The 112,526-nt window shown below is 62.9% G+C and carries 116 protein-coding genes, 4 tRNA genes, 1 rRNA gene, 3 pseudogenes and 1 riboswitch (1 of these 125 running past the window's edge); of the genes and pseudogenes, 19 read left to right on the forward strand and 105 right to left on the reverse strand.

The window, feature by feature from the left end:
- The 4 genes from OKW29_RS33635 to OKW29_RS33650 all read right to left on the reverse strand — a co-directional run.
- Window positions 1–211 carry the beginning of a cytochrome c1 gene (locus OKW29_RS33635; protein WP_429294019.1) on the reverse strand. Its footprint begins 545 nt before the window's first position, so the window shows 211 of its 756 coding nt (coding positions 1–211); the start codon lies at window positions 209–211; the stop codon falls past the left edge of the window.
- A 23-nt stretch (window positions 212–234) separates the two neighbouring features.
- A complete protein-coding gene (locus OKW29_RS33640; RefSeq protein ID WP_187616850.1) occupies window positions 235–1,614 on the reverse strand; it encodes a cytochrome b in 1,380 nt (459 codons plus the stop codon).
- Window positions 1,614–2,234 carry a ubiquinol-cytochrome c reductase iron-sulfur subunit gene (gene petA, locus OKW29_RS33645; RefSeq protein WP_090802072.1) on the reverse strand — a complete coding sequence of 207 codons (621 nt, stop codon included), beginning with the start codon at window positions 2,232–2,234 and terminating at the stop codon, window positions 1,614–1,616. The genes OKW29_RS33640 and petA overlap by 1 nt, the downstream gene beginning before the upstream one ends.
- Before the next feature lie 220 nt (window positions 2,235–2,454).
- The gene (locus tag OKW29_RS33650) at window positions 2,455–3,201 is read right to left on the reverse strand and encodes a Nif3-like dinuclear metal center hexameric protein (RefSeq protein WP_090802074.1); all 747 of its coding nucleotides are present in this window, start codon (window positions 3,199–3,201) and stop codon (window positions 2,455–2,457) included.
- Window positions 3,202–3,220: 19 nt separating this feature from the next.
- On the opposite strand from OKW29_RS33650, the gene OKW29_RS33655 reads away from it, so the two are divergent.
- Complete coding sequence (locus OKW29_RS33655; RefSeq protein WP_429294020.1) at window positions 3,221–4,441, forward strand: Do family serine endopeptidase; 1,221 nt, start codon at window positions 3,221–3,223, stop codon at window positions 4,439–4,441.
- An 89-nt stretch (window positions 4,442–4,530) separates the two neighbouring features.
- Here OKW29_RS33655 and tatC read toward each other — a convergent pair whose 3' ends face one another.
- The 28 genes from tatC to OKW29_RS33795 all read right to left on the reverse strand — a co-directional run bounded on the left by tatC (window position 4,531) and on the right by OKW29_RS33795 (window position 26,367).
- Complete coding sequence (tatC, locus tag OKW29_RS33660) at window positions 4,531–5,316, reverse strand: twin-arginine translocase subunit TatC (RefSeq protein WP_429294021.1); 786 nt, start codon at window positions 5,314–5,316, stop codon at window positions 4,531–4,533.
- 34 nt (window positions 5,317–5,350) lie between these two features.
- Window positions 5,351–5,893 (reverse strand): Sec-independent protein translocase protein TatB, encoded by a 543-nt coding sequence (gene tatB / locus OKW29_RS33665; protein ID WP_429294022.1) that lies wholly within the window; start codon window positions 5,891–5,893, stop codon window positions 5,351–5,353.
- A gap of 48 nt (window positions 5,894–5,941) precedes the next feature.
- On the reverse strand, window positions 5,942–6,187 hold the full coding sequence (gene tatA / locus OKW29_RS33670; RefSeq protein ID WP_018420076.1) for a Sec-independent protein translocase subunit TatA: 246 nt from the start codon (window positions 6,185–6,187) through the stop codon (window positions 5,942–5,944).
- 268 nt (window positions 6,188–6,455) lie between these two features.
- Window positions 6,456–6,821 carry a histidine triad nucleotide-binding protein gene (locus tag OKW29_RS33675; protein WP_184035806.1) on the reverse strand — a complete coding sequence of 122 codons (366 nt, stop codon included), beginning with the start codon at window positions 6,819–6,821 and terminating at the stop codon, window positions 6,456–6,458.
- 93 nt (window positions 6,822–6,914) lie between these two features.
- A complete protein-coding gene (locus OKW29_RS33680; RefSeq protein WP_184035804.1) occupies window positions 6,915–7,310 on the reverse strand; it encodes a DUF4870 family protein in 396 nt (131 codons plus the stop codon).
- 90 nt (window positions 7,311–7,400) lie between these two features.
- Window positions 7,401–7,796, reverse strand: coding sequence for a phosphoribosyl-ATP diphosphatase (locus OKW29_RS33685; RefSeq protein ID WP_184009180.1), 396 nt, complete (start codon window positions 7,794–7,796; stop codon window positions 7,401–7,403).
- Entirely contained in the window at window positions 7,793–8,203 is a 411-nt protein-coding gene (gene hisI / locus OKW29_RS33690) for a phosphoribosyl-AMP cyclohydrolase (RefSeq protein ID WP_090802086.1), read from the reverse strand. Before hisI ends, OKW29_RS33685 begins: the two co-directional genes overlap by 4 nt.
- Before the next feature lies 1 nt (window position 8,204).
- On the reverse strand, window positions 8,205–8,978 hold the full coding sequence (gene hisF, locus OKW29_RS33695) for an imidazole glycerol phosphate synthase subunit HisF (RefSeq protein WP_090802088.1): 774 nt from the start codon (window positions 8,976–8,978) through the stop codon (window positions 8,205–8,207).
- A 247-nt stretch (window positions 8,979–9,225) separates the two neighbouring features.
- The gene (gene hisA, locus OKW29_RS33700; RefSeq protein ID WP_090802089.1) at window positions 9,226–9,978 is read right to left on the reverse strand and encodes a 1-(5-phosphoribosyl)-5-[(5-phosphoribosylamino)methylideneamino]imidazole-4-carboxamide isomerase; all 753 of its coding nucleotides are present in this window, start codon (window positions 9,976–9,978) and stop codon (window positions 9,226–9,228) included.
- Between the two features lie 181 nt (window positions 9,979–10,159).
- Window positions 10,160–10,801, reverse strand: coding sequence for an imidazole glycerol phosphate synthase subunit HisH (gene hisH, locus OKW29_RS33705; RefSeq protein ID WP_429294023.1), 642 nt, complete (start codon window positions 10,799–10,801; stop codon window positions 10,160–10,162).
- Window positions 10,802–10,962: 161 nt separating this feature from the next.
- Complete coding sequence (gene hisB, locus OKW29_RS33710) at window positions 10,963–11,550, reverse strand: imidazoleglycerol-phosphate dehydratase HisB (RefSeq protein WP_429294024.1); 588 nt, start codon at window positions 11,548–11,550, stop codon at window positions 10,963–10,965.
- A 115-nt stretch (window positions 11,551–11,665) separates the two neighbouring features.
- Window positions 11,666–12,736: a histidinol-phosphate transaminase gene (gene hisC / locus OKW29_RS33715; RefSeq protein WP_429294025.1), complete on the reverse strand. Its 1,071-nt coding sequence runs from the start codon at window positions 12,734–12,736 to the stop codon at window positions 11,666–11,668.
- A 243-nt stretch (window positions 12,737–12,979) separates the two neighbouring features.
- Window positions 12,980–14,314: a histidinol dehydrogenase gene (gene hisD, locus OKW29_RS33720; protein WP_429294026.1), complete on the reverse strand. Its 1,335-nt coding sequence runs from the start codon at window positions 14,312–14,314 to the stop codon at window positions 12,980–12,982.
- Between the two features lie 58 nt (window positions 14,315–14,372).
- The gene (gene hisG / locus OKW29_RS33725) at window positions 14,373–15,074 is read right to left on the reverse strand and encodes an ATP phosphoribosyltransferase (RefSeq protein ID WP_429294027.1); all 702 of its coding nucleotides are present in this window, start codon (window positions 15,072–15,074) and stop codon (window positions 14,373–14,375) included.
- Window positions 15,071–16,333 (reverse strand): UDP-N-acetylglucosamine 1-carboxyvinyltransferase, encoded by a 1,263-nt coding sequence (gene murA, locus OKW29_RS33730; protein ID WP_429294028.1) that lies wholly within the window; start codon window positions 16,331–16,333, stop codon window positions 15,071–15,073. The genes hisG and murA overlap by 4 nt, the downstream gene beginning before the upstream one ends.
- Before the next feature lie 111 nt (window positions 16,334–16,444).
- Window positions 16,445–16,684, reverse strand: a complete 240-nt coding sequence (locus OKW29_RS33735; protein WP_008918725.1) for a BolA family protein — start codon at window positions 16,682–16,684, stop codon at window positions 16,445–16,447.
- A 15-nt stretch (window positions 16,685–16,699) separates the two neighbouring features.
- Window positions 16,700–17,464, reverse strand: a complete 765-nt coding sequence (locus OKW29_RS33740) for an ABC transporter permease (protein WP_429294029.1) — start codon at window positions 17,462–17,464, stop codon at window positions 16,700–16,702.
- Window positions 17,461–18,393, reverse strand: a complete 933-nt coding sequence (locus tag OKW29_RS33745; protein WP_429294030.1) for an ABC transporter ATP-binding protein — start codon at window positions 18,391–18,393, stop codon at window positions 17,461–17,463. Before OKW29_RS33745 ends, OKW29_RS33740 begins: the two co-directional genes overlap by 4 nt.
- Window positions 18,394–18,584: 191 nt before the next feature.
- Complete coding sequence (locus OKW29_RS33750) at window positions 18,585–18,905, reverse strand: STAS domain-containing protein (protein WP_429294031.1); 321 nt, start codon at window positions 18,903–18,905, stop codon at window positions 18,585–18,587.
- Entirely contained in the window at window positions 18,902–19,534 is a 633-nt protein-coding gene (locus OKW29_RS33755) for an MlaC/ttg2D family ABC transporter substrate-binding protein (RefSeq protein WP_429294032.1), read from the reverse strand. The genes OKW29_RS33750 and OKW29_RS33755 overlap by 4 nt, the downstream gene beginning before the upstream one ends.
- Window positions 19,535–19,648: 114 nt before the next feature.
- Window positions 19,649–20,629, reverse strand: coding sequence for an MlaA family lipoprotein (locus tag OKW29_RS33760; protein ID WP_429294033.1), 981 nt, complete (start codon window positions 20,627–20,629; stop codon window positions 19,649–19,651).
- 19 nt (window positions 20,630–20,648) lie between these two features.
- Window positions 20,649–21,179 (reverse strand): outer membrane lipid asymmetry maintenance protein MlaD, encoded by a 531-nt coding sequence (gene mlaD / locus OKW29_RS33765; protein WP_187612918.1) that lies wholly within the window; start codon window positions 21,177–21,179, stop codon window positions 20,649–20,651.
- Between the two features lie 91 nt (window positions 21,180–21,270).
- On the reverse strand, window positions 21,271–22,038 hold the full coding sequence (gene mlaE / locus OKW29_RS33770; protein WP_018420057.1) for a lipid asymmetry maintenance ABC transporter permease subunit MlaE: 768 nt from the start codon (window positions 22,036–22,038) through the stop codon (window positions 21,271–21,273).
- The gene (locus tag OKW29_RS33775; protein WP_221307828.1) at window positions 22,035–22,859 is read right to left on the reverse strand and encodes an ABC transporter ATP-binding protein; all 825 of its coding nucleotides are present in this window, start codon (window positions 22,857–22,859) and stop codon (window positions 22,035–22,037) included. The genes mlaE and OKW29_RS33775 overlap by 4 nt, the downstream gene beginning before the upstream one ends.
- A 91-nt stretch (window positions 22,860–22,950) precedes the next feature.
- Window positions 22,951–24,054, reverse strand: a complete 1,104-nt coding sequence (thiE, locus tag OKW29_RS33780) for a thiamine phosphate synthase (protein WP_429294034.1) — start codon at window positions 24,052–24,054, stop codon at window positions 22,951–22,953.
- Window positions 24,051–24,866, reverse strand: coding sequence for a thiazole synthase (locus OKW29_RS33785; RefSeq protein ID WP_090805494.1), 816 nt, complete (start codon window positions 24,864–24,866; stop codon window positions 24,051–24,053). The genes thiE and OKW29_RS33785 overlap by 4 nt, the downstream gene beginning before the upstream one ends.
- A 107-nt stretch (window positions 24,867–24,973) precedes the next feature.
- Window positions 24,974–25,171 (reverse strand): sulfur carrier protein ThiS, encoded by a 198-nt coding sequence (gene thiS / locus OKW29_RS33790; RefSeq protein ID WP_026225709.1) that lies wholly within the window; start codon window positions 25,169–25,171, stop codon window positions 24,974–24,976.
- Between the two features lie 59 nt (window positions 25,172–25,230).
- Window positions 25,231–26,367 carry an FAD-dependent oxidoreductase gene (locus OKW29_RS33795; RefSeq protein ID WP_429294035.1) on the reverse strand — a complete coding sequence of 379 codons (1,137 nt, stop codon included), beginning with the start codon at window positions 26,365–26,367 and terminating at the stop codon, window positions 25,231–25,233.
- A 221-nt stretch (window positions 26,368–26,588) separates the two neighbouring features.
- Window positions 26,589–26,712: riboswitch (TPP riboswitch) on the reverse strand.
- A 431-nt stretch (window positions 26,713–27,143) separates the two neighbouring features.
- On the opposite strand from OKW29_RS33795, the gene OKW29_RS33800 reads away from it, so the two are divergent.
- From OKW29_RS33800 to OKW29_RS33820, 5 genes are all read left to right on the forward strand, one after another.
- Window positions 27,144–28,895 (forward strand): ABC transporter ATP-binding protein/permease, encoded by a 1,752-nt coding sequence (locus OKW29_RS33800; protein WP_429294036.1) that lies wholly within the window; start codon window positions 27,144–27,146, stop codon window positions 28,893–28,895.
- Window positions 28,892–29,695, forward strand: coding sequence for an SDR family NAD(P)-dependent oxidoreductase (locus OKW29_RS33805; RefSeq protein ID WP_429294037.1), 804 nt, complete (start codon window positions 28,892–28,894; stop codon window positions 29,693–29,695). Before OKW29_RS33800 ends, OKW29_RS33805 begins: the two co-directional genes overlap by 4 nt.
- Window positions 29,696–29,900: 205 nt before the next feature.
- On the forward strand, window positions 29,901–30,374 hold the full coding sequence (locus tag OKW29_RS33810) for a hypothetical protein (RefSeq protein ID WP_429294038.1): 474 nt from the start codon (window positions 29,901–29,903) through the stop codon (window positions 30,372–30,374).
- A 64-nt stretch (window positions 30,375–30,438) separates the two neighbouring features.
- Window positions 30,439–31,107, forward strand: a complete 669-nt coding sequence (locus OKW29_RS33815) for a hypothetical protein (protein ID WP_429294039.1) — start codon at window positions 30,439–30,441, stop codon at window positions 31,105–31,107.
- A gap of 101 nt (window positions 31,108–31,208) precedes the next feature.
- Window positions 31,209–31,952, forward strand: a complete 744-nt coding sequence (locus OKW29_RS33820) for a response regulator (RefSeq protein ID WP_184035709.1) — start codon at window positions 31,209–31,211, stop codon at window positions 31,950–31,952.
- Between the two features lie 94 nt (window positions 31,953–32,046).
- Here OKW29_RS33820 and OKW29_RS33825 read toward each other — a convergent pair whose 3' ends face one another.
- The 3 genes from OKW29_RS33825 to OKW29_RS33835 all read right to left on the reverse strand — a co-directional run bounded on the left by OKW29_RS33825 (window position 32,047) and on the right by OKW29_RS33835 (window position 33,715).
- Window positions 32,047–32,718: a flagellar basal body L-ring protein FlgH gene (locus OKW29_RS33825; RefSeq protein WP_429294040.1), complete on the reverse strand. Its 672-nt coding sequence runs from the start codon at window positions 32,716–32,718 to the stop codon at window positions 32,047–32,049.
- 121 nt (window positions 32,719–32,839) lie between these two features.
- On the reverse strand, window positions 32,840–33,553 hold the full coding sequence (locus OKW29_RS33830) for a hypothetical protein (protein ID WP_429294041.1): 714 nt from the start codon (window positions 33,551–33,553) through the stop codon (window positions 32,840–32,842).
- A 3-nt stretch (window positions 33,554–33,556) separates the two neighbouring features.
- Entirely contained in the window at window positions 33,557–33,715 is a 159-nt protein-coding gene (locus OKW29_RS33835; protein WP_041734448.1) for a DUF6726 family protein, read from the reverse strand.
- An 82-nt stretch (window positions 33,716–33,797) separates the two neighbouring features.
- On the opposite strand from OKW29_RS33835, the gene OKW29_RS33840 reads away from it, so the two are divergent.
- From OKW29_RS33840 to OKW29_RS33850, 3 genes are all read left to right on the forward strand, one after another.
- The gene (locus OKW29_RS33840; RefSeq protein WP_429294042.1) at window positions 33,798–34,235 is read left to right on the forward strand and encodes a hypothetical protein; all 438 of its coding nucleotides are present in this window, start codon (window positions 33,798–33,800) and stop codon (window positions 34,233–34,235) included.
- 118 nt (window positions 34,236–34,353) lie between these two features.
- Window positions 34,354–35,094 (forward strand): response regulator, encoded by a 741-nt coding sequence (locus OKW29_RS33845; protein WP_176110122.1) that lies wholly within the window; start codon window positions 34,354–34,356, stop codon window positions 35,092–35,094.
- The gene (locus OKW29_RS33850; RefSeq protein ID WP_429294043.1) at window positions 35,091–36,398 is read left to right on the forward strand and encodes an ATP-binding protein; all 1,308 of its coding nucleotides are present in this window, start codon (window positions 35,091–35,093) and stop codon (window positions 36,396–36,398) included. The genes OKW29_RS33845 and OKW29_RS33850 overlap by 4 nt, the downstream gene beginning before the upstream one ends.
- A gap of 192 nt (window positions 36,399–36,590) precedes the next feature.
- On the opposite strand, the gene OKW29_RS33855 is transcribed toward OKW29_RS33850, so the two are convergent.
- Window positions 36,591–37,466 (reverse strand): tyrosine-protein phosphatase, encoded by an 876-nt coding sequence (locus OKW29_RS33855; protein ID WP_429294044.1) that lies wholly within the window; start codon window positions 37,464–37,466, stop codon window positions 36,591–36,593.
- A gap of 354 nt (window positions 37,467–37,820) precedes the next feature.
- Here OKW29_RS33855 and OKW29_RS33860 point away from each other — a divergent pair, with 354 nt between their 5' ends.
- Both OKW29_RS33860 and OKW29_RS33865 read left to right on the forward strand, forming a co-directional pair.
- Window positions 37,821–39,080 (forward strand): MFS transporter, encoded by a 1,260-nt coding sequence (locus OKW29_RS33860; protein WP_429294045.1) that lies wholly within the window; start codon window positions 37,821–37,823, stop codon window positions 39,078–39,080.
- 27 nt (window positions 39,081–39,107) lie between these two features.
- Window positions 39,108–40,373, forward strand: coding sequence for a D-amino acid dehydrogenase (locus tag OKW29_RS33865; RefSeq protein WP_429294046.1), 1,266 nt, complete (start codon window positions 39,108–39,110; stop codon window positions 40,371–40,373).
- Between the two features lie 197 nt (window positions 40,374–40,570).
- On the opposite strand, the gene OKW29_RS33870 is transcribed toward OKW29_RS33865, so the two are convergent.
- From OKW29_RS33870 to OKW29_RS33880, 3 genes are all read right to left on the reverse strand, one after another.
- Window positions 40,571–42,040, reverse strand: a complete 1,470-nt coding sequence (locus tag OKW29_RS33870; RefSeq protein ID WP_429294047.1) for a glutamate synthase subunit beta — start codon at window positions 42,038–42,040, stop codon at window positions 40,571–40,573.
- Window positions 42,041–42,144: 104 nt separating this feature from the next.
- Window positions 42,145–46,848, reverse strand: coding sequence for a glutamate synthase-related protein (locus tag OKW29_RS33875; RefSeq protein ID WP_429294048.1), 4,704 nt, complete (start codon window positions 46,846–46,848; stop codon window positions 42,145–42,147).
- 352 nt (window positions 46,849–47,200) lie between these two features.
- Window positions 47,201–47,908, reverse strand: coding sequence for a transposase (locus OKW29_RS33880; protein WP_013090727.1), 708 nt, complete (start codon window positions 47,906–47,908; stop codon window positions 47,201–47,203).
- A 187-nt stretch (window positions 47,909–48,095) separates the two neighbouring features.
- Between OKW29_RS33880 and OKW29_RS33885 the strand changes: the two genes are divergently transcribed.
- Window positions 48,096–48,821, forward strand: coding sequence for an OmpW/AlkL family protein (locus tag OKW29_RS33885; protein ID WP_184070648.1), 726 nt, complete (start codon window positions 48,096–48,098; stop codon window positions 48,819–48,821).
- Window positions 48,822–49,188: 367 nt separating this feature from the next.
- A complete protein-coding gene (locus OKW29_RS33890) occupies window positions 49,189–49,569 on the forward strand; it encodes a DUF883 family protein (protein ID WP_013090729.1) in 381 nt (126 codons plus the stop codon).
- A 102-nt stretch (window positions 49,570–49,671) separates the two neighbouring features.
- Here the strand turns inward: OKW29_RS33890 and OKW29_RS33895 are convergent, their stop codons facing one another.
- From OKW29_RS33895 to pilM, 7 genes are all read right to left on the reverse strand, one after another.
- On the reverse strand, window positions 49,672–50,874 hold the full coding sequence (locus OKW29_RS33895; protein WP_311541596.1) for a deoxyguanosinetriphosphate triphosphohydrolase: 1,203 nt from the start codon (window positions 50,872–50,874) through the stop codon (window positions 49,672–49,674).
- 144 nt (window positions 50,875–51,018) lie between these two features.
- Window positions 51,019–52,095: a 3-dehydroquinate synthase gene (gene aroB, locus OKW29_RS33900; RefSeq protein WP_429294049.1), complete on the reverse strand. Its 1,077-nt coding sequence runs from the start codon at window positions 52,093–52,095 to the stop codon at window positions 51,019–51,021.
- An 8-nt stretch (window positions 52,096–52,103) separates the two neighbouring features.
- Window positions 52,104–52,655, reverse strand: coding sequence for a shikimate kinase (locus OKW29_RS33905; protein WP_090802131.1), 552 nt, complete (start codon window positions 52,653–52,655; stop codon window positions 52,104–52,106).
- Window positions 52,656–52,769: 114 nt separating this feature from the next.
- Window positions 52,770–54,488 (reverse strand): type IV pilus secretin PilQ, encoded by a 1,719-nt coding sequence (locus tag OKW29_RS33910; RefSeq protein ID WP_429294050.1) that lies wholly within the window; start codon window positions 54,486–54,488, stop codon window positions 52,770–52,772.
- Window positions 54,485–55,417 carry a hypothetical protein gene (locus tag OKW29_RS33915; protein WP_429294051.1) on the reverse strand — a complete coding sequence of 311 codons (933 nt, stop codon included), beginning with the start codon at window positions 55,415–55,417 and terminating at the stop codon, window positions 54,485–54,487. The genes OKW29_RS33910 and OKW29_RS33915 overlap by 4 nt, the downstream gene beginning before the upstream one ends.
- Entirely contained in the window at window positions 55,414–56,100 is a 687-nt protein-coding gene (locus OKW29_RS33920; RefSeq protein WP_429294052.1) for a fimbrial assembly protein, read from the reverse strand. The genes OKW29_RS33915 and OKW29_RS33920 overlap by 4 nt, the downstream gene beginning before the upstream one ends.
- On the reverse strand, window positions 56,097–57,086 hold the full coding sequence (pilM, locus tag OKW29_RS33925; protein ID WP_187616818.1) for a pilus assembly protein PilM: 990 nt from the start codon (window positions 57,084–57,086) through the stop codon (window positions 56,097–56,099). The genes OKW29_RS33920 and pilM overlap by 4 nt, the downstream gene beginning before the upstream one ends.
- Window positions 57,087–57,356: 270 nt before the next feature.
- Here pilM and OKW29_RS33930 point away from each other — a divergent pair, with 270 nt between their 5' ends.
- On the forward strand, window positions 57,357–59,753 hold the full coding sequence (locus OKW29_RS33930) for a penicillin-binding protein 1A (protein WP_429294053.1): 2,397 nt from the start codon (window positions 57,357–57,359) through the stop codon (window positions 59,751–59,753).
- A 94-nt stretch (window positions 59,754–59,847) separates the two neighbouring features.
- On the opposite strand, the gene cyaY is transcribed toward OKW29_RS33930, so the two are convergent.
- Entirely contained in the window at window positions 59,848–60,168 is a 321-nt protein-coding gene (cyaY, locus tag OKW29_RS33935) for an iron donor protein CyaY (protein WP_090802140.1), read from the reverse strand.
- 35 nt (window positions 60,169–60,203) lie between these two features.
- Between cyaY and lptM the strand changes: the two genes are divergently transcribed.
- Both lptM and lysA read left to right on the forward strand, forming a co-directional pair.
- Complete coding sequence (lptM, locus tag OKW29_RS33940; protein WP_090802141.1) at window positions 60,204–60,548, forward strand: LPS translocon maturation chaperone LptM; 345 nt, start codon at window positions 60,204–60,206, stop codon at window positions 60,546–60,548.
- Window positions 60,549–60,557: 9 nt separating this feature from the next.
- A complete protein-coding gene (lysA, locus tag OKW29_RS33945) occupies window positions 60,558–61,820 on the forward strand; it encodes a diaminopimelate decarboxylase (RefSeq protein ID WP_429294054.1) in 1,263 nt (420 codons plus the stop codon).
- Window positions 61,821–61,931: 111 nt separating this feature from the next.
- On the opposite strand, the gene msrQ is transcribed toward lysA, so the two are convergent.
- From msrQ to OKW29_RS33970, 5 genes are all read right to left on the reverse strand, one after another.
- Window positions 61,932–62,633 carry a protein-methionine-sulfoxide reductase heme-binding subunit MsrQ gene (gene msrQ / locus OKW29_RS33950; protein ID WP_429294055.1) on the reverse strand — a complete coding sequence of 234 codons (702 nt, stop codon included), beginning with the start codon at window positions 62,631–62,633 and terminating at the stop codon, window positions 61,932–61,934.
- A gap of 10 nt (window positions 62,634–62,643) precedes the next feature.
- Window positions 62,644–63,639, reverse strand: a complete 996-nt coding sequence (gene msrP, locus OKW29_RS33955; protein ID WP_429294056.1) for a protein-methionine-sulfoxide reductase catalytic subunit MsrP — start codon at window positions 63,637–63,639, stop codon at window positions 62,644–62,646.
- A 206-nt stretch (window positions 63,640–63,845) separates the two neighbouring features.
- Window positions 63,846–65,057, reverse strand: a complete 1,212-nt coding sequence (ccsB, locus tag OKW29_RS33960) for a c-type cytochrome biogenesis protein CcsB (RefSeq protein ID WP_090802147.1) — start codon at window positions 65,055–65,057, stop codon at window positions 63,846–63,848.
- A gap of 4 nt (window positions 65,058–65,061) precedes the next feature.
- Window positions 65,062–67,272, reverse strand: a complete 2,211-nt coding sequence (locus OKW29_RS33965; protein WP_429294057.1) for a cytochrome c biogenesis protein ResB — start codon at window positions 67,270–67,272, stop codon at window positions 65,062–65,064.
- A 118-nt stretch (window positions 67,273–67,390) separates the two neighbouring features.
- Complete coding sequence (locus OKW29_RS33970; protein ID WP_184036008.1) at window positions 67,391–68,044, reverse strand: c-type cytochrome; 654 nt, start codon at window positions 68,042–68,044, stop codon at window positions 67,391–67,393.
- Window positions 68,045–68,264: 220 nt separating this feature from the next.
- On the opposite strand from OKW29_RS33970, the gene yihA reads away from it, so the two are divergent.
- Together yihA and hemB are read left to right on the forward strand one after the other, a co-directional pair.
- The gene (yihA, locus tag OKW29_RS33975; protein WP_184070682.1) at window positions 68,265–68,927 is read left to right on the forward strand and encodes a ribosome biogenesis GTP-binding protein YihA/YsxC; all 663 of its coding nucleotides are present in this window, start codon (window positions 68,265–68,267) and stop codon (window positions 68,925–68,927) included.
- A gap of 278 nt (window positions 68,928–69,205) precedes the next feature.
- On the forward strand, window positions 69,206–70,204 hold the full coding sequence (gene hemB, locus OKW29_RS33980) for a porphobilinogen synthase (protein WP_184065475.1): 999 nt from the start codon (window positions 69,206–69,208) through the stop codon (window positions 70,202–70,204).
- 122 nt (window positions 70,205–70,326) lie between these two features.
- Here hemB and dsbD read toward each other — a convergent pair whose 3' ends face one another.
- The 38 genes and pseudogenes from dsbD to OKW29_RS34170 form a co-directional block, all read right to left on the reverse strand.
- Window positions 70,327–72,207: a protein-disulfide reductase DsbD gene (gene dsbD / locus OKW29_RS33985; RefSeq protein ID WP_429294058.1), complete on the reverse strand. Its 1,881-nt coding sequence runs from the start codon at window positions 72,205–72,207 to the stop codon at window positions 70,327–70,329.
- A complete protein-coding gene (gene cutA / locus OKW29_RS33990) occupies window positions 72,200–72,532 on the reverse strand; it encodes a divalent-cation tolerance protein CutA (protein ID WP_090802155.1) in 333 nt (110 codons plus the stop codon). Before cutA ends, dsbD begins: the two co-directional genes overlap by 8 nt.
- 189 nt (window positions 72,533–72,721) lie before the next feature.
- Window positions 72,722–73,114: a 50S ribosomal protein L17 gene (gene rplQ, locus OKW29_RS33995; RefSeq protein ID WP_018420158.1), complete on the reverse strand. Its 393-nt coding sequence runs from the start codon at window positions 73,112–73,114 to the stop codon at window positions 72,722–72,724.
- A gap of 191 nt (window positions 73,115–73,305) precedes the next feature.
- Complete coding sequence (locus OKW29_RS34000) at window positions 73,306–74,283, reverse strand: DNA-directed RNA polymerase subunit alpha (RefSeq protein ID WP_007730697.1); 978 nt, start codon at window positions 74,281–74,283, stop codon at window positions 73,306–73,308.
- A 124-nt stretch (window positions 74,284–74,407) separates the two neighbouring features.
- Entirely contained in the window at window positions 74,408–75,031 is a 624-nt protein-coding gene (gene rpsD, locus OKW29_RS34005; RefSeq protein ID WP_429294059.1) for a 30S ribosomal protein S4, read from the reverse strand.
- Between the two features lie 147 nt (window positions 75,032–75,178).
- Complete coding sequence (gene rpsK, locus OKW29_RS34010; protein WP_006052224.1) at window positions 75,179–75,583, reverse strand: 30S ribosomal protein S11; 405 nt, start codon at window positions 75,581–75,583, stop codon at window positions 75,179–75,181.
- Between the two features lie 28 nt (window positions 75,584–75,611).
- Window positions 75,612–75,977: a 30S ribosomal protein S13 gene (gene rpsM / locus OKW29_RS34015; protein ID WP_008923332.1), complete on the reverse strand. Its 366-nt coding sequence runs from the start codon at window positions 75,975–75,977 to the stop codon at window positions 75,612–75,614.
- A 41-nt stretch (window positions 75,978–76,018) separates the two neighbouring features.
- Window positions 76,019–76,135 carry a 50S ribosomal protein L36 gene (gene rpmJ / locus OKW29_RS34020; protein WP_004199844.1) on the reverse strand — a complete coding sequence of 39 codons (117 nt, stop codon included), beginning with the start codon at window positions 76,133–76,135 and terminating at the stop codon, window positions 76,019–76,021.
- A 20-nt stretch (window positions 76,136–76,155) separates the two neighbouring features.
- On the reverse strand, window positions 76,156–76,374 hold the full coding sequence (infA, locus tag OKW29_RS34025; protein ID WP_004521905.1) for a translation initiation factor IF-1: 219 nt from the start codon (window positions 76,372–76,374) through the stop codon (window positions 76,156–76,158).
- A gap of 8 nt (window positions 76,375–76,382) precedes the next feature.
- Window positions 76,383–77,729: a preprotein translocase subunit SecY gene (gene secY, locus OKW29_RS34030; RefSeq protein WP_013090753.1), complete on the reverse strand. Its 1,347-nt coding sequence runs from the start codon at window positions 77,727–77,729 to the stop codon at window positions 76,383–76,385.
- 46 nt (window positions 77,730–77,775) lie between these two features.
- On the reverse strand, window positions 77,776–78,210 hold the full coding sequence (gene rplO / locus OKW29_RS34035) for a 50S ribosomal protein L15 (protein WP_018420156.1): 435 nt from the start codon (window positions 78,208–78,210) through the stop codon (window positions 77,776–77,778).
- 29 nt (window positions 78,211–78,239) lie between these two features.
- Entirely contained in the window at window positions 78,240–78,422 is a 183-nt protein-coding gene (gene rpmD, locus OKW29_RS34040; RefSeq protein WP_008923335.1) for a 50S ribosomal protein L30, read from the reverse strand.
- An 11-nt stretch (window positions 78,423–78,433) separates the two neighbouring features.
- A complete protein-coding gene (gene rpsE / locus OKW29_RS34045; protein ID WP_075303262.1) occupies window positions 78,434–78,952 on the reverse strand; it encodes a 30S ribosomal protein S5 in 519 nt (172 codons plus the stop codon).
- 14 nt (window positions 78,953–78,966) lie between these two features.
- Window positions 78,967–79,332, reverse strand: a complete 366-nt coding sequence (rplR, locus tag OKW29_RS34050) for a 50S ribosomal protein L18 (RefSeq protein WP_008923336.1) — start codon at window positions 79,330–79,332, stop codon at window positions 78,967–78,969.
- Between the two features lie 12 nt (window positions 79,333–79,344).
- Window positions 79,345–79,875 (reverse strand): 50S ribosomal protein L6, encoded by a 531-nt coding sequence (gene rplF / locus OKW29_RS34055; RefSeq protein WP_018420154.1) that lies wholly within the window; start codon window positions 79,873–79,875, stop codon window positions 79,345–79,347.
- A gap of 18 nt (window positions 79,876–79,893) precedes the next feature.
- On the reverse strand, window positions 79,894–80,289 hold the full coding sequence (gene rpsH / locus OKW29_RS34060; protein ID WP_006052216.1) for a 30S ribosomal protein S8: 396 nt from the start codon (window positions 80,287–80,289) through the stop codon (window positions 79,894–79,896).
- A gap of 14 nt (window positions 80,290–80,303) precedes the next feature.
- On the reverse strand, window positions 80,304–80,609 hold the full coding sequence (gene rpsN, locus OKW29_RS34065) for a 30S ribosomal protein S14 (RefSeq protein ID WP_090802162.1): 306 nt from the start codon (window positions 80,607–80,609) through the stop codon (window positions 80,304–80,306).
- A gap of 7 nt (window positions 80,610–80,616) precedes the next feature.
- Window positions 80,617–81,156: a 50S ribosomal protein L5 gene (rplE, locus tag OKW29_RS34070; protein WP_429294060.1), complete on the reverse strand. Its 540-nt coding sequence runs from the start codon at window positions 81,154–81,156 to the stop codon at window positions 80,617–80,619.
- A 16-nt stretch (window positions 81,157–81,172) separates the two neighbouring features.
- Window positions 81,173–81,481, reverse strand: a complete 309-nt coding sequence (gene rplX / locus OKW29_RS34075) for a 50S ribosomal protein L24 (RefSeq protein WP_184035555.1) — start codon at window positions 81,479–81,481, stop codon at window positions 81,173–81,175.
- A gap of 9 nt (window positions 81,482–81,490) precedes the next feature.
- Entirely contained in the window at window positions 81,491–81,859 is a 369-nt protein-coding gene (gene rplN / locus OKW29_RS34080; RefSeq protein WP_006998478.1) for a 50S ribosomal protein L14, read from the reverse strand.
- A 290-nt stretch (window positions 81,860–82,149) separates the two neighbouring features.
- Window positions 82,150–82,422, reverse strand: a complete 273-nt coding sequence (gene rpsQ, locus OKW29_RS34085; RefSeq protein WP_007180129.1) for a 30S ribosomal protein S17 — start codon at window positions 82,420–82,422, stop codon at window positions 82,150–82,152.
- Window positions 82,419–82,613 (reverse strand): 50S ribosomal protein L29, encoded by a 195-nt coding sequence (gene rpmC / locus OKW29_RS34090; protein WP_007180130.1) that lies wholly within the window; start codon window positions 82,611–82,613, stop codon window positions 82,419–82,421. Before rpmC ends, rpsQ begins: the two co-directional genes overlap by 4 nt.
- Window positions 82,614–82,623: 10 nt before the next feature.
- On the reverse strand, window positions 82,624–83,040 hold the full coding sequence (rplP, locus tag OKW29_RS34095; protein WP_008923342.1) for a 50S ribosomal protein L16: 417 nt from the start codon (window positions 83,038–83,040) through the stop codon (window positions 82,624–82,626).
- Between the two features lie 2 nt (window positions 83,041–83,042).
- Entirely contained in the window at window positions 83,043–83,849 is an 807-nt protein-coding gene (gene rpsC, locus OKW29_RS34100; protein ID WP_012434570.1) for a 30S ribosomal protein S3, read from the reverse strand.
- Between the two features lie 11 nt (window positions 83,850–83,860).
- Window positions 83,861–84,190 carry a 50S ribosomal protein L22 gene (gene rplV / locus OKW29_RS34105; RefSeq protein ID WP_004199272.1) on the reverse strand — a complete coding sequence of 110 codons (330 nt, stop codon included), beginning with the start codon at window positions 84,188–84,190 and terminating at the stop codon, window positions 83,861–83,863.
- Window positions 84,191–84,202: 12 nt separating this feature from the next.
- Window positions 84,203–84,478 (reverse strand): 30S ribosomal protein S19, encoded by a 276-nt coding sequence (gene rpsS / locus OKW29_RS34110; protein WP_006998484.1) that lies wholly within the window; start codon window positions 84,476–84,478, stop codon window positions 84,203–84,205.
- A gap of 10 nt (window positions 84,479–84,488) precedes the next feature.
- Window positions 84,489–85,316, reverse strand: coding sequence for a 50S ribosomal protein L2 (gene rplB / locus OKW29_RS34115; protein WP_429294061.1), 828 nt, complete (start codon window positions 85,314–85,316; stop codon window positions 84,489–84,491).
- Between the two features lie 2 nt (window positions 85,317–85,318).
- A complete protein-coding gene (rplW, locus tag OKW29_RS34120) occupies window positions 85,319–85,633 on the reverse strand; it encodes a 50S ribosomal protein L23 (protein WP_008923345.1) in 315 nt (104 codons plus the stop codon).
- Window positions 85,630–86,250, reverse strand: a complete 621-nt coding sequence (rplD, locus tag OKW29_RS34125; protein ID WP_007180136.1) for a 50S ribosomal protein L4 — start codon at window positions 86,248–86,250, stop codon at window positions 85,630–85,632. The genes rplW and rplD overlap by 4 nt, the downstream gene beginning before the upstream one ends.
- The gene (rplC, locus tag OKW29_RS34130) at window positions 86,250–86,909 is read right to left on the reverse strand and encodes a 50S ribosomal protein L3 (RefSeq protein ID WP_429294062.1); all 660 of its coding nucleotides are present in this window, start codon (window positions 86,907–86,909) and stop codon (window positions 86,250–86,252) included. Before rplC ends, rplD begins: the two co-directional genes overlap by 1 nt.
- A gap of 201 nt (window positions 86,910–87,110) precedes the next feature.
- Window positions 87,111–87,422 (reverse strand): 30S ribosomal protein S10, encoded by a 312-nt coding sequence (gene rpsJ / locus OKW29_RS34135; protein ID WP_006998489.1) that lies wholly within the window; start codon window positions 87,420–87,422, stop codon window positions 87,111–87,113.
- A gap of 127 nt (window positions 87,423–87,549) precedes the next feature.
- The gene (gene tuf, locus OKW29_RS34140) at window positions 87,550–88,740 is read right to left on the reverse strand and encodes an elongation factor Tu (protein ID WP_129958904.1); all 1,191 of its coding nucleotides are present in this window, start codon (window positions 88,738–88,740) and stop codon (window positions 87,550–87,552) included.
- Window positions 88,741–88,788: 48 nt separating this feature from the next.
- The gene (gene fusA / locus OKW29_RS34145) at window positions 88,789–90,891 is read right to left on the reverse strand and encodes an elongation factor G (protein WP_090802169.1); all 2,103 of its coding nucleotides are present in this window, start codon (window positions 90,889–90,891) and stop codon (window positions 88,789–88,791) included.
- A gap of 131 nt (window positions 90,892–91,022) precedes the next feature.
- The gene (gene rpsG / locus OKW29_RS34150) at window positions 91,023–91,493 is read right to left on the reverse strand and encodes a 30S ribosomal protein S7 (RefSeq protein ID WP_006053291.1); all 471 of its coding nucleotides are present in this window, start codon (window positions 91,491–91,493) and stop codon (window positions 91,023–91,025) included.
- 180 nt (window positions 91,494–91,673) lie between these two features.
- Window positions 91,674–92,054 carry a 30S ribosomal protein S12 gene (gene rpsL / locus OKW29_RS34155; RefSeq protein WP_006053290.1) on the reverse strand — a complete coding sequence of 127 codons (381 nt, stop codon included), beginning with the start codon at window positions 92,052–92,054 and terminating at the stop codon, window positions 91,674–91,676.
- A 217-nt stretch (window positions 92,055–92,271) separates the two neighbouring features.
- The gene (recQ, locus tag OKW29_RS34160) at window positions 92,272–94,119 is read right to left on the reverse strand and encodes a DNA helicase RecQ (RefSeq protein WP_429294063.1); all 1,848 of its coding nucleotides are present in this window, start codon (window positions 94,117–94,119) and stop codon (window positions 92,272–92,274) included.
- A 226-nt stretch (window positions 94,120–94,345) separates the two neighbouring features.
- Window positions 94,346–94,789, reverse strand: coding sequence for a group II intron maturase-specific domain-containing protein (locus tag OKW29_RS34165; RefSeq protein WP_429294987.1), 444 nt, complete (start codon window positions 94,787–94,789; stop codon window positions 94,346–94,348).
- 12 nt (window positions 94,790–94,801) lie between these two features.
- A pseudogene (locus tag OKW29_RS34170) lies at window positions 94,802–95,053 on the reverse strand (reverse transcriptase domain-containing protein); the annotation flags it as partial.
- A 319-nt stretch (window positions 95,054–95,372) separates the two neighbouring features.
- Here OKW29_RS34170 and OKW29_RS34175 point away from each other — a divergent pair.
- Window positions 95,373–96,509: pseudogene (locus tag OKW29_RS34175) on the forward strand (recombinase family protein); the annotation flags it as partial.
- Window positions 96,510–97,028: 519 nt separating this feature from the next.
- Here OKW29_RS34175 and OKW29_RS34180 read toward each other — a convergent pair.
- From OKW29_RS34180 to rrf, 15 genes and pseudogenes are all read right to left on the reverse strand, one after another.
- A pseudogene (locus OKW29_RS34180) lies at window positions 97,029–97,748 on the reverse strand (reverse transcriptase domain-containing protein); the annotation flags it as partial.
- Window positions 97,749–98,225: 477 nt separating this feature from the next.
- Window positions 98,226–102,464, reverse strand: coding sequence for a DNA-directed RNA polymerase subunit beta' (gene rpoC / locus OKW29_RS34185; RefSeq protein WP_018420145.1), 4,239 nt, complete (start codon window positions 102,462–102,464; stop codon window positions 98,226–98,228).
- 21 nt (window positions 102,465–102,485) lie between these two features.
- The gene (rpoB, locus tag OKW29_RS34190) at window positions 102,486–106,592 is read right to left on the reverse strand and encodes a DNA-directed RNA polymerase subunit beta (RefSeq protein WP_184040838.1); all 4,107 of its coding nucleotides are present in this window, start codon (window positions 106,590–106,592) and stop codon (window positions 102,486–102,488) included.
- Window positions 106,593–106,961: 369 nt separating this feature from the next.
- Entirely contained in the window at window positions 106,962–107,339 is a 378-nt protein-coding gene (rplL, locus tag OKW29_RS34195) for a 50S ribosomal protein L7/L12 (RefSeq protein ID WP_018420143.1), read from the reverse strand.
- 63 nt (window positions 107,340–107,402) lie between these two features.
- Window positions 107,403–107,906, reverse strand: coding sequence for a 50S ribosomal protein L10 (rplJ, locus tag OKW29_RS34200; RefSeq protein ID WP_062129470.1), 504 nt, complete (start codon window positions 107,904–107,906; stop codon window positions 107,403–107,405).
- Window positions 107,907–108,209: 303 nt separating this feature from the next.
- Window positions 108,210–108,908 carry a 50S ribosomal protein L1 gene (gene rplA / locus OKW29_RS34205; RefSeq protein WP_429294064.1) on the reverse strand — a complete coding sequence of 233 codons (699 nt, stop codon included), beginning with the start codon at window positions 108,906–108,908 and terminating at the stop codon, window positions 108,210–108,212.
- Window positions 108,909–109,340 carry a 50S ribosomal protein L11 gene (rplK, locus tag OKW29_RS34210; protein WP_008922976.1) on the reverse strand — a complete coding sequence of 144 codons (432 nt, stop codon included), beginning with the start codon at window positions 109,338–109,340 and terminating at the stop codon, window positions 108,909–108,911.
- 161 nt (window positions 109,341–109,501) lie between these two features.
- A complete protein-coding gene (gene nusG, locus OKW29_RS34215) occupies window positions 109,502–110,059 on the reverse strand; it encodes a transcription termination/antitermination protein NusG (RefSeq protein WP_075303275.1) in 558 nt (185 codons plus the stop codon).
- A gap of 1 nt (window position 110,060) precedes the next feature.
- Window positions 110,061–110,441 (reverse strand): preprotein translocase subunit SecE, encoded by a 381-nt coding sequence (gene secE / locus OKW29_RS34220; protein ID WP_184040841.1) that lies wholly within the window; start codon window positions 110,439–110,441, stop codon window positions 110,061–110,063.
- 34 nt (window positions 110,442–110,475) lie between these two features.
- A tRNA-Trp gene (locus OKW29_RS34225) sits at window positions 110,476–110,551 on the reverse strand.
- A gap of 64 nt (window positions 110,552–110,615) precedes the next feature.
- Entirely contained in the window at window positions 110,616–111,806 is a 1,191-nt protein-coding gene (gene tuf, locus OKW29_RS34230; RefSeq protein ID WP_129958904.1) for an elongation factor Tu, read from the reverse strand.
- Between the two features lie 62 nt (window positions 111,807–111,868).
- A tRNA-Thr gene (locus tag OKW29_RS34235) sits at window positions 111,869–111,943 on the reverse strand.
- A 16-nt stretch (window positions 111,944–111,959) separates the two neighbouring features.
- Window positions 111,960–112,033, reverse strand: a tRNA-Gly gene (locus OKW29_RS34240).
- A 40-nt stretch (window positions 112,034–112,073) separates the two neighbouring features.
- Window positions 112,074–112,159, reverse strand: a tRNA-Tyr gene (locus tag OKW29_RS34245).
- Window positions 112,160–112,315: 156 nt separating this feature from the next.
- Window positions 112,316–112,429 (reverse strand): 5S ribosomal RNA (rrf, locus tag OKW29_RS34250).
- Window positions 112,430–112,526 lie beyond the last annotated feature (97 nt).

The raw sequence follows: 112,526 nt of genomic DNA on the forward strand, positions 1-112,526 counted from the left end.
CGGTCAGGCGGTTGTAGCGCATCAGGTTCGCGCTGTGGCAATTCAGGCAGTAGTTTACAAACAATTGCGCGCCGCGCTGCAAAGAAGCGAAATTGTTCGTGTTGTCCGGCGCGCGTTCGAGCGGGAAATTCTCGTCCGCGTGAACCGGAGCGGCCAACAGCGCAAGCATGGTCGCGCCGACCAGCGCGCACATCGAAAGCAGTTTTTTCATCTTCATGTGCTCCTGGCTCGCGATTAGTGAGGCTTGAACCGCACCCGCTCGGGCGGCTGCTTGAACTTGCCAAGCCGGGTCCAGAAGGGCATGCCGAGGAAAAACGCGAAGTAGATCAGCGCGCAGATCTGGGCGATCAGCGTCGCGGCCGGCGATGGCGGTCGCGTGCCGAGGAAGCCAAGCGTCAGGAACGCGATCACGAAGATCCCGAAGAAAACCTTGTGGAAGAACGGCCGGTAGCGAATGGACCTGACCGGCGACCGGTCGAGCCACGGCAGGAAGAACAGCGAAATCACCGCACTGCCCATCACCACGACGCCCCAGAACTTCGATTCGGTGAACACCATCGCGACGATCACCAGCACCGCAAGCACCGGCAGGCCGAGCTTCCACTTGCCGCGCGCGCGCACGAGCGCCAGCAATCCGAGTAGCGCGATGACGATCATCAGCACGATCTTGAATGGATCGGTAGTGGCGCGCAGCATCGCATAAAAGGCGGTGAAGTACCACACAGGCGCAATTTCCGGCGGCGTCTGCAGCGGATTCGCGGGGATGAAGTTGTTGGCTTCCAGGAAGTACCCACCCATTTCCGGCGCGAAGAAGATGATCGCGGCGAAGATCAACAGGAAGATCGCCACGCCCATGAAGTCGTGCACCGAGTAGTACGGGTGGAACGGAATGCCGTCGAGCGGCACGCCATCCGGGCCCTTCTTGGCCTTGATCTCAATGCCGTCCGGGTTGTTCGAGCCGACTTCGTGCAGCGCGACGAGGTGCGCGATCACGAGGCCGATCAGCACCAGCGGAATCGCGATCACGTGAAACGCGAAGAAGCGGTTCAGCGTGACGTCGGAGACCACGTAGTCGCCGCGAATCCACAGCGACAGATCCGGTCCGATGAACGGAATCGCCGAGAACAGGTTCACGATCACCTGCGCGCCCCAGAACGACATCTGCCCCCACGGCAGCAGGTAGCCGAAGAACGCCTCGGCCATCAGGCTCAGGAAAATCAGGCAGCCGAAAATCCACACGAGCTCGCGCGGCTTGCGGTACGAGCCGTACAGGAGCCCGCGAAACATGTGCAGATACACGACGACGAAAAACATCGACGCACCCGTCGAGTGCATGTAGCGGATCAGCCAGCCCCACGGCACCTCGCGCATGATGTACTCGACCGACGAGAACGCGAGCGTCGCGTCGGGCTTGTAGTTCATCGTCAGGAAAATGCCGGTGACGATCTGGTTGACCAGCACCAGCAACGCAAGCGAACCGAAGAAGTACCAGAAGTTGAAGTTCTTCGGCGCGTAGTACTCGGAAACGTGCTTCTTCCACGTGGCAGTCATCGGGAAGCGCTGGTCGATCCATCCAGCCAGCCCGGTCGTCTCTACTTCGTGTTCGCTCGCCATTACGCTTCTCCTTTTTCGTCCTTCCCGATCACAAGGGCCGTCGCCGACGTGAACATGAAGCGCGGGATGTCGAGGTTCTGCGGAGCGGGTTTGTTCTTGAAGACGCGGCCGGCCATGTCGTAGGTCGAGCCGTGGCACGGGCACAGGAAACCGCCGGGCCAGTCGTCGGGGAGATTCGGCTGCGGGCCTTCCTGGAAGCGCGGCGTCGGCGTGCAGCCCAGATGCGTGCAAACGGCGACGGCAACCAGCAAATGCTTGTTCTCGGCGCGTGAACGGAATTCGTTGTTGCAGTAGTCCGGCAGCGGCATCGAAAACGGATTCAGCGAGTGGGGGTCCGCTACCTGGCTGTCGGCTTTTTGAACATCGGCGAGCATGCGGTCCGTGCGGTTGATGATCCACACCGGCTTGCCACGCCAGGCGACCGTCATCATGTCGCCGGGCTTCAGACCACTGATATCGACTTCGACCGGGGCACCTGCGGCCTTGGCCTTTTCGGATGGTGCAAAGGAACTAACAAAGGGTACGACAACGGCAACACCTCCTATGCCGCCTGCTACGGTCGTCGCTACCAGCCAGTTACGGCGGCTGCCATCGACGCGTTCCTCTTCTTTGTCTCGCATCACACGCCCCACTTCTGAGTTGGATTTTTCCTTCACGTCGCTTCTACCGCCGCTAGTTTGCTCGAATGGAGTCGCCATTTACAAGGGCCGATTGCCAAAAACCGTGCGAAGCCCTTGATAACTCAGGGTTTGTCCGTACCGATCGCAAACTTTTTCGCACCTCCTTTTAAGTGCCTTCTGCGGTATTCCTGCTTTGTTCTTCGTTAATGCAATTCGCAATTCAAACGGGATTGGGGATATCGATAAACAGATGTTCGATATCGAACGATTCGGACAGATGCTTGCCCACCGCCTGCACGCCGAAGCGCTCGGTCGCGTGGTGGCCAGCTGCCAGAAACGCGACGCCGCTTTCCGCCGCCGTATGCATCACCGACTCCGATACCTCGCCGGTCACGTAGACGTCGACACCCGCGTTGATCGCCGCGTCGAACATGCCTTGCGCGGCGCCCGTGCACCAGCCGACGCGGCGCAGCTCCATATCCGGATCGCCGAACACGAGCGGCGTGCGGCCCAGTGTCTGCGCGATCTCCGCGGTGAGGTGCGACAGCGTGATCGGCATCGGCAGCGTGGCGAGCCAGCCGAGATCGTTGTCGCCGAAACGCGCGTCGCTGATCCAGCCCATCTTCTCGCCGATCTGCGCGTTGTTGCCGAACTCGGGATGATCGTCGAGCGGCAGATGGTAGGCGAACAGGTTCAGGTCGTTGGCGAGCAGCAGCTTCAAACGAGCATGTTTGCGGCCGGTGATCTGCGGTGCCTCGTTGCGCCAGAAGTAGCCGTGATGGACCAGCACGGCGTCCGCGCCCCAGTCGAGCGCGGCCTCCAGGAAGGCCACCGATGCGGTAACGCCGGTCGCGAGCTTGTTGATCCGGCGGCGTCCTTCGACCTGCAATCCGTTCGGGCAATAGTCCTTGAAGCGCGCGGTTTCAAGGAGATTGTTCAAGTACAATTCAAGTTCAATCCGATCCATATAGACCTCTAGTCTTCAGATGCTTAGACGCTTCTGGCTGTTATTTGCCCAAGCGGTGACGGTGCTGTTGGCGCTGATGTTCATCATTGCGACCCTCAAACCGCAGTGGCTGCAGCGTCAAGGACAATTCGGCAGACAACTCGCCGAACCGATCGTCGCGCTACGGGAAGTGGCGCCGGGCATCGGCACTGGCCATGCCGAAACGTCCTATGCCGAAGCGGCGCAAAAGGCCATGCCCGCGGTCGTCAACGTGTTCTCCAGCAAGGATGGCTCGCTGCCTCCCGACCCGCGCGCCAAAGACCCGCTGTTCCGCTACTTCTTCGGCGACAGGAACAATCGCAAGCAGCAGGAGCAGCCTGCCTCGAATCTCGGCTCAGGTGTGATAGTGAGTTCGGAAGGTTACATTCTAACGAACCAGCACGTCGTCGACGGCGCCGATCAGATCGAAATCGCGCTCGCCGATGGCCGCACCGCCAGCGCGAAGGTCATCGGCATCGACCCCGAAACCGATCTGGCCGTGCTAAAGGTCAATATGACCAATCTGCCCACCATCACGCTCGGCCGGATGGACCAGACCCGCGTCGGCGACGTCGTGCTCGCGATCGGCAATCCGTTCGGCGTCGGGCAGACCGTAACGATGGGCATCGTCAGCGCGCTCGGCCGCAACCATCTCGGCATCAATACGTTCGAAAACTTCATCCAGACCGACGCCCCGATCAACCCCGGCAATTCGGGCGGTGCGCTCGTCGACGTGAACGGCAACCTGCTCGGCATCAACACCGCAATCTACTCGCGCTCGGGCGGCTCGCTCGGCATCGGCTTCGCGATTCCGGTGTCGACCGCGCGCAGCGTGCTCGAGAGCATCATTACGACCGGCACGGTCACGCGCGGCTGGATCGGCGTCGAACCGCAGGACGTCACGCCGGAAATCGCGGAGTCGTTCGGGCTCGATCAGAAGTCGGGCGCGATTGTCGCGGGCGTGCTGAAAAGCGGCCCGGCCGACCGCGCGGGCATCAAGCCCGGCGACATCCTGACGAGCGTAAATGGCCAGGTGATCACCGATACCACGCGTCTGTTGAACGTGATCGCGCAGATCAAGCCCGGTACGGCGGCGAAAGTGCATCTGGTGCGCAAAGGTCATCAGATCGATCTCGACGTGAAGATCGGCAAACGCCCGCCGCCGCCGAAACAGGCGCAAGACGATAACGGCGGCGATCAGCCGGATGACGAAGGCGGTTGAAGTAATGCCGCGATTCCACGCAATGAATAAGGGCAGTCCGCAATGAACTGCCCTTTTTCATTTGACACCCGGCACTGACTCGCGGCACCTCAACTGGACGGCGGCGGACTCGCATCCTCCACGACCACCGGCTGCTTGCCGACGATCAACCGCGCCGCGACGATGCCAGCTTCGTACAGCAGAATCAGCGGAACCGCGAGGATCAGCTGCGAAAACACGTCCGGCGGCGTTACGACGGCCGACACCACGAACGCGCCGACGATCACATACGGCCGGATCTCCTTCAGCTTCCTCAGCGTCACCACGTTCATCCGCACCAGCAGCACGACGACGATCGGTACCTCGAACGTGACGCCGAACGCGATGAACATCGTCAGCACGAAGCTCAGGTAATTGTTGATATCGGTTGTCATCTCCGCGCCAAGCGGCGCATTGTAGTGCGCCATCACGCGGAAGATGGTCGGAAACACGACGAAGTACGCGAACGCCATGCCGCACAGGAACAGCGTGTAGCTGCTCGCGACGAGCGGCGCGACGAGCTTCTTCTCGTGCTGATAGAGCCCAGGCGCGACGAACGCCCAGATCTGGTACAGCACGACCGGCAGCGCGATCACGAAGGCGACCAGCATCGTCACCTTCATCGGCACGAAGAACGAGCCGGTGACGTCGGTGACGATCATCTTGCCGTCCTTCGGCAGATTCATCATCAGCGGACGGGCGAGCAGTTTGAAGATGTCCGGCGCCCAGTACACGAGCCCGATGAACACGACGACGACGGCGAGCCCCGCACGGATGATGCGGTCACGCAGTTCGACGAGGTGGGAAATGAAGGTCTCTTCAGTGCCTTCGTTCTGGGATTGCTGGGGGTCGCTCACACCGGCCCTCGGTTGGGGATTGTCGATCTGAACATCAGAAAAACCGCGTCGGACGACGCAGGTTGGCAGGTGTGTGCCGCGCAACGCGCGCGGCGCCCGACTGCACGCGCGTGCGCCGCAGGCTCGCTCGCTTGTACCAGGTGGGCGTGGCGCTCTGCTGGACGCGCCAGGTCTTGCGTTTGGGCGCGGCGGCCGGCGTACTGACGGGCCACGAGGAGGCACCCGCGCTGCCGCTGGCCCCGCTGCCGGCGTCTTCGAGCGCGCCGCCGGCGATGCTCGGCGACACCGACGTACCGCTATTCCATGCTTCGTTCAGTTCATTCTCGTGCTTGCGCACATTGTCCTGAACCGCCGTTTGGACATTGCTCGCGGCCTTCTCGAACTCGGTCTTCATGCGCCGCAATTCGTCGAGCTCGATTTCGCGCGTGACTTCGGCCTTAACGTCGTTGATGTACCGCTGTGCGCGGCCGAACAGCGCGCCGGCCGTGCGAGCGACACGCGGCAGGCGCTCAGGCCCGAGGACGACCAGCGCGACGACGCCGATCAGCGCCATCTTGGTTAGACCGAGGTCCAGCATGAAATGGAATGTCCGTCAGAAACGCGGGAACGGCGCGAAGGCCGCGGCTTAGCGGTAATCGCTCGATTGCTGCGTCTTTTCCTTCGCTTCGACGTCCACCGCGCCGTTGCGCGGCAGCTCGCGCTGCTGCTGTTGCGCGTCGGCCGACGACGAATCGGCTTCCTTCACGCCTTCCTTGAAGCCCTTCACGGCGCCGCCCAGATCGCTGCCGATGTTGCGTAGCTTCTTCGTGCCGAACACGAGCGCGACGATCAACAGAACGATCAACCAATGCCAAATACTCAACGAACCCATGACTACTCTCCTTAACCCCGGCGCCGCATCTTGATGCGGCCAATTTGCATAACCTGAAGCGCGTGCGCTTCGTCTCGATATATCTCTACGTTACCTCAGGCTGCACCGCCTCGCTCGCAATGCGGCCGTCTTCGCCTGTCATTGTGGCCACACGATCGCGTCGACGTTATTACACAGCGGTAAAAACAACGGCGGCGCTATTGTCCTCGACCAAAACTCGCGGCGGTGCGCACTTGCCACGCAGCGCGCCTGACGCGTGAACCGGCGCTCAGCCCATGCGTTGCCAGGGACGCGGTCCCGCGAGAATGTGCGCGTGCAGGTGATACACCTCCTGACCACCGCCCGGACCGGTATTGATTACCGTGCGAAAGCCCGTTTCGCCGCCGTTATAGGCGACCCCCAATTGTTCGGCCAGTCGCGCGGCCAGGACAAGCATTCTACCAAGCAGAGGCGCGTCGCTTTCCGTGCAGTTCGACAGCGTTGCAATGTGCTTGCGAGGAATCACCAGCACATGCGTTTCGGCCGCCGGACGGATGTCGCGGAAGGCGACGAACTCGTCGTCTTCGTGGACCCTGGTCGACGGGATTTCGCCAGCGGCAATCTTGCAGAAAAGGCAGTTCGGATCGTGACTCATCGTATTCCTGACGCGGTAAGACTTGGGCGAGCGAAGCCGCCCGCGCCGAGGTTCGATCCGAAAGCCGGCCCGCCCATACGGACCGGCTAGCGTTCAGACCCAACTGGCCGGATTCGCGAACGGCTTGTTATCGTACAGATACAGCCAGCCTTTGATAATACGGTACAACATCCATATGCTGACTGCCCACAGCACCGGAATGCCGATCACGACGAGCAGCAGCAACGCGCCGATCGCGTAACCGACGAGGCCCAGCCAGAACGTGCGGATCTGCCATTCGAAGTGCGCTTCGTACGGCGTGCCGGCCACGTCCGACCGTTTGACGTAGTTGATGATGATCGCGACCAGAATGGTGAGCCCGCCGGTCAGCCAATGGACCGCATACAGCGCGTACAGCACGTGCGTGAGCGTGCGCAGGCTGCGCTCGCGCTCAGGCTCCATCGCGTGGCGGTAGACCGGCGGCGGATAGCTTCCTTGCGGCTGTTCCATGCTTGCGTCCTCCCGGAGGTGCGGTTACCGCTATATTGGCGCCGGCGCGCGCGACTTCAAGCGGAAACGCCAGATTTCCGCTCCGGCTGCTCAGTCGCCGTTTTCCTCGCGCTCGCGGCTCTTGCGCAGCGCCTTTTCCTCGATGCCCGACAGGCCTTCGCGACGCTCGAGTTCGGCGATCACGTCGGCGGGGCTCAGATCGAAATGCGACAGCATCACGAGGCAGTGGAACCACAGGTCCGCAACCTCGCCGACCAGCGCCTTCGGTGCGCCGCCCTGGCGCACGTCCTTTGCGGCCAGCACGACTTCGGTGGCTTCTTCGCCGATCTTTTTCAGCACCGCGTCGTCGCCCTTGTGGAACAGGCGCGATACATACGAGATGTCCGGATCGCCGCCCTTGCGGCTGTCGATCACCGCCGCGAGGCGCAGCAGCGTGTCGAGCGTGGAAGCCGTGGCGGGCGACGGGTTTTGCGTGGATTGCGTCATTTGTAGATGTGTTCGGGGTCTTTCAGCACGGGATCGACGGCCTGCCAGTCGCCATCGTCCACCGAGCCTTCGAATTTCTGGAAAAAGCACGAGTGGCGGCCGGTATGGCACGCGATGCCCGATACCTGCTCGACTTTCAGCAGCACGACGTCTTCGTCGCAATCGAGTCGCACTTCATGCACATGCTGCACGTGGCCCGACTCCTCACCCTTGAACCACAGGCGCTGGCGCGAGCGCGAGAAATACACCGCGCGGCCGGTCTCGACGGTCTTCGCGAGGGCCTCGCGGTTCATCCACGCGAACATCAGCACGTCGTTCGTCGACGCTTCCTGCGCAATCACCGGCACGAGGCCGTTCGCATCCCACTTGACCTTGTCGAGCCAGTTCACCGCCGAAGGATTCGTCACGTCACAACCTCACCGAAATGCCCTGATCGGCCATGAAGCGCTTGGCCTCGCCGACCGTGTGTTCGCCATAGTGGAAGATGCTCGCGGCGAGCACCGCGTCCGCGTGACCGCTCTTGATGCCATCGGCGAGATGCTGCAGATTGCCGACGCCGCCCGAGGCGATCACCGGCACCGGCACCGCGTCCGACACCGCGCGAGTCAGCGCGAGGTCGAAGCCGCTCCTGGTGCCGTCGCGATCCATGCTGGTCAGCAGGATTTCGCCCGCGCCCAACTCGGCCATCTTGCGCGCCCATTCGACCGCATCGAGACCGGTGGCCTTGCGGCCGCCGTGCGTGAACACTTCCCAGCGCGGCGTTTCGCCGTCGGCCGACACGCGCTTCGCATCGATCGCGACGACGATGCACTGCGAGCCGTATTTGTCGGTCGCGTCCTTCACGAGTTGCGGATTCGCTACCGCCGACGAGTTCATGCTGATCTTGTCGGCGCCCGCGTTCAGCAGGCGCCGCACGTCTTCGACCGCGCGCACGCCGCCGCCGACCGTCAGCGGAATGAACACCTGCGAAGCGACCGCCTCGATGATCGGCAGAATCAGGTCGCGCTGATCCGAGGTCGCGGTGATGTCGAGGAACGTCAGTTCGTCGGCGCCCTGATCGTCGTAACGGCGCGCGATTTCGACCGGGTCGCCCGCGTCGCGCAGTTCGACGAAGTTGACGCCCTTGACCACGCGGCCCGCGGTGACGTCGAGACAGGGGATGATGCGTTTAGCTAGAGCCATGATCGTGCAATTCTGCCAATATCGCTGATGAGGCCGCTCGCTTGCGGGCAAGCGGCACGGTGCCGGCGCGAGCGGTTGCGTCGCGCCGCGAGTGAGGTGCCGGCCGGAAGCTGGCGAGGTTCCGGGCGCTTAATCGTGCGACGCGCGTTACAGGCAAGCCATCGTTCGAACGAGCGCCGCAAGTCGACACGAGCGCAACGCCGGCGGCCCGCACAACCTTGCCCAGCACGCGCAGCCGACGCCGTGCTTAAGCGTCGTCCGCTTCGCGCAGCTTGTCCGCGAGCGTCTGCGCGGCCGCGAAGTCGAGGTCGCCCGAATAGATCGCGCGGCCGCAGATTACGCCCTCGATGCCCTCGCCTTCGACTTCGCACAGCGATTCGATGTCCGCGAGGTTTGACAGACCGCCGCTCGCGATCACCGGAATCTTGACCGCGCGCGCAAGGCGCACCGTCGCTTCGATGTTGATGCCTTGCAGCATGCCGTCACGGCCGATGTCGGTGTAGATGATCGACTCGCAGCCGTAGTCCTCGAACTTGCGCGCGAGGTCGGCCACTTCGTGACCGGTCAGCTTGCTCCAGCCGTCGGTGGCGACCTTGCCGTCTTTCGCGTCGAGGCCGACGATGATGTGACCGCCGAACGCGGTGCACGCGTCCTGCAGAAAGCCGGGGTTCTTCACCGCGGCCGTGCCGATGATCACGTACGACAAACCGTCGTCCAGATAGCGCTCGATCGTGTTCAGGTCGCGGATGCCACCGCCCAGCTGAACCGGAATCGCGCCGCCCACTTCATCGATGATCGCCCGGATTGCATCGCCGTTCTTCGGCTTGCCGGCGAACGCGCCATTCAGATCGACGAGATGCAGACGACGCGCGCCGCGGTCGACCCAATGTCGGGCCATTGCCGCCGGTTCCTCGGAGAAAATCGTCGCCTGGTCCATATCGCCCTGTTTGAGGCGTACACACTGACCGTCTTTCAGGTCGATGGCGGGAATCAGCAGCATAGCAATCGGGTGTTATCTGGGAGTGGATTGAAGGTCGGCGGCAGCGGCTGGCGAGTCAGCCCGCCGCAATACCGTCTCGCTAGTTTAGTACAACTCGTTCGGCGCTCCAGTGGGGCGCCGGTCGGATGCGGGACCGCGGCACCGCGCGACGCGCGCGCGGCAACGGGATGAAAAAAGGCGTTCACGGGTTCCAGTGCACGAAGTTGCGATACACGCGCAAACCCGCCTCGGCGCTCTTTTCAGGGTGGAATTGGGTGGCAAAGATGTTATCCCGCGCTACCGCCGAGGTAAAGGGCACGCCGTAGACCGTTTCGCCCGACGTATGCGCCGGGTTGTTCGGAACCACGTAGTAGCTGTGCACGAAGTAGAAGAACGCGTTGTCGGCGACACCGTCCCACAGCGGATGCGGCTGCGCCTGACGCACGCGGTTCCAGCCCATCTGCGGGACCTTGAAGCGCGAGCCGTCGTCCTGCACCTGGCCTTCGAGCTCGAAGCGCACCGCCTTGCCGGGCAACAGACCCAGACCCGGCGTGTCGCCCTCGGCGCTCCAGTCGAACAGCATCTGCTCGCCGACGCACACGCCCATCAGCGGCTTGCTGCGCGACGCCTCGACGACCGCTTCCTGCAAACCGGACGCGCCGAGACTGCGCATGCAGTCGGGCATCGCACCCTGGCCCGGCAGCACCACGCGGTCGGCCGAGCGGATCGCTTCCGGACGATCGACGATCGCCACGTCCGCTTCCGGCGCCGCTTTACGCAGTGCCTGGGCAACCGAGCGCAGGTTGCCCATTCCGTAATCCACAATCGCTATCGAAGTTTTCATTTCAAGTTTGGCCGCTCTTCCCTCGATCCATCGATGCCGCCGCGCGGCGTCAAACGACGTGCCGGCAAATGCGGTCCTGCCCGATGAATCGCTTGAAGGTGAGTGGCCTGAAGACGTTGGAGGCGGTGAAACCCGTGTTAAAGCCTGCTACGGCCGTTACGTTAGAGGCTGCCCTTGGTCGACGGAATCTGTCCGGCCGCGCGCTCGTCGAGTTCGACGGCCATGCGCAGCGCACGCCCGAATGCCTTGAACACCGTTTCGATCTGATGGTGCGCGTTGATGCCACGCAGGTTGTCGATGTGCAGCGTCACGCCGGCATGGTTCACGAAACCGCGGAAGAATTCGATCGACAGGTCGACGTCGAACGTGCCGATGCGCGCGCGCGTGAACGGCACGTGAAATTCGAGGCCCGGACGGCCGGAAAAATCGATCACGACGCGCGACAGCGCTTCGTCGAGCGGCACGTAGGAATGGCCGTAGCGGCGGATGCCCTTGCGATCGCCGATCGCCTTCGCGACGGCCTGGCCGAGCGTGATGCCGGTGTCTTCGACCGTATGATGATCGTCGATATGCAGGTCGCCATGCGCTTCGATCTCGAGGTCGAACAACCCGTGGCGGGCGATCTGGTCGAGCATGTGGTCCAGGAACGGCACACCGGTGGCCAGCTTCTGCTGGCCGGTGCCGTCCAGGTTGATCTTCGCACGGATCTGCGTTTCGCTGGTGTTGCGAACGACTTCCGCAAGGCGCATGGCAATTCCTCGAATCTGGCTTAAAAGCGCTAGTAATGTGGGATGGACAAACTGGCGGGCTGCTCAGTGCAGCCGTTCAACGCAGCGGCTCAGTGCCGCCGCTCGATGCGGCGGGTTACCGCAACACGAGTTTCAGGCCGGCGAGCAACTGGGCGTTCTCGTTCGGCGAACCGACGGTCAAACGCACGCAATTGGCCAGCAATGGATGCATTTTACTCACGTTTTTGATCAGAATCCGCGCCGTTAGCAGGGTTTCGAACAATACCGACGCATCGGGCACCCGCACGAGCAGGAAGTTGCCCGCGCTAGTGAACACTTCGGCGCCCGGCAGCGCGGCCACCGCCTGCGCGAGTTTCTCGCGTTCGTCGCGCAATTGCGCGGCCTGCGCATCGAGCACGCCGATGTGGTCGAGCAGGAAATCAGCGGCGGCCTGCGTCAGCACGTTGGTGTTGTACGGCGGGCGGACCTTGTCGAACTCGGTCAGCCACGCGGGCTTGCCGACCAGGTAACCGAGGCGAATGCCGGCGAGGCCCAGCTTCGACACCGTGCGCATCACGACGACGTTGTCGAACTGGTCGGCGCGCGGCAGCCAGCTCTTCTGCGCGAACGGCTGATACGCCTCGTCGATCACGACGAGGCTCCTGCCCGCCGCGGCGATGATGCGCTCGATTTCGGCGTCATCGAACAGCGTGCCGGTCGGGTTGTTCGGATACGCGAGATAGATGATCGCCGGTTCATGCTCGGCGATCGCCGCGAGCATCGCGTCGGTATCGAGCGTGAAGTCGGCTTTGAGCGGCACGCCGACGAATTCGAGATTCGCCAGCCTCGCCGACATCTGATACATGACGAAGCCCGGCACCGGCGCGAGCACCTTCGCGCCCGGCTTCGCGCACGCGACCGACATGATGCTGATGATTTCATCCGAGCCATTGCCGAGCAGCACGTCGCACCCCGCCGGCACGCCCATCACGTGACGAATGCGCTCGATCAACTGCTCGGGGCGCGGCGCCGGATAACGGTTCAACGCGACGCCGGCCAGACGCTCGCCGAGATGCGCGGCAAGTTCCGGCGGCAGCGGAAACGGGTTTTCCATCGCGTCGAGCTTGATGAAGCCGGTGGCGTCGGGAACCGGATAGCTCGTCATTGCGAGCACGTCGCTGCGGATGATGTCTTGAGGTGTCGTCATAGGTTCGGGGGCCGGGCCGTGCTAAAGACGCCGGGTCGGCGTCGTCGGCGTGGGGCGCTCGGGTTGGTCTCTGTCGTCGTTATTGAACGGGGCGGGTGGGCTCGTGCCGTCGCTCGAGCGGGTGGAAGCCGGAAAACATGGAAGCCGGTCGATGCGGCGGCGGTTGCCGCCCTCGCCGCTTCTCCTGCTCCCGCTTACACCTGCTTGAGCTCCGCCGCGCGCCAGCGCGATCAGCGCTCCGCCTCAGCCGCGTTCGTTGTTGTTCTGCCGCATCCGGTATTCGGCGCTGCGTGCGTGCGCTTGCAGACCTTCGCCGTATGCCAGTTCCGCGGCAATCTCGCCGAGCGTCTGCGCACCTTCCGCGCTGACCTCGATCAGGCTCGAACGCTTGAAGAAATCATAGACGCCGAGCGGCGACGAAAACCGTGCGGTACGCGACGTCGGCAGCACATGATTCGGGCCCGCGCAGTAGTCGCCGAGGCTCTCGCTCGTGTAACGGCCAAGGAAGATCGCGCCTGCGTGACGGATCTGCTGCGCCCACTGATGCGGCTCCAGCGCCGAAATTTCAAGGTGCTCCGGCGCGATGTCGTTGGCGATCGCGCAGGCCTCGGCCATGTCGCGCACCTTGATCAGCGCGCCGCGGTTTTCGAGCGACGTGCGGATCACTTCGCGGCGCGGCAGGGTGGGCAGCAGTTCGTCGATCGCTTCCTGCACGCGCGCGATGAACGCGTCGTCGGGGCACAGCAGGATCGATTGCGCGAGCTCGTCGTGCTCGGCTTGCGAAAACAGGTCCATCGCGACCCAGCGCGGGTCGGTCGTGCCGTCGCACAACACGAGGATTTCCGACGGCCCGGCGATCATGTCGATGCCGACCGTGCCGAACACGCGACGCTTCGCCGACGCGACGTACGCGTTGCCGGGGCCGCAGATCTTGTCGACCGCGGGCACGGTCGGCGTGCCGTACGCGAGTGCAGCTACCGCCTGCGCGCCGCCGATCGTGAACACGCGATCGACGCCACCCAGCAGAGCCGCCGCGAGCACGAGCGGATTCTTCACGCCTTCCGGCGTCGGCACGACCATCACGATTTCGCGCACGCCGGCCACCCGCGCCGGTATCGCGTTCATCAGCACCGACGACGGATACGCGGCCTTGCCGCCCGGCACGTAGATCCCCGCGCGATCGAGCGGCGTGACCTTCTGGCCGAGCACGGTGCCGTCCGCTTCGGTGTACTGCCAGCTATGGCTGCCGCACTCGATCTTCTGCTTCTCGTGATAGCCGCGCACGCGTGCCGCCGCCGCTTCGAGCGACGCGCGCCGCTTCGGCTCGAGACTTTCGAGCGCCGCCTCGAGTTCGGCCATCGGCAGTTCGAGCTCGGCCACGCTTTTCGCATCGACGCGATCGAAGCGATTCGTGTACTCGAGCACCGCCTCGTCGCCGCGCGCCTTCACGTCGTTCAGAATCTGCGCGACCGCGCGCTCGATGGCTTCGTCTCCGCTCGCCTCGAACGCGAGCACCGCATGCAGCGACTTGTGGAAGTCGCGAGCGATGGAATCGAGTTTGCGAATCTTGGTAGACATACAGGTATCCGTTTCGGTAAGGCGCGCTATCAGTGCAACGTCACATTGCCATCGTCCGTCAGGCCGCCGGGGCGGCGGTTTTCGACGAAGCGTTGGCAAACGCGTCGAGAATCGGCCGCAACGCGGCGCGTTTGAGCTTCAGCGCTGCCTGGTTCACGACGAGACGCGACGAAATCTGCATGATCTCCTCCACCTCGACCAGATTGTTCGCGCGCAGCGTATTGCCCGAGCTGACCAGGTCGACGATCGCGTCGGCGAGACCAACCAGCGGAGCGAGTTCCATCGAACCGTACAGCTTGATCAGATCGACGTGTACGCCCTTGGCGGCAAAATGCTCACGAGCGGTTTCAACATACTTGGTAGCGACCCGCAGACGCGCGCCCTGGCGCACCGCGTTCGCATAATCGAAACCGGCCGCGACCGCGACCGACATGCGGCAACGCGCAATGTCCAGATCCACCGGCTGATACAGGCCGCTGCCGCCATGCTCGAGCAGCACGTCCTTGCCGGCCACGCCGAAGTCGGCCGCGCCGTACTCGACATAGGTCGGCACGTCGGTCGCGCGCACGACGATCACGCGCAGGTTCGGGTCGGTGGTCGGCAGAATCAGCTTGCGCGAGCTCTCCGGATCTTCCGCTACCCCGATGCCGGCCGCCGCGAGCAGCGGCAGCGTTTCCTCGAAGATACGCCCTTTCGACAACGCGAGCGTGAGCGGCGCGCTGACCGCCGGCGACGACGACGTCTGCGGCATCGAACTCATGCCCCGCTCCCGGAAACCCGGCGCACCATCGCGCCGATCGCATTGAGCTTCGCTTCCATGCGGTCGTAGCCGCGATCGAGGTGATAGATGCGGTCGATCAGTGTCTCGCCCTCGGCGCGCAGCGCGGCGATCACAAGACTCGCGGACGCGCGCAGATCGGTGGCCATCACCTTCGCGCCGGACAGTTTTTCGACGCCGGTTACGAGCGCGGTGTTGCCGTCGATCGTGATGCTCGCGCCGAGACGGTTCAGTTCCTGGACGTGCATGAAACGGTTTTCGAAGATCGTCTCCACGACTTGCGACGTACCGTCCGCGATCGTGTTGAGCGCCATGAACTGCGCCTGCATGTCGGTCGGAAACGCCGGGTATTCGGAGGTGCGGAACGTGACCGCGCTCGGGCGCTTGTCCATGCACACGCGCATCCAGTCGTCGCCTTCCTCGACCGTGACGCCCGCTTCGCGCAGTTTTTCGGTGACGGCTTCGAGCAGCAGCGGACGCATCTTGCGCAGCATGACGTCGCCGCCGGCCGTCGCGACCGCGCACAGGAAAGTGCCCGCTTCGATGCGGTCCGGAATCACCGTGTGCTTCGCACCGTGCAGCTTGTCGACGCCATGGATCACCAGACGGTCGGTGCCGATGCCTTCGATCTTCGCGCCCATCGCGACGAGCAGACGCGCGAGGTCGACCACTTCGGGTTCGCGCGCGGCGTTCTCGATGACCGTCTCGCCTTCGGCGAGCACCGCCGCCATCAGCAGGTTCTCGGTACCGGTCACGGTGATCATGTCGGTGACGATGCGCGCGCCCTTCAGACGCTTCGCGCGCGCTTCGATGAAGCCGTGCTCGATCGTGATCTCGGCGCCCATCGCCTGCAGACCCTTGATGTGCTGATCGACCGGACGCGCGCCGATCGCGCAGCCGCCCGGCAGCGACACGCGCGCATGACCGAAGCGCGCGACGAGCGGACCGAGCACGAGAATCGACGCGCGCATCGTCTTCACCATTTCGTACGGCGCGACGAGGTTGTCGACCTTCGACGCGTCGAGCGCCACGCGCCCTTCGCCGGCTTCGATACGCACGCCCATCTGGCCGAGCAGCTTGAGCATCGTGCGCACGTCCTGCAGATCGGGCACGTTCTCCAGATGCACCGGATCGGCGCTCAGCAGACCCGCGCACAGGATCGGCAATGCCGCGTTTTTCGCACCCGAGACGACAACTTCACCGGAGAGCGGGTAGCCACCTTCAATGATGAGTTTATCCATGCCTGTCGGTTCCTGATCGGCCCGGTTCGCGTCCGGACCTGCTTTGTCTGTGTTCGGCGCGCCGCTAGCGGTGTCGCGCCCTTCCTGAGTAATTCGCACAAAATTTCCAGATTACGCGTTCTGCCATTCGGCGGGCGTCAGCGTCTTCATGCTGAGCGCGTGGATTTCTTCGCGCATGCGGTCGCCGAGCGCCGCATACACGAGTTGGTGACGCTGGATCAGGCGCTTGCCTTCGAAGTTCGGCGAGACGATCGTCGCAAAGAAATGCTGACCGTCGCCTTCGACTTCGAGATGCTCGCACGCGAGTCCAGCTGCAATGTACTGTTTGACCTGTTCGGGAGTCGGCAACATGAGAGAAGCTCCTCGTCAGTGGCGCAGCTTGTAGCCGGTAGCGAGCATACGCATCGCCACGGCGGCCAGCACCACGAAGAAACCGGCGACGATCGCGAGGCTCACCAGCGGGTCGATATCCGACACGCCGAAAAAACCATAGCGAAAGCCGTCGATCATGTAGAAAAACGGATTGAGCCGCGATACTTCGCGCCATCCGGGCGGCAGCGTATGCGTCGAGTAGAACACGCCCGACAGGAACGTGAGCGGCATGATCAGAAAGTTCTGGAACGCGGCGAGCTGGTCGAACTTCTCGGCCCAAATGCCGGCGATCAGACCCAGCGTGCCGAGAATCGCCGAGCCGAACATCGCGAACACGATGATGTAGAGCGGCGCGGTGAAGGCGAGCGGCACGAACCAGATCGTCACGATGAACACGCCGAAGCCGACACACAGCCCGCGCGCCACGGCCGCGAGCACGTAGGCCGCGAACATCTCGTGGTGCGACAGCGGCGGCAGCAGCACGAACACGAGGTTGCCGGTGATCTTCGATTGAATCAGCGACGAAGAACTATTCGCGAACGCGTTCTGCAGCACGCTCATCATCACGAGGCCCGGAATCAGGAAGCTCGTGTATTCGACGCCCGGATAGACCTGCACGTGGCCGCGCAGCGCGTGGCCGAAGATGGTCAGGTAAAGCAGCGCGGTGATGACCGGCGCGAGCACGGTCTGGAACGACACCTTCCAGAAGCGCAGCAGTTCTTTGTAAAACAGCGTGCTAAATCCACTGTACCCGCTCATGCAAGCCCCTCGATCACTTCTGGACCGTTCATCACCTGAACGAATACGTCTTCGAGGTCGGCCTTGCGGACCTCGATTTCTTCGAATGTACAACCGGCCGCGCGGCATTGCGCGAGGATGCGCTCGACCTCGTCGTAGCTCGTCAGGCGCAGCAGATGCTGGCGGCCATTGCCGTTGCCGGCGCCGCTTTCCGCCTCGAGCGGACGCAGCTCGGCGGGCAGCACGCCCTGCGCGAAGCGAACGAACAGTTGCATGCCGGCGAAACGCTGCAGCAGTGTGCTGGTGCGATCGAGCGCAACGACCTCGCCACGGCGCAGCATCGCGATGCGGTCGCACAACGATTCGGCTTCTTCCAGATAGTGCGTGGTCAGCACGATCGTGTGGCCTTCGCGATTCAGGCGCGAGATGAACTTCCACAGCGTCTGGCGCAACTCGACGTCGACACCCGCGGTCGGCTCGTCGAGCACGATCACCGGCGGGCGGTGCACGAGCGCCTGCGCGACCAGCACGCGGCGCTTCATGCCGCCCGACAGCGCGCGCATGTTGGCATCGGCCTTTTCGGTGAGATCGAGATTGGCCATGATCTCGTCGATCCACGCGTCGTTGTTGCGCAGCCCGTAGTAGCCGGACTGGATGCGCAAGGTTTCGCGCACCGTGAAGAACGGATCGAACACGAGCTCCTGCGGCACCACGCCGAGCGCGCGGCGCGCGTTGCGGAAATCGTCGACGACGTCGTGACCGCGCACCGCGATGCTGCCTTCGTCGGCGCGCGCGAGACCCGCGAGTATGCTGATGAGCGTCGTCTTGCCCGCGCCGTTCGGACCGAGCAGTCCGAAGAACTCGCCTTCTTCGACCGTGAGGCTGACGCCCTTGAGCGCCTGCAAGTCCTTGTAGCGCTTCTTGACGTTACGAATTTCTATGGCTGACATGACTATGGGCCGCGTGCGTCGCGGCGCCTGAAGTAGCCCCAATGGAGCTTGGGGACGCGCAAATGCTGGAAGAAACGGGAACCGGGGCCGATTAGGGGGCCAGTTCGACGCCCCAAAAAAACGTTTGATTATAGGGCAAAAACTGACACCCCCGGCCTGGCCGGAAGGAGGGAGACGACGCTAGAGGAGCGTCAATGTCGCACTGACGCAACCATGCTGGAGGCGCCAGAAGAGAGAAGTGTATCGACGCCGTAGGCCTGCGCGAGACTGGCGAGCCCAGCCGGCAGATTGACGATTTCGAACTTGCCGCCGCGCGCCGCCGCGCCCCGCACCCACGCGAGCAGGACGGCGAGCGCCGACGAATCGAATTGCGTGAGCGGCGCGCAATCGACGCCGCCCGCACCCGCCGCGATGCGTTGCAGACCCGCCGCGAGCGCGGCCTTCGCGCTCTCGTGGGTCAGCGTCGTGCCGCTGTCGAAGCGGTTCGCAACCGGGTTCAGCACGTCGCTCACGACTGCTTGCCCGCGGCGAGTTGCTGATTGCGCTGCGTGAGGAACTGGATCAGTCCGTCCACGCCCTTCTGCTGGATCTGCTCGTTGAACTGCTGCTGATACGCCTGGATCAGCCACGCGCCGAGCACGTTGATGTCATACACGCGCCAGCCCTGCGCCGTCTTGTACAGGCGGTAGTCGAGTTCGATCGGCTGGCCGTTGTTCATCACGACCGAGCGCACCACCGTGTCGGTGTCGTCCGGGTTCATGCGGAACGGCTTGTACTGGATCTGCTGGTCGCGCACCTGCGCGAGCGCGCCCGCGTACGTGCGGATCAGCAGCATCTTGAACTGCTCGACCACCTGGTTCTGCTGTTCGGGCGTCGCGGTGCGCCAGTTGCGGCCCATCGCGAGCTGGGTGGTGCGGCGGAAATCGGTGTACGGCAGGATCTTTTCGTTGACGAGCGCCGTGATGCGCTTGATGTCGCCCTGCTGGATCGACTTGTCGCCCCGAATCGCGTCCATCACCTGCTGGGTGACGGTCTTGATCAGCGCGTCGGGCGCGCTGGTGTCGACGGTTTGCGCCGATGCGCCCGCGCTGATGAACGAAAACAACGCGGCAAACAACGGAATCAGGAAGAATTTTTTCATATCGAGCTTTGCCTCAAAAATAATGCAACAGTTTGAACCGACCTTATCACGCGAGTTCGACGGCAATCCATGCGCAAACTGCGAGAGTCGTATCGATCTGTTACGGCTGCACGTTCAACGCAATCTGAAGGACGGGAAGTTGAAGCGCGTGGGCGGCACCAACTGACCGGCCGGAATTTGCGTTTCCGGGCCGCCTTTCAGGTCGAGAGGCGGTGTTTCGGCGCCCGACGCGGCCTCCGGTGCCGACGCGCCTTGCGGCGTGCCCACGGCCGCGCCGGATGCGGGAGCCGGCTTGGCCGGCGCACCTGCCGCGCCCGTCTCGCCTTCGTCGTACTTCGGCAGCGGCGCTTCCTCTTCGTAGCTCGGCAGTTCCTGCGGACGCCGGCGGTTATCCGACAACAGATACTGCCGGCGCTGCAGATACGCGTTACGCACGAACGAGTATTTGTCGAGCGCCGCGCCTTCCAGCAGGTTGCTCGCTCCGAGCAGGTTCGCGCGCGTGTTGACGATGTTCAGGCCATACAGCGCCCAGCTCAGGCCCGGCGGGTCGACGTAGCTGAGCGGGTTCACGTAGTAGTTGCCGAGCGAGCCGACCGCATCGCGCACCGTGCTCGGCCCGAACAGCGGCAGCACCAGATAGGGGCCCGCCGGCACGCCGTAGTGGCCGAGCGTCAGACCGAGGTCGTTGTCGTGCTTCGGGAGCTTCGCGAGCGTCGCGACGTCGAACAGGCCGCCGACGCCGAACAACGTGTTGATCACGATCCGCATGATGTCGGACACGCCGTCGGCGATGCGCAGCTGCAGCAGGTTGTTCGCCGCGATATAGACGTCGCCGATGTTCGAGAAAAAGTTCGTCACGCTGTCGCGAACCGGCTGCGGCGTGACCCAAACGTAGCCCTGCGCAACCGGCTTCAGCGCGTACTGGTCAATCTTGTCGTTGACGGTGAAGATCGTACGGTTCAGCCCTTCGAACGGGTCGCCCTTGGTAGGCGTCTGCACGGTCGTGCAACCGGCGAGCAGCGCAGCCGCCACGGCGACCTTGCCAAACTGTAGGACGCGCGCGCCGCTGCGCGCGGTCTGCAGTGTCGTCTGCATCTAATTCTCCTTGTTGGCCTTACTGGCCGGCAGCGCCGGAGGCCGGCGCGCCCGGCGCCGGTGCAGGGGCGGATGCGGCGGGCTTCGCCGCGCCGGAATCCGCGGCCTTGCTATACAGGAACTGGCCGATCAGGTTTTCCAGCACGATCGCCGATTGCGTCATCGAGATCGTATCGCCGGCCTTCAGCATTTCCGAGTCGCCCCCCGGCTCGAGCCCGATGTACTGCTCGCCGAGCAGACCCGAGGTCAGGATCTTCGCCGAAGTGTCCCTCGGAAACTGATATTGCTTGTCGATATCGATCGTGACGAGCGCCTGGTAGGTGTTGCTGTCGAAGCCGATCGACGCGACCCGGCCGACCGTCACGCCGGCGCTCTTCACCGGCGCGCGTGGCTTCAGCCCGCCGATGTTGTCGAACTTCAGCTTGACCGGGTAGGTTGCCTGGAACGACAACGAGCTCATATTGCCGGCCTTCAGCGCAAGAAACAGCAACGCCACGAAACCCAGCACCACGAACAGGCCGACCCAGAAGTCGAGAACATTCTTTTTCATCGTCATCCCAAAGTGAATCCGCCGCGCCGCCGCCACCTCCCGCCGTGCGCGGCGCATCATGCACCGCCGGCAGCCGGCATGCTGCGCGGTCTTAGCTGAACATTAGTGCGGTCAGCAGGAAATCGAGCCCGAGCACCGCGAGCGACGCGTACACGACCGTGCGGGTCGTCGCGCGCGACACGCCTTCCGGCGTCGGCTTCGCCTCGTAGCCCTGAAACAGCGCGACGAAGGTCACCGCGAGGCCGAACACCACACTCTTGACGACCCCGGCGCCGACATCGCGCCACACGTCGACGCCGCTTTGCATCTGCGACCAGAACGCGCCGGCATCGACGCCGATCAGCAGCACGCCCACCACGTAACCGCCCAGAACGCCGACCGCGCTGAAGATCGCGGCGAGGATCGGCATCGACACGATGCCGGCCCACAGGCGCGGCGCGATCACGACCTTGACCGGATCGACGGCCATCATTTCCATCGCGGTGAGCTGCTCGCCCGCCTTCATCAGGCCGATTTCGGCGGTCAGCGACGTGCCCGCGCGCCCGGCGAACAGCAGCGCGGTCACGACCGGCCCGAGCTCGCGCACGAGCGACAGCGCGACCAGCAACCCGAGCGCCTGCTCGGAGCCATAACGGTTCAGCGTGTAATAGCCCTGCAGCCCGAGCACGAAGCCGACGAACAGCCCCGACACCGCGATGATCACGAGCGAATAATTACCGACGAAGTGGATCTGCTTCGTGACAAGACGCGGGCGGCGCAGCAGCGGGAAAAATTCGAGCACGAGCCGCAGGAAGAAGCGCGTCGCGTAGCCGGCGGTGCCGAGCCCGGTGATGACCGAGCGCCCGATCGTACTGATCATGACTGGCCTCCGCCCATGCCGAAGTCCGCCTCGAGCGGCGTCTGCGCCGGATAGTGGAATCTGAACGGGCCGTCCGGCGCGCCGTCGATGAACTGCCGCACGGTCGGATCGGTCGACGCGCGCAGTTCGTCGGGCGTGCCCTCGGCAAGCGCACCGCCGTTGGACAGGAAGTACACGTAGTCGGCGATCGCGAATGATTCCGGCACGTCGTGCGTGACGAGAATCGACGTGGCGCCAAGCGCCCGGTTCAGCGTGCGGATCAGGTTCGCGGTGATGCCGAGCGAGATCGGGTCGAGACCGGCGAACGGCTCGTCGTACATCATCAGTTCGGGGTCGAGCGCGATCGCGCGCGCGAGCGCCACGCGCCGCGCCATGCCGCCGGAAATCTCGGACGGCAGCAGGTCGCGCGCGCCGCGCAGGCCGACCGCGTTGAGCTTCATCAGCACGAGGTCGCGCAGCAGTTCTTCGGGGAGATCGGTATGCTCGCGCAGCGAGAAGGCGACGTTTTCGAACACCGACATGTCGGTGAACAGCGCGCCGAACTGGAACAGCATGCCCATCTTGCGGCGCAGCGCGTAAAGGCCTTCGCGCGTCTGCTCGCCGATGTCCTCGCCATGGAACAGCACCTGGCCGCGCTGGGCGCGCACGAGGCCGCCGATCAGCCGCAGCACCGTGGTCTTGCCGCAACCCGAGCCGCCCATGACCGCGACGACCTGACCGCGACGAAAGCGCAGATTCAGATTCGACAGGACGAGCCGGTCGCCGTAACCGAAGTCGACGTCGCGCAGCTCGAGTAAGGTCTCGGGATAGGAAGGCACCAAACTGACGATCCTTTTACAGGGAAGGCCGAATTATAGGGCCATCATGCAAAAGCTGCCGTGAGGTGCCCCGTTCCGTGACTATGCCTGACGATTATTGCGTAAACTTGTGTCGCAGCGCAGACAAGGCGGCGGCCGGGTCGGGCGCTTCCGTCACCGCGCGCACCACGGCCGCGCAGCCGACACCGGTCGCGAGCACGTCTGGCAGCACCTGCAGATCGATCCCGCCGATCGCGACGAGCGGCACCACGCCGTCGAGCAGCCGCACATAGCGTGCGAGGCGGCGCAAGCCCTGCGGCGCGGTCGGCATGACCTTGGTCGTGGTCGGGAACACGGCGCCCAATGCAATGTAGCTCGGCCGGAAATGTAGCGCCTTCAGCATCTCGTAGAAGCCGTGAGTGGACAGGCCCAGGCGGATGCCCGCGTCAGCCAGCGCGGACAGATCCGCGGTATGCACGTCTTCCTGGCCGAGGTGCACGCCGTACGCGCCCGCCTCGAGCGCCGCCTGCCAGTGATCGTTGATGAACACCTGCGCGTCGTGCGCGCGGCCGGCCGCCACGCAGCGCGCGATTTCGCGCTTCAGCTCGTCGGCGGGTTCGGCCGACTTGCGGCGCAACTGCACCGTCTTCACGCCGAAGCCGACCACCCGTTCGACCCAGTCCGCGGTCGGCAACACCGGATACAGGCCGAGCCTTGCCGGGCAGCGCGGGAACGCCTTGGCGGGTGCCGCCGGCAGGTCGGTAAGGCGCGGAAAGCGAGCGAGGTCGGCCGGGAAAGCATCGTCGGCGCCGGTCTCGTCGCCATCGCGCCACGCGAGCGCGAGCACCAGCGCGTCGTGCGGATCGAAACCGCAGTCGAGGAACGCGGCAAGCGCGGGAATCCAGTCTTCCGCCAGATGGCCTTCGAGGCCGTACTTCTCGCCGCCCAGATGCAGCGTCGCGCGGTTTTCCGCGGCGACGATCACGCCCGCACCCCGCGTCAGCCAGCGCGCGATTTGCTCACCGTGCTGCTGTGCGTCGGCGGTCACGATCAGGTCGCCACCGTTCGGTTCGTCGGGTGCGATCAGGCAGATGCGCCACGGCGCGTGCGTCGGCGGCCAGTCGCCGAGACGGGCGCGGATGCGCTCGGCGGCTTCGATGAGTTCGTCGGCCGTCGGCCAGAACAGATCGCGGTCCTTCAGCGTCAACGACTGAGTCATGCGGCACCTCCATCCTGATGCCAGAACGGCATGCCGACCACCGGCGTGCTCGCGTGCGCGCTCTCGCGCTCGGCCATCGGGCCCGCAAGATACGCTTGCCGACCCGCCTCGACGCCCAGCGCGAACGCGCGCGCCATCGCGTCGGGGTGGGTCGCCTGCGACACGGCCGTGTTCAGCAGCACGCCGTCGAAGCCCCACTCCATCACCTGGGCCGCATGCGACGGCACGCCGAGCCCGGCGTCGACGATCAGCGGCACGTCCGGCAGCCGCTCGCGCAACACGCGCAGCCCGTATGGATTGATCACGCCCTTGCCGGTGCCGATCGGCGCGCCCCACGGCATCAGCGCCTCGCAGCCGGCGTCGAGCAGACGGCGGCCGATCACCAGATCTTCGGTGCAGTACGGCAGCACCTTGAAGCCATCCTTGACGAGCCGCGCGGCGGCTTCGATCAGGCCGACCGGGTCGGGCTGCAGTGTGTAGTCGTCGCCGATCAGTTCGAGCTTGATCCACTCGGTCTCGAAGATTTCGCGCGCCATGTGCGCGGTCGTCACCGCTTCACCAACGCTCAGGCAACCCGCCGTGTTCGGCAAGAGCGGCACGCCATGGCGCTTGAGCAGATCGAAGAAGCCGGCTTCGGCGTGGCCCTCGTTCATCTGACGGCGCAGCGCGACCGTCACCATGCCGGGGCGCGCGGCGTCGATCGAATCGGACAGCGATTGCAGCGACGGATAGCGCGATGTGCCGAGCAGCACGCGGCTTGCAAAAGTTTGACCGTATAGCGTCAGCGCGTCGGCGGTCTCGTGAGAAGTCATTTGCATCATCCTGGTTTGCCCTCGCGGCTAGAACCGACCGCCTTGCGGCAATGGGTTTTCGGCGACGGTTGTTGCGTTCGGTAAGCGAGAGGCTGGCGCGGTCGCGCTCAGCCGCCCGCGACCGGCTGCACGACGTCGAGCCGGTCGCCCGTTTGCAACGCGCGCGCCGCATGCTGCGCACGCGCGACGAAATCGCCGTTGAGCGCGACCGCGAACGGCGGACGCGCGCCAAAGGCGGCGAGCGCATCAGCGACAGTCGCGCCCTCGGGCAGCGACAACGGCTTCTGATTGATATGAATGTCCATGGTGTTCGAATACGGTTCAATCGATGGCGCAAGCGGCATCGCGCGCGGCACGTTGGCCGCTACGCTCGGGTCGGCTCGCGCGCGAAATGCTGCTGGAACAGCTCGCTCCAGCGTGAGTCGCGCCGCCAGCCGGCGAATGCGTCGGCATCACCGACGCGGCCGTCGAGCAGCGCGCTCGCGAAGCGCACGGCTTCGTCGGCGACTTCGGGCGCGATCATGTAGCCGTGCCGGTACAGGCCGTTCACGCGCAGCGTGCGCGCGCCGTCCCACAGCAGCGCGGGACGATGATCGGGCAAGGTCGGCCGGCACTGCGAATTCAGCTCGAGAATGCGCGCCTCGCCGAAGCCCGGGTGCACCGAAAACGCCGCGCTCAGCAACTCGAGCGCCGAACGCACGCTGACGGGCGACATGTCCTCGCCCTCCACCTCGGTCGCGCCGATCACGTAGAGGCCGTTCTGCTTCGGCGCGATATACAGCGGGTAACGCGGATGCAGTAGCCGCACCGGGCGCGTCAGCTGCAGGTGAGGCGCATGCACGCGCGCAACTTCGCCGCGGATGCCGCGCAGCGTCGGCAGCACCGGCTTCGCGCCGAGCCCGCGGCAATCGATGGTGATGCCGGCCTCGGGCAGCGCCGCGTCGTCGATCGGCGTGTTCCAGTGCGTGTCGACGCCGCGCTCGGCAAGCCCGGCCGCAAGCGCGGACAGCACCTGGCGGTTGTCGAGCTGGCCTTCTCGCGGCAGCAGCCAGCCTTGGCTGAAGCGGCCGGCCAACGCGGGTTCGGCGGCGCCGAGCTGCGCGCCCGCCAACGCGACGAAGCCGCCGTCGAGCAACTCGGCCGGCGCGTTCGCACGCACGCGCCGCTCGAATAGCGGCGCCTCGGTGCGATCCGCGTGATGCCAGACGACGAGCGTGCCGTTGCGCTGGAAAAACACCGGCTCCGGCAGTTCGGCAAGCACGCGCGGCCAGCTTTCGAGCGAACTCGCGCCAAGCCGCGTGATCAGCAGCTCGGCGCTCGCGGCCTCTGCCAGCGGCGCGAGCATCGCGGCGGCGACCCACGCGGCAGCCTGCGAACCGGTGGCATCGCCGCGCTCGTAGAGCGCCACGCGATGCCCGTCGCCAGCGAGGCGCCACGCGACCAGGCGGCCGCACAGGCCGCCGCCGAGCACGGCGAAATCGGGTCGGGCGGGACGGTTCATCGCGCGCGATCCGTTCGACTGCGGTGGGCAAAACCAAAACGGCACGGCTCGCCCGAGGCGGCGTGACGAAGGGAAAAATGCATGTCTGAAGAATAGGCGGTCATCGAGTCCTTTCCGTACGGCCAAAAACGCACGTACCCAGGACGAAACCGGCGGGTGAAGCCGGCCGGTCACGACGTGCACATGTGAGCTGCGCTCGCCGCCCGGCGGGGAATGGAAGACGGTTGCTTCCGGAAACTTCCCGCGCCGGTATTACCCGGATCGGGTGCAAAGGGTCTCTCTCAGCCTCGCCGCCCCGGCATGAAAGTCATGCCGCCTGTGGGCGAAGCACCCCTGTTTCGTCGAAGGTCATTAGACCATAAAAGGCGCGGCGCCCGCAAACCAACGCTCCGCGGTCGCCACCCCAATTTTGATCTGGCACCGTCTATCGAGATGCCGGTGCGAAGCGGCCCGGCGCTCTGGCACAATGCCGTGACCGGTGCCGCAAAAACGCGGCGCGCGCGGCGCTCGTGGCCGCATGCGTGGCGGCGGCACCCCAGCGGATGCCGGCCCCGAAAATTAATTTTCGCTTAAGGGCGTCACGCCAGAATCGGGCGCCAGTCCGGACTCGCGTTCATCGAGCGTGATGGCGCGATGCCCGGCCAGGTATCGCAGACCCGCGGCAGCCACGCCCTCGCGAAGGGGCCTGCAGTTCGCGGGATCGCCCGACATGGGTCAACCAGATTGGACCCGTACGCCGGAATGGCACTTCGGGTCAGCACTTCATCAGGACGCTCATGACACCACATACTTCCGCCAGCCCCGCGCTGCCGCCCGACGAAAAGGTCTCCGCGTGGACCCTGATCAAGCCCTACTGGGTTTCCGAGGAACGAGGCATCGCGTGGGGGCTGCTCGTCACGATCATCGTGATGAACCTGCTCGTCGTCTGGATCAACGTGCGCCTGAATAGCTGGAGCAGGGACTTCTACAACGCGCTGCAGGCGAAGAACGTCCACGACTTCCCGCACCTGCTGATGATCTTTACCGGACTCGCGTTCGGTTTCATCATCCTCGCCGTGTATGGACGCTATCTGCGCCAGATGCTCGGCTTCCGCTGGCGTCAGTGGCTGACCACCCGCTACCTGAACGAGTGGCTCGACGACAGCGCGTTCTACCGCATCGAGCGCGACCGCCTCGCCGACAACCCCGACCAGCGGATCAGCGACGACCTGCAGTCGTTCGCGACCACCACGCTGTCGCTAACGCTCGATCTGCTGTCGACCGTCGTCACGCTCGTGTCGTTCATCACGATCCTGTGGTCGCTCGCGGGCGCGTTGAGCATCTCGCTCGGCGGCATGCCGCTGCAGATCCCCGGCTACATGGTATGGGCCGCCGCGCTGTATGCGGTGGTCGGCTCGCTCGTCACGCAGAAGGTCGGCCATCCGCTCGTGTCGATCAACTATCAGGCGCAGAAAGTCGAGGCCGATTTCCGTTTCGGCTTGATCCGGCTGCGTGAGAATGCCGAGCAGATCGCGTTCTACAACGGCATGGAAACCGAGAAGACGAACGCGCGCACGCTGTTCGGCCGCATCCGCGACAACTGGTGGCAGGTGATGAAGTACACGAAGCGCCTGACCTTCGTGCTGAGCTTCTACGGCCAGATCGCGATCATTTTCCCGATCGTCGTCGCCTCGCCGCGCTACTTCGCGGGCGCGTTCACGTTCGGCGTGCTGATGCAGATTTCGAGCGCGTTCGGCACGGTCAGCGATTCGTTCTCGTGGTTCATCAACAGTTATACGAGCCTCGTCGAATGGCGCGCGACCGTGAACCGGTTGCGCGAATTCAAGCGCGTCGTGCATTCGCCGCGTCTGAAGGAATCGGTGTCGCCGGCCACGGAACATGGCGGCATCAATCTGCATTTCGTCGACAGCAACACGCTTACCACCGACAGCCTCCAGCTCGCGCTGCCCAATGGCAACCCACTGTCGCGCATCCGCGATATCGCGATCCGGCCGGGCTCGCGCTGGCTCGTGCGCGGTCCGTCGGGCGCCGGCAAGAGCACGCTGATGCGCGCGCTCGCGGGCCTGTGGCCGTTCGGCGACGGCTCGATCGACGCACCGGTCAACGCGCGCATGATGTTCATCCCGCAGGTCAGCTACATGCCGATCGGCACGCTGAAGGCGGCGCTCGCGTATCCGTCGGCGGCGGACACATATAGCGACGACGAATGTCGCGACGCGCTCATCACCTGCCATCTGCCGGAAATCGCGGACCGTCTGCAGGAAACGGCGCACTGGACTCGCGTGCTGTCGCCGGGTGAGCAGCAGCGCTTCGCCGCCGCGCGCGTGCTGCTGCACAAGCCGGACTACCTGTTCCTCGACGAAGCGACCAGCGCGCTCGACGCGGAAAACGAGGCGCGGCTCTATCGGCTGTTCACCGAGCGGTTGCCGAAGGCTGCGATCGTCAGCGTCGCGCATCGCGAATCGCTCGCAGCGTTCCATGACGAAACGCTCGACGTCGAGCGTTCCGTCGAAGCGGTAGCGGCGTGAGCGACGCGAGCGGCGCTCACGTCAGCGAAGCGCACGGCACCGCCGCTCGGGTCGTGCTGATCACCGGCGCCGGTTCCGGCATCGGCGCGGCGCTCGCACGGCGCCTCGCGGCGCCGCATACGTCGTTGATGCTGCACGCGCGCGGTGCAGACGACGCCTCCCGTCGACGGCTCGTGCAGGTTGCCGCCGACTGCACGGCAAGCGGCGCACGCTGCGCGACCGTATTCGGCGACCTCGCCGAGCGCGGCGCGACGGAGCACGTGATCCATCAGACGCTCGCGAGCTTCGGCGCGCTCGATCAACTGGTCGCGAACGCCGGCCATGCGCAGCGCCAAACGCTGGCCGCGCTCGATCCCGACACCTTCGGCGCCGCCTTCGCCGCGATGCCAGCCGCCTTCGCCGCGCTCGTGCGGCGCGCGATGCCCGCGCTCGAAACATCGAAGCGCGGTCGCGTGGTCGCCTTGAGTTCGTTCGTCGCGCATCGCTATCGCGCGGATGCGCCATTCGCCGCGACGGCGGCCGCGAAAGCGGCACTCGAAGCGCTTGCGAAAACGGCGGCCGCGGAGCTCGCGCCGCTCGGCGTGACCGTCAATTGCGTGGCGCCGGGCTACACGCGCAAGGATCGCGGCCCAAGCGCCGACAACGCGGCCGTGTGGGCGCACGCCGCCGAAGCCACGCCGCTCGGTCACGTTGCCGAACCGGACGACGTCGCCGCGCTGATCGCATTCCTGCTGTCCGACGCGGCACGCCACATCACCGGCCAGGTGATTCACATCGATGGCGGCTTGACGCTCGGTTAAGCCTCGCCTGCGCGCCGGCACCTCCGGACGCAACATCCGGAAAGACACGAGAAGAGTTCGAAAGCATTTGCGGAGCGCGCAAGCTGTTCCGCGCTTTGAAAATGCCTGCGAGCAGCGACGATAGTCGTACGGGCCGCGCCATGCGCCGGCCGTCGTTGATGTCAGTCACGTCTTTCATCGCAACCGCTCTTCGGACTCCTCGCCCATGTCATTCGCTCGCCGTGTTTCACCTTTGCTCACGTCTTTGCTCCCGCGCATCGCGCTCGCCTGCGGCGCGGCGCTGCTGCTCACGAACGCCGTCGATGCCGCGCAAACGACCGGGCCGAATCAACCCGCCGATATCTGCGCGGCGCTCACGCACATCGTCGATGCGAGCGATTTCCGGCAACTGCCGGGCGAGGCCGCCGCGCAACTGCCGGGCGTCTCCCATCCCGACGATTGCCGCGCCAGCCCGCACGCGTACGACTGCCACTGGCGCGCGCACTGGCAAGCCGACGGCGTCATCAACGATCCGCTCGAAGAACTCGGCGCCGACATCGCCGCCTGCTTTCCGCGCGTCGTGCACGACGTCAACACACCCGTGCGCCAGCATTTCGTTGTGACCACCGACGCCCGTCGCGTGAACGTCACCGCGAGCGTGCAAGGTCAGAACGAACTGCGACTGCGCGTGACGCGCTGAGCGCGCGGCCGTCGCTGCTTTTGATGCTCCATCGCATTTCGTGACCGGGATCGGGCGCTGCCTCATGACCTCGTCGCCGACCGTGCGCGCGCCAGCGGCAACCAGGCATTCGCGCCTGTGTCTGGTCGCCTCGCTGATATGCCGGCGTCGTTGCGCCCTCGCCGCCTTCGCCGCGACGCTGACGCTCGCGCTCGACGGCTGCGCCTGGACGCTGATCCAGGCCGCCGACGCCACCGGCTCCGTCATCCAGGCCGGCTACGCGATCGCGTCGAACTACTCGTCGCCGACCTTCGTCAACGGCCGGCCCGCGGATTTGCAGCACGTCTGCATCGAAGTGAACCCGACAGTGTCGGTCGGCGATTTCGTGCCGGCGCTGCAGCTCGCGCTCGAGCGGCGCGGTATTCGTTCGGACGTCTACAATCCGGGCACCTCGCCGGCCGGCTGCGAAGCGCGGCTCGTCTACAACGCCGCGATCGACTATGGCCGCCGCTCGTTCAGCGACGAATCGATCCAGTACCTGTCGATCATCGATCTGACGCTGATCCAGAGTGGCCGCATTCTGGTCACCGCGCGCTATCAGACCGGCGGCCTGAACTCCGACCGTTTTTCGTCGGCCTCGGTCAAGCTCGGCGGACTGATCGAGCGGATGGTGGTCGATCGGACCGATTTCCCGCGTCAAGCGCAGCAACAGCAGACCCTGCAAACCTCGCAGGCCTTCCCGCCGCCCCACTGAGAGCTCGCGGCCTTGCTTTCGCTTGCAGCGCCTTACACGGGAAAGGATTGGAAAGCGGTATACGCTTTGCGCGGCCCGTGCGCATCACTAAGATGACCTGAATGAACCAGACCATCCTGATCGTCGATGACGATCCCGTCGTACGCGAGCTCGTCAGCGAATATCTGCACGGCCGCGGCTTCAAGGTCGCCACGCTGGAAAATGGCTTGGCGTTGCAGCGCAGATTGCAGCAGGAGCGTCCCGCGCTCGTCGTGCTCGACATCATGATGCCGGAGCTCGACGGCATCAGCGCGCTGCGCGCCTTGCGTGTCGCCGGCGACGACATTCCCGTGATCCTGCTGACCGCGCGCGCCGATCCGATCGATCGCGTGATCGGCCTCGAACTCGGCGCCGACGACTATCTCGGCAAGCCTTTCGAACCGAGCGAGCTCGTCGCGCGGATTCGCACCGTGCTGCGGCGTCGCGGCTCGATCGCGCCGGGCGCGCCCGAACAGCGCGCGCCCTATCATTTCGGCCGCTTCGAAGTGAACTTCCCCGCGCGCGAACTGCGCCGCGACGGCGAACGCATCACGCTGCGTTCGAGCGAATTCGCGATGCTGAAGGTGTTCGTCACGCATGCGATGACCGTGCTCACGCGTGCGCAGCTGCTCGAAAAACTGCACGGCAATAGCGAAGCGCATCGCAACCGCAGTCTCGACGTTTCGATCTGGCGCTTGCGTCGATTGATCGAAGTGGACCCGTCGGAACCGCGCTACGTGCAGACGGTGTGGGGACGCGGCTACGTGTTCGTGCCGGACGGCGAGATCGGCGCGGCCGAACGCGGACTTGCGCCGCCGCTCGGTTAGCGGCGCCTGATGGCCGAAGCCGGTTGATGCGGCCCACGCGTCGCACGTAACGCGCAGCGCGGTGTCGCGCGCACCGCGCTCACCCGGCTGACGGTCAAAACGTCAGCACACTCAGAAACATCCTCTGCAGCCAGCCCATCGTCGTCGCATCGTTGACCATGCCGAGGCCCGCCTGCTCGATGCGCGCATTTGGGACCTTGCTCGACGCGACGTAATTGCCTGCTTCGATGTCCTTGGGATTGACGATGCCCGAGAGTCGAAGACGGTCGCGGGTCCCGCTCATCGCGATCACCTTCTCGCCTGACACGACGAGATTGCCGCCCGACACCGTGCCGATCACGGTGACGGCTAGCGTGCCCGTCATGTCGCTGATGTCGCTCAGATTGCCCTGCCCTTTGTAGTCGGTGCTGGCAGAGCCGATGTTGAACAGTTTGGCGAGTCGCGCGGCGGCATTCGTCGATTGATCCGCGGCAGTCGCGGAGATGCTGCTCGTGCGGTTCGCCGACGCGCTGGCGCTGTTGTTGCCGCTATACGATTCCGACAGCCGGATCGTCAGCACATCGCCGACGTGCTGCGCGCGCGGCGTCTCATACAGCAGCAGCGGCGCGCCGGCCTGATAGATCGCGCCTTGCGTGTTGACGTTCAACGGCGCGGACGCGAGCGGCGGCGCCATCGGCGTTTCGACGATCGACCTGGTCTGCGCGCTCGAACAGGCCGCGAGACAGCTCGCGGCGCCGAGCACGAGGGTGAGACGTAGCGCGGTCATGCTGGCTCCGTGGCGGAAAGGATGAAAGGAGTCGAAGTGAGGCGGCCTATCCGGACACCGCCCGGTTTCGGCGTTGGGATCGCACCGGTAATCAGGGTTGCCTGGTAATCGTCAGCCCGCGTCAGCCCGCGTCGGCGCCGCTCGCCTGCCATTGCCGCACGAGCGCTTTCATCCACGCATCCGAGCCCTTCAGCAGATACGTGAGCGTGCCGTTGCGGCTGCCGGGCAGAAAGCACAGCGTGATCGAACTCACCGCGTTCTCCCATACGTACATCGGCATCGCGCCCGGCGCCGCCGCGTTGCGCGTCGCGAGACGCGGCGGCCCGTAACGATCCTCGAGCGCGTCGCGCAGATCCTCCGCGGTCAGCTCGTCGATCACGAACGACATCTCGTAGAGACGCAGCGCGCCCTGCCCGTCGATGCGCGCGAAGCGCATCACGTGTTCGAGCGCCGGCGCACCATCGACCACGGCCTGCGACACCGCCCAGCGTTCATCATCGCGATGCCCCCAGCGGCACGCGACGCTCAGGCTATCGTGCGACTTCAGCCGCATGCCGAGCGCTCCGGCCTGCACGTCCGTCTCGCAGATCGGCACGCTGCCGACCGGCGTCGCGCGCACGGTCGAGCCCGCGCGGAATTCGTCAATCGTGATGCCGAGCGCGACGCCGCGAAACGAAAACGGCGCGTCCGGCGAGCGCCGCCGCGTGTCGGTGACGACGCTATTCGATGCCGCGATGGCCGCCTTCGCACTGCGCGCGACGAGCTGTGCATGCGCGGCGCACGACAGCACTCCGCCGAGCAGCATCAGTGCACCAACCATCCGGGTGAGCGTCATGATTCAATCGATCGCGGAAGCGCACATGTCGAACGGCGTCGCCGCCGCATGGCCGACGACCGGCAGCACTTTCAGGGTCGCCGCCGTGACCCGGCACGGCAGCGCAGCGGCGCCGCAGCCGCCGAGCGGCAACAGCAGCGCGCCGGCAACGAGCCACGCCACGGCGCGCCGCCGCTGCTCAGTAGTTCTGGATAACGGCACGCGAACCTCGCCGATTCACGCAGTCGTGTTGACCAGATGGCCGATGAGCCCCGTGCCCGGCGCAGGCAGTGCAGGCTGCCCGAGCCCGGCGCTCTGCTGCGATTTCGCCGCTGCGCCCGTGGAGCTTGAACTGGCGGACTTCTCCGTGGCCGGCTTATTCGCCAGCGAGGAGAAAGGCGTGGAACTGAGCGTATTGTGGATCGTCATGATGGACCTCGCGAAGGCGCGCATTGCGCACCGGTATCGGTTGAACGCCGCGCGCCGTCGTCCGAGGCAGCGGGCCTCGTTCAGCGTGCGGCGCGACCTGCTGCGGAACGAATCATCGCGCCGCGCGGGTGCCGACGATTGGCGAAGCAAAGCACGCTTTCGCGCGGTTGTTACGATCCGTTCCGTGGGCTTGCGAGAGCTTTCGAGTGCTTGCCAACTGTTGTCATCGCGTGCCTGTCGTCGCGCAGAGCCGGATCAGGCAGTGCTAAAGTAAGCGCTGCACCTTCGCTGATCCGCCCCGGCGCGAGCCCGCCAGCACCGAGCGGCGCATAGTAAGCGTTGGTAAGGAAATGCCCGGTCGCGCGTCGGGCGGCCCAGTCTAGAATTTCGCCATGAATCCACAGGTCCTTATCGTCGACGACGATCCGGTCGTACGCGATCTGCTTTGCAAGTTTCTGCAGTCGAACGGCTTCGATGCGTCCGTGCTGCATGACGGCACCCATTTGCAGCGTCGTCTCGAGCGTGAGCGGCCGTCGGTCGTCGTGCTCGACATCATGATGCCGAACACCGACGGCCTGCGCGCGCTCACCGCGTTGCGCGCCGCCGGCGACGACATCCCGGTGATCTTCGTGACCGCGCGCGGCACGGTGGCCGACCGCATCGTCGGCCTGTCGCTCGGCGCGGACGACTATCTGACCAAGCCGTTCGATCCGCGCGAACTGCTCGTGCGGATCCAGACCGTGTTGCGCCGGCGCGGGCCGTCCACCACGAGCGCGCCCGAAGCACGCAAGCGCTATCGCTTCGGTCCATTCGAACTGGACTTCGCCACGCGCTCGCTGACCCGCGACGACGCCAAGCTGCCGCTGCGCGACAGCGAATTCGCGCTGCTGAAGATCTTCGTCAACAATCCGTACAAGGTGCTGTCGCGCGTGCTGATTCACGATCTCGTGCATCGCGACAACCTCGCGTTCCGCGACCGTAGCCTCGACGTACCAATCTGGCGCCTGCGCCGCGTGATCGAAGACGACCCGTCGAACCCGTGCTACGTGCAAACGGTGCGCGGCAAGGGCTACGTGTTCGTGCCCGACGCCAACGGCACACCCTTCGAGGACGGGGCCGCCCCGAGCGCATGAGAAATCCGCTGAACACGCTGTTCGGCAGAATGGCGTTGCTGTCGGCTGCGGTGCTGTTCGCGATTCAGGCGAGCTGGTTCGTGCTGGTGACGATGCAGCCGCCGCGCCACGAAATCGACGGCTTCGCGCGCGGCATTCTGCTCGTGCTGCAGGCGATCAACGGCGAGCCGATCAAGGGCGCCGCGCTCGCGCCGGCGATGCGCGTGCATCTGGTGCCCACCTGGAACATGCCGACCAGCGTGCATCTGGGCGAGCCGCACGAGCATATGGTGGTCGAACTAAGCCGGCACCTGCGTGAGAACCTGCCGGCCGGCACGCAGATCGCCGTCGACGATCTGCGTCCGCCGCAACTGTGGGTGCTGGTCCCGGGCAAGTCGAACTGGGTCGTCGTGCCGGTCGACCTGCCGCCGCCGCCGCGCTTTCTGATCGAATCGGTGTCGATGCTGGTCGCCGGGCTGATCCTGTCGTTGTTCGCGGTGTGGCAGATGCAACGGCCGTTGTCGCGCGTGGCCGATGCGTCGCGCGCGTTCGGCTCGGGCGGCCGGCCCCAACCCGTGCCGGTGCAGGGCCCGCGCGAGCTGCGTGACCTGATCGGCTCATTCAATGACATGATGCGGCGCCTGAACGAAGCCGGCGACGACCAGGCGGTGATGCTCGCCGGCGTCGCGCACGATCTGAAGGCGCCGCTCACGCGCCTGAAGCTGCGCGCAAGCGTGCTGGTCGACGAAAACGAGCGCGCGGGCCTGATCCGCGACGTCGATTCCCTGACCAACATCGTCCAGCAGTTCCTCGAATTCGCGGGCCAATCGGCGGACGCCGGACCGCCCGTCGAAGTCGACGAGTTCTTGCGCGAGCAGTTTTCCTCGGGCGATTACGCGGAGGCCGCTGAAACCGCCGAAGCGGCGGACCCCGCCGAAACCCCGCTGTTCGCGCTCGATCTGCGCGCCGGCCCCTCGTTCACGCTGCCGCGCACGCTGCTCGACCGGCTCGTGACGAACCTCGTCGACAACGCGCTCGAACACGGCATACCGCCGGTGGAAATCTCGACCGCGTGCAACGACCGTCATTGGACGATCAGCGTGCGCGACCACGGCGCCGGCATTCCCGACGACCGCATTGCCGCGGCGATGAAGCCGTTCGTGCGGCTCGACGCCGCGCGCGGCGGCGAAGGCCATTGCGGGCTCGGTCTCGCGATCGTCGCGCGGCTCGCGCACGATCGCGGTGGACGCTGCCTCGTGCGAAATCACGCGCAGGGTGGGCTCGAAGTACGGATCGAATTGCCGGTGGACCCGGCGCTGTCGTAAGGATGCTCGCAGGCAAACGCGGCGCGCACCGGACACTTACCTGCCCTTACCGCATCGACTGTTGCGTGGGGTGCGGCCTTATAGTCACCCCCGGCAACCTTGATGCAGCCCTTCCCGGTCCGCCCGCACCTCTGCGGCGGACTTTTTTTTTGCGCTGTAAGGAAGGCCACCAAAGCGCGCCAGCGAAGCGCGTCAATGCACGAGCCGATTGCGCAGCGCGTCGACCGTCGCCGTGGAAAGACCGAGGCCTTGCGTCAGGTAGCTCGCCATCGTGCCGTAGCTCGCCTGCACCTGGTCGAAGCCCGCCTGCAGATAGTTCTCGTCGACGTCGAGCAACGGCGCTCTCGCCGTCGCGATGGCCGCGCCTTCCTGCGCGCGCAGCGTGGTGGTTTGCGCGGCGATCGATGGCGCGAGATAGACGTTGCTGAGCAGGTAGTCCTGCATGATCACGTCGAGCGGAACGTTGGCGATGCTGAGCAGCAGCGCCGCGACCCAGCCCGCGCGATCCTTGCCCGCGTTCGAGTGGAATAGCTGCGCGCCCGTGCCGTCGGCGAGCGCGCCGAGCAGCGCGCCATAGGTGGCTCGCTGCGGGCCGCCCGTCACATATGCGCGCGCCTGCGCCTGCATGAACGCGACGGCGTCGACGGGAGAATCGACCGGGGGCGCGACGAAGTCGTTCGTGCCGAGCACGTTCAGCGTCGAGGATGTCGCGCCGCTCGGCAGCACGTCGGCGGTGCGCGCGATTTCGGCGGGCGTGCGCAGGTCGTAGACCGACACGATACCGAGCTTGTCGAGCGTCGCCGTGTCGGTGCCGCTCAGCGTCAGCGCGTTCGCGCGATAGAACACGCCGCGCCGCATCTGTTTGCCGTCGACGGTCAGATAGCCGGCACCCGCGCCGCCGACATCGCGGAAGTTGCTGACCGACACGAGCCGCGGCGTAGCCGGCTGATCGGCTTCGAGACTACCGCCGCAGGCGGACAGCAGGGTGCTGCCGAAACCCGCGGCCAGCATCGCACCGGCCGAGCCCCTCAGAAAGCGTCGCCGCGCCGCCGACGCTTCGCCGGGCATGCCGCGCTCCACGGGCACGGTCGTGCTCGCAAAGGCGCGGAAAGGCGAACGGTTTTTCGCGGTAACGGACATCGGGGGCGACAGGTGTATAGGAGGATTGCGTGGGGCAGCCGGGGCTGCAGACGCAGTTTAACGTTGACCAGGAAGTTTTGCGTTACATCGTAGGGGTTAGTAAGAAAAAAGAGGGACGGTTGGCCCACTGATTTCCGTTCCCTTGCGGTGCCTTATCGGTCGTTACCGCGCGCACGCCCTTTTTGACCCCAACTGGCCTCACGACGCCGCATCCCCGTAGAATACGGACACCCTCCCATCCGGCCCCCGCAGGCACAAGAAACCTGGAGACCACAACAAAACATGTCTTCTCTCCAATGGTTCACCGAGCTGACCCCGCGCGAGCGTCGCACGCTATTCGCCGGTTTCGGCGGATACGCGATCGACGCGTTCGACTTCATGATCTACTCGTTCCTCATTCCGACGCTGATCGCGACGTGGGGCATGAGCAGAAGCGAAGCAGGCATGATCGCCACCAGCTCGCTGATTTCGTCGGCGATCGGCGGCTGGCTCGCCGGCATTCTTGCCGATCGCCACGGCCGCATCCGTGTATTGCAATGGACGATCGCCACCTTCGCGATCTTCACGTTCCTGTCTGGCTTCACGCAGTCGTTTTGGCAGTTGCTCGCCACGCGTACGCTGCAGGGCATCGGCTTCGGCGGTGAGTGGTCGGTCGTGACGATCATGATGGCCGAGACGATCCGCTCGCCACAGCATCGCGCAAAGGCGGTCGGCACCGTGCAGAGCAGCTGGTCGTTCGGCTGGGCGGCCGCGGCGATCGTCTACTGGGCGGCGTTCGCGCTGCTGCCGGAACAGTACGCGTGGCGCGCGTGCTTCTGGGTTGGCCTGCTGCCCGCCGCATGGATCATCTATATCCGCCGCAACGTCAGCGACCCCGACATCTTTGTCGCGACGCGTCGCGCGCGCGAAAGCGGCATCAACACGTCGCACTTCATGCAGATCTTCTCGGCCGAGCATCTGAAGACAACTGTGCTCGGCAGCGCGCTGTGCACCGGCATGCTCGGCGGCTACTACGCGATCACGACGTGGCTGCCCACCTATCTGAAGACGGAGCGCCATCTGTCGGTGTTCAATACGAGCGGCTATCTGATCGTGCTGATCGTCGGTTCGTTCGCCGGCTATATCGTCGGCGCGATTCTGTGCGACAGGATCGGCCGGCGCGCGTCGTTCGTGCTGTTCGCGGTCGGCTCGTTCGTGCTCGGCATGGTCTACACGATGCTGCCGATCACCGACACGATGATGCTCGCACTCGGCTTCCCGCTCGGCATCGTCGTGCAGGGGATTTTCGCGGGCATCGGCGCGTATCTGTCGGAGCTGTATCCGAACGAAATCCGCGGCTCGGGGCAAGGCTTCTGCTACAACCTCGGGCGCGGGCTCGGCTCGTTCTTTCCGATACTCGTCGGCACCTTCGCGCAGACGATGACGCTCGTGAAGGCGATGGGCATCGTCGCGGGCTCGGGGTATCTGCTCGTGATCGTCGCCGCGTTGTGCCTGCCGGAAACGAAGGGCAAGGTGCTAGGGGCGGCCGGCTCCGCCGCTTGAGATCGTCTGACACCGCAGTTCCCAATCATGAAAACGATCGTACTCGGCGGCGGCGTCATCGGCGTCGCCACTGCTTTTTATCTGTGCCAGCAAGGCTGCGACGTGACGGTGATCGAGCGCGAACCCGACGTCGCCCTGTCCACGAGTTTCGGCAACGCCGGCGTGATCGCGCCGGGCTACGTGACGCCATGGGCCGCGCCCGGCATGCCAGCGAAAATCCTCAAGTACCTGTTCAAGCCGGCCTCGCCGCTGATCTTCCGGCCGACGCTCGATCCGGCCCAATGGCGCTGGATCGCGCGCTGGCTGCGCGAGTGCGACCTCGACCGCTTTCGCGTGAACAAGCAGCGTATGCAGCGCATCGCGTACTACAGCCGCGCTTGCCTGCACGAATTCCGCGGCCGTCATCCGTTCGACTACGGCCGCAGCCAGGGCTATCTGCAACTGTTTCGCAGCGAGTACGACGTCGAACTCGCGCAGCCGGCGCTCGCGGTGCTGCGCGATGGGGGCATCGTGCATCGGGAAGTCAGCGCCGCGCAGTGCGCGGAGATCGAGCCGGGTCTGCACTGGGCGCGTCAGGCGCCGTTCTCGGGTCTCTATCTGCCCGACGACGAAGCCGGCGACTGCGCGCGCTTCACCCGCGAACTGCGCGCGATCTGTGAACGCAATGGCGTGAGCTTTCGCTTCGACACGCGCGTCACGTCGCTCGATGTCGAGGGAGCGACGGTGCGCGGCGTGCATATTCAAAGCGAGCAGGGCGCGCAGACGCTGCCGGCCGACGCGGTGGTCGTCGCGCTCGGCGTCGATAGCGCGGCGTTGCTCGCGCCGCTCGGCGTGAAGGTGCCGCTCTATCCGGTGAAGGGCTATTCGGCCACGCTGCCTGTGACCGACGAGGAAAAAGCGCCACGGGCGGCACTGATGGACGAATCGCTGAAGACGGCGATCACGCGCTTCGGCAACCACCTGCGCATCGCGGGTACGGCGGAGCTCGGCAATCGCCAGACGACGTTGCGTGAGCAGGCGCTGCAAACGCTGCTCACGGTGCTGCGCGACTGGTTTCCGCACGCGGCCAATCCGACTTCCGCGCACTTCTGGGTCGGCCGCCGGCCGATGACGCCCGATGGCGCGCCGCTGCTCGGCCCGTGCAACATCGACAACTTATGGCTGAACCTCGGGCACGGCTCGACGGGCTGGGCGATGTCGATGGGCTCGGCGCGCGTGGTCGCGGATCTGATCGCGCAGCGCAAACCGGAGATCGATCTCGACGGACTGACGCTCGCGCGCTATCGCCAATGAGGCGGACATAACGCACCGCGACGAGGCAAAAGAAAACCGGGCTCCCCCTTTCAGGCGAGCCCGGTTTCTTTTTTACTGCATTGCTTTCCCGCTACAGGTGCCCTTCATGGGGCGCCTTGTCGTCTCCACGTCTTCCTGCAAATCGTGGCCGGCGCGCGCGGCATGGAACTCCAGGCACGCACACCGGCTGAAGACGCTTAACGCGGCAGTTCCGAATGCCCCATCAGGAACGCATCGACCGAACGTGCGCACTGACGGCCTTCGCGAATCGCCCACACCACGAGCGACTGGCCACGGCGCATGTCGCCTGCCGTGAACACCTTGTTCACCGACGTGTAGTACGCCTTGTCGCCCTCGGTCGTGGCGCGCACGTTGCCGCGCGCATCCTTGTCGACGCCGAACGCTTCGAGCACCGGCGACACCGGCTGCGTGAAGCCCATCGCGAGCAGCACGAAGTCGGCCTTCATTTCGAATTCGGAGTTCGGCACTTCGACCATCTTGCCGTCCTTCCATTCGACGCGCGCGGCGATCAGCTTCTCGACCTTGCCGTTCTTGCCTTCGAGACGCTTGGTCGCGACCGCCCAGTCGCGCTCGCAGCCTTCCTCATGCGACGACGACGTGCGCAGCTTGATCGGCCAGTACGGCCATACGAGCGGCTTGTTCTCTTCTTCCGGCGGCTGCGGCAGCAGTTCGAACTGCGTGACGCTCTTCGCGCCGTGACGGTTCGACGTGCCCACGCAGTCGGAACCGGTATCGCCGCCGCCGATCACGACGACGTGCTTGCCCTTCGCGACGAGCTGGTTCGGCACTTTGTCGCCGGCGTTGACCTTGTTCTGCTGCGGCAGGAATTCCATCGCGTAATACACGCCTTCGAGCTCGCGGCCCGGCACCGGCAGATCGCGCGGCGTTTCGGAACCACCGGCGATCACGACCGCGTCGAACTGTTCGTTCAGTTCGGCCGGCGTGATGGTTTCCTTCGCCGTGTTGCCGATGTGCGCCGGCAGCGAGTCCGGCTTGCCGATGAACACGTTGGTGCGGAACGTCACGCCTTCGCCTTCCATCTGGCGCATGCGGCGGTCGATCTGCCACTTCTCCAGTTTGAAGTCGGGGATGCCATAACGCAGCAGGCCGCCGATCCGGTCGTTCTTCTCGAACACGGTCACGTCATGACCGGCGCGCGCGAGCTGCTGCGCGGCCGCGAGACCCGCGGGGCCCGAGCCGACCACGGCGACCTTCTTGCCGGTCTTGTGCTTCGGCGTTTGCGGCGCGACCCAGCCTTCGGTCCAGGCTTTGTCGATGATCGCGTGCTCGATCGACTTGATGCCGACCGGGTCGTCGTTGATACCGAGCGTGCACGCAGCTTCGCACGGTGCCGGGCAGATGCGGCCCGTGAACTCGGGGAAGTTGTTGGTCGAATGCAGCACTTCGATCGCGTTCTTCCAGTCCTGACGGAACACCAGGTCGTTGAAGTCCGGGATGATGTTGTTGACCGGGCAGCCGCTGTTGCAGAACGGAATGCCGCAGTCCATGCAACGCGCGCCTTGAATCTTCGCTTCGTCGTCGGTCAGTGCCGCGACGAATTCCTTGTAGTGCTTCACACGCGTGAGCGGAGCCTCGTACGTCTCGTGGCGACGTTCGAACTCGAGAAAACCGGTTGCCTTGCCCATGTGGTTCTCTTCTCTATCTGTATCTAGGGGTGATCTGGACCCGCCGCGCGTCGATTGGTCGGAACGCGGCGGGTACGTCTAAAGTTGACTTCCGTGAAGGCAGCTCAGGCGGCGAGCACTTCGCTGTTCGCCTTCTTCGCGGCGAGTTCGCCGAGCGCGCGCTTGTATTCGGTCGGGAACACCTTCACGAACTGACGGCGTGCCGCGTCCCAGTTTTCGAGCAGCGCCTTCGCGCGCGGAGAGCCCGTGAACTGGAAGTGACGCTCGATGAGCCCCTTGAGCAGCGCTTCGTCGGTCGCGCCGCGATGCCACACGCCCTGATCGACCGTGCGCTCCTGTTCGGCCTGTTGCAGCACCGGTTCGAGCGCGACCATCGACTTGTTGCACTTGCCCGCGAACATGCCGTCCGGATCGAACACGTACGCGATGCCGCCCGACATACCGGCCGCGAAATTACGGCCCGTCTCGCCGAGCACGACCACCGTGCCGCCCGTCATGTATTCGCAACCGTGGTCGCCCGTGCCTTCGACGACCGCCGTTGCGCCCGAGTTACGCACGCAGAATCGCTCGCCGGCCACGCCGCGGAAGAAGGCTTCGCCTTCGATCGCGCCGTACATCACCGTGTTGCCGCAGATGATGTTCTCTTCCGACTTGCCGCGGAAATCGTTGGTCGGACGGATGATGATGCGGCCGCCCGACAGGCCCTTGCCCACGTAGTCGTTGCCGTCGCCGACCAGATCCAGCGTGATGCCCTTCGCGAGGAACGCGCCGAAGCTCTGACCCGCGGTGCCCTTCAACTGGATGTGGATCGCGTCGTCCGCGAGACCTTCGTGGCCGTACTTCTTCGCGATCGTGCCCGACAGCATCGCGCCGACCGTGCGGTTCACGTTGCGCACCGGCTGGATGAACGACACGTGCTCGCCCTTCTCGATCGCGGCCTTCGCCTTCTCGATCAGCGTGTGATCGAGTGCGCGGTCGAGGCCGTGATCCTGCACGTCGACGTGCTTGCGCGCGACTTCCGCCGGCACTTGCGGCTGATAGAACACGCGCGAGAAGTCGAGGCCCTTCGCCTTCCAGTGCTCGATACCCTTCTTCGTGTCGAGCAGTTCCGCGCGACCGATCAGGTCGTCGAACTTGCGGATACCGAGTTGCGCCATGATTTCGCGCGCCTCTTCCGCAATGAAGAAGAAGAAGTTCACGACGTGTTCCGGCTGGCCCTGGAACTTCGCGCGCAGCACCGGATCTTGCGTCGCGACGCCGACGGGGCACGTGTTTAGATGGCACTTGCGCATCATGATGCAGCCTTCGACGACGAGCGGCGCCGTCGCGAAGCCGAACTCGTCAGCGCCGAGCAGCGCGCCGATCACGACGTCGCGGCCGGTCTTCATCTGACCGTCGGCCTGCACGCGGATACGGCCGCGCAGTTGGTTCAGCACCAGCGTCTGCTGCGTTTCGGCGAGACCCAGTTCCCACGGCGTGCCCGCATGCTTGATCGACGACAGCGGCGATGCACCCGTGCCGCCGTCATGACCGGCGATCACGACGTGGTCGGCCTTCGCCTTCGCGACACCCGCGGCAACCGTACCGACGCCCGACTCCGACACGAGCTTCACCGAGATGCTCGACGACGCGTTCACGTTCTTCAGATCGTGAATCAGCTGCGCCAGATCTTCGATCGAGTAGATGTCGTGGTGCGGCGGCGGCGAAATCAGGCCGACGCCCGGCACCGAGTAACGCAGCTTGCCGATGTAGTCCGACACCTTGTGACCCGGCAGCTGACCACCTTCGCCCGGCTTCGCGCCCTGCGCCATCTTGATCTGGATCTGGTCGGCCGACGCGAGGTACTCCGCCGTCACGCCGAAGCGGCCCGACGCGACCTGCTTGATGCGCGAGCGCAGCGAATCGCCTTCCTTCAACGGAATGTCGACGACCACTTCGTCGCCGATCACGGACTTCATCGTATCGCCGTTCTTGATCGGAATGCCGCGCAGTTCGTTGCGATAACGGTTCGCGTCTTCACCGCCTTCACCGGTGTTCGACTTGCCGCCGATGCGGTTCATCGCGACGGCGAGCGTGGCGTGCGCTTCGGTGCTGATCGAGCCCATCGACATTGCGCCGGTCGCGAAACGCTTGACGATTTCCTTCGCCGGTTCGACTTCGTCGAGCGGGATCGCCTTGGTCGGATCGAACTTGAACTCGAACAGGCCGCGGAAGGTCATGTGGCGCTTGGTCTGATCGTTGATCAGATGCGCGTATTCCTTGTACGTCTGGTACGAGTTGCTGCGCGCCGAGTGCTGCAGCTTGGCGATCGCATCCGGCGTCCACATGTGTTCTTCGCCGCGCACGCGGTACGCGTACTCGCCGCCCGCGTCGAGCATGTTCGCGAGGACCGGGTTGTCGCCGAATGCTTCGCGATGCAAACGGATCGCTTCTTCCGCGACGTCGAACAGACCAATGCCGCCGACTTTCGACGACGTGCCGTGGAAGTACTTCGACACCAGATCCGCGGCAAGACCGACCGCTTCGAAAATCTGCGCGCCGGTGTACGACATGTAGGTCGAAATACCCATCTTCGACATGACCTTCTGCAGGCCCTTGCCGACTGCCTTCGTGAAGTTGTAGACCGCCTTCTCCGCCGACAGGTCGCCCTTCAGGCCGGCCGCGAGCTGGCTCAGCGTTTCCATCGCGAGGTACGGGTGCACGGCTTCCGCGCCATAGCCCGCGAGCAGCGCGAAGTGGTGCGTTTCACGCGCCGAACCGGTTTCGACGACGAGACCCGTACTCGTGCGCAGACCCTGCTGCACGAGGTGCGTGTGGATCGCGGCCGTAGCGAGCAGCGCCGGAATCGCGACGTTGTCGCGGTCGGTCTTGCGGTCCGACACGATCAGCATGTTGTAGCCGGACTTGACCGCATCGACGGCTTCCGCGCACAGCGACGCAAGGCGTGCCTCGATGCCTTCCTTGCCCCAGGCGACCGGATAGCAGATGTTCAGTTCGTACGAGCTGAACTTGCCGCCCGTGTACTGATCGATCGCGCGGATCTTCGCGATGTCCTTGAAGTCGAGCACCGGCTGCGACACTTCGAGACGCATCGGCGGGTTGATATTGTTCGTGTCGAGCAGGTTCGGCTTCGGGCCGATGAACGACACGAGCGACATCACCATGTTTTCACGGATCGGGTCGATCGGCGGGTTCGTGACCTGCGCGAACAGCTGCTTGAAGTAGTGATAGAGCGTCTTGTTCTTGTTGGACATGACCGCGAGCGGCGAGTCGTTGCCCATCGAGCCGACGGCTTCCTCGCCCGCTTGCGCCATCGGCGCCATCAGGAACTTCAGGTCTTCCTGGGTGTAGCCGAACGCCTGCTGGCGATCCAGCAGCGCAGCAGCTTCGCGGCGTTCCGTCACGACGTCTTCGGCCTTCGCCTCGATCTCGTCGAGCTTGATGCGCACGGCGTCGATCCAGCTCTTGTACGGCTTGGCGTTCGCGAGGTTGTCCTTCAGTTCCTTGTCGTCGATGATGCGGCCGTGCTCCATGTCGATCAGGAACATCTTGCCCGGCTGCAGACGCCACTTCTTGACGATTTTCGACTCGGAAATAGGCAACGTGCCGGCTTCCGACGCCATGATGACGAGGTCGTCGTCGGTGACGATGTAGCGCGCCGGGCGCAGACCGTTACGGTCGAGCGTCGCGCCGATCTGGCGGCCGTCGGTGAACGCGATGGCGGCGGGGCCGTCCCACGGCTCCATCATGGCGGCGTGGTATTCGTAGAACGCGCGGCGATTTTCGTCCATCAGCGTGTGCTGTTCCCAGGCTTCCGGAATCATCATCATCATCGCGTGGACGAGCGGGTAGCCGGCCATCACCAGCAGTTCGAGACAGTTGTCGAACGATGCCGTATCCGATTGGCCCGGATAGATCAGCGGCCACAGCTTCGGCAGATCGTCGCCGAGTACGTGCGAGGCGATCGCGCCGGTACGCGCGTTCAGCCAGTTGACGTTGCCCTTCACCGTGTTGATTTCGCCGTTGTGGGCGATCATGCGGTACGGGTGAGCCAGTTCCCACGCCGGGAACGTATTGGTCGAGAAGCGCTGGTGCACGAGTGCGAGCGCCGAGATGGTGCGGTCGTCCTGCAGGTCGCGGTAGTACACGCCGACCTGGCCCGCCAGCAGCAGACCCTTGTAGACGACCGTGCGCGCCGACATCGACGGCACGAAGTATTCCTTGCCGTGCTTGAGCTTCAGCGCCTGGATGCGATGGCTCGCGGTCTTGCGGATGATGTACAGCTTCCGCTCGAGCGCGTCGGTCACCATGATGTCCTTGCCGCGGCCGATAAAGATCTGGCGGATGAGCGGCTCGCTCGCCTTCACGGTCGGCGAGATCGGCATGGCGTGGTCGACCGGCACGTCGCGCCAGCCGAGCACGACCTGACCCTCGGCCTTCACCGTGCGCTCGAGCTCCTGTTCGCAGGCGATGCGCGACGCGTGCTCCTTCGGCAGGAAAATCATGCCGACGCCGTATTCGCCAGCCGGCGGCAGCGTCACGCCCTGCCGGGCCATCTCTTCGCGATAGAAGCCGTCCGGAATCTGGATCAGGATGCCCGCGCCGTCGCCCATCAGCGGATCGGCGCCGACGGCGCCCCGGTGATCGAGGTTCTCGAGAATCTTCAGGCCCTGCTGGATGATTTCGTGACTCTTGTGGCCCTTGATATGGGCGACGAAGCCGACGCCGCAGGCATCATGCTCGTTTTGCGGGTCGTACAGACCTTGGGCGGCGGGAACCGGGTGAATCGGTTGCTGGTGATCATTCATGGGGACACCGTCTGTGAGGAGGCCGGACAGGCCGTTAAACCATTGTGCTTTTGCCGCAGTGCGCTTCGCGACCACGACGGCGCTCTTCTCGCAGCAAGACTGCGCGGGACGAAAAGCGTCGGAAATCGGAATATACGCGACGAATCAAGGAAATAGCAAATAAAACCTAATGATCAGCCCCCGATTATCAAATTGGTGCAGTGCGATTATTTTTTATTGGTGCCACATCAACTTGGGGCAAAAGAAAACGGCATCCGACGTGCCGTCTTCATGCAGTCCCTTGATGCAAAACACTTTAATCGGATTTAAAGCGGCTCTATCGGCGCCGCCGGGGTATCGCCCTGCCGCCGCCTCACTGCGTATGCGGCGTCTCGCGCACCTTGCGTGGCCGGCCACGCGGTAGGGGTGACACACGTCGGTTGGCGGCGCGCGCCGCCCATTCGCGGTACGTGTCGCTGCCGAGCACCCAGCCCTTCAACGTGGCTTGCTGGAGCTGGCTTGCCTCGCGCTCGTCGAGCGGCTGCTCGCACAGTTCGCGATAAGCACGCTGTCGCTCGAACGGCGTATTGCCGAGCGACCAGTAAAGGGGGTGATCCGTGATCAGACTGTCGAGGGTGAGGCCGATGTGATGACGGTAGCTCGACCAGCGATAATCCTCGGCCGCGTTGACCAGTTGCAAGCGCACCGGACACATTTCCACGACCCGGCTCGCAAGCAGGAAGTAGCGCTCACCCTCGATCACGGTGGCCCGGTAACGGCCTTCCCACAAGGTGCCGCGACGCGCATAGCGCCGGTTGAAGTGCGCGACATAGCGCCGCCCGACGGCCTGCATCGCCTTGGGCAGGCTCGACTCCTCGGTGGGCGTGACGAGCAGTTGCACGGCGCCCGGCATCAAGGCGTAAGCGTGGATCGAAAGGTGATGGTCCCGGGAGGCCGCCTTCAGACAGTCGATGAAAAGCTCGTAGTCCTGGTCGTCGACGAAGGCGGGCTGCTGGTCGAGCCCGCGCAGGATGACGTGCTGCGGCTGGTCGGGGACATAAAGACGTGCAAGCCGTGCCATGCTGGAGTGTCCAATAGTCGCGTTGGTATATACCCGAAGGTCCGAAGAGCCGCATGGGCGCAAGGTTCGGCGCCATGCGGCCAAGCCAGAAACCACGCGGAGCTTAGGGAGAAAACTCTAACCGCCGCGTATGGTTTGTTTCAAACGTTGTAGTCATAATGAGCGGGCCTTTTTTGGAGGAGCACATATGAAATTAAAACAGGCCGTAACGGGGATGGCAGTGCTAGCCTGCATGAGCACGGCAGCGCACGCACAATCGGCCGGCACCATTTACTTCTCGACGGGCTGGTTCCATCTGGCGCCCCAATCGAGCAGCGACCCACTGACCGTGACCAGCATTGGCGGTAGCCCAACCAACATCACCGAAGCCAACACCGGCGCCTCGCTGAGTTCGGCCGATACCATCGGTTTCACCGCCGGCTACTTCGTCACCGACCATATCGCAACCGAATTCGTCATTGGCGTCCCCCCTACTTTCGATCTGTTCGGCACGGGCAGCTTCGCGCAGTTCGGCAAGCTCGGGCAGGCCAAACAGTGGAGCCCGACGCTGCTGTTCAAGTACTACTTCAACGCGCCGACTGCTTCGTTCCGCCCGTATCTCGGTCTCGGTGTGAGCCGCATCTGGTTCACCGACGAACACATTTCCAACAGCGCATTCGAAGCCAACGTTCTGCATGGTCCGACCAGTGTGTCGACGGATAGTTCGTGGGAACCTGTGTTTAATGCGGGCTTCACGTACGCCTTCAATCAGCATTGGTTCGCCGGCGTGTCGATCTCGTACCTGCCGCTCAGCACGACCGCAAAGCTCACTTCGGCATCGGCCACGCCGGTCGGCACGCTGACCGTGCAATCGCAAACCAAGATCAAGCTGAACCCGATCGTCACTTACGTCAACGTCGGTTACCGTTTCTAACGCTTCGCTAGAGCGGGTAGCTTGAATTAGGGTAGTCGAATTTTCGCGACCTGGGGAACGCCATCATCGAACCGATCACGGCGTTTGCATTTGGCGTCTCTGTTGCATCGGGATGGCAGCGTCATCCGGCATCAGCGTTTGTAAATTTGACGCGAATTCGGCGCGTCCATGTGCAAAATCCGGCGACGATACGGGCACGCCCCATCCTGTCGCGAGCCGCACGCGTGCAGCGGTACCGGCGATGCAGCGCTTGGCATCGAAGTTGCGTTTAGATGGCGTTTCCTACGCGACGACGTGATACTGCGTCTGCGCATAGCGTGTCCGCGCGACGATGCGCGGGGCCTTTCAACTCATCGACGGAGCGACCATGACAGCACTTCCAAATACGCGAGACGCCCTCGGCGAATCCTGGACCAGCGCGAGTCGCCGCGCGCGGCGCATCGCTCGCCACAGCCGCCACGCGGCCGAAGACATCGCGGTCGAGTTGCGCACCCTGCTGTCGGAACTCGAATCGACCTTGGCCGACGGCACGCAGGCCGACGCCGTGGCCCTGCGCGGCAGGCTGCGCAAACAGTTGGACGCCGCGCGCGAGCGGCTGAACGACACGCGCGACGCGATGCGCGATCGTGCGGGCGTGGCGATCTCGGACGCCGATCACTACGTGCATGAAAATCCGTGGCAGACGATTGCGATCGTCGGCGGGCTTGCGCTGGTGGCGGGGGCGCTGTTCGCGTCCCGTTCGCGATGACGCTGGCTTGCGCGGTTTGACGGTGCTGGCAAGGCGGCGCGACGGCCGCTTCGATGCGGCAACGCTGAACGTTACCCCCTTGCCGCGCCCAGCCGCCAGCGGCTAGTTATCGTCGATCACGAACAGCCGCCGATACTCCTTCAGCGCGTAACGATCGGTCATCCCCGCGATGTAATGCGCGATCAAACGCGGCTGACGCGTCGCATCGGCCGACTGATAGTCCGGCGGCAGCAGCCGCGGGTCGTCGGTGAACGCGTCGAACAGGCCGACCACGACGCGGCGTGCCTTGTTGGCCATGCGCATCACGCGATAGTGACGGTACATGTTTCTGAACAGGAAGCGCTTGAGCGCCGCGGCCTGCGCGGCGATCGCATCACTGTGCGCGACGAGCGGGGGCGCCGCGCGCACGTCGTCGAGTGACGCCGGCGCGTAGCGCGCGAGATTGGCCCGCGTCGTTTCGATCAGATCGACGATCAGCGTATTGATCACGCGCCGCACCGTCTCGTGAATCAGCCGACGCCCCTCGATCTGCGGATAGTCGCCGCGCGCCGCCTCGCAGTGCGTCTGCCAGAGTTCCACTTCGGCGAGCTGCTCGAGCGACAGCAGACCGGAGCGCAGCCCGTCGTCGACGTCGTGATTGTTGTACGCGATTTCGTCGGCGACGTTGGCGATCTGCGCTTCGAGCGACGGTTGCCGCCCTTCGAGAAAGCGCTCGCCCAATGTCCCGAGCCTGCGCGCGTTGTCGCGCGAGCAATGCTTGAGAATGCCCTCACGCGTCTCGAAGCACAGGTTCAACCCATTGAACGCTCCGTAGTGCTCTTCAAGTTCGTCGACGACCGTGAGGCTCTGCAGGTTGTGCTCGAAGCCGCCATGCTCGCGCATGCATTCGTTCAACGCATCCTGGCCGGCATGGCCGAACGGCGTATGGCCGAGATCGTGCGCCAGCGAAATCGCTTCGACGAGATCTTCATTGACGCGCAGATTGCGCGCAACCGAGCGCGCGATCTGCGCAACTTCGAGGCTATGGGTGAGGCGCGTGCGAAACAGGTCGCCCTCGTGGTTGACGAATACCTGAGTCTTGTACTCGAGCCGCCGGAATGCGGTCGAGTGGACGATGCGGTCGCGGTCGCGCTGAAACTCGGTACGCGCGCTCGGCGCGGTTTCCGCATAGCGACGCCCACGCGACTGGCTCGAATGCGCCGCGTACGGCGCGAGATGCGCTTCGAGCGCCTGCTGGGTCGGCGCGGGGACGGCGGGTGTGGCAACCGCGGCAGCGGCATCCGCGGTGCTGACCGTGGCGGCGATGACGCCGTTCCCGGCGCCTGCGCGCGCGCTCGTCGTGTCATGCTGGATATCGTCGCTGCGCCTGTCAGTCACCGGGTCCTCCGAAACATGGGCGGCGCCTCGTGACGCGGGTGCGTGAAGCGTGGCTGCAGGGCCGTGTTGAATCTAGACGGCGGCGGCCAGCGTCGCATGCACGTCGGCGTCGGGCGCGCGGGTGATCAGTGTCTCACCGAAACGCTTCAGCAGAATGAACTTGACCGCGCCGGCTTCCGCCTTCTTGTCGATCTGCATCAGCTCGATGTAACGATCCGCGCCGAGCGCGGGAGCACGCGTGGGCAGATGCGCGGCAAGCACGACGTCGACGAGCCGCTTGCGCGACGCTTCATCGAGATGGCCGAGCCTCACCGACAGATCCGCCGCCATCACCATTCCGCAGCCGACCGCCTCGCCGTGCAGCCACTCGCCATAGCCGAGTCCGGCTTCGATCGCGTGGCCGAACGTGTGACCGAAGTTGAGGATCGCGCGCAGACCACCTTCGCGCTCGTCCTGGGCCACCACCGACGCCTTGATCTCGCACGAGCGTTTGACTGCCTCGGTCAACGCCTCCGGTTCGCAGCGGTTCAAAGCCTCGATATTGGCCTCGATCCAGCTGAAGAATCCGGCGTCGGCGATTGCGCCGGTCTTGATGACCTCGGCGATGCCCGCCGCGAGTTCGCGTTCGGGCAACGTACGCAATGCGCCGATGTCAGCGATCACCGCCCGAGGCTGGTAGAACGCGCCGATCATATTCTTGCCCAGCGGATGATTGATGCCGGTCTTGCCGCCGACCGACGAATCCACCTGCGACAGCAACGTGGTCGGCACCTGGATGAACGGCACGCCGCGCATGTAGCAGGCGGCGGCAAACCCGGTCATGTCGCCGATCACACCGCCACCGAGCGCGATCAGCGTGGTCTTGCGGTCGGCGCGCGAGCCGAGCAGCGCGTCGAAGATCAGGTTCAGCGTCTGCAGATTCTTGTGTGCTTCGCCGTCCGGCAAAACCACCGTGGACACCTGCTTGTTCAGCGGCGCAAGCGCTGCGCGCAGCTTGTCGCCGTAGAGCGGATCGACGGTGCTATTGGTGACGATCGTGACCGAGTTGCCGGCGATATGCGGCGCGAACAGCGCGGTCTGGCCGATCAGGCCGGCACCGATATGGATGGGGTAGGCGCGCTCGCCCAGTTCGACGTTGACGGTAATCATACGGTCCATTATGACGCAGGATGTTTGGCGACGCCGGCCATCTCGAGCTGCATCAGAACCATGTTGACGAGTCCGTTGACCGAGGGCCGGCCGGTTTCGATCACGAAGTGCGCGCATTCGCGGTACAGCGGGTCGCGCACTTCATAGAGCGCTTCGAGGCGCGCCTTGGGGTCTTCCGTTTGCAGCAGCGGGCGATTCTTGTCGCGCCGCGTGCGCAGCCACAGGTCATGCGGATTGGCGCGCAGATAGATCACGAGGCCACGGCTTTTCAACGCTTCGCGGTTTTCCGGCCGCAGGACTGCACCGCCGCCGGTCGCGAGCACGATATTGTCGCGCCCGGTCAGCTCGGAGATCACGCTCGCTTCGCGATCGCGAAAGCCCGCTTCGCCCTCGAGCTCGAAGATCACGGGAATGCGCGCGCCCGTGCGCGCCTCGATTTCGTGGTCGGAATCGAAGAACGGGCGCTCGAGACGGCGCGCAACCGCCCGACCCACAGTGGTTTTTCCTGCCCCCATGAGCCCTACGAAAAAAACATTGGCGTGTGCGTCCCGCGCTTGCAACGGTGTCCTCTGGCTAATCCGGTGTAGTTCGTGCCGCAGCTTACTGGCAAAGCGGCTGCCTTGTCGAGCCTGCGCGCCGCCGGCGGACGGCGGTGCATGCGTGCCCTATATGCCCTAATTTTCCCGCACCACGCGCGGCGTGATGAAAACCGCCAGTTCGCTACGCGTGTCGCGATGAGTCCGATGGCGGAACAATGCGCCCAGAACCGGTATTTTGCCGAGGAGGGGCACCCGCTCGACGTCGTCACGGTCGTCGGTCTCGTAAATTCCGCCGATCGACACCGTACCACCGTCCTCGACCTCGACGCGCGTTTGCACGTGCTTGGTGTTGATCGCGGGCCCGGCGTCGGTCTGCTCGCCGACGCTGTCCTTCGCGACGTCGAGATCGAGCACCACGCGGCCATCCGGCATGATCTGCGGCTCGACCTCCAGTTTGAGCGTCGCCCGACGAAACTGCACGCCCGATACGCCCTGGCCGACCTTCGCCTGATACGGCAGCTCGGTGCCCTGCTCGACGATCGCCTTCATCCGGTCCGCGGTGACGACCCGTGGGCTCGACACGATTTTCCCATGCCCTTCGGACTCGAGCGCCGAGAGTTCGATATTCAGCAGCCGGGTCGCGTGAGCCGCGAACAGCGTGAGGCCGGCGGTCGCGGCATCGAATCCGGAGATCGGTCGGGCCGACAGATCGTACACGGAGCCGTCCGTTCCACCCGTCAGCCCTCTCGACGTACCGTCCGCGCTGGTGCCGGCGAGCGACAGCCGCACCCCGAGATTGCGCGAAAAGCCCTGGTCGCCTTCGACGATCTGAGCCTCGATCAGCACCTGGCGAGTCGGCCGGTCGACGGAAGCGATCAGCGTCGCGATCTGCTCGAGCCGCCCCGCGAGATCGGTGACGAACAGCAGATTGGTGCGCGGATCAGCGGTGACGGCGCCACGTTTGGACAGCACGCGCTGGGTGCCGGAACCGGTCAGCAGGCGACGCACGTCCTCGGCGTGCGCGTAGTGCAGCTCGAACGTGCGGCTCGCGAGCGGCTCGAGGTCCGCGGCGCGCGCGTGGGCTTCGAAGCGCTGACGTTCGCGCGCGGCGAGCTCGGCGGCAGGCGCGACCCAGATTACGTTGCCGTGGCGCTCCATCGCCAGATTGTTGACGTCGAGCAAGGTGTCGAACGCGGTGCGCCACGGCACCTTGTCGAGACGTATCGACACGGCGCCGCGCACTTTGTCGCTGGCGACGATGTTCAGGCCGGTGAACTCGGCGAACGCTTTCAGGACCGCGCCAAGTTGCGCACGCTGAAAGTTCAGCGAGATCGGCTCGTTGCCCGCGGGAAGGCCCGAGTCCGCACTCGCCGATGCGTCGGCGAGGCGCGGCCGCGGCGGCAGCGGGACCGGCGGGCCTTCGAGACCAGGCGTGCCGGCACTGTCGTCGCGAGCCGGGGTGGCGGGTTGTCCTGGCGAAGGCGGCGGCATCGGGCCGTTGGCGACGTCGTCCGGGGAGGCGTCGGGCCCTATCGCGGAACGCGCGGCCGGCTGGAGCGTGTCCGGCTCCTGGGCCGCGCCTGGCGTGGAAACGTCGCCGAACGGATTCGCCGCCTGGCCGACGCCGCCGCTCGGCAGCGGCGCCGTCTCGTAGGTGGTGTTGGCCGACACGGCCGGGTCGTCGAGCGCCGCGTAAGTCGGCAACGGCGGCAGCAGCAGTGGCGTCGCTGCCTGTGCGACGCCGGCACCCAGCGTCGCGGCGACGTAGAGCCCGAAACACCGTCCGGAGACGACGCGGACCTCTCGTCCGACGCCCAGCGTCGCGACGCTCCATCGCTTGAGCGGGCGCATCATGACGCCTCCGTCAGCGTCAGCGTACGCGTCGCGCCGCCGTTCGCGAGCGTAATGCCAAGCGCGTCGAGCTGTGTGACCCGCTCGACGCCCAGTCGTTGCCCGGCCGCGACCGTCGTCGTGCCGTCTGGCGTGTCGAGCAGCGCGAGCCCGCGGGTACGATCGCGCAGCAAACCGACAAGGCGCAACTCAGAAGCATCGCCCAGCTCGCCGCTCGCGGAGATCTGCGACTTCGCAAACGGATCGAAGAACACGAGGCCTTCGTCGTCATCGTCGGCAGCCTCGTCGGCGTCAGGGCTCGCCTCGGCGCTCGCAGCCGGGGTGTCGGGCACCGGTCGCAGCGCAGCGTACACCTGCAGCGTCGCGGCCACCGCGAGCCCTTTGCCGTCCTGCTTGACGGTCACGTCGACGGGAACGATCAGCACCGGCAGTTGCGCGAGCCCGTGGAAAAACGCCATCAGGTGAACGAAGTCGGTGCGCGCGGTGAGCTGCAGCGCGCGCATCCGCTCGACGCCCTCGCCGCTCGCCGCGCCCGGTTCCACCGCAAGCAGCGCGACGCCGCTTTGCGTGGCCAGCTCGGAGACGATGCGCACGTCGTCGGCGGAGTTCCACGACACGGCGCTCGACGCCGTGGCCGGCATCGCCGCGGCTGCACGGCGCAGCGACGGCAGCTGTGCGAGCGTGTGCCGCGCGTCCGCGAGACGCTGCGTGCTGAGCGCGAGCGCCGCGCGGCTCGCTTCCAGCCCGGCGAGATCAGCCGCGTTCCAGCCGTACGCGCCGACACCGAACACGAGCGCGGCAAGCGTCGCCGCGACGAGCCAGCGACGGCGCCGGCTCCACGCCTCGAGCGGCATACGCGCCCGCTTGACCCAGCGCGAAAAACCCGCGGACCCATCCGCCGCACCACCCGCCTCGAAAAAGGTCGTGCTCATCGCGCACCTCCCGTTCGTGCGGCCTTCAGGGCGCGCGTCGCTTTGTGCGGCGGATCGCCCCAGCGCAGGCGCGCATCGAACTCCACGGGTCCGCCTATCGCCTGTTCCGTCGACGCGCCGCCCTTCCCCGTCGGCCGATGCAGATCGCGCATCTCCGCGCCCTGCACGCCGTGGATCGCGCCGAGCCGCTTGAGCCACTCAGCCGACGCGATATGGTCACTCGAAGTCGCCAGCAATTCAGTCTCGTACTCGCGCTGGCGCAACTGCCGCAACACGACGCGATCGCCGGGTTCGAAGCTCAGCGTGTCGAGCAGATCGCGCAGATGTGCGAGCGGCCTTGCGAGACTCGCGGCGCGCGCCGCGGCTTCGCGCTCATCCTGTTCGGCCCGCGACAGCTTCGCGTGCTCCGCGAGCGGCACGGCGAGCGGAGTCAGCGCCTGCCCGGCCGCCGCGCGCCGCGCATCGAGCCGCGCTGCGGCGAAGCTCTGCCAACCGGCGACGAGCAACACACCCGCGGCACCGACACAAGCGGCCACAGCCCAGTCGCGCATACAGCGGCGCCGCGCGAGTCGCGCGTTGCGTTGGCGATACGGCAGCAGATTGAAGCCGCCCAGCCACGGTACAGCGGCGCGCTGATCGGCACTCGCGGCGACGCCAGACGAAAACGACAGAACGGCCTTCATTCCAGCACCCCGCGCAACGCGAGCCCAAACGCGACCGCGCCAGCCGGCTCGTGCAGCAAGGCGTCGTCGAGCGGCCGCGCGTGGCTGCCGAGCAGCGCGCATTCGAACGGCAGCGCCGAGCAGCCGAGCACGTCGCCAATATCGGCGAGTGAAAAGCCGACGCCGTCGAGCAGATCGATTTCGCCGCCAATCAGCGCGCAGTCGAACTCCGGCCCGTGCGTGAGATCGCGCAACGCGTCGGCGAGATCGGCATGCTCGGGCGCCGGGTAGCGCATCTCGCCGACGCTCGCGCCATCGACGACGCTCCAGCCGTACACGCCGTCCGTACCGACCCACACCGCCGCGTACGGCTCGTTCGGGTCGAGCTCGCGACTGGCCGCATGGCGCAGCGCGCGCAATGCCGCATGCGGTTCGCCATCGATCGCGGACAGCGAAATCCCTGCGGTCGCGGCGCATTCGATCCGCGCTTCGAGATGCTGACGCGCGGTCGCGGCGATCTTCACCGAGCGCACCGGCGACGGCGTCTCGTCGACGTACCAGTCGACCGCGAGCGCATGACGCTCGAGGCCGGCGATGCGCTCCGCCTCTCCCATCACCGCGGGCGCAAGTCCGGCGAGCGCAACGCCGCCGTCCTCCGCCTCGCAGTCGCTCTGAGCGGCGAGCCGCGCGAGCGGCACTGTCGTCGTCAACGTGGCCGACGAAGGCACGGCCATCGCGCAGCGCAGCGCGTGCGTCGCGCACACGCGCGGCAAACCGGCGAACGCATCGCGCAACGCCCGCGCGACGGCCTGCCGATCGACGATCTCGGCGCCCGCCATGGTGCCGGCCGCGAACGGCACCGTGCTCATATGTTCGAGATGCAGCGCGCCCCGGGCGCGTTGACTCACCACGACGAGACGCACGTTTTGCGAACCGACATCGATGCCGGCGGCGAAACGCTGCCGGCCCTCCCGCACCGCCTGAAGCCATGAATTTTTATAGGCCATACCGCCCTCCCTCTGACTCACGCGACGAACCATTCGAACGCGAGTAACGAGGGATCATTGTCGGCAGACGCACGTCCTAACGACATTCAGCCGAATGGCTAACGCGGATGCGAAGCCGCCCCGAGCGACATCAAAGCGACTACAGTTGGGACTACGGCGAAGTCATTCCCGCGCCGCCTTGCGTGTGCCGATTGCGCGTTATTCGTAAGCTTGTCGAAAGCAGAAAAACCCTGGCGGCTATAATCGCGGGACTGTTTTTCCGGTACTCCTATGCAAGCCACGTCTCCTGCGTCCCCACCGCCCGCGCCGAAAAAGCGCAAACGTCCGTTATGGCTGAAGCTGATCCTTGGCTTTGTCGGGTTGATCGTGGCGGGCATCGTCTGCGTGGCGCTGGTGCTCGGCTATGCGCTCGTCGTCGCGACGCCAAACCTGCCGTCACTCGATGCATTGACTGACTATCAGCCCAAAGTGCCGCTGCGAATCTATACGGCCGACCACGTGCTGATCGGCGAATTCGGCGCGGAGCGGCGCGACATCGTGCACATCCAGGACGTGCCCGACAGCCTGAAGAAAGCGATCCTCGCGATCGAGGACGCGCGCTTCTATGAGCACGGTGGCGTCGACCTCACCGGCATCGCGCGAGCCGGCTTCGTCGCGCTGACCAACGGTCATGCGACGCAAGGCGCGAGCACGATCACGATGCAGGTCGCGCGCAACTTCTTTCTGTCCAGCGAGAAGACGTACACGCGCAAGATCTACGAGATGCTGCTCGCGTACAAGATCGAGTCGAAGCTGAGCAAGGATCAGATTCTCGAGGTGTACATGAATCAGATCTATCTCGGTCAGCGCGCGTACGGTTTCGCGAGTGCCGCGCGCGTGTACTTCGGCAAGGATCTGAAGGACCTGACGCTCGCCGAATCGGCGATGCTCGCCGGTCTGCCGAAGGCGCCCTCCGCGTATAACCCGGTCGTCAATCCGAAGCGTGCGAAGGTGCGCCAGGAGTACATCCTGCAGCGCATGTACGAATTGCACTACATCACTCAGGAACAGTACGACGAGGCGAGCCGGCAGCGGCTCGTCGTGAAGGGCATGGGCAAGGAGTACAGCGTACACGCGGAATACGTCGCGGAAATGGTGCGGCAGATGATGTACGCGCAGTATCGCGAGGAAGCCTACACGCACGGCCTGAACGTCGTGACCACGATCGACTCGGCCGATCAGGACGTCGCCTACCACGCGGTGCGCAAAGGCTTGATGGACTACGAGCGCCGTCACGGCTATCGCGGCCCGGAGGCGTTCATCGATCTGCCGGCCGACGCCGACGAGCGCGAGCAGGCCATCGACGACGCGCTGCTCGAACATCCCGACAATGGCGAAATCATCGCGGCCGTCGTCACGGCGGCGGGCCCGAAGCAGGTCCAGGCGGCGTTCATCGACGGCAATGTCGCGACCATTCAGGGCGACGGCCTGCGCTATGCGCAGTTCGCGCTCGGCCCGCGCGCGCAGCCGAATCAGCGCATCCGGCCCGGCGCGATCGTGCGGCTCGTGAAGAACGACGAGGGCGACTGGTCGATCACGCAATTGCCCCAGGTGGAAGGCGCGTTCATCTCGCTGGTGCCGCAGGACGGTGCGATCCGCTCGCTGGTCGGCGGCTTCGACTTCAACAAGAACAAGTTCAATCACGTTACGCAGGCGTGGCGTCAGCCGGGCTCCAGCTTCAAGCCGTTCATCTATTCGGCGTCGCTCGAAAAGGGCCTCGGGCCCGCCACGATCATCAACGACGCGCCGCTCTTCTTCAGCGCCGCCGAAACCGGCGGCCAGGCGTGGGAGCCGAAAAACTACGGCGGCGGCTTCGACGGTCCGATGACGATGCGCACCGCGCTCCAGAAATCGAAGAACCTCGTGTCGATCCGCATCCTGAACCAGATCGGCCCGAAGTACGCGCAGCAATACATCACGCGGTTTGGCTTCGACGCGGACCGTCATCCCGCCTATCTGCCGATGGCGCTCGGCGCGGGTCTCGTGACGCCGCTGCAAATGGCCGGCGCGTTCTCGGTGTTTGCCAACGGCGGCTACCGGATCAATCCGTATCTGATCGCGGAGGTCACCGATCAGCGCGGCATCGTCGTCGCGCACGCGCAGCCGCTCGTGGCCGGGCAAAGCGCGCCGTTCGCGATCCAACCGCGCAACGCCTACGTGATGAACAGCCTGCTGCAAAGCGTCGCGCAGCACGGCACCGGGGCGAAGAGCAACGTGCTCAAGCGCACCGATCTCGCCGGCAAGACCGGCACGACCAACGATTCCCGTGACGCGTGGTTCGCCGGCTATCAGCACACGCTCACCGCGATCGCGTGGATCGGCTACGACAACCCGCGCAGCCTCGGCGACAAGGAAACCGGCGGCGGCCTGGCGCTGCCGGTGTGGATCGAGTACATGGGACGCGCGCTGAAGGGGGTGCCCGAGTACAAGATGCCACGCCCCGACGACGTCAGCGAAATCGGCTCGGAGCTTTATTTCGACGAGTTCACGCCGGGCCACGGTTTCATCGCGACGGTCGGCGTCAGTCAGGCGACGCTCGATGCCGAGGCGAGCGCGGCAGCCGCCGCTCCGGAACAGGTCGGCGAACAGGAAAAGCAGGACATCATGAATCTGTTCCGCGGGCACTGAGGCTGCGTCGATGTCCCGCTAGAAAAGAAAAAACCGCCGCGTTCGTTACGCGGCGGTTTTGTTTTGAGAGCGTCTCGCGCTTATTACACCGCGCTCATAGCGCGGCGATCCGCACCGGCTCGCCAGCCTGCTGCGTCGCATACTGCGACAGCGCCGCGAAAAACTCCGCGCCGCTGCGCGTGTCGCGCCATTCACCGTCGACGAAACGGAAGTGGAAACCGCCGGCCTTCGCCGCGATCCAGATCTCGCTCATCGGCGGCTGAAGGTTGACGATGATCTTCGTGCGGTTCTCGAATTCGAGCGTCAAAACGTTGCCGCTGCGCTCGAGCTCGATGTCGGCGTCGATGTCGTCGAGCGCGCTCTCGATGGCGGCCAGCACGGCTTCCGCACGGGTCAGGTAATCACTATCGGACATGCTAAACTCCATCGATTATTCATTCAGGGACAGTCATGCGAGTCGTAACTCGGATGCGCGCGGCAGCGCCCGGCCGCGCGATTGTAGCGGTTTTAGTCATTCTCGCAGGTTGTGCGCTTACCGGCTGCGGCCAACGCGGCTCACTCTATCTGCCGACCGTACCGCCGATGCCTGCCCCGCCGGCTCACCGCACGCAAACGCCATCGACCGATCGAACGCAACCGGCTAGCGGCAGCGCGGCCGACACGGGTTCGATCCCGGACACCTCGGGCACGCCGCTCACGCTCGCCCCCGAAGACCAGCTCGCGGCGCCGCCCGCTTCGGCGGCATCGGCTCCCGCAGTGCCGCTGCCCGCCTCTGCCGTCCCTTCCGTTCAATAAGACTTTCGCATGACTCGATCCGCATTTGACTACGTCGACGGCGTATTGCACGCCGAAGGCGTGTCCGCCGTTTCCCTCGCCGAGCAGTTCGGCACGCCGCTCTACGTCTATTCACGCGCCGCGCTCACCGCTGCGTGGAACGCCTATGCGGGCGCCTGCGCGGGGCGTCGCGCGAGCGTGCACGTGGCCGTCAAGGCCAACAGCAATCTCGCGGTGCTGAACGTGTTCGCGCGCCTCGGCGCGGGCTTCGACATCGTGTCGGGCGGCGAGCTCGCGCGCGTGCTCGCGGCTGGCGGCAAAGCGGAAAACACCGTGTTTTCGGGCGTTGGCAAGCAGGCAAGCGAAATGCGCGACGCGCTCGCGGCGGGCGTCAAATGCTTCAACGTCGAATCGATTCCCGAACTCGACCGCCTCAACGCGGTGGCGGGCGAGATGGGCAAGAAAGCGCCGGTGTCGCTGCGCGTGAATCCCGATGTCGATGCGAAAACGCATCCGTACATTTCCACCGGACTCAAGACCAACAAGTTCGGCGTCGCGTTCGAAGATGCGCGTGCCACCTACCAGGCGGCCGCGGCGATGTCGAATCTCGAGGTGATCGGCATCGACTGCCATATTGGCTCGCAGATCACCGAAGTCGCGCCCTATCTCGACGCGATCGACAAGGTGCTGGAACTCGTCGAGCAGATCGAGCAGGACGGCGTGTCGATTCGCCATATCGACGTCGGCGGCGGTCTGGGCATCACCTACGACGACGAAACGCCGCCGGAAATCGGTGAGTTCGTGCGCACGGTGCTCGATCGCATCGAAGCGCGCGGCCACGGTCACCGCGAAGTCTATTTCGAGCCGGGCCGCTCGCTGGTCGGCAATGCGGGCGTGCTGCTCACACGTCTCGAGTTTCTGAAGCCGGGCGAGGACAAGAACTTCGCGATCGTCGACGCGGCGATGACCGATCTCGCGCGCCCCGCGATGTACGACGCCTATCATGCCATCGAGCCGGTCGTGAAGCGCGACGTCCCCGCGCATGTGTACGACGTGGTCGGCCCGGTCTGCGAAAGCGGCGACTGGCTCGGCCGCGAGCGGCTGCTCGCGATCGAACCCGGCGATCTGCTCGCGATCCGCTCGGCCGGCGCGTACGGCTTCGTGATGAGCTCGAACTACAACACCCGTGCGCGCGCCGCCGAGGTGATGGCGGATGGTACACAGGCGCATGTGGTTCGCGCGCGCGAAGAGGTCAAGCAGCTGTTTGCGGATGAAACAATACTGCCGGCGTAAACGTCAGTACCTGCGGCAGAGCGCGAAGGTCGAGCGCAGCAACGAAAATGGCGATGCCACGGTGGCATCGCCATTTTTATTTGAAACAGCGTGACGCCAATAAACTCGCCATCATCGTCGGCGCGTTCCCATCCTCCGCTCACGTATCCACACCACCAGCCGCCATCCCAGCAACGCGATCATCACCGCGCCGTAGATCTTCGGCAGCAGCAGGTCGTGCTTGCCCGCCTTCATCCACCAGAAATGCAGGATCGCGAGCACGCCGATCGCATAGATCGCGCGATGCAGCGTCTGCCAGCGACGTCCGAGCTTGCGCACCATCGCGCGCGGCGACGTGACCGCAAGCGCGATCAGCAGCACGAACGCGGTGAAGCCCACCGTGATGAACGGCCGCTTGCCGATGTCCTTCAGAATCTCCGCAACATCGAACCACTTGTCGAACCACAGGTACGTGGTGAAATGCAGCGTCGCGTAGAAGAACGTGTAGAGCCCGAGCATGCGGCGGAAACGCACGAACGCGGCGACGCCGGTCAGACGGCGTAGCGGCGTCACCGCGAGCGTGATGCACAGGAACACGAGCGTCCACAGGCCGGTCGAGCGTGTGATGAATTCAATCGGATTCGCGCCGAGCCGGTCGGTCAGGCCGAACAGCACGAGGCGCGCGAGAGGATAGAGCGCCGCGATGAAGACTGCGACTTTGGTGGGCACGACCCAGCGCGCGCCGCCGGTGGAACGCGGCTTCGCCGCCGACGCCGACGACGTCCGCCGCGTCGCAGGCTCGGTGCGGGTGACAGTTTGCGTATCGGAAACCATCGCGCTCGCCCTAGAAGTTCTTCTTCAGGTCCATGCCCTGATAGAGCGACGCGACCTGATCGCCGTAACCGTTGAACATCAGCGTCTTGCGTTTCGGCGTGAAAAAGCCGTCTTCGCCGATGCGCCGTTCAGTGGCTTGACTCCAGCGCGGATGATCGACATTCGGATTCACGTTCGAATAAAACCCATATTCGTTCGACGCGTACGTGTTCCAGCTCGTCGGCGGCTGCTTCTCGACGAAGCGGATTTTCACGAGCGACTTCGCGCTCTTGAAGCCGTACTTCCACGGCACCACGACGCGCACCGGCGCGCCGTTCTGATTCGGCAGCACCTGGCCGTAGAGGCCCATCGTCAGTAGCGTCAGCGGATGCATCGCCTCGTCCATCCGCAGGCCTTCGGAGTACGGCCAATCGAGTATGGGTGCCGACAACCCTGGCATCTGCGACGGATCGGCGAGCGTGATGAACTGCACGTACTTTGCATTGCCGGTCGGCTCGACGCGTTTGATCAGCTCCGACAGCGAGACGCCGATCCACGGCACCACGATCGACCAACCTTCGACGCAGCGATGCCGGTACACACGCTCCTCGAGCGGCGCGAGCTTCAGCAGATCGTCGATGTCGTACACCTTCGGATTCTTGATCTCGCCCTCGACGCTCACCTTCCACGGATGCGGCCGCAACGTGCCCGCGCGCTGCGAGGGGTCGGATTTATCGGTGCCGAACTCGTAGAAATTGTTGTAGGTTGCGATGTCCTTGTACGGCGTGATCTTGTCGAGCGCGACGAACCTGGTGTTGGTTTTCGCCGCGAGCTTCTGCGCCTTCGGATCGGGCGACGAGTAGGTCGCGAGCGCCTCGCCGCTCACGCCGATCAGGCTGCCGAGCGCCATCGCGCCCGCCGCCTGCAGGATGCGTCGCCGGTTCTCGAATACGTGCCGCGGCGCGATTTCGCTGCGCGCGATGTCATCGCCGGTCAGTTGAATTCTGTCGCTTCGCTTGATCCACATCGTGCTGCTCCTTGCCGGCCCGCCGCGTCGCGCGCGTTGCGGAGCCTTATTGATGATCGCCCCTTTGGGGGCGTCTGTCATCCACGGGTAGTTGCTCAGGTGCTCGACTGGCGAACACCGGGGCGCAACGAATATTCCATCGGCCATAAAAAAACCGCCGGTGCGAAAGCACGCGGCGGTTCTTAGTCGGTTCAGCGCGACGGATCTTACAGCTTGCCGTAGCTATGCAAGCCCGACAGGAACATGTTCACGCCGAGGAACGCGAAGCTCGTGACCAGCAGCCCGGTCAGCGCCCACCACGCGGCGAGCGCGCCGCGCAGGCCCTTCATCATACGCATGTGCAGCCAGGCCGCGTAGTTCAGCCACACGATCAGCGCCCACGTCTCCTTCGGGTCCCAGCTCCAGTAGCCGCCCCAGGCTTGGGCGGCCCACAGCGCGCCGAGAATCGTCGCGATCGTGAAGAACGCGAAGCCGACCGCGATCGACTTGTACATCACGTCGTCGAGCACGTCGAGCGCCGGCAGACGATCCGCGAGCACGCCGCGTTCCTTCGCCAGATATGCGACGCCGACCATCGCCGACAGCGCGAAGCTGCCATAGCCGATGAAGTTCGCCGGCACGTGAATCTTCATCCACCAGCTTTGCAGCGCCGGCACGAGCGGCTGGATCTGCTGCGCGTCGCGCGCGACCGAGTACCACATCAGGAAGCCGACGGCTGCGCTGATCACGAGCAACACGAACGCGCCGAGCGCGCGCGTGTTGTAGTGCTGCTCGTAGTACAGATAGAACAGCGCGGTGATCAGGCTGAACAGCACGAACACTTCATAGAGGTTCGAAATCGGAATATGGCCGACATCCGCGCCGATCAGATACGACTCGTACCAGCGCACCATCATACCGACGAAGCCCATCAGCACCGCCGCCCACGTCATCTTCGAGCCGATCGCGGCGCCGGTCGGCGAGCGCGACAGCAGCGCGATCCAGTAGAACCCGGTCGCGAATACGAAGAGCGCGCTCATCCACAGGATCGCGGACTGACTCGAGAGGAAATACTTGAGGAAGAAAGCGTTGTCGGCGCGGCTCAGATCGCCGTGGTAGATCTGGATTGCGAGCAGCGACAGCGCGGCGATTCCCACCATCAGCGGACGCACCGGCTTCCAGCGCCAGCCGAGCACGACGAAAACCGGCACCGAGCACATCAGCACGAGTTTGTCGTAGTAGTTCATGAACGGGTAATAGCGCGACAGCGCGAACCCGGCGCCCCCGACGAGCGCGAGCGCGAACAGCCAGTCGACGATACCCAGGCGTTTCAGGAACGGCCGTTCGTCGAAGTTCGGGAGTTCGGGCGTGCTGCTCGCAAACGCCTTGTCGGCGCGTGAAGCAGAAGAAGAGGAGGAGGAAACCTGAGTCAAGTCCATGATCTTACCGGGTCGAATCCTGTGAGCTTGCCGACGCAGCGGCGGCCTGACCGGCCGGGCTGGCATCGGCTGCTTCGATGAGTTTCGCGCCCAATGCGGCGCTCACGGCGGCCCGCGTCTGGACGAACTCTTTCTCGAAGTCTAGCGTCTTACGCGCGCTCGACATCGCCATTACGACGCTCGTGCCGTGGTCCGTGTCCTTGAGCCAGAACCACAGACGCCGTTCGCGAACGTAGAACATCGAGAAGATGCCCAATACGAGAAGCAGGCTGCCAAGATACACGACTTTTTTGCCCGGCGCGCGCGTCAACTGAAATACCGAAGCTTGCACCTGCTTGAATGAGTCAAGCTGCAAATAGACCGGCGATCCATACAGAAAGCTGTCTGAAATCGCATTAAGCGAACTCTGGATGAAGCGGCTCGTGTCCGTATCGGCCGGCGCGGCGGGCTCGCCGAGCCGCTGGCGCGACAGTTGCCACAAGTCCCACGTCACGCCTTCGAGCATGCGAAGCAGCAGGCCCGCGGCCTTTTCCTGCTCGCCCTTCGGTACCGAGCGGTCGATAAACCCAGCGACCGCCTGGAAGCCGCCGAGCGTTGCGCCATTCGGCATCTTCATGCTGCTGTCGGCGCCCGCAAAAAGGGTCAGAACCCGCAAGGCGCTTTCCTCCAGATGTTGCTGCAACTCCGCATTTGAAACCGGCACCGAACGCTGCGCGAATTGATGAGCGGCGATGGCCCGTTGGTTCGGGTCTTCCAGCGTGGCGCGCAGATTCATCCATTCCTTGAGCGTGCCGCCGCTATCGGCGGGAATGCGCAGGTAGCGGAACGGGTCGTCGGGATTCAAGCGCATGCCGGCGAGGAACATTTTCTCGCCGTTCACGTCGACGGGCAGCATGTAGTTGTTGTATTCGCGCGCCTGGCCATCCTTGCCGCGAATCTTGTACTGCACCGACGGGCCGACGTTGTGCAGATCGAGCGGCTTCGACGTCTTCGCGCCGGAGCCGAGGCGCTCGTCGAACGCTTCCTTCAGCGAGTGCTGCGCGACAACCCCGCGCGCATCGTTCTGCCCGTTGCCGTTCGAGATGTTTTCGACGTTGATCGCGCGGAAGTCAGTGAATTCGACGCTCTGGCCATCGGCCAGCGGCGTGGCCGAGCTCAACGGCGCGCTGCCGCCGATCGTGCCGCCAAACGGCGCGGGCTTTGCACTCGGGCCGGACATCGGGAAGGCAGTCATCTGCATCTGCGAGCCGCCGTCCTGGAAGCTCGATTGATAAATCGACACGCCGTCGTATTCGAATGGCTTGTTGACCTCGACGCGCGCCGGCACGCGTGCGCCGGTCTTGTGATCAATCACGACGATGTCGCTCGCGAACAGCTTCGGCATGCCGGTCGAGTAGTAATCGACGATGAACTTGTTGAGCTCGATCGAAAACGGCAGGTCCTGGATCAGCGAACCATTGGGCTGATTCAGGATCGCGGTCGACACGTGCTGCCCTTCGGGTACCCACGCGTAGCCGCGGAACGTCGGGTTCGATTGCGACAGCCGATGCTCGGGCGAAATCTCGTTGATCACCGTGTTCGAGTTGATCGGCGACTTGTCGAACAGCCACATTTGCAGCTTGATCGGCAGATTGCTGTCGAGCAGGCCGCCCAAGCAGATCACGACGATCGCGAGGTGCGCGAAGATGTAGCCGAACTTCGTCAGCGCGCCGCGCTTCGCGGCGATCAACGTCGCGCCGTCCGACTCGCGCGTGACGAACTTGTAGCCGAGCTTCGCCGACAACCTTGCGAGCACCGCTGCCGACTGCGCGCGCGTGCCGTGCACCGCGAACTCACCCTTGTGATGGAACGCGCGCAGGCTGCCTTCTCGAACCTTGTCCTTCCAGCTCTTCGCGTCGGCGACCATCTTCGGCGCATTTCGGATCACGCAGAGCGACACAGACACCATCAGGAAGCCGAGAATCAGCATGAACCACCACGAGCTGTACACCGTGTAGAGGCTCAGCGCGCGGAAGATGTCCGCCCAGAACGGACCGAACTGGTTGACGTAGTTGGGATACGGATCGTCCTGCGTGAGGACGGTACCGATGATGCTCGCGATCGACAGAATGACCAGCAGCGCAATGGCGAAACGCATCGAGCTCAGGAGCTCGATGGCGCTGCGCATGACGCGATTGCCCGACTTCGACTGCAGACCCGACGTGGTGACGCTCATTCAAACTCCGACTGAACAGCAAAAAAGGGTGAAGGGCTGTCGTAGCGACGACACCCTCACCCTTTTCTTGTTTTTCACCGGCCTCGCCGGGCCGGTTGGATTTGCGCGGACGAAGCGCTTAATGCAGGCCCGCGATGTAGTCGGCAACCGCTTTGATTTCGTTGTCCGACAGACGCGATGCTATCGCATGCATCGCGTCGTTGTTATTACGAGCGCCCGGACCTTGCGTGAACGCGGTCAATTGCGTCACCGAGTACTCGGCCCACTGCCCCGACAGGCGTGGATACTGGATCGGAATACCCTGCCCCGTGGGCCCGTGACAGGCCGCGCAGGCCGGCACCCCGCGGTCGGCAATTCCACCGCGATAGATCTGCTGCCCCACCGCGACGGTCTTCTTGTTGTGCGCATAGCCTGGCTTGGGCGTCTGCGTCGAGAAGTAAGCCGCGACGTTGATCATGTCCTGATCGGAAAGCGCGGCGGCCATGCCCGCCATGATCGCATTGTTGCGCGCGGCCTGTTTGGCGCCCGGCTGCGCCTTGAAATCTCTGAGCTGCTTGACGAGGTACTCAGGATGCTGGCCCGCCAGTTTCGGGTATGCGCCGCCGGCACTGTTGCCGTCTGCGCCGTGACATGACGCGCATACCTGTACCGCGATTGCCTGCCCCCGATTGATGTCCGGCTTTGCCGGATCTGCTGCTCGTGCCTGAATTGCCAAACCTGAAAGACCTGCCGTTACATGAAGCACCATCAGAGTCTTGCACAGTCGATTCATTCGCACACCCTGTCTCGTCTTGTGGGATTTTAGATGTTCTGCAAAGTACGACGACGGCGACCGAGTGACCGCCAGGAGCCGCCAAGGCACGTGGGGCGGCCTCCTAAGGTTTTCAGTAAACCATCGTATTGTACAATAACTCGCTAATCGCTTAGACGCCAGTCGGGCTTGACCCCGTTCCCGCTGCGGGCTCCGCAGCTTCTCCAATCTGGCTTCCACCATGCCCTTCCTGCTCCACGAATCCCGCTTCTATACCACCGTCAATCATCTGCGCGACCTGCCGGCCACCGCGCAGCCCGAGATCGCTTTCGCGGGACGCTCGAACGCGGGCAAATCGACCGCGATCAACGTGCTCTGCAATCAGAAGCGACTTGCATTCGCAAGTAAGACGCCTGGCCGCACGCAGCACATCAATTATTTTTCGGTTGGCAAGGCGGATGAGCCGACCGCCTATCTGGTCGACCTGCCGGGCTACGGTTATGCGGAAGTGCCGGCTGCGGCGAAGGCGCACTGGGAAGCGCTGCTGTCCACGTATCTGCAATCGCGCTCGCAACTGCGCGGCATGATCCTCATGATGGATTCGCGCCGCCCTCTGACGGATCTCGATCGGCGCATGATCGAGTGGTTCGCGCCGACCGGCAAGCCGATCCACACGCTGCTCACCAAATGCGACAAATTGACGCGCCAGGAAAGCACGAACGCGTTGCGCACCGCGCAGAAGGGACTGGCCGAATATCGGGCTGCGGGCTATCGCGGCGAACTCACCGCGCAACTGTTTTCGGCGCTCAAGCGAACGGGGCTCGATGAAGCGCATGAGCTGATCGAGAGCTGGCTGATCCCGGAGGCAGCGGGCGAAACAGGCGAAACGCCGGCCGCGGGCTGAACGCATATCAATGCAGGAATTCCGCGGCACGCGTGATATGCCTGTAAAACCCGCGTCAGAGCGCGTTTGCGGCCGCGCATAAAAAAACCCGCCGCTTGAACGGCGGGTCAAACAGCCTAATCGAAAAACGACAGGCACCCGCTCAGGGAGGAGAAGCGGGGAGGTCAGCGCTAGGCGCCTTGCTCGATCGGTATCATATACCATTGTCTCGAAAAGTTTCCGGGAGCGGAGCCAGGTGCTATTTGTCCACTCCACCTATCCACGATCTTCGATTCGATATGAGCTTCTACCCGCACTACCGTCCGCGCCGCATGCGCCGTGACGACTTCTCGCGTCGCATGATGCGCGAAAACATCCTCACGACCAACGATCTGATTTACCCCGTGTTCATCGTCGAGGGAACCAACGTGCGGCAAGCCGTGCCGTCGATGCCGGGCGTCGAGCGTGTGTCGGTCGATCTGCTGATGGGCGTCGCCGGGCAGTGCGTCGAACTGGGCGTGCCGGTGTTGTCTCTGTTTCCCGCGATCGAGCCCTCGCTGAAAACACCCGAAGGCCGTGAAGCGGCCAACCCGGCGGGCCTGATCCCGCGCGCGGTGCGTGAGTTGAAGAAGAATTTTCCGGAGCTCGGCGTGCTCACCGACGTGGCGCTCGATCCGTATACGAGCCATGGTCAGGACGGCGTGCTCGACGAAGCCGGCTACGTGATCAACGACGAAACCGTCGAGATCCTCGTCGAGCAGGCTCGTGCGCAGGCGGAAGCCGGCGTCGACATCGTCGCGCCGTCGGACATGATGGACGGACGCATTGGTGCGATCCGCGAAATGCTCGAGAGCGAGGACCACATCCACACGCGCATCATGGCGTACGCGGCGAAGTACGCTTCGGCGTTCTACGGCCCGTTCCGCGATGCCGTCGGTTCCGCGACGAACCTCGGCAAGAGCAACAAGATGACCTACCAGATGGACCCGGCAAATTCGAACGAGGCGCTGCGCGAAGTGCAGGCCGACATCAACGAAGGCGCGGACATGGTGATGGTCAAGCCGGGCATGCCGTATCTGGACATCGTGCGTCGCGTGAAGGACGAGTTCCAGTTCCCCACCTACGTGTACCAGGTAAGCGGCGAATACGCCATGCTGAAGGCCGCCGCGCAGAATGGCTGGCTCGATCACGACAAGGTGATGATGGAATCGCTGCTCGCGTTCAAGCGTGCAGGCGCGGACGGCGTGCTGACGTATTTCGCGCTGGATGCCGCGAAGATCCTGCGTTCGCAGAAGTAAGCCAGGCGCAGTTTAGCGCGCGGCCGTCGAGAAAAAAACGGAGGCGAACCTTAGGGTTTCGCCTCCGTTTTTTGTGCGGCCGTTTGCGAAGCGGCGGTCTTGCAACGCCCCGCGGCCTTCGATTACACCCCCGATGCACTCGCCCGATCCAGTGTGCGCAGGAATTTATCCGCCGATTCGTAGCCGACCACCCGCAACACTTCCTTGCCACCCTGATCGAAAAAAATAATCCCCGGCGGCCCGAACAGATTGAAGCGCTTGAGCAGCGCCTGGTCGTCGGTATTGTTCGCAGTGACGTCGGCGCGCAGCAGATTCATCTGCTTCAGCTTCGCCTGAACGCGCGGGTCTCTGAAGGTGAATTTCTCCATCTCCTTGCAGCTCACACACCAGTCCGCGTAAAAATCGAGCAAGGCTGGCTGCGCCGCCGTTTTGACGGCCTGGTCGAGCTGATCCGATGAACGTACCGGCGCGAACGTCAATTCGCTTTGCGGCGCCGGCGCGGCCGCGCTGGAGCCATCCTTCGCGATGCTCGCCTGATTGCCGACGCGAGCCGCGAGCACCGCCAGCGGTCGCAGCGGATCCAACGATCCCGCCGCGAGGCCAACTAGAAGCGCGGCTGCCCAAACCGCCATCACGACGCCGACCGCCCGCCCAAGCCGGTGCCATATCGAGGCGCCTGCAACCGACTTGGAAAACAGGCCGAGCGCAACCGCGGCGATCAGCAGCCAGAGGGCGCTCAACAGCATCGACGCCGCCCCGCCGAGCACCGGCCAAACGATCCACAGCGCCGCGGCCAGCAGAACGACGCCAAAGAACACTTTTACGCTGTCCATCCACTTGCCCGCGCGCGGCAGCAGTGTACCCGCGCCGAGGCCAATGATCAGCAGCGGCAGCCCGAGCCCGATGCCCATCGAGAACAGTGCCGCGCCACCGAGCACGGCGTTGCCGGTATGCGCGATGAACGCGAGCACCGCAAAAAGCGGCGCGGTCATGCAGGCGCCGACCACCAGCGCCGACAGCGCGCCCATCACGGCGACCGCGGTAAATTTGCCACCCGAGCGTCCCGCTGACGCGCTCGACATGCGATCGCGCCAGCGCGGCGGCAGTTCGAGATCCACACCGGCGATCAGCAGCAGCGCGAAAATCGTCAGAAGCCCGCCGAACGCGCCGAGCACCCACGGGTTCTGCAGCCATGCGCCGAGACTCTGCCCGACGAGTGCCGCCACGACACCCAGCACCGTGTACACGAGCGCCATCCCGACTACATACGCGAACGACAGCGCGAAGCCACGCCTGCGCGTGACGCGCGCTCCCTCACCGATGATGATTGCCGACAGAATCGGAATCATCGGATACGAGCACGGCAGCAAGCTCAGAATGGCGCCGGCAACGAAATAAAGCCCGACGATCGCAAAAAAACCGCCACGCTGCAGCAGCGACTGCGCGTAATCGGCGCTGGTGGCGCGTTCGTACCAAGGTTCGTCGTCAGTGGCGGCGGATTGTTGCTCGGTTGGGGTCGCCGCCCCGCTGCCAGCCAGCTGCAGCGCCTCGCTGCTCACGTGGTACACGCGCTCCATCGGGGGGTAGCAGATGCCCGCGTCGGCACAGCCCTGCGACGTCACCGCAAGATCGAACGGTCCGGCAGCCTGCTTGACCGGAATACGAATCGTCAGCTCGTTGCGATACGTCTCGACATTCTTGTTGAATGTCTGATCGAACTTCACATGACCGCCTGGCAGTTCAGGGTCGCCAAGCGTCGCCGTGCCGTTGCGTGTCGCGAACGCGAAGCGCTCGCGGTACATGTAGTAGCCGTCCGCAATCTTGTAGGTGACGACGACTTGGCCGGGGGCCTCGGTCGCGCTGAACCGGAACGCGACGGACGGGTCGAGGAAGTCGTCCGCGGCGCGCGCGAGCGTGGCGACTTGCGCGAGGAACATGCAGCCGAGCAGAAAGAATGCGGTGCGCAGCGCAGCGCGCGCGCGCCGGTCGAGACCGTTAAACATGAACAGGGCGTTGGGTTTCAGCAGTGATCCACTGGCCGTAGGCGGCGGAGGCCGTCGCTTGCCATGAGAGGATTTCCGGCGTGCCGTAGGGATGGTGAGCCTGAATGTATTGCTCCAGTTCGAGCGCGCGAGCGGCGCTGGTCTTGAACAGCAGCTGGATTTCCTGCGCGGTTTCGATCGCGCCCTGCCAGTGATAGCTCGACTGCACGCTGCCTAGCTGGGTGACGCACGCGCAAAGGCGAGCGGCGAGCGCGTCGGCTGCGAGCTTTTGAGCGCCGGCCGCATCCGGCACCGTTGTCAGCACCAAGGTCACATTCACACTCACACCAAGCTCCGGCGGCGCAGGATTTCGATCCCTATATCGTATCACCTGGCCCTGTCGCCCTGCAGGGCGCCACGCGGTGCGGCCGCGACATTTGGTCACTGCGAAGCAGCTTTCGCTATCAATGAAAAATCCGCCGCAGAAAACAAAAAAGCCAGGCGATGCGCCTGGCTTTTTGTCGAAGCAGAAAGCTTACTCAGCTTCTTGCACTTCCGTTTCTTCAACTTCCGGACGGTCGAGCAGTTCGACCAGTGCCATCGGCGCATTGTCACCAATGCGGAAGCCGAACTTCAGCACGCGCAGGTAGCCGCCCGGACGGTTTGCGTAGCGCGGGCCGAGCACGTCGAACAGCTTCGTGACCGAGTCACGATCGCGCAGGCGGTTGAACGCCAGACGACGGTTTGCGAGCGACGGCTTCTTGCCGAGCGTGATCAGCGGCTCGACGACTTTACGAAGTTCCTTGGCCTTCGGCAGCGTGGTCTTGATGACTTCGTGCTCGATCAGCGAGTTGGACATGTTACGGAGCATTGCCAAACGGTGGCTGCTCGTGCGGTTCAGTTTCCGCAGACCATGACGGTGACGCATGTTAATTCCTTCAGTTCAAAGTTTTGGTCCAGCTCTTCTATCGCACTCGTTCTGCAGCATCGACTACAAACAGTGAGCGCACGGGCCGGTAGTGACTAAAGACAAGACGCGGATTTTAAAGGAAAATCCGCGCCTTTGCCAGTACAGTACAGCGGTGCAATTCGCGGGTCACACCCGACCGAGTTGTCCGCTTACTTGTCGAGACCAGCCGGCGGCCAGTTTTCGAGCTTCATGCCGAGCGTCAGCCCACGCGATGCCAGAACTTCCTTGATCTCGTTCAGCGACTTGCGACCCAGATTCGGAGTCTTGAGCAGTTCGTTCTCGGTACGCTGGATCAGGTCGCCGATGTAGTAGATGTTCTCGGCCTTCAGGCAGTTCGCGGAACGAACCGTCAATTCGAGATCGTCGACCGGACGCAGCAGGATCGGATCGATCTGCGGTGCGCGCGACGGCGCTTCCGCCGCTGCTTCGGTACCTTCCAGCGCCGCGAACACCGACAACTGATCGACCAGAATGCGCGCCGATTGTCGGATCGCTTCTTCCGGCGAAATCACACCGTTGGTCTCGATGTTCATCACGAGCTTGTCGAGGTCGGTGCGCTGCTCGACGCGAGCGCTTTCGACCGCGTAGCTCACGCGACGAACCGGCGAAAACGAGGCGTCCAGCACGATCCGGCCGATGATCTTGGCCGACTCTTCACCGTAACGACGCACATTGCCCGGCACATAGCCGCGGCCCTTTTCGACCTTGATCTGCACGTCGAGCTTGCCGCCCTTCGACAGATGCGCAATCACGTGATCGGGATTGATGACTTCGCAATCGTGTGCGAGTTCGATATCGCCGGCCGTGACCACGCCTTCGCCTTCCTTCCGCAGCGTAACCGTCACTTCGTCACGATTATGCAGTTTGAAGACGACGCCCTTCAGGTTCAACAACAGGTTGACCACATCCTCTTGCACACCGTCGAGCGTCGAATACTCGTGCACGACGCCTGCAATCGTCACCTCGGTCGGGGCATAGCCCACCATCGACGACAACAGCACGCGCCGAAGCGCGTTACCCAAGGTGTGGCCATAACCGCGCTCAAACGGCTCCATGACCACTTTCGCGTGGCTTTCGCCAAGCGATTCAACTGCAATAATCTTGGGCTTCAACAAACTGGTTTGCATAGGTTTTCCTTTTCAATACCCTCGGCTCGTTACACCGATAAGGCTGACCGGTAACAACCTGAAAATAAACAGCCGAGACGCCCCCTTGCGCAACGCAATCAGGGCGCCCCGGCCGTCAATCCGATTACCGCGAATACAATTCGACGATCAGGCTTTCGTTGATGTCGCCAGCGATGTCGCTGCGTTCCGGCTTCTGCTTGAAGGTACCTTCGAACTTCTTCGCGTCGACCGCGACCCAGCTCGGCATGCCGCCTTGCTCAGCGAGCGACAGCGCCTCAATGATGCGAGCCTGCTTGCGCTTCTGTTCGCGCACGGCGACGACGTCCCCAGCCTTCACTTGCATCGACGGGATGTTCGTCACGACGCCGTTCACCGCGATTGCCTTGTGGCCAACGAGCTGACGTGCTTCAGCGCGCGTCGAGCCAAAGCCCATGCGATACACGACGTTGTCCAGACGCGATTCGAGCAGTTGCAGCAGGTTCTCACCCGTGTTGCCCTTCAGGCGGTCTGCTTCAGCGAAGTAGCGACGGAACTGGCGCTCGAGGACACCGTAGATACGCTTTACTTTTTGCTTCTCGCGCAGCTGAGTGCCATAGTCGGACGTACGTGCGCCCGAGGTACGGCCGTGCTGGCCAGGCTTGCTGTCAAGCTTGCACTTGTCAGCGAGCGAACGGCGCGCGCTCTTCAGGAAGAGGTCAGTGCCTTCACGGCGGGACAGCTTGGCCTTGGGGCCGATATAACGTGCCACGTTGATTCCTTCTGTGATTTATCACGCGAATGCTTCCACTCGCGCTAGTCCGAACCCTTTGAGTCGAACGGTGGGCTTAGTCAATTCAATAACGCGCGCAGCCCGCCACCGCGCAAGGCGGCAACAGGCGCTCGAAAAACCAGCGTCTTAGATACGACGACGCTTCGGCGGACGGCAGCCGTTGTGCGGGACCGGCGTCACGTCGGAGATCGCGGTGATCTTGATGCCAAGACCATGCAGCGCGCGCACCGCCGATTCCCGGCCAGGACCGGGGCCCTTGATCCGCACTTCGAGGTTCTTCACGCCGTATTCCATCGCCACGCGGCCAGCTGACTCAGCTGCGACCTGAGCTGCAAACGGAGTCGACTTACGCGAACCCTTGAAGCCCTGACCGCCCGACGTTGCCCAGGCAAGCGCGTTGCCTTGACGGTCGGTGATCGTGATGATGGTGTTGTTGAACGACGCGTGAACGTGAACCACGCCCTCGGCGACGTTCTTCTTGACCTTCTTGCGAACGCGTTGCGCCGCGGAGTTGTTCGAAGCCTTAGCCATTACGTTTTCCTGTAACTGTCAGTTCCGCTTACTTCTTCAGCGATTGCGCTGCACGACGCGGACCCTTGCGCGTACGGGCATTCGTACGCGTACGCTGGCCGCGCAGGGGCAGACCCTTACGATGCCGCACGCCACGATAGCAGCCGAGATCCATCAGGCGCTTGATGTTCATCGTCGTTTCACGGCGCAGATCGCCTTCAACGATGAACTTGCCGACTTCTTCACGCAGCTTTTCGAGGTCTGCGTCAGTCAGGTCTTTGACCTTCTTCGAAAATGCCACACCAGCAGCGACGCAAATGTCGCGCGAGCGCGTGCGACCGATACCGTAAATAGCCGTCAGGCCGATTTCAGTATGCTGGTGATTCGGGATGTTAACCCCTGCGATACGAGCCATTGTTTTTCCTCAAACAAAAAGCGCAAGCAAAAGCGCGGCGTTCAGCCTTGACGCTGTTTGTGGCGCGGATCAGAACTGCAAATCACGCGCACAACGCCTTTGCGCTTGATGATCTTGCAATTGCGGCAAATGCGCTTAACCGATGCCATCACTTTCATGATATTACCCTTTTTTCAAATCACTTCGCCCGGAACACGATCCGCGCACGCGACAGATCGTAAGGCGTCAATTCAACCGTCACCTTGTCGCCCGGCAAGATCCGGATGTAGTGCATCCGCATTTTGCCGGATATGTGTCCCAACACGACATGGCCGTTTTCCAGCTTCACCCTGAAGGTAGCGTTAGGCAGGTTTTCGATTACTTCGCCCTGCATCTGGATAACATCGTCTTTGGCCATAAGTCCTTTCAACGCATCGGGACGCCGCCGCCTTTGAAATTAGCTTTCTTCAGCAGCGATTCATACTGTTGCGACATAACGTACGACTGCACCTGCGCCATGAAATCCATTGTGACGACGACAATGATCAGCAGCGACGTTCCACCAAAATAAAACGGCACGTTCCAGCGCAGCACCAGAAATTCAGGCAGCAGGCAAACGAACACGATGTAGATCGCACCGGCAAGCGTCAAACGCGTGAGGATGCGGTCGATATATCGCGCCGTCTGATCGCCCGGGCGGATACCTGGGACGAAAGCGCCGCTCTTTTTCAGGTTGTCGGCCGTTTCCCTGCTGTTAAACACCAGTGCAGTGTAGAAGAAGCAGAAGAAGACGATCGCCAACGCGTACAGCAACACGTACACCGGTTGACCGGGCTTCAGGGCTTCGGCAACGTTGTGCAACGTGTCTGCGAACCAGCTGGTACGCGAACCCGAACTGAACCAGTTCAGGATAGTTGCCGGAAAGAGAATGATCGACGATGCGAAGATCGGCGGAATCACGCCCGACATATTCAGCTTCAGCGGCAAATGCGAAGACTGGCCGCCGTAAATCTTGTTGCCCACCTGCCGCTTCGCATAATTCACAAGTATCTTGCGCTGGCCGCGTTCGATGAACACCACCAGATAGGTCACAGCAGCGATCAGCGCGACGACGATAATCGCCGAGATGATGCTCATCGAGCCGGTTCGCACCAGTTCAAAGAGACCACCGATTGCGTTCGGGAAACCCGCCGCAATACCGCCGAATATGATGATCGAGATACCGTTGCCAAGCCCGCGCTCCGTGATCTGCTCACCCAGCCACATCAGGAACATCGTGCCGGTCACCAGCGTCACGACCGTCGTCAAGCGGAAAACCATCCCCGGATCGATCACGAGGCCCGGCTGATTTTCCAGAGCGACGGCAATACCGAACGCCTGGAACGTCGCCAGCACAACCGTGAAGATCCGCGTGTACTGCGTAATCTTTCGCTGACCTGCCTGCCCTTCCTTTTTCAGCGCTTCGAGCTGCGGCGAAACAATCGCCAGCAACTGCATGATGATCGACGCCGAAATGTACGGCATGATCCCCAGCGCGAAAATCGTGAACCGCGAAAGTGCGCCACCCGAGAACATGTTAAACATGCCAAGGATGCCGCCCGACTGGCTTTGGAACAGTTTCGCCAGTTGGTCCGGGTCGATACCCGGCACCGGAATATGCGCGCCGATACGGTAGACGACTAGCGCCAGCAGCAGGAACACTGCTCGCCGGCGCAGATCGCCAAACTTCGCCGCGCTGCGACCGGGTTTTGCGAGACTCGGGCTGTTAGCCAAGTACCTTCTCCGATGCAAGTGCTAGTGACGGCAATTAACTTGCGCGTTACTCGGCAAAAGAGCCACCGGCTGCCTCGATAGCAGCACGTGCGCTCTTCGTCGCACCCAGACCCTTCACAACGACCTTGCGCTTGAGCTCGCCCGTTGCAATGATCTTGGCGCTACGGATCAGCTCGCCGACGAGGCCGGCTTGCTTGAGAGCCAGCAGATCGATTTCGTCGACCGGCAGCTTCTCCAGATCCGAGAGACGTACTTCACCGACGAATTCCTTCGTCAGCGAGGTGAAGCCACGCTTCGGCAGGCGACGTTGCAGCGGCATTTGACCGCCTTCAAAGCCAACCTTGTGAAAGCCGCCCGAACGCGACTTCTGACCCTTGTGACCACGGCCAGCGGTCTTGCCGAGGCCGGAGCCGATGCCGCGACCAACGCGGCGCTTTGCGTGCTTCGCGCCTTCGGCCGGCTTCAGGTTATTCAATTCCATTATCAACTCCTTGAGTCCTGGTCAGCCGCTTAGCTGATGACCTTAACGAGGTACGAAACCTTGTTGATCATGCCGCGCACAGCCGGCGTATCCTGCAACTCGCTAACCGAGTTGAGTCGGCGCAGGCCCAGGCCACGCACCGTTGCACGGTGCGATTCACGGGTGCCGATCAGGCTCTTGACGAGCTGGACCTTGACAGTTTTATCAGACATGGTGTCCACCTTTAGCCCAGAATTTCTTCGACGGACTTGCCACGCTTCGCAGCGATGTCGGCCGGCGTGGACTGCTTGCGCAGACCATCGAGCGTCGCACGAACGAGGTTGTACGGGTTCGTCGAGCCGTGGCTCTTGGCCACAACGTTCTGCACGCCCATCACGTCGAACACGGCGCGCATCGGGCCGCCCGCGATCACGCCGGTACCGTCCTTCGCCGGAGCGAGGAGGACCGTCGATGCGCCGTGCTTACCGTGCACTTCGTGTTGCAAGGTACCGTTCTTCAACGGCACCTTGAACATGTTGCGGCGAGCCTGTTCCATCGCCTTCTGGACAGCGACCGGCACTTCCTTCGCCTTGCCCTTGCCCATACCGACGCGGCCATCACCGTCGCCAACCACGGTCAGTGCAGCGAAGCCGAGAATACGGCCACCCTTCACGACCTTGGTCACGCGGTTAACCGCGATCATTTTTTCACGAAGGCCGTCGTCGCGTTCGTCAGCCTGAACTTTAGCTTGCATCTTTGCCATGACGAATTCTTCCCTTAGAACTTGAGTCCGGCTTCGCGCGCCGCGTCAGCCAGCGCTTTCACGCGGCCGTGGTAACGGAAACCCGAACGGTCGAAGGCGACGGATTCGATGCCGGCAGCCTTAGCCTTTTCTGCAATGCGCTTGCCGATCAGGGTGGCAGCAGCAACGTTGCCGCCCTTTCCCGATTGATCGGCCAGTTGCGCACGCACTTCGGCTTCGAGCGTCGACGCGCTAGCGAGCACCTTGGTGCCGCACGGCGAGAACACTTGCGCATAGATGTGCGTGTTCGTGCGATGCACGGCGAGACGCGCGACCTGCAGCTCAGCGATCTTGATACGCGTCTGACGAGCGCGGCGCAGGCGAGATTGAGTCTTATCCATGATTGCGCACCCTTACTTCTTCTTCGTTTCTTTGAGGATCACAACCTCATCGGCGTAACGCACGCCCTTGCCCTTGTAGGGCTCCGGCGGACGGTAGCCGCGCACTTCTGCAGCGACTTGACCGACTTGTTGCTTGTTGATCCCCTTGATCACGATTTCGGTTTGCGACGGGGTTTCTGCCTTGACGCCAGCCGGCATCTGGTGCACCACCGGGTGCGAGAAACCCAGCGACAGGTTCAGCTTGTCGCCTTGCGCTTGTGCGCGGTAACCGACGCCAACCAGCGTCAGCTTGCGCTCGAAACCCTTCGTCACGCCGTGCACCATGTTCGCAACCAGCGCGCGCATCGTGCCCGACATCGCATTCGCCTCGCGGCTTTCATCGACCGGCTCGAACTTCAGCGTGCCGCTGTCGTTCACTACCTTCACGAGGCTGTTGGCAGCCTGCGAAATCGTACCCAGCGGACCCTTGACAGTAATGCTGTCGGCGCTCAGGGCCACTTCCGCGCCTTGCAGCGCGATTGGGCTCTTACCTACTCGAGACATGTTTCTCTCCTTTCGGCCTTAAGCGACATAGCAGATGACTTCGCCGCCAACGCCCGTTGCACGTGCCTTGCGGTCCGTCATCACGCCCTTCGGCGTCGACACGATTGCCACGCCCAGGCCATTCATGACCACGGGGATGTCGTTACGGCCGCGGTACACACGCAGACCAGGCTTCGAGACGCGTTCAATGCGCTCGATGACCGGACGGCCAGCGTAATACTTCAACACGATGTTCAATTCCGACTTCGCACCTTCGGACTTCACTGCGAAATCGTCGATATAACCCTCGTCCTTCAGGACCTGCGCAATCGCAACCTTGACTTTCGACGAGGGCATAGTCACCGAAACCTTCTCGACCATCTGCGCATTGCGGATGCGAGTCAGCATATCGGCGATAGGATCACTCATGCTCATTTATGTTTCTCCTATTACCAGCTCGCCTTGGTCAGGCCAGGGATCTCGCCGCGGAACGCGATTTCGCGAATCTTGTTACGCGCCAGCCCGAATTTACGGAACGTGCCACGCGGACGACCGGTAATTGCGCAACGGTTGCGCTTACGGGTCGGGTTAGAGTTTCGCGGCAGTTGCTGCAGTTCCAGGCGTGCTGCGTAATGCTCTTCTTCCGACTTGCTCGTATCGCCAATGATTGCCTTCAATGCTGCACGCTTGGGAGCGTACTTGGCGGCGAGGCGAGCACGCTTCTTTTCACGTTCGATCAGTGCCAGTTTAGCCACGGTAACCTCAGTTTCTGAACGGGAACTTGAAGCTGGCGAGCAGAGCCTTTGCTTCGTCGTCAGTCTTCGCAGTCGTCGTGATGCTGATGTTCAGCCCACGCAGTGCGTCGATCTTGTCGTAGTCGATTTCGGGGAAAATGATCTGCTCTTTCACACCGACGTTGTAGTTGCCGCGACCATCGAACGCCTTGCCCGACACGCCACGGAAGTCGCGCACACGGGGGAGCGCAACCGTCACGAAACGGTCCAGGAATTCGTACATTGCCTGGCCACGCAGCGTGACCATTGCACCGATCGGATAGCCCTGACGGATCTTGAAGCCAGCGATTGCCTTGCGTGCCTTCGTGATCACCGGCTTCTGGCCCGCGATCTTCGTCAGATCGCCAACGGCGTTTTCGATGATCTTCTTGTCAGCGATCGCTTCGCCAAGGCCCATGTTCAGGGTGATCTTGGTGATGCGCGGCACTTCCATCACGGACTTGTAACCGAACTTCTCGATGAGGCCGGGTACAACCTTCTCTTTGTAAAACTCTTGCAAACGAGCCATTTTTTACTCCGCAGCGTCAGGCGCTCAGTACGGCACCGGTCGTCTTCAGGAAACGGACCTTCTTGCCCCCTTCGACCTTGATGCCTACACGCGATGGCTTGCCATTCGCGTCCACCAATGCGACGTTCGAAATTTGCAACGGCATCGTCTTGGCTTCCACGCCGCCCGTCGTACCCTTCATCGGGTTCGGCTTGACGTGCTTCTTGACGAGGTTGATGCCCTCGACAGTCACGGTCTCGCCGTGAACGGCCAGCACCACGCCACGCTTGCCCTTATCTTTGCCGGTGATGACGATAACTTCGTCACTCTTGCGAATCTTGTTCATCGCGACTCCTTACAGCACTTCAGGCGCCAGCGAAACGATCTTCATGAATCGTTCGCTACGCAACTCGCGCGTGACAGGCCCAAAAATACGGGTACCGATCGGTTCGAGCTTGGTGTTGAGCAACACAGCCGCGTTGCCGTCGAACTTGATCAGCGAGCCGTCCTGACGACGCACGCCCTTGGCGGTGCGAACCACCACGGCGTTGTAGATTTCGCCTTTCTTCACGCGCCCGCGCGGCGTTGCCTCTTTGACAGTCACCTTGATGATGTCGCCAATGCTGGCATAACGACGCTTCGAGCCGCCGAGCACCTTGATGCACATGACTTCACGTGCACCCGTGTTGTCGGCCACTTCAAGCCGAGTTTCGGTCTGGATCATGGTTTATCTTTCCCAACTTAATCCGGTCACACCACCATGGCGCTTCCCGGTCAGTCTTGGTCCCGTCAGCCGATCGGCTGCTTGGGTTAGAACAGCAGCGACGGCAAACGAAACCCGCCATCGCAATCCGGTGAATCCTTCGGTCTAGGCTGGCGCCCGAACCGCTTCCCCCACCAACTTCGCCCGCGACGGGGCTCCCACAAAGAGGGAAGACCGAGATTATATCAAATAATCTCGGTCTTGCAAGCGAAACTTACTGCGATTTCAACTACTTCTACAGCTTTGCGACATTAGATGACGCGAGCAGCCTCGACCAGGCGAGCCACAACCCAAGCCTTCGTCTTCGAAATCGGACGAGTTTCCTGGATTTCAACGAGGTCGCCCTCGTTGTACGTGTTCGCGTCGTCATGCGCGTGGTACTTCTTCGACCGCACGACGTACTTGCCGTAGATCGGGTGCTTCACGCGGTGCTCGACCAGCACGGTAACCGTCTTGTCCATCTTGTTGCTGACGACCTTGCCGACCAGCGTCCGCTTGAGCGAGGTTTTTACGCTATCGTTCATTTCTGGTTCGCCTTCTCAGTCAGGACGGTCCGCACACGCGCGATGTCGCGACGGACCTTCTTCAACTGGCTCGTGTTCGTGAGCTGCTGAGTCGCGAGTTGCATGCGCAGGCCGAATTGCGCCTTCAACAGGTCCGACAGCTCCTTGTTGAGCGCGGCCTGATCTTTCTGGTGAAGTTCGGAAGCCTTCATGATTTGCTCCTTAGGCGCCGAGCTGACGCACGATAAACGTCGTCTTCAGCGGCAGCTTCGCTGCAGCCAGACGGAACGCTTCGCGCGCCAGTTCTTCGGTTACGCCGTCCATTTCGTACAGCATCTTGCCCGGTTGAATCTCAGCGACGTAGTACTCCGGGTTACCCTTACCGTTACCCATACGCACTTCCGCCGGCTTGGTCGAGATCGGCTTGTCCGGGAAGATCCGGATCCAGATGCGGCCACCGCGCTTGATGTGACGCGTCATTGCACGACGCGCCGCTTCAATCTGGCGCGCGGTCAGACGGCCACGACCGACAGCCTTCAGGCCGAACTCACCGAACGACACCGCGTTGCCGCGGGTAGCAACGCCGGTGTTACGACCTTTCTGCTCTTTGCGATACTTTCTGCGTTTCGGTTGCAGCATCGTTATTCTCCAGTCTTCCCGTCGCCGCCGGCACCGCCAGCACGTCGGGGAGCGCCACGGCGTGCACCTGCCGGGCCACCACCTTCACCATCACGACGCGGACGGCGATCGCCACCCGGACGTGCGTTGCGGCGCGGACGCTTTTCTTCGGCGACTTCTTCGACCACCGGTGCGTCGTTGCGGCCGAGCGTGTCGCCCTTGTAGACCCACACCTTCACGCCGATGATGCCGTACGTCGTCTTTGCTTCCGACGTTGCGTAGTCGATATCCGCACGCAGCGTATGAAGCGGCACGCGACCTTCGCGATACCATTCCGTACGGGCGATTTCGATACCGTTCAGACGGCCAGCGCTCATGATCTTGATGCCTTGAGCACCCAGACGCATTGCGTTCTGCATCGCACGCTTCATCGCGCGGCGGAACATGATCCGGCGCTCGAGTTGTTGCGTGATCGAATCAGCGATCAGTTGCGCGTCCGTTTCCGGCTTGCGGATTTCTTCGATGTTGACGTGAACCGGAACGCCCATGCGCTTTTGCAGCTCGGACTTCAGCAGTTCGATGTCTTCACCCTTCTTGCCGATCACGACACCCGGACGCGAGCTGAAAATCGTGATACGCGCGTTCTTTGCAGGACGCTCGATCACAACGCGGCCGACGGACGCGTTCTTCAGCTTCTTCTTCAGGTATTCCCGAACACCGATGTCTTCCTGCAACATCGCCGCGAAATTGTTGTTGTTCGCGTACCAACGCGAAGCCCAATTGCGGCTGACGGCCAAACGGAAGCCAGTCGGATGAATTTTCTGTCCCATCGTATGGCCCCTTAATTCCCGACCGTCACAGTGATGTGACAGGATTGCTTCTCGATGCGGTTACCGCGGCCTTTAGCGCGCGCGGTGAAACGCTTCAGCGATGCTGCCTTGTCGACGTAGATGCTCTTGATCTTCAGCTCGTCGATATCGGCGCCTTCGTTGTGCTCCGCATTCGCGATCGCCGACAGCACGACCTTTTTCACGATCCCCGCAGCCTTCTTCGGCGAGAACGTCAGAACGTTCAGCGCCTTGTCGACCGGCAAACCGCGGATCTGGTCAGCCACAAGGCGCGTTTTCTGCGCCGAGATGCGGGCACCGCGATGAATTGCTTTCACTTCCATCTTGATTGCCCCTTATTTCTTGGCCTTCTTGTCGGCCGCGTGTCCCTTGAACGTACGGGTCAGTGCGAACTCGCCAAGCTTGTGGCCGACCATGTTTTCCGTGACATACACCGGAACGTGTTGACGGCCGTTGTGAACGGCGATCGTCAGGCCGATGAAGTCCGGCAGGATCGTCGAGCGACGCGACCAGGTCTTGATCGGTTTCTTGTCACGCGATGCTGCAGCCGCCTCAACCTTCTTCAGCAAATGGGCGTCGCAGAACGGACCTTTCTTAATAGAACGTGCCATTGCCTACTCCTTAACGCTTGTGACGGCGCTGGACGATCATGCTCGTCGTGCGCTTGTTGCTGCGGGTGCGATAGCCCTTCGTCGGCGTGCCCCACGGGCTCACCGGATCGCGGCCTGCCGCAGTCTTGCCCTCGCCACCACCGTGCGGGTGGTCGACCGGGTTCATTGCAACGCCACGCACCGTCGGGCGGATACCACGCCAGCGGTTCGCACCAGCCTTACCGATTTGACGGAGGCTATGCTCTTCGTTGCCTACTTCACCGATCGTTGCGCGGCATTCAACGTGAACGCGGCGGATTTCGCCCGAACGCAGACGAATCTGCGCGTAGATGCCTTCGCGAGCCAGCAGCATCGCCGACGTACCCGCCGAACGCGCCATTTGCGCGCCCTTGCCCGGCAGCATTTCGATGCAGTGAATCGTCGTACCGACCGGGATGTTGCGGATCGGCAGCGTGTTACCTGCGCGGATCGGCGCCTCCGAACCCGACATCAGCTGTTGACCGACGGTAATACCCTTCGGAGCGATGATGTAGCGGCGCTCGCCGTCTGCGTACAGAACCAGCGCGATGTTCGCGCTACGGTTCGGGTCGTACTCGAGACGCTCGACCTTTGCGGGAATACCATCCTTCGTGCGACGGAAGTCGACGACACGATAGTGATGCTTGTGACCACCACCCTTGTGACGCGTGGTGATGTGACCGTTGTTGTTACGGCCGGCGGTCGACGACTGCGTGTCGAGCAGCGCTGCGAACGGCTTGCCCTTGTGCAGTTCCTTGTTGACCACCTTGACCATCGCGCGGCGACCCGGCGAAGTCGGCTTAACTTTCACGATTGCCATGATTACTTGGCCTCCGCTTCAAAGTTGATTTCCTGGCCGGGCTTCAGGCAGACGTACGCCTTCTTCACGTCCTTGCGCTTGCCCATGAAGCGACCAAAGCGCTTGGCTTTGCCCTTCGCGACCAGCACGTTGACGGAATCGACTTCCACCTTGAACAGCAGCTCGACTGCAGCTTTCACTTCCTGCTTCGTGGCATCCGGCGCGACTTCGAACACAACCTGTTCGTTCTTGTCGGCCACCAGCGTCGCCTTTTCGGAGACCACCGGCGCGAGCAGGACCTGCATCAAACGATGATCGTTCTTGCGAATCTCGCTCATGACAGCAACTCCTCGATCTGGGCGACCGCAGCCTTCGTGATCAGGATCTTCTTGAAGTAGATCAGCGACAGCGGGTCGGCGTAACGCGGCTCCACAACCGCCACGTGGGCGAGGTTGCGCGACGCGAGGTACAGGTTTTCGTCAACCGTGTCGGTAATCACCAGCACGGAATCGAGACCCATCGCCTTGAATTTTTCGGCCAGCAGCTTCGTCTTCGGCGCTTCGAGCGTCAACTCGTCGACCACCGAGATGCGGCCTTCGCGGGCCAACTGCGAGAAGATCGAGCAGAGACCTGCACGATGCATCTTCTTGTTGACCTTGTGCGAAAAGTTTTCTTCCGGCGAATTCGGGAAAATACGGCCACCGCCGCGCCACAGCGGGCTCGACGACATACCGGCACGGGCGCGGCCCGTACCCTTCTGGCGCCACGGCTTCTTGGTCGTGTGTTTGACCTGCTCACGATCCTTCTGCGCGCGGTTGCCGCTACGGGCATTCGCCTGGTACGCAACCACCACCTGGTGAATCAGGGCTTCGTTGTAGTCGCGGCCGAACACGACGTCCGACGCGCTAACGCCTGCACCTTCCTGACCATTGGCATTCAGGAGCTTAAGTTCCATTATTTCGCTCCTTTCACGGCACGCGTCTTCACGGCCGGCGTAACGAATACCTTGCCACCCTTCGCACCCGGAACGGCGCCCTTGACCAGCAGCAGCTTGCGGTCAGCATCGATACGAGCGATTTCGAGGTTTTGCACCGTTACCTTCTCATCACCCATGTGACCGGTCATGCGCTTACCCGGGAAAACACGACCCGGATCCTGCGCCATACCGATCGAGCCCGGCACATTGTGCGAGCGCGAGTTACCGTGGGATGCACGGCCAGACGAGAAGTTATAACGCTTGATGGTACCGGCGTAGCCTTTACCGATCGACACGCCTTGCACGTCGACCTTCTGGCCCACTTCGAACAGCTCGGGACCAACCACGGCGCCGCTCGACAGTTCGGCAGCCTTAGCGGCATCGACCTGGAATTCTTTGAGGATTTCACCGGCTTGAACACCGGCTTTGGCGAGATGACCTGCCAACGGCTTCGTCACGCGGGATGCACGGCGCGTACCGAAGGCAACCTGCACGGCCGTGTAGCCGTCGGTTTCAACAGTCTTGATCTGCGTCACGCGGTTGTCGGACACGTCCAGCACGGTGACGGGAATTGAATCCCCTTCAGCCGTGAAGATACGGGTCATGCCAACCTTGCGACCTACGAGTCCAAGGCTCATCGTTTTCTCCATTCCCGACTGCGATTGGTCGGGGCTAATTTACAAAATGCCGGCACCGCTTCGGGCATGAAACCATGCTGCAGGACGCCGACTTTTTTACGCAAATGCGCGAAAAGCTCAATAGTATAGCGAGCCTTTTCGTTTTCCGCAAGCAATCAATGACTTAGCGTTGCCCGGGTGGCCGGGCAAGGGCTGGAAGCCTTACTGCAGCTTGATTTCAACGTCCACGCCAGCCGGGAGATCCAGCTTCATGAGCGCGTCGACGGTCTTGTCCGTCGGGTCAACGATGTCCATCAGACGCTGGTGGGTGCGGATTTCGAGCTGGTCACGCGACGTCTTGTTGACGTGCGGCGAACGCAGGATGTCGAAGCGTTGAATGCGGGTCGGCAGGGGTACGGGACCACGAACAATCGCGCCAGTCCGCTTTGCCGTATCGACGATTTCAGCTGCCGATTGGTCGATCAGGCGATAGTCGAAAGCCTTCAGGCGAATGCGGATTTTCTGGTTCTGCATGACAAATTCCTTGAAAAGAGCGAGGCGATATTGCACCGCCGATTAGAAAAAGAACGTAGGCTCGGACGCTCGCGCGGAGCGAGTGCCCGAGCCCGGGCGCTACAGACTGCTACAGCAATTGTCGATTTTACTCGATGATCTTGGCGACGACACCAGCGCCGACCGTACGGCCACCTTCGCGAATTGCGAAGCGCAGACCTTCTTCCATCGCGATCGGGTTGATCAGTTTCACCGTGATCGACACGTTGTCGCCCGGCATCACCATTTCCTTGTCCTTCGGCAGCTCGATCGAGCCCGTCACGTCCGTCGTACGGAAGTAGAACTGCGGACGGTAGTTGTTGAAGAACGGCGTGTGACGGCCGCCTTCGTCCTTGCTCAGCACGTAGACTTCAGCCGTGAAGTGCGTGTGCGGGTTGATCGAACCCGGCTTGGCCAGAACCTGACCACGCTCCACGTCTTCACGCTTCGTGCCGCGCAGCAGGATGCCAACGTTGTCGCCTGCCTGACCCTGGTCGAGCAGCTTGCGGAACATTTCCACGCCCGTGCAGGTCGTCTTGGCCGTTGCGCGGATACCGACGATCTCGATTTCCTCGCCAACCTTGATCACGCCGCGCTCGACGCGACCCGTCACCACCGTGCCGCGACCCGAGATCGAGAACACGTCTTCCACCGGCATCAGGAACGCACCGTCAACCGCGCGCTCCGGCGTCGGGATGTACGTGTCCAGCGCATCGGCCAGGTTCATGATCGCTACCTCGCCCAGCTCGCCCTTGTCGCCTTCCAGCGCCAGCTTGGCCGAACCCTTGATGATCGGCGTGTCGTCGCCCGGGAAGTCGTACTTCGACAGAAGTTCGCGAACTTCCATCTCGACGAGTTCCAGCAGCTCGGCGTCGTCCACCATGTCGCACTTGTTCAGGAACACGATGATGTACGGAACGCCAACCTGACGCGCCAGCAGGATGTGCTCACGCGTTTGCGGCATCGGGCCGTCGGCAGCCGAGCACACCAGGATTGCGCCGTCCATCTGCGCCGCGCCCGTGATCATGTTCTTCACGTAGTCTGCGTGGCCCGGGCAGTCGACGTGTGCGTAGTGGCGGTTAGCCGTTTCGTACTCGACGTGCGCGGTATTGATGGTAATGCCACGCGCCTTTTCTTCCGGCGCCGCGTCGATCTGGTCGTACGCCTTCGCTTCGCCGCCAAACTTCTGCGTCAGGACCGTCGTGATCGCCGCCGTCAGCGTGGTCTTGCCGTGGTCAACGTGACCGATCGTGCCCACGTTCACGTGCGGCTTGGTCCGCTCGAATTTACCTTTAGCCATGTTTCTCTTCTTTCAGAAAGTTAATCGTTGAATGACTTTGCCGCGCGATTACTTCGACTTCGCGTTGATGATCGCTTCCGACACGTTACGCGGAGCTTCAGCGTAGTGCTTGAACTCCATCGTGTACGTTGCGCGGCCTTGCGTCAGCGAACGCAGAGACGTCGAGTAGCCGAACATTTCCGACAGCGGCACTTCGGCGCGAACGATCTTGCCGCCGCCAACCATGTCATCCATGCCCTGAACAATACCGCGACGGCCAGAGAGGTCGCCCATCACGTTGCCCATGTAGTCTTCTGGCGTTTCGACTTCGACAGCCATCATCGGTTCGAGGATGACCGGCTGTGCCTTGCGCATCGCTTCCTTGAACGCCATCGAACCGGCCATGCGGAACGCGTTTTCGTTCGAGTCGACATCGTGGTAGGAACCGAACGTCAGGTGAACCTTCACGTCCACGACCGGGAAGCCCGCCAGCACGCCGGCCTTCAGCGTTTCCTGGATACCCTTGTCGACTGCCGGGATGTATTCACGCGGAATCACACCGCCCTTGATCTCGTCCAGGAACTCGTAGCCCTTGCCTTGCTCGTTCGGCTCGAGCGTGATGACCGCGTGACCGTACTGGCCGCGACCACCCGACTGCTTGACGAACTTGCCGTCAACGTCTTCCGCCTTGCCGCGAATCGTTTCGCGGTAAGCCACCTGCGGCTTGCCAACCGTTGCTTCGACGCCGAACTCACGCTTCATCCGGTCGACCAGAATTTCCAAGTGGAGCTCGCCCATGCCCGAAATAATGGTTTGACCCGATTCTTCGTCCGTTTGAACGCGGAACGACGGATCTTCCTGCGCCAGACGGTTCAGGGCCAGACCCATCTTTTCCTGGTCCGGCTTCGTCTTCGGCTCAACAGCCTGCGAAATCACGGGTTCCGGGAAAACCATGCGCTCGAGCACGATCGGACTCGTCGGATCGCACAGCGTGTCGCCCGTGGTCGCGTCCTTCAGGCCGACCGCAGCGGCGATGTCGCCTGCGCGCACTTCCTTGATTTCTTCGCGCTGGTTCGCGTGCATCTGCAGAATACGGCCCAGACGTTCCTTCTTGTCCTTGGTCGCGTTCAGCAGGGTGTCGCCCGAATTCACAACGCCAGAGTACACACGGAAGAAGATCAGTTGGCCGACGAACGGGTCGGTCATGATCTTGAACGCCAGTGCCGAGAACTTTTCGTCGTCAGCAGCGCGGCGCTCACCCTTTTCACCGTTTTCCAGCTCGCCGGTAACCGGCGGGATGTCGATCGGCGACGGCAGGAAGTCGAGCACGGCGTCCAGCATGCGCTGCACACCCTTGTTCTTGAACGCGGTGCCGCACAGCATCGGCTGGATTTCGCAAGCGATCGTACGGTCGCGCAGACCCTTGATGATTTCCTCTTCGGTCAGCTCACCCGACTCGAGGTACTTGTTCATCATGTCTTCGTTCGCTTCCGCCGCGGCTTCGACCATCTTTTCACGCCATTCGTTGCATGTGTCGACGAGCTCTGCCGGGATGTCTTCGTACGAGAACTTGGTGCCTTGCGACGCGTCGTCCCAAATGATCGCCTTCATCTTCATCAGATCGACGACGCCCGTGAAGTTCTCTTCCGCGCCGATAGGCACGACGACCGGAACCGGGTTCGCCTTCAGACGCAGCTTGAGCTGGTCGTAGACCTTGAAGAAGTTCGCGCCGGTACGGTCCATCTTGTTGATGAACGCGAGACGGGGAACCTTGTACTTGTTAGCCTGACGCCACACGGTTTCCGACTGGGGCTGCACGCCGCCCACAGCGCAGTACACCATGCACGCGCCGTCGAGCACGCGCATCGAGCGCTCGACTTCAATCGTGAAGTCGACGTGACCCGGGGTGTCGATGATGTTGATGCGGTGTTCGGCGCGGTCGCCCGCCATGCCCTTCCAGAATGCCGTGGTAGCAGCGGAAGTAATCGTGATGCCGCGCTCCTGTTCCTGCTCCATCCAGTCCATGGTGGCAGCGCCGTCGTGAACTTCACCAATCTTGTGGTTCACGCCCGTGTAGAACAGAATGCGCTCGGTCGTCGTCGTTTTGCCGGCGTCGATGTGAGCGCTAATACCGATGTTACGGTAGCGCTCGATAGGAGTCTTGCGAGCCACTTTGATCCTCTATTGGGATGACGCGATGCGAGAGATGCCCATCGCGCTGTAACACAAACGGGCGAGGCGCCTTTGAAGCGCACCCGCCCGGAATTTCTTTCCGTTTTCCGCTAAACCCGGGGTGGGGAAGCTTAGAAACGGAAGTGCGAGAACGCCTTGTTGGCTTCTGCCATCCGGTGAACTTCGTCGCGCTTCTTCATCGCGCCGCCACGGCCTTCAGCCGCTTCGGAGAGCTCACCTGCCAGACGCAGGGCCATCGACTTCTCGCTGCGCTTCTTCGCGGCTTCACGCAGCCAACGCATCGCCAATGCCATACGACGCGACGGGCGCACTTCGACCGGAACCTGATAGTTCGCACCACCAACGCGGCGGCTCTTCACTTCGACCACCGGCTTGACGTTGTTGAGCGCTACCGTGAACACTTCCAGCGGGTCCTTGCCACCCTTGGTCTGGATCTGTTCGAAAGCGCCGTACACGATACGCTCGGCAACCGACTTCTTGCCGGAGAGCATCAGCACGTTCATGAATTTTGCTACATCAACGTTGCCAAACTTCGGATCCGGCAACACTTCCCGCTTGGGGACTTCGCGACGACGCGGCATGTTTCTTCCTTTACTTTTCAGTTGGAGCTGCTTACAGCCCCGCGGCCACCAACTAACCCGATTCATCCGTAAGACTAACCAGCCTGGTCGGGTGACCACTTACTCGATAGCACCGGCGATTCCGGCACCATCGCTATTACCGCCTTTGCAGGCGACCTGAAACTACGATCGACCGGCTAATTACTTGCCAGCCTTGGCACGCTTCGCACCGTACTTCGAGCGAGCCTGCTTACGATCCTTGACGCCCTGGGTATCCAGCGAGCCGCGAACCATGTGGTAACGCACACCCGGCAAGTCCTTCACACGGCCGCCGCGAATCAGCACGACCGAGTGTTCCTGCAGGTTGTGGCCTTCGCCACCAATGTACGAAATGACTTCGAAGCCGTTCGTCAGACGAACCTTGGCGACCTTACGGAGTGCCGAGTTCGGCTTCTTCGGCGTCGTGGTGTACACACGGGTGCACACGCCGCGACGCTGGGGGCAGTCCTGCAAGGCCGGGCTCTTGCTCTTCGTCGTTTCCGACGTGCGGCCTTTGCGAACCAGTTGATTGATGGTTGGCATTGATTATTCCTGAAATTGAACAAAATCGACGCATCGGTTTCCGGGCAAAGCGGAAACGCCCGCGAATCGAACTTCCGGCTGGCCCGCTCACGCACGAACTGAAGTTGCGCGTAGCATTCCAAGAACCGGAACCTAACATAATATTCCGAAAATACTAAGGGAGTCAACAGGTTGCAGTGTTTCGCCCCCGTCAATCCGGCTAAACAGCCAGACGACGTCAGTCTGCCGCTACGACGTGCAGTAATTCGTAGCCGAAACGGTCCAGTTTACGCGCCCCCATGCCCGGAATCCCGCGCAGATCGTCGATCGAATCGGGGCCGAGACGGGCGATTTCCGCGAGCGTCGCGTCATGGAAAATCACATAAGCCGGCACTCCGTCGCTCTTCGCGGTTTCTGTGCGCCACATGCGTAGACGCTCCCAGCGGGCCCGCTCGCGAGGGCCCATGCCAATGGTCGGATCGGCGCGCTCGCTCGTACGACCCGACGATTGACGCGTGCGTGTCGGCTTGACGTAGCGACGCATCGTCACCTTCTGCTCGCCCTTGAGCACCGGCTTGCTCGCCTCCGTCAGCACGAGCGAACCGAAGCCCTCGTGGTCGACCGTCAGGTAACCGAACGCGACGAGTTGGCGAAAGATCGCACGCCACTCCGGCTCACCGAGCGCCGCGCCGATACCGAACGTGGTCAGCTTCTCGTGGCCACGCTGCAGGATTTTTTCGCTGCGGTTGCCACGCAAAATATCTATCAGGTGTCCGGCTCCGAAATGAAAGCCGCTCGCACGCTGCGCGCGAAACACGCACGACAGCGCCATCTGAGCCTCGCGCGTTGCATCCCAGGTCGGCGGCGGCTCGAGGCAGTTGTCGCAGTTGCCGCACGGCTGGCTCGTTTCGCCGAAGTACGCGAGCAGGCGCACCCGCCGGCAAGTCGCCGTTTCGCACAAACCGAGCAGCGCGTCGAGCTTGCCGGTCTGGACCCGCTTGTGCGCGTGGTCTGCTTCGGATTCGTCGATCATCTTGCGCTGCTGCACGACGTCGCCGAGCCCGTAGGCCATCCACGCGTTCGACGGCAGTCCGTCGCGGCCCGCGCGGCCGGTCTCCTGGTAGTACCCTTCCACGCTCTTGGGCAAATCCAGATGCGCGACGAACCGCACGTCGGGTTTGTCGATGCCCATGCCGAACGCAATCGTCGCGCACATCACGATGCCTTCCTCGCGCTGGAACATCTCCTGATGTTTCTGGCGCACCTCGAACTCCATGCCGGCGTGGTACGGCAGCGCGCGCATGCCCTTTTCCTTCAGCCACTCCGCGGTTTCCTCGACCTTGCGGCGCGACAGGCAATAAACGACGCCCGCGTCGGTCGTACCGTCGGCTTTCGTATGCTCGGCGCGGATGAAGTCGAGCAGTTGCGTGCGCGCGTTGTCTTTTTCGGCGATGCGATAGCGGATGTTCGGCCGATCGAAACTCGACACGAACACGCGCGCATCTTCGAGCGCGAGACGGTGGATGATTTCGTCGCGCGTGATCGCGTCGGCGGTCGCCGTCAGCGCGATGCGCGGGACATTCGGAAAGCGCTCGTGCAGCACCGACAGCTGAATATATTCGGGCCGGAAATCGTGTCCCCATTGCGACACGCAGTGCGCTTCGTCGATCGCGAAAAGACCGATGCGCGTGCGTTCGAGCAGTTCCTGGAAGCGCGGCGTCATCAGCCGCTCCGGTGCGACGTAGAGCAGATCGATGTCGCCGTCGCGGAGCGCCCGCTCGGTGGCCACCGCCTCCGCGCTCGACAACGTTGAGTTCAGGTACGCGGCCCGCACGCCGACTTCGGTCAGCGCGGCCACCTGATCCTGCATCAGCGCGATCAGCGGCGACACCACGATGCCGGCGCCAAAGCCGCATTCGCGCCGCACCAGCGACGGGATCTGATAGCACAGCGATTTGCCGCCGCCCGTCGGCATCAGCACAAGGCAATCGCCACCGTCGGCGACGTGCTCGACAATTTCGCCCTGCTGCCCTCTGAACGCGGGATAACCAAAGACTTCATTGAGGATTTCGAGCGGTCGGGACATGTATTTGAGAGAGACGGCGAAAGGAACGGCACGCAGGCGGTGAGACGAATTTTACCAACCCATTCGTGCCGCGCCCGCGCTTTGCGACAACGTTAGCCATCGGGCCTAGGACTGCTCCGGCACGTGGCACCCATGCACCCGCAAAAAGAGCAATCGGGTAGGGTGAGGGGTCACCCCCTCAGCCCTCCCACACCACCGTACGTGCGGTTCCGCATACGGCGGTTCATCAAGAACGCTGGAGGCGTCGCTGGGTGTCCAGCAGCGAGACCAGCCCCTGTCTATCGAAGAAGCGTTTCGGGAAGGCGTCGCGCATGTGGCGCGCCCCAGCATTCCACCACGGCCCCTGGCCGTTGTGCGCTGAGCGCCATGCGCGATCCTCCGGCAACCCCTGTCGACGTAGCATGGTGGTTCGGCGCTGGCGGTGTTTGGCCTGCCGCCAGAGAAGGCAGCGCAATCGCCGCCTTAGCCAACCATCCAGATCCTCCAGCGCGCGTTTGCCTTGCGTGAACCGGAAGTAGTTGACCCATCCTCGAAGCACCGGATTCAGTGTTTCGATAGTGTGGCTCAGACTCCTTCCCCGCCCCTCCCTCAGCAGCGTCTTCACGCGCGCCGTGAGCCGTTTCAGGCTTTCCGGCGCGATGCGCAGCCGTGCCTGTCGATGAACCGTCAGACTGTAGCCAAGGAATTTACGTGTCCACGGGCGGCTGCATGCGCTCTTCGCATCGTTGACCTTCAGCTTCAGGCGCTTCGCGAGAAACGTCGTCAAGTCAGTCAACAGTCGCTCTCCTGCCGCCTTGCTTCGGACGTAGATGTTGCAGTCGTCCGCGTAGCGGCAGAACGCATGCCCACGCCGCTCCAGTTCGCGGTCCCAATCCGTCAGCAGGATGTTCGACAGTAACGGCGAGAGTACGCCACCAACAACATAGCAAACTCGCGAGTAAGATGGGCTCTGCGCATTTCAAGGGAGTGTCTGGCGCCGTGGTCCAGAGGATGTCCTGACGTCGATGCGGTGCTCGTCCTTGAGACCGTTGCTCCCGCTGACCGGGAGACACATCAATGACACGAGGACGACGTAAGCACTGGCACGTGCGTCTCGCTTTCGAGCCGAACCGCTTCGCCCGCGAACAGTTGCAGAAGACGTACGAGCAGCTCAGCCCGATACAGGCGCGCAGCACGGCGCAGGCGCCGGTTGCGAAGCGCGCCTCACCTAAACGCACGGCTACCACGCGGGGGATACAATGAGCACCGCCGCAATGGTTGCGCTCTATGCGCGAGTATCCTCGGAACAGCAAAGCAAACGCGGCACCATCGACAGCCAGATCGCGACATTGAAGGAGCGCATTTCGGCTGACGGTGCGCAGATCGTCGAGGACATGTGTTTCGTCGACGCCGGCGTGAGCGGCGCGACGCTGATCAGGCCACAGCTGGAGCGACTCAGGGACTGTGCCGCGCTCGGGGCGATCGATCAGCTATACATCCTGTCACCAGACCGTCTGGCGCGCAAATATGCGCACCAGGCGCTGCTGATGGAAGAGTTCTCGGCCTGCGGCGTCCAGGTGGTGTTCCTCAATCACGCAATCGGTACGACGCCGGAAGAGTCGCTGCTATTGCAGATGCAGGGCATGATTGCGGAATACGAACGGGCGAAGATCGCCGAGCGTCACCGTCGTGGCAAGCTACACGGCGCAAAACGCGGCAGCGTCAATGTGCTGTCCGGGGCACCCTACGGCTACCGCTACATTCGCCGGCAGCTCGACGGAACGCCGGCCCGGTACGTTATCGAATTGCCCCAGGCTGCAACGATCCGGGCGATCTTCCAGTGGGTGGGGATGGAGCGCCTGAGCATAGGGGAAGTGGTACGCCGCCTTACCGAATCGGGTACTGTGACGGCGTCGGGCAAGCCATACTGGGACCGCAGCGTAGTGTGGGGGATATTGCGTAACCCGGCGTACATGGGGCGGGCTGCGTTCGGCAAGACGCAGTCGCGCGATCACCTGCAGGTACGCGTGCGTGCCCAGCGTCACAGTGCCGACGTGCCCAGAAAGCCGCACTCGACAACACGCACTGACCCGCAGGACTGGATCGAGATTGCGGTGCCGGCCATCATCAGCGAGGCGCTGTTCCAGTCGGCTCAGGAGCAGCTTGCCGAGAACCGCAAGCTGGCACGCCAGAGGCGCAATGGTGCGCCCCTACGCCTGCTGCAAGGGTTGACGGTTTGTGGCCAGTGCCGTTACGCCTATTATGCAAAGAAAGTGAGCAAGGCTGCGGCCAAGGGACATCAGCGTGACTACGCTTATTACCGCTGTGTTGGAACCGATGCCTACCGTTTCGGTGGCCATCGCATCTGTGACAATCTTCAGGTACGCACCGACAGGCTCGACGATCTGGTTTGGCAGCAGGTCGTCGAATTGCTCAGGCATCCGGAACGATTGAAGAACGAATATGAGCGCCGGCTGGACATGATGGAACGCAATGAAAAGGGCGGCTTCGACACGGCCAGCCTGGAAAAGCAGCGGCTTCAGCTGGAAAAAGGCAAGTCCCGGCTGATCGACAGTTACGCTGACGGCATCATCGACAAAACGGACTTCGAGCCGAAGATGCAACAGTTGAAGAACCGGCTGGAACAGATTGACGGGCAGATCCAGGAATCTCGGCGCCATGGGGTGGTGCAAAGCGAGCTGTTCCTGGTCATCAACCGGCTCGAGGAATTTGCAACTGCTGTCACCGAAAAACTGGATACGATCGATCTCGAAATGAAGCGCAAGATCGTATTGGGGCTGGTCAAGCGCGTCGAAATCCACAAGGATGAAATCGTCGTTGTGTTCCGCGTCGACCCACAGCCGCAGGTTCTCAGCAGCGAGAATTCCAATGATTCAGACGACGGAGTGAAAAGTATGCAACATTGTACGAGGCGTAAGCGGTCCGCCTTGCGGTGTCCCTTCCCGTCGCGCCTGCGCGATCCCGTTGCGCATCAGCCCCGCCTCCAGATACCGCCGGATCAGCTTGAGCACCCGATCATCCGTGACCTGCCGGGCCAACCGCGACATCAGAATGTCGTGATTTACCCGGTCGAAGAATTTCTCCAGATCGATATCCACCACCCAGCGACGGCCTTCCTGCACATACCGCTGTGCCATCAATACCGCCTGCTGCGCACTGCGCCCCGGCCTGAAGCCGTAGCTCGACCCAGAGAACCCCGGCTCGAAGATCGGCTGGAGTATCTGGTGCAGCGCCTGCTGAATCAGGCGATCCAGTACCGTCGGAATGCCCAGCGTCCGTACCCCGCCCGCAGGCTTCGGTATGTCCACTGCACGTATCGCCTCCGGCATGTATCGCCCTTCCAGCAGCGCCGCCTTCACGCTCGGCCAGTGCATCTTCAGCCAGTCTGCAAATTGCTCCACCGGCAGGCCATCGACCCCCGGTGCGCCGCGATTGCTAACTATCCGTCGATACGCTGCCCACAGGTTGCTGCGTTCAACCACCGCCTCCATCAGCGGTGGCCCCTCCGCTTTCCTTTGCCCGGTAGCCGCCGTGCCAGCCTCGACACCACGAACGCTCCCCCCGGAATTCCGTCCCGGTCCTTGCATCGTGGCCCCGCTTACGCGGGCTTGCGCTTCGTCGGCTCGCATCGAGTCTCTACCGTCCTGATCGCGGTCCTTCATGTTCGGGCCTTCGGCCTTGCGACCTACTATGCCCTCTGCTGACTTCTGCACGACCATCCCGGCGCCTCTCGACGCCAGTAGCACACGGCAGCCGTGCAGATCTCCCCGGGTATGACGCACCCACCTTCACGCTTATGCCCGTCGGATATACGCCGCATCGTTCCGTGCAAGTATTGGACTTTGGCCTTTTTTGCTGCCTCATCCCAACGCGTCGCCTCGTATCCGCTTCCTGTTCGTCAGGCCAGCGCTTTGCCTCGGGCTTCCTTCAGACTCGCAGTCGCCCACGAAACCCTTGCCTCTGGCTAACACTTCCCCTTGCCGGGTGTGTGGAGGACTTTCACCTCCCAGTGACTGCGCCCTGCCGGGCGCACAAAAAAAAACCGCTCAGTCGAAACTGAGCGGCCTTCGTGGCTCGTGAGGCAAGGCGGCTTGCGCCGCCAGCACTTACTCGCCCGAGTGTTGCTGTTCGGCAGCCGGCGTTTCCGGCGTACCGAATTCGAACGACTCTTCCGCTGCGATCTGATCGAAACGCTCGCGGTCGGCCAGTTCCTTGCTCTTGCGCGCCTTGTGGAACGCGAGACCCGTACCGGCCGGAATCAGGCGGCCGACGATCACGTTTTCCTTCAGGCCACGCAGGTCGTCGCGCTTGCCCATGATCGCCGCTTCGGTCAGCACGCGGGTCGTTTCCTGGAACGACGCCGCGGAGATGAACGAATCGGTCGACAGCGACGCCTTCGTGATACCGAGCAGCACGTTTTCGTACGTTGCCGGACGCTTGTCTTCCGCGATCATACGGTCGTTCTCGTCGAGCATGTCCGACCGCTCGACCTGTTCGCCCGGGATGAAACGCGTGTCGCCGTTGTCCGAAATCTGCACGCGGCGCAGCATCTGGCGCACGATCACTTCGATGTGCTTGTCGTTGATCTTCACGCCTTGCAGACGGTACACGTCCTGCACTTCGTCCACGATGTAGCGCGACAGCGCCTCGACGCCCTGCAGACGCAGGATGTCGTGCGGATCCGCCGGTCCGTCGACGATCATTTCGCCCTTGTTGACGACCTGACCATCGTGCACCAGAACCTGCTTTTCCTTCGCGATCAGGAACTCGTGCTGGTTGCCCTCGAGGTCCGTGATAACGAGACGCTGCTTGCCCTTCGTGTCCTTACCGAACGACGTCGTACCCGTGACTTCCGCCAGGATACCCGCGTCCTTCGGCGAACGTGCTTCGAACAGTTCCGCCACACGCGGCAGACCACCGGTAATGTCACGCGTCTTCTGCGATTCGGTCGGGATACGTGCGAGCACTTCGCCGACCTGCACCTGCTGACCGTCCTTCACGGTGATCAGCGCGCCGACCTGGAAGCCGATCTGCACCGAGTGCTCGGTGTTCGGGATCTTCACTTCCTCGCCATTCGCATCGAGCAGCTTGACCTGCGGACGCACCGTCTTCGACGCCTGCGAACCACGACGCTTCACGTCGATCACGACGAGCGTGGACAGACCCGTCACGTCGTCGATCTGTTTCGCGACCGTCACGCCTTCCTCGACGTTCTCGAACTTCACCGTACCACCGTACTCGGTGATGATCGGACGCGTCATCGGATCCCACGTGGCCAGTTGCGTGCCAGCCTTGATCTGCGCACCGTCGAGCTGCAGCAGCGTGGCGCCGTACGGCACCTTGTGACGCTCGCGCTCGCGGCCGTGATCGTCGGTGATCATCGCTTCACCCGAACGCGAGATGACGATCTGCTCGCCCTTCGCATTCGTGACGTAACGCATCGTCGACGTGAAACGCACCGTACCGTTCGACTTCGCTTCGACCGACGATGCCACCGCCGCACGCGACGCCGCGCCACCGATGTGGAACGTACGCATCGTGAGCTGCGTGCCCGGTTCACCGATTGACTGCGCCGCGATCACGCCGACCGCTTCGCCGACGTTCACCAGCGAGCCGCGGCCGAGGTCGCGACCGTAGCAGGCCGCGCACAGACCGTAGCGCGTTTCGCAGGTCAGCGGCGTGCGCACGCGCACTTCGTCGATGCCGAGGCGTTCGATGTCTTCGACCGCATCTTCGTCGAGCAGCGTGCCCGCTTCGAACAGCGTTTCCTGCGATTCCGGGTTGACGATGTCAGCCACGGCCACGCGACCCAGGATACGGTCACGCAGCGCTTCGACCACTTCACCGCCTTCCACGAGCGCCTTCATCGCCACGCCGTTCGACGTGCCGCAATCCTCCTCGACGACGACCAGATCCTGCGTCACGTCGACGAGACGACGCGTCAGGTAACCCGAGTTCGCGGTCTTCAGTGCCGTATCAGCCAGACCCTTACGTGCACCGTGGGTCGAGATGAAGTACTGCAACACGTTCAGACCTTCGCGGAAGTTCGCCGTAATCGGCGTCTCGATTATCGAGCCGTCCGGCTTCGCCATCAGACCGCGCATACCGGCCAGCTGACGGATCTGAACCGCGGAACCACGAGCGCCTGAGTCCGCCATCATGTAGATGGAGTTGAACGACTCCTGACGCGTCTGGTTGCCGTCGCGGTCCGTGACCGGTTCCGTCGACAGCTGCTCCATCATTGCCTTGCCGACCGCTTCCGACGTCGCCGACCAGATGTCGACCACGTTGTTGTAGCGCTCCTGCGCAGTGACGAGACCCGACATGTACTGACGGTCGTATTCCTTCACCTTCTTCGCGGCGTCGCCAACGATGGTTTCCTTCTGCGGCGGTACGAGCATGTCGTCGACGCAAATCGAAATACCAGCACGCGTTGCCAGACGGAAGCCTGACTGCATCAGTTGGTCGGCGAAAATCACCGTCTCACGCAGACCGCACTTGCGGAACGCGGTGTTGATCAGACGCGAGATTTCCTTCTTCTTCAGCGGCTTGTTCAGCACCGAGAACGGCAGACCCGGCGGCAGGATTTCCGACAGGATCGAGCGGCCAACTGTGGTCGCATACAGCGTGATCTTCGGCACGAACGCCGGCGCGCCTTCCGACTTGTCTTCGTTGTGGACCATTTCGGTGATCCGCACGTTGACGCGCGAGGCCAGTTCGACTTCCTTGTTCTCGTACGCGCGCAGCACTTCCGACACGCCCGTGAACGTCAGGCCTTCGCCCTTGCCGTTCACCGCTTCACGCGTCGCGTAGTACAGGCCGAGCACGATATCCTGCGACGGCACGATCGACGGATCGCCGTTAGCCGGGAACAGTACGTTGTTCGACGCGAGCATCAGCGTGCGCGCTTCCATCTGCGCTTCGAGCGACAGCGGCACGTGAACGGCCATCTGGTCACCGTCGAAGTCGGCGTTGAACGCCGCGCAAACGAGCGGATGCAGCTGGATTGCCTTACCTTCGATCAGCACCGGCTCGAAAGCCTGGATGCCGAGACGGTGCAGCGTCGGCGCACGGTTCAGCATGACCGGATGTTCGCGGATCACCTCTTCGAGGATGTCCCACACCACCGGTGTCTGGTTCTCGACCTCCTTCTTCGCAGCCTTGATGGTGGTAGCGACACCCATCACTTCTAGCTTGTTGAAGATGAACGGCTTGAACAGTTCGAGCGCCATCAGCTTCGGCAGACCGCACTGATGCAGCTTCAGCGTCGGGCCGACCACGATCACCGAACGGCCCGAGTAGTCGACACGCTTACCGAGCAGGTTCTGACGGAAGCGACCGCCCTTACCCTTGATCATGTCCGCGAGCGACTTCAGCGGACGCTTGTTCGCACCGGTCATCGCCTTGCCGCGACGGCCGTTGTCGAGCAGCGAGTCGACGGCTTCCTGCAGCATCCGCTTTTCGTTGCGGACGATGATTTCAGGCGCCTTCAGCTCGAGCAAACGCTTCAACCGGTTGTTACGGTTGATCACGCGGCGATACAGGTCGTTCAGGTCCGACGTCGCGAAACGGCCGCCGTCGAGCGGGACGAGCGGACGCAGTTCCGGCGGCAGCACCGGCAGCACTTCGAGGACCATCCAGTCCGGCTTGATGCCCGAACGCTGGAACGCCTCGAGCACTTTCAGGCGCTTCGCGTACTTCTTGATCTTCGCTTCCGAGCCGGTGTTCTTGAGCTCCGTGCGCAGCAGCTCGACCTGCTCGTCGATGTTGATCGCGCGCAGCAGTTCGCGAATACCTTCCGCGCCCATCTCGGCACGGAATTCGTCGCCGTATTCCTCGACCTTGTTGTAGTAATCCTCTTCGGTCATGATCTGCCGCGCTTTGAGCGGCGTCATGCCCGGATCGATCACCACGTATGCTTCGAAGTACAGCACGCGCTCGATGTCGCGCAGCGTCATGTCGAGCACCATGCCCAGACGCGACGGCAGCGACTTCAGGAACCAGATGTGCGCGACCGGCGAGGCCAGCTCAATGTGGCCCATTCGCTCACGACGCACCTTCGCGAGCGTCACTTCGACGCCGCACTTCTCGCAGATCACGCCGCGGTGCTTCAGGCGCTTGTACTTGCCGCAAAGGCATTCGTAGTCCTTGATCGGACCGAAAATCTTCGCGCAGAACAGACCATCGCGCTCCGGCTTGAACGTGCGGTAGTTGATGGTTTCCGGCTTCTTGACTTCACCGAACGACCACGAACGGATCTTGTCCGGCGAGGCCAGACCGATCTTGATCGCGTCGAAAACTTCAGGTTGTTGGACTTGCTTGAATAGATCGAGCAAAGCTTTCATCGCTTCTCTCCAGTAGTCCGATTAGTTCCGGTCCAGGTCGATGTCGATACCCAGCGACCGGATTTCCTTCACCAACACGTTGAACGACTCAGGCATGCCGGCATCGATCACGTGATCGCCCTTGACCAGGTTCTCGTAAACCTTGGTCCGGCCCGTCACGTCGTCCGACTTCACCGTCAGCATTTCCTGCAGCACGTACGATGCGCCGTACGCTTCGAGCGCCCACACTTCCATTTCACCGAAACGCTGGCCACCGAACTGCGCCTTACCGCCCAACGGCTGCTGCGTGACGAGCGAGTACGGGCCCGTGGAACGCGCGTGCATCTTGTCGTCGACCAGGTGGTGCAGCTTCAGGTAGTGCATGTAGCCGACCGTCACCGTACGTTCGAACATCTCGCCCGTGCGACCGTCGAACAGACGCACCTGGTTCTTCGACGGCGTCATGCCGAGGTTTTCAGCGATGTCGTCCGGGAACGCCAGATCCAGCGCGCGGGACATTTCTTCTTCCGTCGCACCGTCGAACACCGGCGTTGCGAACGGCACGCCTTCGCGCAGGTTCTTCGCCAGTTCGAGGATTTCGTCGTCGCTGAAGCTGTCCAGCTCTTCGGCGCGGCCCGATTCGTTGTAGATCTTGATCAGGAATTCGCGCAGTTCAGCGATCTTCGCCTGACGCTGCAGCATTTCGCCGATACGCCAGCCGAGACCCTTCGCGGCCCAACCCAGATGCACTTCGAGAACCTGACCCACGTTCATCCGCGACGGCACGCCGAGCGGGTTCAGAACGACGTCAGCCGGACGGCCGTCGGCCATGTACGGCATGTCTTCGATCGGCACGATCTTCGACACGACACCCTTGTTACCGTGACGGCCTGCCATCTTGTCGCCAGGCTGCAGACGGCGCTTCACCGCCAGATACACCTTGACCATCTTCAGCACGCCCGGCGGCAGTTCGTCGCCTTGCGTGAGCTTCTTGCGCTTCTCTTCGAACGCGAGGTCGAACTGGTGACGCTTCTCTTCGATCGAGTTCTTGATCGCTTCGAGCTGGGCCGCTGCTTCTTCATCCGCGAGCCGGATGTCGAACCAGTGATAGTGGTCCAGATCTTCGAGGTAAGCTCGCTCAATCTTCGTGCCCTTCGCGAGCTTCTTCGGACCGCCATTCGCGACCTTGCCTTCGAGCATGCGCGCGAGACGCTGGAACGCATCACCTTCCACGATACGCAGCTGGTCGTTCAGGTCAAGACGATAGCGCTTCAGTTCATCGTCGATGATCTGTTGCGCGCGCTTGTCGCGCTGGATGCCTTCACGCGTGAATACCTGCACGTCGATCACGGTGCCGCTCATGCCCGACGGCACGCGCAGCGACGTGTCCTTCACGTCCGACGCCTTCTCACCGAAGATCGCGCGCAGCAGCTTTTCTTCCGGCGTCAGCTGTGTTTCGCCCTTCGGCGTGACCTTGCCGACCAGCACGTCGCCCGCTTCGACTTCCGCGCCGATGTACACGATGCCCGACTCGTCGAGACGGCCAAGCTGCACTTCGGCGAGATTCGAGATGTCGCGCGTGATTTCTTCCGGTCCGAGCTTTGTGTCGCGTGCAACGACGTTCAGTTCTTCGATGTGAATCGACGTGTAACGGTCGTCCGCAACGACCTTCTCCGAAATCAGGATGGAGTCTTCGAAGTTGTAGCCGTTCCATGGCATGAACGCGATCAGCATGTTCTGGCCGAGCGCGAGCTCGCCCAGATCGGTCGATGCGCCGTCAGCCAGCACGTCGCCGCGCGCAACCTTGTCGCCCATCTTCACGATCGGACGCTGGTTGATGTTCGTGTTCTGGTTCGAACGCGTGTACTTGATCAGATTGTAGATGTCGACGCCGACTTCACCCGCGACCGCTTCGTCGTCGTTCACGCGAATCACGATACGGCCCGCGTCGACGTAATCGACCACACCGCCACGCAGTGCCTGAACCGTCGTGCCCGAGTCGACCGCCACGGTGCGTTCGATGCCCGTACCGACGACCGGCTTTTCCGGACGCAGACACGGGACGGCCTGACGCTGCATGTTCGAGCCCATCAATGCGCGGTTCGCGTCGTCGTGCTCGAGGAACGGAATCAGCGAAGCTGCGACCGACACGATCTGCGACGGCGCCACGTCCATGTACTGAATGCGGTCCGGCGTGACCATCAGCGTTTCGCCCGCTTCACGCGACGACACGAGTTCGTCGGTCAGCGTGCGGTCGTCGGCCACCGCCGCGTTCGCCTGAGCGATCACGTAACGGCCTTCTTCGATCGCCGACAGATAGTCAATCTGGTCGGTCACCTTGCCGTCCGCCACCTTGCGATACGGCGTTTCGAGGAAGCCGTATTCGTTCAGGTGCGCGTACAGAGCGAGCGAGTTGATCAGACCGATGTTCGGACCTTCCGGCGTTTCAATCGGGCACACACGGCCGTAGTGAGTTGGGTGCACGTCGCGGACTTCGAAGCCTGCGCGCTCACGAGTCAGACCGCCCGGGCCTAGTGCAGAAACACGACGCTTGTGCGTGATTTCCGACAGCGGATTGGTCTGGTCCATGAACTGCGACAGCTGCGACGACCCGAAGAACTCGCGAATCGCCGACGAGATCGGCTTCGAGTTGATCAGGTCGTGCGGCATCAAGTTTTCGCTTTCGGCCTGGCCGAGGCGTTCCTTCACAGCACGTTCGACACGCACGAGGCCCGCGCGGAACTGGTTCTCAGCGAGTTCGCCGACGCAGCGCACACGACGGTTGCCGAGGTGGTCGATGTCGTCCACTTCGCCCTTGCCGTTGCGCAGCTCGACGAGGATCTTGATCGTCGCGAGAATGTCGTCGTCCTGCAGCGTCATCGGACCGACGATTTCATCACGGCCGACGCGCCGGTTGAACTTCATACGACCCACCTTCGACAGGTCGTACGCTTCTTCGCTGTAGAACAGACGGTTGAACAGTGCCTCGACCGCTTCTTCGGTCGGCGGCTCGCCCGGACGCATCATGCGGTAGATCGCGATACGTGCGGCCATCTTGTCGGCCGTTTCGTCGATACGCAGCGTCGACGAGATGTACGGACCCTGGTCCAGATCGTTCGTGTAGAGCGTCTGGATGTCCTTGATCTTCGCTTCGCGCAGCTTCTCGAGCACGGATTCGGTAATTTCGTCGTTGGCGTTCGCGATGACTTCACCCGTATCGCCGTCGATCACGTTCTTCGCGAGCACGCGGCCGAGCAGATAATCTTCCGGCACCGAGATGAACTTGGTCTTCGCGTTATCGAGGTCGCGAATGTGCTTGGCGTTGATCCGCTTGTCCTTCTGGACGATCACGTTGCCATCGCGGTCCGTGATATCGAAGCGCGCGACTTCACCGCGCAAACGCTCCGGCACGAATTCCATCTGCGCGCCTTCCGGCATCAGCGTGAAATTGTCGAACACGAAGAAGTTTGCGAGGATCTGTTCCGGTGTCAGGCCGATTGCCTTTAGCAGGATCGTAACCGGCATCTTACGACGACGGTCGACGCGGAAGTACAGCACGTCCTTCGGGTCGAATTCGAAGTCGAGCCACGAGCCACGGTAGGGAATGATACGTGCCGAAAACAGCAGCTTGCCCGAGCTGTGCGTCTTGCCCTTGTCGTGTTCGAAGAAAACACCCGGCGAACGGTGCAGCTGCGAAACGATCACACGTTCGGTGCCGTTGATGACGAACGAACCGGTCGGCGTCATGAGCGGGATTTCGCCCATGTACACTTCCTGTTCCTTCACTTCTTTGACGACCGGCTTGCTCGGTGATTCTTTGTCGAGCAGCACCAGACGCACCTTGGCGCGCAGCGCCGAGCAGTACGTCAGACCGCGCTGCTGGCATTCCTTGATGTTGAATGCCGGCGGCGACAGCATGTAGCTGACGAACTCAAGACGCGCGAAGCCGTTGTGCGAAACGATCGGAAATACGGAAGTAAACGCGGCCTGCAAGCCTTCCGGCTTGCGTTGCGTAGATGACGTATCTGCTTGCAGAAACGTGCTGAATGATTCAAGCTGGGTAGCCAGCAGGAAAGGTACTTGGTGAACGATGGGGCGCTTCGCAAAACTCTTGCGAATACGCTTCTTCTCGGTGAAGGAATATTGCATACGATCTCCGAATCACGGCGGGCATAGTTGTCGAGGCAGGATACCTTGATGAGACAACCCGAGTGTTCACCGACTGAGACCCGATGGCCGTCCGATGGCTTGAACGAGCCTAGAAGCTTGGTGGTTGGCCGCTACCAACCGCTGGCTGACGGCAGCGGATGCCTGTGTCGCCCGCTACCCGACCAAACTCGCCTTCTGCAGTCGCTTCAGAAGACAAAGAGAAATGCCGGTCAAAATTACCGTGGGCGTTTTTCTTTGGCTTCTGGGAATCACATTCCTGCCGGCATACGCCCGCAAAAACGCGTCCTCCACAAAGCACAAAAAGGCCGGCGGTGAAAAACCGCCAGCCTTCGCACAGCGCGTTGAAGCTTACTTGATTTCAACCTTCGCGCCGGCTTCTTCCAGCTTCTTCTTGGCTTCTTCAGCAGCAGCCTTGGGCACCGCTTCCTTAACGGGCTTCGGTGCACCGTCGACCAGATCCTTCGCTTCCTTCAGGCCGAGACCCGTCAGTTCGCGAACAGCCTTAATGACCGAAACCTTGTTTGCACCGGTTTCAGCCAAGATGACCGTGAATTCGGTCTGCTCTTCAGCAGCAGCAGCGCCGCCGGCTGCACCTGCCGGGCCAGCCACTGCAACAGCAGCTGCCGAGACGCCAAACTTTTCTTCGAACGCCTTGACCAGCTCGTTCAGTTCCAGAACCGACATCGAGCCTACGGCTTCGAGGATGTCTTCTTTTGCGATTGCCATTTGAAATACTCCTAAATTGAATTCGGATACAGCCAGCGATCAATCACGCTCGACTGAAGTGCATTACGCAGCGGCTTCTTCGCCTTGCTTCTTTTCTGCCAGCGCGGCCAGAGCGCGCGCGAAGCCAGAAACAGGTGCCTGCATAACGTACAACAGCTTGGAGAGCAGTTCTTCGCGGCTCGGGATGCTTGCCAGCGCTTGCACGCCAGCCTTGTCCATCACCTTGCCTTCGTAGGAACCAGCCTTGATGACCAACTTGTCATTGCTCTTGCTGAAGTCATTGACGACCTTAGCAGCAGCAATCGCATCTTCCGAGATGCCGTAGATCAGGGGGCCAGTCATCTGCTCTGCCAGCGGAGCAAACGGGGTACCCTCGACGGCGCGACGCGCCAGTGTGTTCTTCAACACGCGAAGGTAAACCTGTTGCTCACGCGCCTTCGCGCGCAGCTTGGTCAGATCGCCAACCGCGATTCCACGATACTCAGCCAGAACCACGGTCTGAGCTTTCGCGACTTGCGCGGCAACCTCAGCGACGACGGCCTGCTTGCTTTCTTTGTTTAGTGGCACGGTTAACCTCCAGATTCGATACACGCAGCGTGCGCCTTGTGTACCGCATTCAATAACGGCGTCCGACCAGTCAGGAGTATTTCGACCGTCAAAAATCCGTATCGCTACAGACATCCAACGGCTTCATCACTACAAAACCTTTTCGGGTTCGCCATCTGCGTTGGCTTTACATTAAGGACCCGCCTACTTGCTGCGTGCCCACCAACGGTCTTTGACAACCGGTCGCGCGATGGAGACTGCCACCTCGCAACCGCCCAAAGCCCTTAAAAGCCGCCCCAACTCGCGCCGGAGCGGCGAAATTCATTACTGGGCAGCGATCGACGTCTGGTCGACACGAACACCAACACCCATCGTGCTCGACAGAGCGACCTTGCGCAGATACACGCCCTTGCTCGTTGCCGGCTTCGCCTTCTGCAGCGCTTCGATCAGCGCATTCAGGTTGTTGCGCAGTGCTGCCGGTTCAAACGAAGCGCGGCCGATCGTTGCGTGGATAATGCCGGCCTTGTCGACACGGAATTGCACCTGACCAGCCTTGGCGTTCTTGACCGCGGTCGCGAGGTCCGGCGTGACCGTGCCAACCTTCGGGTTCGGCATCAGGCCACGCGGGCCGAGAATCTGCCCGAGCGTACCGACGATACGCATCGTGTCCGGCGAAGCGATCACGATGTCGAAGTTCAGGTTCCCGGCCTTGACCTGTTCGGCCAGGTCTTCCATACCGACGACGTCAGCACCAGCGGCACGAGCCTGCTCAGCCTTTTCGCCCTGCGCGAACACAGCGACGCGGACCGACTTACCGGTACCAGCGGGCAGCACGACCGAGCCGCGAACCACTTGATCCGACTTCTTTGCGTCAATGCCGAGTTGGACGGCGACGTCGATCGACTCGTCGAACTTCGCGCTTGCGCATTCCTTCACGAGCGACAGAGCGTCTTCGATCGGGTACAGCTTCTGACGATCCACTTTGGCTGCAAATGCTTGCAGACGCTTCGAAAGCTTAGCCATTTACACGCCCTCCACGGTGATGCCCATCGAGCGGGCGCTACCAGCGATCGTACGAACCGCTGCGTCCAGATCAGCAGCCGTCAGATCGGGCATCTTGGTCTTGGCGATATCTTCAGCTTGAGCGCGGGTGATCTTGCCCACCTTGTCGGTATGCGGCTTGCTCGAACCCTTGTCGAGCTTCGCTGCCTTCTTGATCAGAACCGTAGCCGGCGGCGTCTTCAGAACGAACGTGAAGCTCTTGTCCGCGAATGCCGTGATCACGACAGGAATCGGCAGACCCGGTTCCATCGCTTGAGTCTGCGCGTTGAACGCCTTGCAGAACTCCATGATGTTCAGGCCGCGCTGACCCAGTGCCGGACCAACCGGCGGCGACGGGTTGGCTTTACCTGCAGGAATCTGCAGCTTGATAAAGCCGATAATTTTCTTTGCCATTTCGAGAACCTCTGTGGAACGCCGCCTTACGGGCGGACGCTCAGTGAGTAGTAGCGCGTGTTCGCCGACAAACTGGCTAGTTACGCTCCTCAACGGCCATTACGCGGACCGTAAGCGCGAAATACGGAACGCACCTAGCGGTGCGTTCCGTAAAATCTAGACTACAACTTTTCGACTTGGCCGAATTCCAACTCGACCGGCGTTGCGCGGCCGAAGATTGTAACGGAAACACGGACTCGCGACTTTTCGTAGTTCACTTCTTCGACGCTGCCGTTGAAATCTGTGAACGGGCCTTCTTTCACGCGCACCATCTCGCCTACCTCAAACAGGGTCTTCGGACGCGGCTTCTCCACGCCCTCCTGCATCTGCGACATGATCTTTTCAACTTCCCGAGGGGAGATCGGGCTCGGCCGATTACGCGCCCCGCCGACGAAGCCGGTCACCTTCGCCGTATTTTTCACGAGGTGCCACGTTTCGTCTGTCATTTCCATTTCGACTAAAACATAGCCCGGGAAGAAACGACGTTCGGTTACTGATTTGTGACCGCCCTTTACCTCAACAACCTCTTCCGTTGGAACGAGGATCTGGCCGAACTGATCCTGCATACCTGCCCGCTCGATGCGCTCCTGAAGCGCTCGTTGCACGCTCTTCTCCATACCGGAATATGCGTGCACTACGTACCAACGTTTGCCGCTCGGGGATGCCGGAGTATCACTCATATCATTTCCAACCCAGAATCGCCGAGAAAATCGCCCACTCAATGGATTTATCACAAACCCAGAGGAAGATAGCCATCACGACTACGAAGCCGAAGACCACGAGTGTTGTTTGGGTCGCCTCTTTGCGACTCGGCCAAACTACCTTGCGGACCTCTTTGTATGAGTCATTGGCGAAAGCGATGAAACCCTTGCCAGGCGCCGAGAGAAGACCGACTGCGACACCCGCGATCGCACCAACAGCCAAGGCGGCTCCGCGGATGTACCATTCCTGGCCATTAAGCCAGAAGAACCCCACGAACCCGGCCAAGACCAGCAACACACCTGCGATCAACATCAACTTGTCGCCGGATGTATTTACAGTTTCGACGGAAGGATTCGCCATAACACCTTAACAAGCGCCACTACGGCGCGATAGTTGGCAGGGGCAGAGGGAATCGAACCCCCAACCTTCGGTTTTGGAGACCGACGCTCTGCCAGTTGAGCTATACCCCTAAACCATTTGGGGTTGACGACACCGCCAACCCCGATACAACCGATTATCGAGAACTCTCTGGCGTTACTCGATGATCTTGGCGACGACACCAGCGCCGACCGTACGGCCACCTTCGCGAATTGCGAAGCGCAGACCTTCTTCCATCGCGATCGGGTTGATCAGTTTCACCGTGATCGACACGTTGTCGCCCGGCATCACCATTTCCTTGTCCTTCGGCAGCTCGATCGAGCCCGTCACGTCCGTCGTACGGAAGTAGAACTGCGGACGGTAGTTGTTGAAGAACGGCGTGTGACGGCCGCCTTCGTCCTTGCTCAGCACGTAGACTTCAGCCGTGAAGTGCGTGTGCGGGTTGATCGAACCCGGCTTGGCCAGAACCTGACCACGCTCCACGTCTTCACGCTTCGTGCCGCGCAGCAGGATGCCAACGTTGTCGCCTGCCTGACCCTGGTCGAGCAGCTTGCGGAACATTTCCACGCCCGTGCAGGTCGTCTTGGCCGTTGCGCGGATACCGACGATCTCGATTTCCTCGCCAACCTTGATCACGCCGCGCTCGACGCGACCCGTCACCACCGTGCCGCGACCCGAGATCGAGAACACGTCTTCCACCGGCATCAGGAACGCACCGTCAACCGCGCGCTCCGGCGTCGGGATGTACGTGTCCAGCGCATCGGCCAGGTTCATGATCGCTACCTCGCCCAGCTCGCCCTTGTCGCCTTCCAGCGCCAGCTTGGCCGAACCCTTGATGATCGGCGTGTCGTCGCCCGGGAAGTCGTACTTCGACAGAAGTTCGCGAACTTCCATCTCGACGAGTTCCAGCAGCTCGGCGTCGTCCACCATGTCGCACTTGTTCAGGAACACGATGATGTACGGAACGCCAACCTGACGCGCCAGCAGGATGTGCTCACGCGTTTGCGGCATCGGGCCGTCGGCAGCCGAGCACACCAGGATTGCGCCGTCCATCTGCGCCGCGCCCGTGATCATGTTCTTCACGTAGTCTGCGTGGCCCGGGCAGTCGACGTGTGCGTAGTGGCGGTTAGCCGTTTCGTACTCGACGTGCGCGGTATTGATGGTAATGCCACGCGCCTTTTCTTCCGGCGCCGCGTCGATCTGGTCGTACGCCTTCGCTTCGCCGCCAAACTTCTGCGTCAGGACCGTCGTGATCGCCGCCGTCAGCGTGGTCTTGCCGTGGTCAACGTGACCGATCGTGCCCACGTTCACGTGCGGCTTGGTCCGCTCAAACTTACCCTTGGCCATTTTCGACTCCTAAGAGGATTTTCCGTACGTTGCGCCGGGCGCAAACAATCACCGATTACTTCTGGTGCCCATGGGCAGGATCGAACTGCCGACCTCTCCCTTACCAAGGGAGTGCTCTACCACTGAGCCACATGGGCGCTACCTCTGTGTTGCTGGAGCGGGTGAAGGGAATCGAACCCTCGTCGTAAGCTTGGAAGGCTCCTGCTCTACCATTGAGCTACACCCGCAAGGATCATGGATTCCCAACAACTGCTACATCTTGCATTCTGGTGGAGGAGGTTGGATTCGAACCAACGTAGGCGTAAGCCAACAGATTTACAGTCTGCCCCCTTTAGCCACTCGGGCACCCCTCCGCAGAGAACTAACGATTATGGGGGAACAATGTCTCTTTGTCAAGGGCTGCTTGACCGTTCCGATCCCAACGCTCTCACTTATATAGTGATTGGCTGTTAGCCGTCCGTAAACGCAGAAACCCCACCGCGGCGGGTGGGGTTTCTGACTGGGGAGGAGCCTGACGATTACCTACTTTCACACGGGCAATCCGCACTATCATCGGCGTGGAGTCGTTTCACGGTCCTGTTCGGGATGGGAAGGGGTGGGACCGACTCGCTATGGTCATCAGGCATGACGGGTTGCTGCGTCGCAGGGCTGGAGTCAACCGCTTGCGCCACAGCCAATCGGGAAGAAGCGTAAAGGATTCGAGTGTGGGGGGGTTGTGTT

Origin of the sequence: Paraburkholderia sp. CI3 (genome assembly GCF_050436505.1) — a bacterium.
GTDB lineage: Bacteria > Pseudomonadota > Gammaproteobacteria > Burkholderiales > Burkholderiaceae > Paraburkholderia > Paraburkholderia tuberum.

Bases quoted from the DNA above. Each gene is read 5' to 3' on its own strand.
- thiS (WP_026225709.1), bottom strand. From the start codon at position 25,171: ATGGACATTCATATCAATCAGAAGCCGTTGTCGCTGCCCGAGGGCGCG.
- hisA (WP_090802089.1), bottom strand. From the start codon at position 9,978: ATGCTGCTGATTCCCGCCATCGACCTGAAAGACGGTCAGTGTGTACGC.
- OKW29_RS33795 (WP_429294035.1), bottom strand. From the start codon at position 26,367: ATGAACCGTCCCGCCCGACCCGATTTCGCCGTGCTCGGCGGCGGCCTG.
- OKW29_RS33890 (WP_013090729.1), top strand. From the start codon at position 49,189: ATGACAGCACTTCCAAATACGCGAGACGCCCTCGGCGAATCCTGGACC.
- rpoC (WP_018420145.1), bottom strand. From the start codon at position 102,464: ATGAAAGCTTTGCTCGATCTATTCAAGCAAGTCCAACAACCTGAAGTT.
- OKW29_RS33735 (WP_008918725.1), bottom strand. From the start codon at position 16,684: ATGTTGCCGACTCCCGAACAGGTCAAACAGTACATTGCAGCTGGACTC.
- aroB (WP_429294049.1), bottom strand. From the start codon at position 52,095: ATGATTACCGTCAACGTCGAACTGGGCGAGCGCGCCTACCCCATCCAT.
- hisC (WP_429294025.1), bottom strand. From the start codon at position 12,736: ATGACGACACCTCAAGACATCATCCGCAGCGACGTGCTCGCAATGACG.
- OKW29_RS33875 (WP_429294048.1), bottom strand. From the start codon at position 46,848: ATGAATGATCACCAGCAACCGATTCACCCGGTTCCCGCCGCCCAAGGT.
- OKW29_RS33685 (WP_184009180.1), bottom strand. From the start codon at position 7,796: ATGACGCAATCCACGCAAAACCCGTCGCCCGCCACGGCTTCCACGCTC.
- rpsS (WP_006998484.1), bottom strand. From the start codon at position 84,478: ATGGCACGTTCTATTAAGAAAGGTCCGTTCTGCGACGCCCATTTGCTG.
- rplL (WP_018420143.1), bottom strand. From the start codon at position 107,339: ATGGCAATCGCAAAAGAAGACATCCTCGAAGCCGTAGGCTCGATGTCG.
- dsbD (WP_429294058.1), bottom strand. From the start codon at position 72,207: ATGTTTAACGGTCTCGACCGGCGCGCGCGCGCTGCGCTGCGCACCGCA.
- tuf (WP_129958904.1), bottom strand. From the start codon at position 111,806: ATGGCCAAGGGTAAGTTTGAGCGGACCAAGCCGCACGTGAACGTGGGC.
- lptM (WP_090802141.1), top strand. From the start codon at position 60,204: ATGCGAGTCGTAACTCGGATGCGCGCGGCAGCGCCCGGCCGCGCGATT.
- infA (WP_004521905.1), bottom strand. From the start codon at position 76,374: ATGGCCAAAGACGATGTTATCCAGATGCAGGGCGAAGTAATCGAAAAC.
- rplC (WP_429294062.1), bottom strand. From the start codon at position 86,909: ATGAGCCTTGGACTCGTAGGTCGCAAGGTTGGCATGACCCGTATCTTC.
- OKW29_RS33920 (WP_429294052.1), bottom strand. From the start codon at position 56,100: ATGAAGGCCGTTCTGTCGTTTTCGTCTGGCGTCGCCGCGAGTGCCGAT.
- hemB (WP_184065475.1), top strand. From the start codon at position 69,206: ATGAGCTTCTACCCGCACTACCGTCCGCGCCGCATGCGCCGTGACGAC.
- OKW29_RS33845 (WP_176110122.1), top strand. From the start codon at position 34,354: ATGAATCCACAGGTCCTTATCGTCGACGACGATCCGGTCGTACGCGAT.
- OKW29_RS33915 (WP_429294051.1), bottom strand. From the start codon at position 55,417: ATGAGCACGACCTTTTTCGAGGCGGGTGGTGCGGCGGATGGGTCCGCG.
- thiE (WP_429294034.1), bottom strand. From the start codon at position 24,054: ATGACTCAGTCGTTGACGCTGAAGGACCGCGATCTGTTCTGGCCGACG.
- rplF (WP_018420154.1), bottom strand. From the start codon at position 79,875: ATGTCTCGAGTAGGTAAGAGCCCAATCGCGCTGCAAGGCGCGGAAGTG.
- OKW29_RS33830 (WP_429294041.1), bottom strand. From the start codon at position 33,553: ATGACGCTCACCCGGATGGTTGGTGCACTGATGCTGCTCGGCGGAGTG.
- rplP (WP_008923342.1), bottom strand. From the start codon at position 83,040: ATGCTGCAACCGAAACGCAGAAAGTATCGCAAAGAGCAGAAAGGTCGT.
- rplK (WP_008922976.1), bottom strand. From the start codon at position 109,340: ATGGCAAAGAAAATTATCGGCTTTATCAAGCTGCAGATTCCTGCAGGT.
- rpsE (WP_075303262.1), bottom strand. From the start codon at position 78,952: ATGGCAAAGATGCAAGCTAAAGTTCAGGCTGACGAACGCGACGACGGC.
- mlaE (WP_018420057.1), bottom strand. From the start codon at position 22,038: ATGATCAGTACGATCGGGCGCTCGGTCATCACCGGGCTCGGCACCGCC.
- nusG (WP_075303275.1), bottom strand. From the start codon at position 110,059: ATGAGTGATACTCCGGCATCCCCGAGCGGCAAACGTTGGTACGTAGTG.
- rpoB (WP_184040838.1), bottom strand. From the start codon at position 106,592: ATGCAATATTCCTTCACCGAGAAGAAGCGTATTCGCAAGAGTTTTGCG.
- OKW29_RS33755 (WP_429294032.1), bottom strand. From the start codon at position 19,534: ATGAAAAAATTCTTCCTGATTCCGTTGTTTGCCGCGTTGTTTTCGTTC.
- rplN (WP_006998478.1), bottom strand. From the start codon at position 81,859: ATGATCCAGACCGAAACTCGGCTTGAAGTGGCCGACAACACGGGTGCA.
- rplW (WP_008923345.1), bottom strand. From the start codon at position 85,633: ATGAGCGAGATTCGCAAGAACGATCATCGTTTGATGCAGGTCCTGCTC.
- OKW29_RS33880 (WP_013090727.1), bottom strand. From the start codon at position 47,908: ATGGCACGGCTTGCACGTCTTTATGTCCCCGACCAGCCGCAGCACGTC.
- rpmC (WP_007180130.1), bottom strand. From the start codon at position 82,613: ATGAAGGCTTCCGAACTTCACCAGAAAGATCAGGCCGCGCTCAACAAG.
- OKW29_RS33810 (WP_429294038.1), top strand. From the start codon at position 29,901: ATGTCATTCGCTCGCCGTGTTTCACCTTTGCTCACGTCTTTGCTCCCG.
- tatA (WP_018420076.1), bottom strand. From the start codon at position 6,187: ATGGGTTCGTTGAGTATTTGGCATTGGTTGATCGTTCTGTTGATCGTC.
- rplB (WP_429294061.1), bottom strand. From the start codon at position 85,316: ATGGCAATCGTGAAAGTTAAGCCGACTTCGCCGGGTCGCCGCGCGATG.
- OKW29_RS33800 (WP_429294036.1), top strand. From the start codon at position 27,144: ATGACACCACATACTTCCGCCAGCCCCGCGCTGCCGCCCGACGAAAAG.
- ccsB (WP_090802147.1), bottom strand. From the start codon at position 65,057: ATGGACTTGACTCAGGTTTCCTCCTCCTCTTCTTCTGCTTCACGCGCC.
- murA (WP_429294028.1), bottom strand. From the start codon at position 16,333: ATGGATAAACTCATCATTGAAGGTGGCTACCCGCTCTCCGGTGAAGTT.
- rpsJ (WP_006998489.1), bottom strand. From the start codon at position 87,422: ATGCAGAACCAGAAAATCCGCATTCGCCTGAAGGCTTTCGACTATCGC.
- OKW29_RS33840 (WP_429294042.1), top strand. From the start codon at position 33,798: ATGAGCCCCGTGCCCGGCGCAGGCAGTGCAGGCTGCCCGAGCCCGGCG.
- recQ (WP_429294063.1), bottom strand. From the start codon at position 94,119: ATGTCCCGACCGCTCGAAATCCTCAATGAAGTCTTTGGTTATCCCGCG.
- tatB (WP_429294022.1), bottom strand. From the start codon at position 5,893: ATGCTGGACCTCGGTCTAACCAAGATGGCGCTGATCGGCGTCGTCGCG.
- petA (WP_090802072.1), bottom strand. From the start codon at position 2,234: ATGCGAGACAAAGAAGAGGAACGCGTCGATGGCAGCCGCCGTAACTGG.
- hisB (WP_429294024.1), bottom strand. From the start codon at position 11,550: ATGCGCCTTGCGGAAGTCGTTCGCAACACCAGCGAAACGCAGATCCGT.
- OKW29_RS33860 (WP_429294045.1), top strand. From the start codon at position 37,821: ATGTCTTCTCTCCAATGGTTCACCGAGCTGACCCCGCGCGAGCGTCGC.
- OKW29_RS33820 (WP_184035709.1), top strand. From the start codon at position 31,209: ATGAACCAGACCATCCTGATCGTCGATGACGATCCCGTCGTACGCGAG.
- OKW29_RS33680 (WP_184035804.1), bottom strand. From the start codon at position 7,310: ATGGAACAGCCGCAAGGAAGCTATCCGCCGCCGGTCTACCGCCACGCG.
- OKW29_RS33760 (WP_429294033.1), bottom strand. From the start codon at position 20,629: ATGCAGACGACACTGCAGACCGCGCGCAGCGGCGCGCGCGTCCTACAG.
- rpsC (WP_012434570.1), bottom strand. From the start codon at position 83,849: ATGGGACAGAAAATTCATCCGACTGGCTTCCGTTTGGCCGTCAGCCGC.
- rplV (WP_004199272.1), bottom strand. From the start codon at position 84,190: ATGGAAGTGAAAGCAATTCATCGCGGTGCCCGCATCTCGGCGCAGAAA.
- OKW29_RS33745 (WP_429294030.1), bottom strand. From the start codon at position 18,393: ATGTCAGCCATAGAAATTCGTAACGTCAAGAAGCGCTACAAGGACTTG.
- OKW29_RS33885 (WP_184070648.1), top strand. From the start codon at position 48,096: ATGAAATTAAAACAGGCCGTAACGGGGATGGCAGTGCTAGCCTGCATG.
- rpsM (WP_008923332.1), bottom strand. From the start codon at position 75,977: ATGGCTCGTATCGCAGGGGTTAACATCCCGAATCACCAGCATACTGAA.
- rpsG (WP_006053291.1), bottom strand. From the start codon at position 91,493: ATGCCGCGTCGTCGCGAAGTCCCCAAGCGGGAAGTGTTGCCGGATCCG.
- rplE (WP_429294060.1), bottom strand. From the start codon at position 81,156: ATGGCTCGTTTGCAAGAGTTTTACAAAGAGAAGGTTGTACCCGGCCTC.
- hisD (WP_429294026.1), bottom strand. From the start codon at position 14,314: ATGTCTACCAAGATTCGCAAACTCGATTCCATCGCTCGCGACTTCCAC.
- OKW29_RS33865 (WP_429294046.1), top strand. From the start codon at position 39,108: ATGAAAACGATCGTACTCGGCGGCGGCGTCATCGGCGTCGCCACTGCT.
- hisH (WP_429294023.1), bottom strand. From the start codon at position 10,801: ATGAAAACTTCGATAGCGATTGTGGATTACGGAATGGGCAACCTGCGC.
- rplO (WP_018420156.1), bottom strand. From the start codon at position 78,210: ATGGAATTGAATAACCTGAAGCCGGCCGAAGGCGCGAAGCACGCAAAG.
- OKW29_RS33785 (WP_090805494.1), bottom strand. From the start codon at position 24,866: ATGACTTCTCACGAGACCGCCGACGCGCTGACGCTATACGGTCAAACT.
- OKW29_RS33740 (WP_429294029.1), bottom strand. From the start codon at position 17,464: ATGAGCGGGTACAGTGGATTTAGCACGCTGTTTTACAAAGAACTGCTG.
- OKW29_RS33655 (WP_429294020.1), top strand. From the start codon at position 3,221: ATGCTTAGACGCTTCTGGCTGTTATTTGCCCAAGCGGTGACGGTGCTG.
- OKW29_RS33640 (WP_187616850.1), bottom strand. From the start codon at position 1,614: ATGGCGAGCGAACACGAAGTAGAGACGACCGGGCTGGCTGGATGGATC.
- yihA (WP_184070682.1), top strand. From the start codon at position 68,265: ATGCCCTTCCTGCTCCACGAATCCCGCTTCTATACCACCGTCAATCAT.
- OKW29_RS33970 (WP_184036008.1), bottom strand. From the start codon at position 68,044: ATGAATCGACTGTGCAAGACTCTGATGGTGCTTCATGTAACGGCAGGT.
- rplR (WP_008923336.1), bottom strand. From the start codon at position 79,332: ATGGATAAGACTCAATCTCGCCTGCGCCGCGCTCGTCAGACGCGTATC.
- rpsH (WP_006052216.1), bottom strand. From the start codon at position 80,289: ATGAGCATGAGTGATCCTATCGCCGATATGCTGACTCGCATCCGCAAT.
- OKW29_RS33965 (WP_429294057.1), bottom strand. From the start codon at position 67,272: ATGAGCGTCACCACGTCGGGTCTGCAGTCGAAGTCGGGCAATCGCGTC.
- OKW29_RS33815 (WP_429294039.1), top strand. From the start codon at position 30,439: ATGACCTCGTCGCCGACCGTGCGCGCGCCAGCGGCAACCAGGCATTCG.
- rpsQ (WP_007180129.1), bottom strand. From the start codon at position 82,422: ATGAACGATAGCGTAAAAACCTCGCTCAAGCGGACGCTGGTCGGCAAG.
- rpmD (WP_008923335.1), bottom strand. From the start codon at position 78,422: ATGTCTGATAAAACTGTCAAGGTCCAGCTCGTCAAGAGCCTGATCGGC.
- tuf (WP_129958904.1), bottom strand. From the start codon at position 88,740: ATGGCTAAAGGTAAATTCGAGCGGACCAAGCCGCACGTGAACGTGGGC.
- rplX (WP_184035555.1), bottom strand. From the start codon at position 81,481: ATGAACAAGATTCGCAAGAGTGACGAAGTTATCGTCATCACCGGCAAA.
- rplD (WP_007180136.1), bottom strand. From the start codon at position 86,250: ATGGAACTTAAGCTCCTGAATGCCAATGGTCAGGAAGGTGCAGGCGTT.
- rpmJ (WP_004199844.1), bottom strand. From the start codon at position 76,135: ATGAAAGTGATGGCATCGGTTAAGCGCATTTGCCGCAATTGCAAGATC.
- lysA (WP_429294054.1), top strand. From the start codon at position 60,558: ATGACTCGATCCGCATTTGACTACGTCGACGGCGTATTGCACGCCGAA.
- msrP (WP_429294056.1), bottom strand. From the start codon at position 63,639: ATGTGGATCAAGCGAAGCGACAGAATTCAACTGACCGGCGATGACATC.
- OKW29_RS33650 (WP_090802074.1), bottom strand. From the start codon at position 3,201: ATGGATCGGATTGAACTTGAATTGTACTTGAACAATCTCCTTGAAACC.
- OKW29_RS33850 (WP_429294043.1), top strand. From the start codon at position 35,091: ATGAGAAATCCGCTGAACACGCTGTTCGGCAGAATGGCGTTGCTGTCG.
- rpsL (WP_006053290.1), bottom strand. From the start codon at position 92,054: ATGCCAACCATCAATCAACTGGTTCGCAAAGGCCGCACGTCGGAAACG.
- OKW29_RS33870 (WP_429294047.1), bottom strand. From the start codon at position 42,040: ATGGGCAAGGCAACCGGTTTTCTCGAGTTCGAACGTCGCCACGAGACG.
- secE (WP_184040841.1), bottom strand. From the start codon at position 110,441: ATGGCGAATCCTTCCGTCGAAACTGTAAATACATCCGGCGACAAGTTG.
- hisG (WP_429294027.1), bottom strand. From the start codon at position 15,074: ATGAGTTCGATGCCGCAGACGTCGTCGTCGCCGGCGGTCAGCGCGCCG.
- OKW29_RS33855 (WP_429294044.1), bottom strand. From the start codon at position 37,466: ATGCCCGGCGAAGCGTCGGCGGCGCGGCGACGCTTTCTGAGGGGCTCG.
- hisF (WP_090802088.1), bottom strand. From the start codon at position 8,978: ATGGCTCTAGCTAAACGCATCATCCCCTGTCTCGACGTCACCGCGGGC.
- cyaY (WP_090802140.1), bottom strand. From the start codon at position 60,168: ATGTCCGATAGTGATTACCTGACCCGTGCGGAAGCCGTGCTGGCCGCC.
- OKW29_RS34000 (WP_007730697.1), bottom strand. From the start codon at position 74,283: ATGCAAACCAGTTTGTTGAAGCCCAAGATTATTGCAGTTGAATCGCTT.
- pilM (WP_187616818.1), bottom strand. From the start codon at position 57,086: ATGGCCTATAAAAATTCATGGCTTCAGGCGGTGCGGGAGGGCCGGCAG.
- msrQ (WP_429294055.1), bottom strand. From the start codon at position 62,633: ATGGTTTCCGATACGCAAACTGTCACCCGCACCGAGCCTGCGACGCGG.
- OKW29_RS33825 (WP_429294040.1), bottom strand. From the start codon at position 32,718: ATGACCGCGCTACGTCTCACCCTCGTGCTCGGCGCCGCGAGCTGTCTC.
- OKW29_RS33910 (WP_429294050.1), bottom strand. From the start codon at position 54,488: ATGATGCGCCCGCTCAAGCGATGGAGCGTCGCGACGCTGGGCGTCGGA.
- OKW29_RS33930 (WP_429294053.1), top strand. From the start codon at position 57,357: ATGCAAGCCACGTCTCCTGCGTCCCCACCGCCCGCGCCGAAAAAGCGC.
- rplA (WP_429294064.1), bottom strand. From the start codon at position 108,908: ATGGCTAAGCTTTCGAAGCGTCTGCAAGCATTTGCAGCCAAAGTGGAT.
- rpsK (WP_006052224.1), bottom strand. From the start codon at position 75,583: ATGGCTAAGGCTTCGAACAACTCCGCGGCGCAACGCGTTCGCAAGAAG.
- mlaD (WP_187612918.1), bottom strand. From the start codon at position 21,179: ATGAAAAAGAATGTTCTCGACTTCTGGGTCGGCCTGTTCGTGGTGCTG.
- rplQ (WP_018420158.1), bottom strand. From the start codon at position 73,114: ATGCGTCACCGTCATGGTCTGCGGAAACTGAACCGCACGAGCAGCCAC.
- OKW29_RS33675 (WP_184035806.1), bottom strand. From the start codon at position 6,821: ATGAGTCACGATCCGAACTGCCTTTTCTGCAAGATTGCCGCTGGCGAA.